The sequence below is a fragment of the Streptomyces sp. AM8-1-1 genome (assembly GCF_032229325.1).
In the GTDB taxonomy this organism is placed as follows: Bacteria; Actinomycetota; Actinomycetes; order Streptomycetales; family Streptomycetaceae; genus Streptomyces; species Streptomyces achmelvichensis.
Genome location: NZ_CP135086.1, coordinates 113850 through 229192, shown reverse-complemented (window position 1 = coordinate 229192; position 115343 = coordinate 113850). Strand labels below are relative to the sequence as shown.

Genomic DNA, 115343 nt, shown 5'->3' with positions numbered 1-115343 from the left:
GGCCGGACCTCACGATCTCTGCGATCTGCATCGCGGTGGACCGCGACGCCTCGGTCCGTCTGAGAGCGGCGGTGCCCCCGTGATGAGCCACAGTGGCCGAAGCCGGGCACCGGCCCACAGGCCGCCGGCGCCCGCTCGGGGCTCCGCCCGGTTCAGGCCTGGGTCGGGTCCCCGGGGATCGGGTGCACTTCGACCGGGTCGTTGCTGGGCTTTCCGCCCGCTCCCGGGCACGCCGATGCCCGTGCGGCGATCTCCAGGGCCCGGTCCTCGCTCTTGACGTCGACCACCCAGTATCCGGCCAGGATGGGGCCCGCATGGGCCGGCCCGTCGGTCACCTGAGGCCGCCCGTCGCTTCCAGCCCGCACCGTCTTGACCTGGGAGGGGCCGCCGAGGCCCTGCCCCTCCACCCACTCTCCGGCGGCGGTGAGGTCTTCGTTGAGGGCGTTCATGTGGGCGAACATGGCCTCCATGTCTTCCTTGGAGTACCCCGACATGACGGCGTCCCACTGATCGGCAGGCACGTTCATCTGGATCATGTACTTCACTTTTCCTCACCCTTCCGGGGCGGCTGATGGGCTTCTCGGGCTTGCGGAGAGTTAGACGGCCGGACGTCGCAGAACTCATCGGCGTCCCCGGCCCACTGCTGCGCCTGTGCGCTACGACCAGCGCATCCCGATCGCGGCCGGTGGCTCCATTCCCTCGGGCAGGTGTGGAAGGTTGTCAATGGCGCGATGGCGGCCTGAGAAGCCCGCCCTGCGCACAGCGGCCACCCGACCGGCGGATCATGGCGGCCCCCTCCCGGCGGCGCGTCCATAGATTGCTTGTGTGTCAGCCCCCTTCTCGCAGATTCGAGGAACACGCTGTGCAGCGCCTTCTGCAGACGGTTGAGGACGCCATCCATCTCATCGTCGCGGGCTACTGGTCCTGCTCGCCGGACTGCTGACCATCGGGGTGGTCGACGACGTGGTGGATGCGATCCAGGGGCCGTAGCACGAGGAGACGATCGTGCTCTCCGCGCTGGACAACAGCCTGGTGCTCTTCATCGTGGCCGAGCTGCTGCACACCGTCCGTCTCACCATCAGGAACCAAAGGCTGGACGCCGAACCGTTCCTGGTAGTGGGGCTGATCGCGGGCATCCGCAAGGTACTCATCGTGACGGCCGAGGCGGACAAGCACTTCCGGTGGAACGTGCAGGGGATTGAGTTGCTGGTGCTGATGGGGCTGATCCTCGTGATGGCGACTGCCGTCTACGTGTGGCGGCGCTTGACGCGTCCCGATGACTTTCTCCCTGTGCGGGGCTCACGGACCGCCTGATCGAGAGCACCTGATCGAGAGCAATGGCGGAGACCCCAGTGGCCGAGGGCCCTCAGGCCTTCTGGCCAGCCGTGCCGGCATCCGCTGGCCCACTGAGCTGACGGAAACGGGTGCAGGGCGCGGCATGGTGTCTGGGTTGCTTGCGCCGGAGTACTCACGAGCCTCGACAACGAATGCAGGTTGCGGCTGCTGTCCACGTCCGCGAGGTCCACGCCGCCGATCTTGCGGATCCGCTGGAGCCGGTAGCGCAATGTGCTGCGGTGGATGGCGAGCACCGCGGCCGCCGTGTCGTAGTTTCCGCCTCACTGCGTCGGCTCCACATACGACGGGTACCCGGCGCTCAGCCCAGTGAGGTCGAAGAGGAAGACCGCAGCCAAGAAGACTGCAGGCTGCGAAACGGTGCCCGCGAACAAGCCGGTTTCCCAATGGCCCCGTTGCGCTTGGCTTCTCTGCCGCGCATCGCGGGCATGGTGCGCACCCCGAGCGCGGCCGCTGGTGGAGCAGGCCCCGATCCTCGGAAGAAGCAGGCCCCGATCCTGGGAAGAAGAGGAGATCTTGCCGTACTGCCAGCACCTGCTGGCGGGGCCAGCGTGTCACGCCGCGCTGACGATTCCTCGGGGGCATTCTGTGGTCACTTGCGATCATGGGGGTGGCCGAAGCGAAAGGTCCAAACATGCGGGTGCCGTCTCAGGGTGTCACGGTCGTAGCTCTCCTGGCGGATCCCGATGCGCCCACGGAGATCGCGCAACGTATGGCCCGGATACTTCCTGCTCGGCTCGCCGACAAGTCAGGCGAGGGGCGACGGTTCGAGGTCGAGGTGGTCAGCGAGCCATTCACCTCTGGGGCCGAGGACCTGCCCACCTTGATGCGCCGGATCATGGATCGCGGAAGTGCAGAGAATTGGGACGTCGTCATCGCCCTCACCGACCTTCCGCTGCTCTCACACGGGCGCAAGCTCGTTGTGGACCTGAGTCACGAACACGGCTTGGCGCTGCTGTCTCTGCCTCCGCTGGGGGGCTTGTGGTTGCAGACGAGAGCCAGGCGGGTCGTGGAAGCAGTCGTGCTCGGCTTGGTGGGTCCGCAGGCCACACAGGCTCAAGGACCTGTGCCAAGTCCGCCGCTTCTGCGACCCTTTGCCGGTCGTCTCACGCCAATCCATCCGAGCCCGGTCGGTGAGGAGGAGACCGCCGACCTGCGATACGTCGTCAGCGGGCTGCGCGGTTACCTGAGAGTGCTCTTCGGCATGGTCCGCGCCAATCGTCCGTGGCGATTGGTTCCAGGCCTGTCGAAAGCCCTGGCGGCTGCACTTGCCACGGGGGCCATTGCCACCCTGGACTCCACCGTCTGGAGTCTGGCCGGGGCTCTGAGCGTGCCGCGCCTCGTGATTGCCATGGTCGGGTCTCTCGGAATCATGATCGGGTGGCTGATCGTGGACGGCGAGCTGTGGCACCGATCAACAGAGCTCTCGCGGGAGGCCAGGCAGAGGGCAAGGCTCTACAACGCCTCTACGGTCGTGACCGTGGGTATCGGGGTGCTCGTCTGCTACGGGGGCTTGGTCGTCATCAACTTGCTGTGGGCGTTGTTCATCGTCAACGACCGCGTGTTCGCATCCACGACACAAACCCCGCTGCACGCCACGGAATACCTGACGTTGTCATGGTTCGTCGCGTCGATTGCCACAGTGGGCGGTGCGCTGGGATCAGGGTTGGAGAGCGACGAAGCGATCCGGGCAGCCGCCTACTCCAAACGCGAACAGGAACGTCGCCATATGCTCCGGAACGGCCCCAGCCACGAACCGTCGCAGTGACCCGAGCCGGCGCAATTGGCTCCCGGAGGCGGTGCGGCGGCGTCACGGCTGGCCGGAGTGCCGAGGGTCCGGGCAAAATGCGCTGGTCCTTCGGATCAGCCCGCGCCCACTGAACCAGGCCGCGTGTTGTCTTATCGGTCGGCGAAGCCAGCTCTCTATTCCGCCCCGTAAATCCGTCAGCATCCGTTTCGTCGCAGGTTGTTGAGCGGGTCCCCTCGCCGCCTTCTGTTCTCCGCGGACCTGCTTACCCCAGTGCCGGGCTGAACGGGGGACACCTGGCGCCAAGGCGCCTGTCGCGCTCGATCGCCACCTGGGAGGGCGTTACAACGGAACCTCGGGCCGAAAGGCCATCGCGCCCACCCCGACCGGATTGAGACCGTGACAGATTCCCTGCCGGCCACTGCGGCGCACGCGGTGCGGATCGTGCTGGTCGCCGACCCCGGAGTGGCGGCGGAGATTGTCCAGGAACTGGCCGACAAGCTGCCGCAGCTGCTGAGGCAGCGGGTCCGCGCGGACGTCGACTGGCGGGTGACGGCGCGCACGGCACCCCTGGTCGCGGACGAGCAACTGGACGTCTCCTCCGCGGTCGACGTCGTACGTCCCTTCCTCCCCGAGGGCGACTGGGAGGCCGCAGTCTTCCTCACCGATCTGCCTCGACGAGCCGGCCTGCGGCCGGTCAGCGTCGAGGTGAGCCAGGAGGACCGCATCGCGCTGGTGTCCCTGCCGGCGCTCGGCTCCTGGCGGATGAGACGGCGCGCCCGGCATGTCGTCGCGGATGTCATCGGCAGACTCACCCGCGAGCGGGCCGATCTCGCTCCGGCGCCGGAGGAAGCCGGCCGGCTCGAAACTTCAGAGACCGGCGAGGATGGCCTGCAACGCTTCATCGTGCCCGGCCTGCGCGGCCATCTGAGTCTCGTCACCGGCATGGTGCGGGCCAACCGGCCCTGGCGGCTCTTCTCAACCCTCTCCCGGGCACTGGCCGGTGTCTTCGCCACCGCCGCCTTCGGCCTGGTCAACACCTCGGCCTGAACCATCTCCTCGGGCATGGACGTGGGCCGTCTGCTCGGGGCCTGCGTCTTGTCCTTCCTTGCCCTCACGGCATGGATCATCATCGATCACGAGCTCTGGGAACGCCCTCACGATTCACTTTCCCGCCCCTTCTCCCGCCTCTACAACACCGTCACCTGCGTGACGATCACCCTCGGTGTGCTGTCCCTCTATCTGGTCCTGTTCCTCGTCCTCTTCGGCATCACCCTGCTCATCCTGAACTCGTCGGTCTTGGGCAAGGTCGTCGGGCAACACGCAACAATCCACGACTACGCCGCGCTCGCCTGGTTCGTCAGCTCCATGGGCATGGTCGGAGGTGCGTTCGGCTCCGGACTCGAAGACGACGGCACTGTCCGCAACGCGGCGTACGGCGAGCGTCAGCGCCAGCGGTGGCAGAAGCTGCGGGAGGAGAAGAAGGAGCGGGAAGAGCAGCCGGGGGAGACGTAGAGCCGTCGGCCCCGTCCATGAGAACAGACTGGCGCAATGTCCCCGCACAGCTTCGTCTGTCATGGCATTCACAGTCTCGGGCGGGCACGGGTCGACCTCGGACATGGCCTCCCTGGGGCGCATGCCCGCGACCCGGGGCTGAGCCCGCCGGGGCGAGCACTCCACCGGGAGACGGACCACCGCGTTCACCGAAGGGCGTCGGCAGGGGGCAGACGAAGGCCCCGACTGGTTCGGGGGATACCCAGACGGGGCCGATCGACAGTGGGCGAGAAGGGCGGTCGCCTCGCGGCGGGGGCTCCATAAGGCTTCAGCCCAACGATCGTCCTCATGGGCAAAAGGGTGAGGCACGGGGACACAGTTCCCTTCACGCCCACGTACGGTCCAACGGTGAAGCACCCTCGAATGTTCCCTGGGAGCGGCTCATACCGGGACTGTCCGGATGCTCAGGTGAGCGGGGCCCGGTGGCGGTGCCTGTCGCGCGGTTCCCGGCGCGATCAGGTAATCAGGAACGGTGAACAAGGACGCGAGCGACCCCTTCGTCCATGTCCGGGGCGCCAGTGAGAACAACCTGCGGAACGTCGATGTCGACGTGCCGCGGGACGCGATGGTCGCCTTCACCGGCGTCTCCGGTTCGGGCAAGTCCTCGCTCGCGTTCGGCACGCTCTACGCGGAGGCTCAGCGGCGCTACTTCGAGTCCGTAGCACCGTACGCCCGAAGGCTGTTGCAACAGGTCGGCGCACCGCACGTGGAGGAAATCACCGGACTGCCACCCGCCGTGGCCCTGCAGCAGCGACGCGGGTCGCCCAGCTCGCGCTCGACGGTCGGCACCATCACCACGCTGTCCAATCTGCTGCGCATGCTGTACTCCCGCGCCGGCACCTATCCGCCCGGGGCCGCACGCCTGGAAGCCGAGTCGTTCTCACCCAACACCGCGGCCGGCGCCTGCCCGGAGTGCCACGGACTGGGCGTCGTGCACGACGTCGCCGAGGACCTGCTCGTCCCGGACCCCTCGCTCAGCATCCGCGAGGGGGCGATCGCCGCCTGGCCGGGCGCCTGGCAGGGCGCCAACCTGCGCAGTGTCGTGAGCGGCCTGGGGATCGACATCGACAGACCGTGGCGCAGGCTCAAGAAGAAGGACCGGGACTGGCTGCTGTACACGGACGAGCAGCCCTCCGTGTACATCGAGCCGGAGGAGGACCGCATCGACTACGGCTACCAGGGCAAGTTCTGGAGCGCCCGCAAGCACGTCAGGCACGTCCTCGCCGACTCCAAGAGCGAAAAGATGCGGGAACGGGCGCTCCGGTTCGTCAGGAGTGTGCCCTGCCCCGAGTGTCACGGCAGCGGACTGCGGCCCGAGGCGCTCGCCGTGACCTTCGCCGGACGTTCCATCGCCGAGATCAATGCGATGCCGCTCAGTGAGGTGGTGGCTCTCCTGCGGCCCGTCGCGGGACGGTCCACGGCCGACGCCACCACGTCGACCGCCCGATCAGGGGAGACGACCGAGGTCGCGGTCCGGATCTGCGGCGATCTGGTCGCACGGGTCGACGTCCTGCTCGACCTGGGCCTCGGATATCTCAGCCTCGGGCGCCGCTCGACGACCCTGTCGCCCGGCGAGGCGCAGCGCCTGCGGATCGCCACCCAGCTGCGCTCGGGGCTGTTCGGCGTCGTCTACGTCCTCGACGAACCGTCCGCGGGCCTGCACCCGGCTGACGCGGAACCGCTGCTGGACGTGCTGGACCGCCTCAAGGCGGCGGGCAACTCGCTGTTCGTCGTGGAGCACGACATGGACGTCGTACGGCGGGCGGACTGGGTGGTCGACATCGGCCCCGGCGCGGGCGAGGGCGGCGGACGCGTGCTGTACAGCGGCCCGGTCGCCGGTCTCGAGCGGGTCGAGGAGTCGGCCACGAGCCAGTACCTGTTCGGGCGCGCCCAGCCACTCGATCACCGCCCGCGCACACCGCACGGATGGCTGTACCTGCGCGGCGTCTCCCGTCACAATCTGCACGACGTGTCCGTCGACGTACCGCTCTGCGTACTGACGGCGGTGACGGGAGTGTCCGGTTCCGGAAAGTCGACGCTGGTGACGCAGGTGCTCGCCGAGGTCGTCCGCGGCCACCTCGGACTCGTACCCGAGGAGCCCGACGAGGCGCAGCTGGAGGTCGACGTCCAGGACGCGTCGGGGGTCGAGTCGTTCGACCGGCTGGTCCGGGTCGACCAACGGCCCATCGGCCGAACTCCCAGATCGAACCTGGCCACATATACGGGGATGTTCGACGCGGTGCGCAAGCTGTACGCGGCGACGGACGAGGCCAGAGCGCGCGGCTACTCGGCCGGGCGGTTCTCCTTCAACGTGCCGGAGGGCCGGTGCGAGACCTGCCAGGGCGAAGGATTCGTAGCGTTGGAACTGCTGTTCCTGCCCGGCACCTACGCGCCGTGCCCGACCTGCCAGGGCGCCCGGTACAACGCCGAAACGCTGGAAGTCACCTACCGCGGCAAGAACATCGCGGAAGTGCTGGCGCTGTCCGTCGACGCCGCGGCCAAGTTCCTGTCCGCCGTCCCGGCCGCCTCCCGCAGCCTGGAGACGTTGCGCGAGGTGGGACTGGGGTACCTGCGGCTGGGCCAGCCCGCGACGGAACTCAGCGGTGGTGAGGCGCAACGCATCAAGCTGGCCACCGAACTGCAGCGGGCCCGCCGTGGGCACGCGCTCTACCTGCTCGACGAGCCGACGGCGGGGCTGCACCCCGCGGACATCGCGCTGCTGCTGCGACAGCTGCACCGCCTCGTCGACGCCGGCAACACGGTCGTCCTCGTCGAGCACGACCTGGACACGATCACCACCGCCGACTGGGTGATCGACCTCGGGCCGGGCGGCGGCGACGCGGGCGGGCGGGTGGTCGCAGCGGGCCCGCCGGTCAAGGTGGCGAGGGCGCGCCGCAGCGCCACGGCGCCCTATCTCGCGGCCCGGCTGGCGCGCCCCTGACGACGGCGCGAAGGGCTGAGCTCCGGTCAGCCTGGTTCGGGACGCAGGGTCGCGCGCGTCGCCATGCTGCGCCAGCTTGTGGCGGATCTCGTGGCTTTGTTCACGAGAACGGGTGCTGGCTCAACTACCGTGCAGCGGCCACTGCGCGTCACGGCTGAGCGTTTTCGGGTCGAACGCGACGTCACCCAAAAATGAGCCGTGGCCACGGTGGTTGGGCTGACAGTCCTTGCCGTGAAACAGGTCCTGCTCCGGCTGGAGAGCAGCCGATTGGTTGACCGAGCGCCACCGTCGCTGGGCCACCAGCACCAATCACCACCTCCTCGTCACGGCCCAGATCGCGGTCGACGACTGCATCCTCCGGTCCATTCCGAAGCAGCGAGCCGGTCGTTTCGGAAGCTGGATCTCCAGGTGAGCCGGCTTCGGGCGGATCGCCTTCTCGACGAGGCCAAGCAGATGGCCGACCCTCTCCACTTGAGGTGCGTCTCGGCCTGGCTCCGATCATGGCGATGAAGTACCTGCGAGCCGCTCATCCCGCCGGATACCGACTGGATCCCATCGCGCGAAGCTTGAGACACGGGTGGGCCCGCACTCTCCTCCGGCCACAGCTGCATCTATGTCCAAGTGCATGGTCCGTTGGCGAGGCGGTTGATAAGCAATGGTCGCCAGCCCAGTGCCTAATGCCGGCCGGGTGTCGCGGCGACGATGCGGCGTCCGGTGATGCGCCGTGGCGTGAGAGTGAGCCACAAGGTCCGATCGTTGCCACCGGCCCATGGGGCGGAGTGGGCCAGCTCGTTGAGGTGGCGCACGGCGTGGGGGGCGGTGACGGCGTGTGCGGTGCCGACAGCGAGAACGCTCCAGCCTTCGCTCATCACATCGTCGATGTGATCCACCTCGAAGGCGGCGTCATGCCCGTCGACGGACGCTGCGACGCTGCCCGGCGCGGTCCGGAAGGCGATGTCCTCGTCGTCGACGCAGTAGTTGAGTGGCAAGATCTCCGGCCCGTTCGGCGTGCTGACAGCCAGGCGGCCAATGCCGTAGGCCGACAACAGAGCCCAGCACTCGGCATGGTCCAGTGCGATGAACTGTGGGTTTCGAAGGGCCTGGCCGTAACCGGGGGGAAAGTTGGCCAGGCCGCCGGTGAGTTCCGCGAGGGTCGTCTCGAGCGCGTCAGATAGGCGTAGAAGGAATCCGATGTCCGGCACGGCCGAGCGCTGTTCCACGTACTCGATGTACCCGGGCGCGGCACCGGCGCGCTGAGCGACATCCGCCCAGGTGAGGCCCAGCTCTTCACGGCGATGGGCGACGCGTCTGCCCAGGTCGCTCTGAGGCAGCGGCTGAGTGGACGGAGAATCGGTTGGAGGCTGCATGCTCAACACACCCCTAGATCATCAGGCCGCTGGTGCCGGCCAGGGTGGATGCTGGCTCGGTTCCGGCCCGGACCATTGTGCAAGGCATCCGCTTGCGCCCCTCCAGCGTGCACACGTCTGCGTCGTCTCGCATGGGCCGACTGGCCCTTCGGCCGGGTCCGGATGGGCATGCGTGCGCGGACGGGGATGAGCTCGTCGACACTGAGAAGGTGGCTCTGCCTCAGCGGGGCCGAACGTCCCGGGCCGAGGTCTGACTGGTCCCTGCCGGGCCAGCAGCTTTGGTGCGACGGTGACAGCGGTTCGTGTTTGCCCGAAAGCAGGTGGTGACGGCATGAAGCTGTACGTGCTCCGCGACGCTGCCGCTGGGTCCGGTGCTCCCGGGGAGTGCGGTGGGGCGGCGGTCCGCCCCGCCAGCCCTGGGGCGCCGGCCGCTGGCCCGGGGAGGTGATGCGCTGTGACCGCCGGCCTGCGGGGTATGAAGGCGATGGTCTTTGACACAGACGGTGTGATCACCGACTCGGCGCGGGTGCACGCCGCGGCCTGGAAGGAGGCGTTCGATGCCTATATGGATCAGCACCCGCCGCCCGCAGCAGAGAACCGGCGCCCGTTCGATGTCCGCGGCGACTACCTCGCCTATGTGGACGGCAAGTCCCGCCTGGACGGCGCGCACAGCTTTCTGATCTCACGCGGTTACAACCTTCCCCGGACCGCCGTCCAGGAGGTCGCAGCGGCAAAGGACGAGCTGTTCAGGAAACGATTGCGGGACGGCGGCATCACGGCCTTTCCGGGAACGGTCCGGTTCTTGCGTGTCCTGCACGGCGCCGGGATGCCGATGGCAGCTGCCTCCGCATCCCGGCACGCCCGTGAACTGCTGTCCGCGGCAGGTGTTCTCGACTTCTTCGCCGCCCTCGTCGACGGCGGCGAATCAGCCCGGCTGGGGCTGACGGGCAAGCCCGATCCGGCCCTGTTCCTTGAGGCGGCCAGACGGCTCGGTATCCCGCCTGCCGGCACCGCGGTGGCCGAGGACGCGCTGGCCGGTGTGGAGGCCGGGCGGCGCGGTGGATTCGGCCTGGTGATCGGGGTGAACCGGACTGCGACGACCGGCTTCGCCACACAACTGCGACAACACGGCGCTGATGTGGTCGTCGCCGACCTTGCCGACCTTCTCGACGATGCGTGAGGACTGATCATGCCGGACTGGACTTGGGACTACGAGGGGTACACGGCCGCGTCGGTGCCCTTGCGGGAAGCCTTGTGCACGCTGGGCAACGGCTACTTTGCCACACGCGGCGCGGCTCCCGAGTGCTCTGCCGGCCCCGTGCACTACCCCGGCACCTACGCGGCCGGCTGCTACAACCGCCTCACGTCCCACGTCGCCGGACGGCAGGTCGAGAACGAGGACATGGTCAACCTTCCCAACTGGCTTCCGCTGCGCTTCCGCACCATCAGCGACGGACCCGTCCAGGCCTGGTTCAGCCCGGAGACCACCACGTTCCACGACCACCACCTCTCACTGGACCTGCGCTCCGGCACCCTGGAGCGCCACCTGGTCTACGAGGATGCCACCGGTCACCGGCTTCACGTGCGTCAGCTGCGCCTTGTGCACATGGCCCATCCCCACCTGGCCGCCTTGCGCACCGAGTTCACGGCCGAGAACTTCAATGGCGAGCTCGAGGTGGAGGCCTTTCTCGACGGGATGGTCACCAACGCCGGAGTGGATCGCTACCGGCAGCTCAACGGTCACCACCTGACCCACGTCCACACGGGCACGGCCACGGGGCACACGGTGTGGCTGCGCTGCCGCACCAGCGTCTCGGACATTCGCATCGGGATGGCCGCACGTACTGTCGTCGACGGGCCAATGGCCGACTCGTCGATCCACCACCGCCAGCAGCGTGCCACCCAGTACCTTCGCCTTCAGCTCACCCGCGGCACCCGTGTCACCGTCGACAAGACCGTTGCCCTCCACACCTCGCACGACCCGGCCATCAGCGATCCGCTGCAGGCCGCGATCGATGAAGTGAACCGCGCTGCGGGCTTCGACGACCTCCTTGCTTCGCATCGAGCAGCGTGGCAGCGGTTGTGGGACCGGGCAGAAGTTGATGTCCCTGGCGAAGCCGGGCGGATCCTGCGCCTGCATCTCTTCCATGTGCTGCAGACCCTGTCCCCGCACACCGCCGACCTGGACGTCGGCGTCCCGGCGCGAGGTCTGCACGGCGAGGCCTACCGTGGCCATGTCTTCTGGGACGAACTGTTCGTCCTGCCGTTTCTCAACCTGCACTTTCCCGAGGTGTCTCGCGCGCTGCTGGAATACCGGTACCGCCGCCTCGATCAAGCCCGCGCCGCCGCCCAGGCCCACGGCCGAGCCGGCGCTCAGTACCCCTGGCAGAGTGGCAGCGACGGCCGCGAAGAAACACAGCAGCTCCATCTCAATCCGCACTCCGGTCGCTGGCTGCCCGACCATTCCCGGCTCCAGCACCATGTCGGCTCCGCCATCGCCTACAACGTGGTGCAGTACTGCGAAACCAGCGGGGACACGGAGTTCCTGCACACCAAGGGTGTCGAGATGCTGCTGCAGATCTCCCGCTTTTGGTCTTCGAGCGCCACCTTCGACGAACACATGGGGTGCTACCGCATCCGCGCTGTCGTCGGGCCTGATGAATACCACGACGCCTACCCGGGAACAGAACTGCCCGGATTGGACGACAACGCCTACACCAACGTCACCGCCGCCTGGGTCCTGTCGCGCACCCTCGACGTGCTGAACAGCCTTCCCGAACCGCGGAAGCTTGAGCTCTTCGACCGCACCGGCTTGAACACCGCCGAACTGCAGCAGTGGGACGCCATGTCCCGCAACCTCCGCATCCCCTTCCACGACGGTGTCATCAGCCAATTCGACGGTTACGGCGACCTCAAGGAACTCGACTGGGCCGACTACCGTGCCCGCTATGGCGACATTCGCCGGCTCGACCGGATCCTGGAGGCCGAGGGCGACTCCGTCAACGGCTATCAGGCATCCAAGCAGGCCGACGTCCTGATGCTCGGCTATCTCTTCTCTCCCGACGAACTGCGGGGGATGTTCGGCCGCCTCGGGTACGCCCTGGACGAGCCGACATGGCGCCGCACCGTTGACTACTACCTGGCTCGCACCAGCCACGGATCCACTCTCAGCGGTCTGGTGCACGGCTGGGTCCTTGCCCGTGCCCGGCGCGCCGAGGCGTGGACCTTCTGCCGTGAGGCCCTTGAAGGCGACATCGCCGACCTGCAGGGCGGCACCACCGGCGAAGGTATTCACCTCGGCGCCATGGCCGGCACCCTCGACCTGGTTCAGCGCGGGCTGACCGGTCTCGAAGCCCGTGGCGGGGCACTGCGCCTGGACCCTGTCCCGCTGCCGGAGCTGTCTGAGTACGGCTTCGCCCTGAGATACCGAGGACATTGGGGGGTGCGACTTCGCATGCGTAGGGGGCAGATGGAGATCAGCGTTCCCGTTTCTGAATGCCCTCCCATCCCCGTTCAACTGCCCGACCGGACGGTCTCCATCGCCCCAGGGGAAACCTGCCGACTGAAACTGAGGAACACCTGACCGGTGCTCGGAACCACCGGTACGCGCCGTACCCCTCCTGCGCTCGTGAAAGTCGAGCATGCGGCGGGGGCGCGGAGGCGACGCGCGCCACCGGGTCATCGAAAGCGTGTGGCAAGCAAAGGGGATCGCGGCCGCTCGCGCAGAGGTGCTGAACACGTCGGCCACAGGGGACGAGGAAGATGGAGGGCGCGTGTGGCACGGCGGGTGGGCTGCGGTCGTCTCTGCTGGATTCGGACGCGCGCCCTCTGTCCTGCCCGGCTGCATCACCCGTGAGGGATCACCGCGACGGGCGCGGTCGCATGGTGCAGCACCGCGTGGGTGACCGGGCCGATGTGCGCCGTCATCGTTCCGTGATGGATATGCCGGCCGATGACCACCAGGTCGGCGTCAGCGGAGGCTTGCACCAACTGTTGGGCGGGACCGCCGAACACGGACTGCTCTATGACATTGACCGAGGGGTACTTGTGCCGCCACGGGACGAGCATGTCGGTGAGCCGCTGGGCGACTTCCGCGTTCGCACCGGCGCCCGCAAACTGGGTGTAGACAACGGGCAGCGTCCAGCAGTGCACCACCCGCAGAGTGGTGCCGCGGCGGGAAGCCGCATCGAACGCGAACGTGATGACCTCGGCGGAGTCCTGTCGCAGGTCGACTCCGACAACGACCTCCGGCGAGGGGCCCTCAGCCGTGCCGGAGACTTCCCGGGCACGATGCTGGACAGCACGCACGAGGACCACCGGACGTTCGGCGGCACCCACGGTTGCCAGACCGACCGAGCCGAGCAGGAAGCCTGTCACCGTGCCCAGCCCTCGAGATCCCAGGACCAGTACGTCAGCATCGGTTTCCCGCAGCGCGACCTCGGGAGGGGCCCCATCGAGCTGGCCGGTCGTGATCTCCAACCGAGGATGCCGCTGCCGCAGACCTGCCGCAGCATCCTGGAGCAGGGTCTCGGCCCACTCGCGGCGCATCTGCGGTGTCAGAGCAGGGCGGTCCAGAGCCGGCGGCCCGTCCTGTGCGTAAATGATGTGGAGTGGCACGTCGCGCAGCAGCGCCTCGCCTGCCGCCCACTCGGCGGCCGCGAAGCTCTCCTTGGTTCCGTTCAGACCGACAGCGACATTGCGCGTCATGAGGCACCTCTTCCGGTTGCACCGTCGCCATGAGGACCGGCGCCAGGTCGGACATCACGGCCGCACTTCCAGGGTCAGACGCCGCGGGCCGCGGTGCGAGGGCCGAGCGGGCCCCCGCGTGGACCCAAAGGCCCGACGACGCTCTCCGCGCAGCGCCGTAGGCCTTGCTGGACCCCGCCAGGATGGCGCAAGGTGGCGCTGGCCGCGGCTGTGGTCGGGCTGGTCCATGAGGGCTTGCAGTTCTATCCGGAATTCACTCACATGCAGCACCGCGAGAGCCGTCGGGTTGCTGTCGACCCTCCACCTGCGCGAGGTCCGGCCGGCTGCACGCCGAGGGCCGAACGGCCCTGAGCTTGCGAGGCCGAAGCTGTGATCCTGAAAGCGGAAGCCGCTTGGCGCGCTGCCGACCAGGGGCGGGCGAAAGCGGAACCGCGAAGAAAGGGTGCAGGCCATGAGCAACACTGATTCGACACCCCGCATCGTGGTCGGTGTCGACGGTTCACCGTCATCGCAAGCAGCCTTGCGCTGGGCGGTAGGGCACGCGCGTATCGCCGGCGGCGTCGTGGACGCCGTCTGCGCATGGGACCTGCCGGGCATGCAGGACTGGTCGGCGCCCCCTGTGGACACCGATCTGGACCAAGAAAATGCCCGCAAAGCCTTCGCTGCCGAGATGCGCGACGTGCTCGGCGAGGAACGCACCGTCGAGGTGCGCGAGCACGTCGTCCGCGGCAATCCGGCGGAGGTTCTCCTCGCAGCGGCGGACGGCGCCGATGTACTGGTGGTCGGCAGCCGGGGCCGTGGCGGCTTCGCCCGGCTGCTGTTGGGCTCGGTGAGCCAGCAGTGCGCGCTGCATGCAACCTGCCCGGTGGTCATTGTCCGCCCGGACCACTAAGGACCTGGGCACCGGAGCGGCCGGCACTGCGCTCGGGCCGCGTCCGCGCCTGTCTCCCGGCCATCCCCGCGGGATCAAGCGCAGGGCCGGGTGTTCTCGGGGACGGGCCCGCCTGTCACCTCGGGAGGCGGGCTGCAGGCGACAACGCCCCGGTGCAACCCCGCCACGGCAGTGAGGTGAGGAGCTTCCGATGAATCGCAGCCCGTACTTCGTGTCAGATGTGATGTCCTGCCCCGTCGTCGCCGTCGACCAGGACGCGCCGTTCAAGGAGATCGTCGAGACGATGGCCCGGTGGAAGATCAGCGCGCTGCCGGTCCTCGATGAGGAACACCGTGTCGTCGGCGTGGTGTCAGCAGCGGATCTGCTGCCCAAGGAAGAGTTCCGCGGAAGCGTGCCGACCCGCTTGGAGCAGATGCATCGCCTGACAGATCTGGCCAAGGCTGCGTCGACCACTGCGGGACAGCTCATGACCCGGCCCGCCATCACTGTGCCGGGCGAAGCGCCTTTGGCCCATGCCGCCAGAAAGATGGCGGTCGACCGCGTCAAGCGTCTGCCGGTGGTCGATGCCGCAGGCCGGCTTCATGGCGTCGTCAGTCGTTCCGACCTGCTGAAAGTCTTCCTTCGGCCAGACGACGATCTTGCTGCCGAGGTCCGCCGGGACGTCGTGCAACGTCTCTTTCCCGGTGAGAGGGTCGATGTGCGTGTTCACGGTGGCGTCGTCACGCTGAGTGGATCGCCGGCCGATACCCGTCTCGTGCCTCTCGCGGGGAGCCTCGTCCGCGCCGTGGCGGGCGTCGTCGACGTCGTGTGGGATCGCAGCGGCGGCAACGAAACGGCAGGGGAGGGAACATCGACCGCCGAGGCGTCCTGACCCTGCCGACTCCCGCTTCTGCCGACCGCGGGCCGGCTGTATTCGACCGTGCGGAGGCGTGCGGAGGAGGGATGTGCGGGCGCATCTCAAGTCGTCCGCCGCATCTCCTTGTGCTCAGGACACCCCGAGAATCACCTTGAGCGCACCGGTGTCGGCCGCCCGGGAGAACACGTCGTACGCCTCCTCGATCCGTGCGAGATCGAATCGGTGGGTTGCCAGCGCGGAGGCGGGCAACCGGCCCGCTGCCAGCATGCCCAGCAGAACCGGCGTCGAGTAGGTGTCCACCAGGCCTGTTCTGATCGTCACATTCTTGATCCACAAGTCCTCGAGATGCAGCACGGCGGGCTTGCCGTGAACCCCGACGTTGGCCACGCAGCCCCCCGGCCGGACCATGCGCGCACACAGCTCGAACGTCTCCGGCACACCCACGGCCTCGATCGCCACATCGGCTCCGAGGCCGCCGGTCAGATCCTCCACCAGCTGCTCGGGGCCCTCTGCCGCGTTCACCACGGCGTCCGCCCCCAACTCGCGCGCGGCCTCCAGCCGCGATGCCGCCAGGTCGACAGCGATGATTCTCCCCGGGGAGAACATCCGAGCCGTGGTGATACCTGCCAGACCGATCGGACCGGCTCCGACGATGACAACCGTGTCTCCAGGCCTCACCCCTCCGTTGAGGACTCCCACTTCGTAGGCGGTGGGGAAGATGTCGGAGAGCAGGACCGCGTCGCTGCTGCTCACAGCGGTGGGAAGGAGGTGGACGGACAAATCGGCGAAGGGGATGCGCACATACTCGGCCTGGGTGCCGTCGATGAGATGGCCGAGCACCCATCCGCCGTTTCCGCGGCATTGCCCGTACATCTGCTCACGGCAGTACCGGCAGCGACCACAGGACGAGATGCAGGAGAGAAGCACCCGGTCGCCGGGGCGGACTGAACGGACGTCCCTGCCGGCCTCGACAACCTCACCGACGGCCTCGTGTCCGAGAACCGTTCCGGGCTTCACCTCGGGCACATCCCCCTTGAGGATGTGCAGGTCCGTTCCGCAGATGGTGGTCGTATCCACACGGATGACGACATCCGTCGGCTCCTGGATCGCAGGATCTTGCACGGCGTCCCAGGAAGCCTGGCCAGGCCCGTGGAAAACGAGAGCCTTCATGACGATCCTCTCCTGGAGATGTCCGAGCGGCTTCTCACCTCTCCCACCCAGCGTGAATTGCGCCAGTCGTACCGCACAGGGGCCGGGCGGCCCGTCCCCGGGACCTACCGGCCCGATCGATTCAGGAGCGCCCGCTCAACCTTCAGTACCGCCGGCTGGGGCTGCAGGGACCGCTGTATGACCCCGCCGGAGGAAGGTGGTCTCCGGCCCCGGACATCCGGGACGTCCGGCCCTGCGGCAGAGCCGCCAGGCCTCTGCCGCACTACGCGCAGGCCCGGCAGGCTGAACAGCGACAGCACAGCCACACCGACCGCTGGCGGTCGTGAGGGACGGAGACAACCATGAGCACGATGAGCTCCCTTCTGAAGGCTCTGCCCCCCGAGGGCCGAGACCGGCTCATGGCACTCGCCCACGAGACCGCCTTCACGACCGGTACGCGCATCTTCGAGGAGGACTACCGGGCCAAGAAATTCTGGATCATCCACACCGGTGCCGTTGACCTGGACCTGCACGTTCCCGGACGGCGTGCCGCCGTCGTCGAGACGCTCGGCCCAGGCGCCCTGCTCGGCTGGTCCTGGCTCTTCCCGCCCCACACGTGGCACCTGGGCGCCGAGGCAGCCACTCCGGTGCGCGCCTTCGAGTTCGACGCCGCTCAGGTGCGGGCTTTGTGCGAGGAGGACCCGGTTTTCGGGATGGCTTTCACCCGCTGTGTCGCCGAAATCATCGCCCACCGGCTTCAGTGCGCCCGGCACCGGCTGCTCGACCTTTACGGCCCTTCCGGCGGCGCCTCCCTGCGCATGGCCCGCTGAGCAGCCCGGACCCGCGAGCTGAGATCCCGCCCGTCACGCCAAGATGGAGGGCGCCGTACCCCGCCAGGCAAAGCCCCCGCATCCACCGTGAGATGAGCTGCCGCGACCGATAGTGTGAGTCGTGGAGCAGCGTGACTACGGAGGAGTTCCCGGTGGGCGAGCAGGAACCGTTGTCGCAGATCCCAAAGATGCGTCTGGACGAACTGCTGGAGGAACTGCAGGCCCGTATCAACGCGGCCCGAGGTACCCGGGACCGCGTCCACAGCCTGCTGGAGGCCGTTCTCTCCGTAGGCCGGGAGCTCGACCTCGCTCACGTACTGCGCCGCATCGTGGAAGCCGCCGCTCTGCTTGTCGATGCCCAGTACGCCGCTCTGGGAGTGATCGGCCCGGACGGACGAACCCTGTCCCAATTCCTCACCGTCGGCATGACCGACGACCAGATCGAGAAGATCGGGCATTTGCCCGAGGGACACGGCCTGCTCGGGGAGTTGATCCGCCATCCTGAGCCGCTGCGGCTCACCGAACTGGGCGAGCACGCCGCCTCCTACGGGTTTCCTGACCACCACCCACCGATGCGCACCTTCCTCGGCGTGCCCATCCGGGTGCGTGACGAAGTGTTCGGCAACCTCTACCTGACCGACAAGCGCGGCGGGCAGGACTTCGACGCGGAAGACGAAAGCGTGATCTCCACACTCTCGGTCGCAGCGGGTGTGGCCATCGACAACGCCCGCCTGTACGAGGGGGTCCAACGTCAACAGCGGTGGCTGCAAGCCAACGCGGAGATCACCAACAGCCTGCTCTCCGGTAAGGCACGGCTGGACGTCCTGGAGTTGATCGCGCGTCGGGCCGGCCACATCACTGGAGCCGTTCTGTCCGACGTGTCCGTCCCCGTCCCCGGCACCGACAACCTCGTCGTCGAACTCGCCCTCGGAGCAGACGAGGACGAGCGCCGAGGTCTCGTCATCCCGGTGGACGGCACCCTGTCCGGCGCCGCTCACCGCAGCGGTGAATCGGCTACGACTGCCGCGCTCGCCGACGACGACCGCTACACCTCCGGGCCCCGCAACTTCGACGGGTTGGGTCCGGCTGTCGCGGTACCGCTGGGAACAGCGGAGGAAGGCCGCGGTGTGCTGCTGCTGGCGCGAGCCGTGGGCGACCCGGTCTTCACCGAAGCAGAGATCGACCCGCTGCTGGTCTTCGCCGGCCAGGCCGCGGTCACCCTCGAGCTCGCGGAACGGCGCCGCGATGCAGAACAGCTCGCACTGCTGGAGGACCGCGACCGTATCGCCCGGGACCTGCACGACCTGGCCATTCAACGGCTGTTCGCGACCGGCATGACCCTGCAGAGCGCTGCTCGCCTGGTGGAACACGCCGGGGCCGCCGAGCGCGTGTCCCGCGCAGTCAGCGACCTGGACGAAACCATCAAGATCATTCGCAGCACGATTTTCGGTCTGCGAGTCCGGGATGAAGAGACGGGACCCAGCCTGCGTGCCCGGGCCGCCCGCGCGGTCGGCGAAGCCGCGCCGGCCCTCGGCTATCCGCCACGCCTGAGCATGGAGGGCCTCCTGGACACGGATGTGCCCTTGCCGGTCGCCGACCACGTCGTGGCGGCGCTGGGGGAGCTGCTCAGCAACGCTGTACGACACGCCCACGCCACCCGCGTGGAGGTGAGCCTTCAGGCCACGCCTGAAGAGGTCATCCTCACGGTCAGCGACAACGGCAGTGGCGTACCCGCCGGCGGCCGACGCAGCGGCTTGAAGAATCTGGAGGAGCGCGCGCAGAGCGTCAACGGATCGTTCACGATCTCCACCCCGCCGGACGGTGGCAGCCGACTGGTCTGGCGGGCGCCTCTGCTCCGCGACGAGGGCCACCGGTCAACGGCGTCCTGACTGATGAAGGGCCGCAGTTCGGTCTGAACGGATGACGCGGGATCGAGGGAGGGGCCAGCCGAGGGCCTCAGGGCCGGTGCCGGCAGTGGCTCTCCCTTGAGGCGTCAGTCAGGCAGTGCGGTGGCGGTGCACTGGATCGTGTCGGTGAGCTGGAATCCGGTGACGAGTTCTGGCCGGATGCGCAGGGCGGCTGCCATGGAGCAGGTTACCCAGGGGCGCAGGAGGCGCTTGTACCGCTCCAGTTCGGCCGGGTCGTCGACAAGGCGAGCGTAGCCGGTGACGACGACACTCCAGCCCAGGTGGTGGTCGGGGTCGATGACGTCGGCCTCGTAGGCCACGACCGTCTCCGGTCCGTCGGCGGGCGCTGTCAAGGAGGCGAGCGCCGCGCCGTCACTGAGCCGGATGACGATGTCCTCGCCGTCCAGGATGTGATTCACGGGACGGACAGCGGGCAGGGCGTGCTGAGTGAAGACGAGACGGCCCAGGGAGATGGAGCCCAGCAGCCGCAGCGCGTCGCTGCGGTCCAGAGGTCGCATGTGCCGACGGGGCTCCGCTTCATGAGCACCGTCCGGCTGCTCCAACGATTTTCCATCCATGGTGCACGCCCCTTGCTTCACGCTGGCCCAGGTCACCCGAGTCCAGACAGTCAGCGTCGCTCGTGCGCTGTTTCCTCGACAGGGCCGAATGGGCCCATGCCGTGGCTGATCCGGTACCCCGTTTCCCGTCACAGCCTTCGCGAGGATTGCGGACCCCGGCAGGCGTTGCCGCGAAGATCAGCCGATCGCTTCTCTCAGGGAGACGAGAAGGGGACTACCCGGTCCACGCCGAGGGTGCGCAGCACGCGCGCCGGCAGCCGGGGCACCCGGCGCAGCCGTAGCCGTGTGCCGACGCCTGCGCAGCGCCAGTGCAGGCGAATGAACAGTGCAGCGCCGGAACTGTCGCAGAAGGTGAGCCGGCCCAGATCGAGTATGAGATCGCGATCGCCGTCTGCGGCAAGGTCCATCAAGGCGGGTTCGATCCTGCGGACGGTTTCGAGGTCGAGTTCGCCGGCCAGAGCAACGGCGAGCGCCATGTTCCAAGGCTGCATGGTCACGGAGATCAGGGGGGTCATGTCCGGCCTTTCTCAGGGCGGCTGCCGCGGCTGACACCGTGCGGCCGTGCGGGTGGCTCGCTAAGATCACCAGTCGGCGACCTCGGCGCGGGAGGTCCGCACGCCCCCGACTCAGGGCCGAAGGTCCCGGCCTCGCGGCCGACCGAAGGCTGCGCTTCGTCGTCCGCGATCAGCTCTGCGCAGGCATGACGGATGTTGCGGACACGGGCGAAGCGGGGTGCCGTTGCAGCAGGGCCATCCGGCCCTGGTCTTTCGACCCCCGCGCGGAGACGATGAACCTGGCCGGCCAGCGGGGACGGCCCCAGGGACTGTACGGGAGTGCGCAATGACGGACAGTAATGGCGGTCCAAGCGCTAAGGCGCCGGTCAGCGTCTTCCTTCTGGACGACCACGAAGTCGTCCGTCGAGGCGTGCACGATCTGCTGGATGCTGAACCCGACCTGACGATTGTGGGAGAAGCCGGCACGGCCGAGCAGGCCCTTGTCCGTATCCCCGCATTGCGCCCGAAGGTGGCAGTTCTCGATGTGCGGCTGCCTGACGGGGACGGCGTCAGCGTGTGCCGCGAGCTGCGTTCCCGCATGCCGGAACTCGCCTGTTTGATGCTCACATCGTTCGATGATGAAGAGGCGCTTCTCGACGCCATCATGGCCGGCGCATCGGGATACGTCCTCAAACAGATCACGGGCACCGACCTGGTCACCGCGGTGCGGACCGTGGCGTCGGGACAGTCCATGCTCGACCCCGGCGCCACCACCCGGCTGATGGCTCGCCTGCGCGGCGGCGCCCAGACCGCGAAGCCTGAGGAGACCCTGCCAGGCCTGACCGAACGTGAGCGGGAGATCCTCGCCCTGGTCGGGGAGGGGCTGACCAACCGGGAAATCGGCAAGCGGCTCTACCTGGCGGAGAAAACGGTGAAAAACAACATCTCGCGCCTGCTGGCCAAACTCGGAGTGGAGCGCCGCGTCCAAGCGGCGGTGATCGCCACCCAGGCGCTGGCCGCGCAGGAACATTCCGCGCCGTCGTCCGCGCATGAGGGCCGTCCGCGCTACTGACAGCCTCGGCCCGCGGCCGCGTCGGGGTGTATGGGCGGTGGTAGCCGGGGATGCCCGGCTCCACCGCCCTCGGCAGGTTGACGTGCGTCAGCCGTGGGGTATGACAGCAACCGGGCAGCGGGCGTGATGCAGTGCGGCGTGTGCGACCGACCCGATGCGTGATCCCACGGGGGAGTGGCGCCGACGGCGACCGACGACCAGCAGAGCGGCCCCCGCTGCCGCAGACAACAGGACCTGCCCGGCACTGCCCATCTCCACATGGCCGAAGACCGGCACATCGGGATAGCGCTCGCGCCACGGTGCCAGCGCTTCGTCCAGGGCCGCCTTCTCATACGGCTCCAGCCCGCCGGCGGAGTCCACGAGTTGCATCGAGGCGGGACTGTAGGCGAGTACGGGCGGCAGACTCCAGGCCCGCACCACCCGCACAACCGCTCCGCGGGCGGCAGCTGCCTCGAACGCGAACTGCAGTGTTGCGTGGCTGTCCTCGGACCCGCCCTGCTGACCGACGACGACCTCCTCACGCACGGGGGTGTCATGGTCTGCCCGGGCACGGACCGCGATTACCGGGCAGGAGGCGGCGCTGATCACCTGGAGCCCGCAGGAGCCGAGCAGGAAGCCCAGCAGAGCCCCGTGTCCACGCGATCCCACGACGAGCATTTCCGCTTGCCTGGTGGCGTCCAGCAGCGCGGACACGGCTGTATCGCCCACCACGTCGGCCGACACCAGCGCCGCCGGGTACCGGTCTGTGAGGTCCTGCTCCACCTGCTGCAGCATGCTCTTGGCTACCTGCACCTGAGTCTCGCGGTCCTGCACGACCGGCACATCGACCGGCTGCCAGAGCCACGCATGCACCAAACGCAGCGGCAGACTGCGGCATACCGCTTCCTGAGCTGCCCAGTCGGCTGCCGCCCGGCTTTCCGCCGACCCGTCCACCCCGACCACGATTGCGTGAGTCATCCCGACGCCTCCCCTTCACGGCGCGCCTGTGGCGCACCAGTTCACTGCTCCGGGTCCACCCTCCCGGCGGCGACGACCTGACGCCGAGAGCCGTTCGGCCCTGCAGGTCTGCCGATCGGCCTCCGTCCGTCACAGCGGAGAGCAGGCGCACGGGTCACCGAGCGGGATTACCGCGGCCGGAGAAAGGGCCGTGCGGCCCCGGCACGAGTCCTCGCCAGGGCCGCACGGCCCCGGCACAACGGCTCAGTGGTCTCTGCCCCGCCCGAACCTCGGGTGCCAGGGTCAAAGAAGGCTCCCGAGGAGGTGCACTGCGATGACGAGCACCCGCGGCACACGGCACGGGCTCTGGCGGTGGCGGCGCAATGAACTCAAGCGCCGCAGCGACACGGCCGAGGCATGGGTCGTCGCCTCCGCCTGGGCCCTTGCCGTCATCGGCGGAGCAACGGCTGGGACCTTTGCGGCCCAGTCGATCGATGCTTTTGCCGACAACCAGCGCGCCACCCGGCACACCGTGACCGCGGTACTGACCGCGGACGCGCCGGCGCCGTCCGAGACACGGTCCGGCGTCAGGGCTGACCGCGTCCAGGCGCCGGTGCGCTGGACGGGTGATGACGGCACCACGCACACAGGCAGGGCGCGGGTCCACGCGAGCAGCCCGTCCGGCACTGCGGTGGAGGTGTGGGTGAACGACACCGGCCGTGTGACGGCTGCACCGCTGTTGGAGCCGGAAGCAGACCTGCAGTCAGGTCTGGGCGGCACTCTGGCAGCACTTGGTACGGGGGGAGTGGTGCTGCTGGGCGGCCGGGCCACACGCTTGCTGATGGAGCGCCGGAGAATCGACCGGTGGGAGAGCGAATGGGAGCAGATTGCCCCTGCTTGGCGCCGACAGGAGATGTGACGCACGCAGCCGGTTGCCCCCTGCGGCGTCGCGCCACCGTGCAAGGTTCCGCCGCCGGTGTCTGCACATATGGCCCGTGCCCGACGAAGCCGCTGGCTTCATCGGGCTTGCGGATGACGCGGCGCTCGGGATTGGCGCCCCCGGCAAGGGCGCAGTCTTCGAATTCGCCTGCATTGCTCACAGGCTCGTGTTCACGACGCCGGGGTAGGAGGCGTAGTGCAGCTCGCACTCGAAGCTCACCACTCCCTCGACGGCGCGCACCAGACGGGCCGCGACCGGTATCAGGGATGTGTCACGGATCTTCCCGGTGAGGGTGACGATGCCGTCCGCGACGGTCACTCTGATCGGCTCGACGGGGGCGGGGAAGAGGTAGGGCACGATGGTCCGCCGCACCTCTTCGGCGATGTCCTCGTCGGATCGCAGGAAGGCCTTCAGGAGATCGGCCCGGCTGACGATGCCCTGCAGGCGGCTCCTGTCGTCGACGACGGGCAGCCGTTTCACCTTGCTGTCGGCCATGGTGCGGGCCGCCTGGGCGAGGGTCGCGCCTGCCTCGATCGTGACAGCGGGTGCGGTCATGAGTTCTTCCGCGGTGACCCCGCCGGCTTTTGCCGTGTCGGACAGGCGCCGCAACTGGATGTAGCGGTCGGGGTCACCGTCCCGAAATTCTTCTTTGGGCAGCAGGTCGGCTTCGGACACCACTCCGACGACCCGCCCTTCGCCTTCCGTGACGGGTACGGCGCTGACTTTCCACTGGCTGAGGAGTTCGACGATCTCCTTGAACGTGGCCTGGCGGCCTATGGAGACGACGGTCTGGGTCATGACGTCACTCACGATGTGCGGGCTGGTGTTCATGGTTTCCTCCGGGCGGAGAGCTGGATCGAGTCGGCGGGTCAGACTGATGCGGCCTGATTCGCAGGACGGACGGTGGGTGACCGTGACGGCAGTTCGGCGGGCACGGCTACGACGGGGACCGTCGCATTGCGCATACAGCCGCGGACGGTCGGTCCGATCGGCGGCATGGCCGGATCCGGGTGATGGTGATGTCCAAGGGCCAGCAGCAGTGCGTGGTCGGCGTAGTGCAACAGAGCGGGCACGGCGGGCCCTTGGACCACAACGGTGGACACCGGCATGGCGGGGTGTGCCCCCAGCGCGGCGGTGACAGCTCTTTCGAGGACGAGTGAGGCGTTCCCCCGTTCCTGCTCAGCTGACTCACCGGTGGCCGGGGCGTAGGGCGCCCTGTGGTGTAGGGACCGCTCCCAGGCGTGAACGGCGACGATCCGTGCGTCGAGAGCCGGCGCTTGGGCGGCTGCCCAGCGCAGCGCCGCAGCTGATGCGGCGGAGCCGTCCACGCCGACGACGATGGTGTTCTCATCCATTCCTCGCTCCTTCCCGGTCGTTGACGCGGGCTGTGGCTTGGGAGGGGCGGGCGGTGTCATGCGGCGCGCTCGGCAGCGGTGAGTTCCGCCGCGATGTTCTGTGCCCAGTCGCGTATCTGCTGCTTGTCGCGGAAGTCGCCGCCGCGACCCTGCTGGATGATCATCCGGGCGATTCTGCCCTTGGCGCCTTCTTCGAGCCGGCCGCCGAAGGTGGTGTGCCCCCGGGCGTCCAGGCGGACCGCGAGCCGTGCTACGCCCTTGACCGGTGGCAGGTTCCTGTCGGCAGCGGAGGCGTCAAGCGGCCCGCTGCTGAATAGCCATAGTGGACGCGTGGCCAGCGTTTTGGCGTGGCGCCGTGCGAAGCGGCGGGCATCGTGGTGCCAGCGGCCGGCATACAGCGAGCCGCCGAGCACGACCGCGTCGTACTGTCCCGGGGCGTCTTCACGGGCCGCTGGGCGTGCCACCGCGGCGACGCCGCTGTCGTTGAGAGTGTCGGCGATCCAGTGGGCGATCTCCTCGGTGGAGCCGTTCTTGCCGGCGTAGGCGACGAGGACGTTCGTGGTCATGACGGGGTCTCCTTCACAGCTTGCGCAGCCACTGGTCGCCGATGCCGTGCAGAGCTTGTTCGGCGGGCGGGAGGTGGCGGTCGTCGAGGCGGTAGGTGAGTTCATCGACGACGGAGACGACGCCGTCGACCTGCCGCGTCAGGTGCAGGGCGATCGGCTGTTCACTGCGTCGTTCGACCTCGCCCTTGAGGGTGACGACACCGTCCTGGACATGGACGTCGATGGCGTGCGGTGCCAGCCAGAGTGCGTTCTCGATGACCTCTTGGACGACTTCGCGACGGATGTCCTCATCCCGGCGCAGGAAGACCTGGAGAATCTCACGGCGGGTGACGATGCCGACCAGCCGTTCCTCCTCGTCGATGACGGGGAGTCGCTCGAGGTGGCGCTGCGCCATGGTGCGGGCGGCTGCGGCGATGGTTTCGTCGGCGTGGACGGTGACCGCGGGGATCGACATCAGTGCTCCCGCGGTTTCCGCTCGTTCTTTGTCGTCGTGGGTGCGCGCGGCACGGGTCATGATCCGGCGGCGCCGGTGCTCGGGTTCGCCAGGGACTGCGGCCGCTTGGCGCAGCATCAGGTCCGTTTCCGAGATGACGCCGAGGACTTTCTCGTCGTCGTCGACGACCGGCAGTCCGCTGATGCGGTTGTCGCCCAATAGACGGGCCACTTCCTTGAATCCGGTGTCCGCTTCGGCTGTGATCACATCGCTCACCATGACGGTGCCGACCTTGGTGTGCTTCATGGAGCTTCCCTTTCTCTCAGCGCAGCCTGCGCAGGTAGGGGTCTTGCACCGTGCGTGGCAGCAGCCGGATGCGGACATCGAGAGGGATGACGCGGTCGGGACATGCCACGAGTGGATTGATCTCCGCGTCGGCGAGTTGGGGCAGATCCGACGCCATGCGCGACAGCCGGAGCAGCAACTGCTCAATGCCTTCGAGATCGGCCGGTCCCTCACCGCTGTGGCCGAACAGCAGGGGAGCACATCGAGGTGCGGTGATCAGGTCATGGACATCCTGGTCGGTGAGTGGTGCGAGGCGGGCGGCGTGGTCGGCCAGCAGGTCGGTGGCTGTGCCTCCGAGCCCGAACATCACCAGCGGACCGAAGACGCCGTCCTGGACGACTCCTGCGACCAGCTCAGTGCCCCGTTCCGCGAGGGGCTGGATGACCACGCCGGTCATCAGGTCCCCGAAGCGGGACACCAGGTCCCGATGGGCGGCCCGAACCACAGCTTCGCCCTGCAGGTCGAGGTGGAGGGCGTGCTGCTCGCTCTTGTGGAGCAGGCCCGGCCAGTAGGCCTTCATGACCACCCGGCCGTCCGGACCGGCGAGCCGGGCGGCAGCAGCGACGGCCTGATCCTCGTCGATGGCCCAGGACCAGGGCAGTTGCGGGATGCCGTAGCAGCCCAGTAGGTCGTCGGTGGTCTGCGGATCGAGCCAGCCGCCGTCCGGGTGGGTCTGCAGGTAGCAGCGTACGAGCTCAGCAGCCGCCACTCCGTCCACCCCGTCCAGCGAGCGGAATGATCCGAAAGGTCGGGCCAGCCAGCGGGAGCGGGACGCAGCGTGGCTCAAGGCGCGCGCGGCGTCCTGGGCGTCGGCATAGGCCGGCACGTGACCGCCGCCATCGGCGGCGCTCAGGGTGACGCGGGCTTCCTGGGCGGGGAGGACCAGGGCGACGGGTTTGGGGTGGGTCCGCCCCGGGCCGGTGATGGCCCTGGGCAGTTCGTCGCCGGTAGCCCGGGCGAGGGCGGTGGGCACGAGTGCCACCAATACGGCGTCGATGCTGCCGTACGCCATCAGCCGGTTCACGCATTGCTGCAACTGGCTCTCGCTGACCGCGGCGGTGGTGTCCACCGGGTTGACGACCGACGCGCCGGCGGGCAGCAGGGTCAGCAGGTCCTCCGCCAGCCCTCCGGTCAGAGCGGGCAGGCTCAGTCCGGCTTCGATGCAGGCATCCGCGGCCAGGACGCCCGCTCCACCTGCGTTGGTCACGATGGCGACCGAGGACCCGGCAGGCAGTGGCTGGGTGTGCAGGAATGCGGCGGTCTCGAGGAGTTCGCCGATTGTCCGGGTGGCGATCACGCCGGCCTGGGTGAACAGAGCCTGCCGGGTCATCGCCGAAGTGGCGGCCGCGGCGGTGTGGGAGGCGGCGGCACGCCGACCGGCGTCCGTGCGCCCGGCGTCCACCGTCAGCACCGGCATGTGGCGGGCTACCCGTCGGGCGGTGCGGGAGAACGCACGCGGATTGCCGAACGATTCCAGATGCAGGACGGCCAGATCGGTGATGCCGTCGCCTTCCCACCACTGGAGCATGTCGTTGCCGCTGACGTCGTACTTGTCGCCAAGTGAGACGAACGTGGAGACGCCGATGCCCAGGCGGTCCAGACCGGAAAGGACCGCGATGCCGACTCCGCCGGACTGCACGGCCACGCCTGCGGTGCCCGGCAGCGAGCGGTCGGCGGCGAACGTGGCATCGAGACGAACAGTCGGGTCCGTGTTGGCCACGCCCAGGCAATTCGGCCCCACGAGACGCATCCCATGGGTGCGGCAGGCGTGCAGCAGCGCGGCCCCCTGGTCACTGTCCAGGCCGGAGGAGACAACGACCAGGGCGTGCACGCCGGACTTGCCGCAGTCCTCCGCAGCTGCCGGGACCGCAGCGGCCGGCACTGCGAGCACCGCCAGATCCGGGGTCTGAGGTAGATCGGCCACCGAATCGTGGCAGTTCACCCACTCGATCGCCCGGGCGGCCGGGTTGACCGCGGCGAGCAGTCCCGCGAAATTCCCCTGCCGCAGGTTGCGCAAGATGGCCCTGCCCACTGAACCGGGTGCGCGCCCCGCGCCTACCACGACGACCGACCGCGGCCGCAACAGCGGCTGCATGCTGGCGACGCCGGCGGCACGGCCACGCTCCTCGACGGCAGTCAAGTAGTGCTCGTCAGGGTCGAGTTCGACAGTGCACTGCACCTCAGGGCCCTCGAAGTGGCGGGTGGTGCGCAGTCCCAGGTCGGCGAAGACCTTGAGGACCTTGTGGTTGTCGGCGAGTGCGTCGGCGCTGAATGTGGTGATGCCAGCGGCGCGGGCGGCGGCTACAAGATGCTCCAACAGCAAGGTCCCTACCCCGTTGTGATGTCGGCTGTCCGCGACAGCCAGCGCGATCTCGGCTGTGGTGTCACCTGGAGCGGTCGTTTCGTACTCCGCGATCCCCACCAGCCGGCCTGCGATCACGGCAGCCAGGGCCTGGTAGCCCGGACGCCCCGGGGCAGCCACACGGTCCGCAGCTGCTGCGGCCGAGCTGCGGCTCACTCCGAAGAACCGCAGCCGCAGGTTCTGCGGTGACATCTCCTCGTACAGACGCAGAACCTCGGAACGGTCGGCATGACCTGCCGCTCTGAGAAGAACCGTCGTGCCGTCCATGAGCAGTGCGTGGACCTGCTGCGGGCTGTCAAGCATCTCGATGCCTTCCGTCGGAGCCCCTTCACCTTCCAGCCTCGGCTTCTGCGGTGGATGGCCCCAGGGGCTGCCCGGGCACAGCGGGCGGGCCGAAGGTCCCCGACAGGGGCCGGTCCGCCCCTGCACCGCACCCCCTCCCCGGTGACACGGTGCAAGGAGAGACCTCACACAGCATGGGAAGGCGGTGGGGACAATGGAGCTGCCCCTGATCGTGGGCGTGGACGGATCGGATTCCAGCCTCCGCGCCACGGACTGGGCCGTCGACGAGGCAGCCCGGCATGGTCACGCTCTGCGCGTGGTCTATGCGTCACGCTGGGAGAACTACGAAGGCATGGCCCTTGGACACGATCTCGGCCGGCCTTCCGGCCAGATCCTCGCCCAGCACCTCGTGGCCTCGGCCGCCGAGCGGGCGCAGCGCCGGAACCCAGAGGTCAAGGTGTTGACCGATATCGTGCCCGAGGACACGGTGACGGCTCTGTTGCGCGAGGCTGACGGCGCGTTCGCCCTGGTCACCGGCTCGCACGGGCGTGGTGCCATCACCGGACGCCTGCTCGGCTCAGTAAGCCTGGCGGTCGCGGCTCGAGCCCGCTGCCCCGTGATCGTCGTCCGCGGCGACGACGTTTCCATCGACGGCCGCCACGACCGCATCCTGCTCGGCGTCAGTGACGATGCCGGCACCGAAGCGGTGCGCTTCGCCTTCCGCGAGGCGTACGTCCGCGGCTGCACGATCGATGCCGTCCGCGCCTGGCGCTGCCCGGCGTACGAGAGCACCGACCATGCCCGCCTGGTGAGTGAGCCCACCCACGTCCACGAGGAGCGGGCCTCGGCTCTCCTCGACAGGGCGCTGGCCGACGGAGTGCGGGAGTATCCGAGCGTCCGAGTCCAGCGGACCACCGTCGAAGGCCCGGCCCACAAGGTACTGCTGCAGCGAGCGGCAGCAGCCGACCTCACCATCGTCGGAGCCCGCCGCCAGAGCGGCCATCTCGGGCTGCAGCTGGGTCGCGTGGCCCACGCGCTGCTGCACCACGCGGACTGCCCGGTCGCCGTCGTTCCGCAGCACCTGTGATCGCACCGGCCGGGGGCGGACCTCAGGGTCCGCCCCCGGAGCATGCATGCTCCCCACTCGTTACGGAGACAGTCATGGGCACCCTTCAGCATTCCACCCCGCCGGCACTGGACAGCAACGAACTGGCTGCCCTGGACGCGCACTGGCGGGCAGCCAACTACCTTGCCGTCGGGCAGATCTACCTGATGGCCAACCCGCTGCTCACGGAGCCCCTGCGACCCGAGCACATCAAGCCGCGGCTGCTCGGCCACTGGGGCACCTCACCCGGGCTGAACCTCGTCCACACCCACCTCAACCGGGTGATCAAGGCCCGCGGCCTGGACGCGCTCTGCGTCTGGGGCCCGGGCCACGGCGGGCCGGCCGTCCTCGCCAACTCCTGGCTGGAGGGCACCTACTCGGAGACGTACCCCGACGTGAGCCGTGACGCGGAGGGGATGGAACGGCTGTTCCGGCAGTTCTCCTTCCCCGGCGGGGTGCCCAGCCATGTCGCCCCCGAGACGCCCGGATCGATTCATGAGGGCGGCGAACTCGGTTATGCGCTGGCCCATGCCTACGGCGCGGCCTTCGACAACCCGCACCTGGTGGTGACGTGCGTGATCGGCGACGGGGAGGCGGAGACCGGGCCGCTCGCCGCGTCCTGGCACTCCAACAAGTTCCTCGACCCCGTCCACGATGGAGCGGTTCTGCCCATCCTCCACCTCAACGGCTACAAGATTGCCAATCCGACGGTGCTCGCCCGCATGCCCGAGGCCGAACTCGACGAGCTGCTGCGCGGATACGGTCACGAACCCCTCCACGTCAGCGGTCAGGACCCTCGCGAGGTTCACCGCGACATGGCCGCAGCCCTCGACCACGCTCTGGACACGATCAGCTTGATGCAACGCACCGCCCGGCAGGACGGAGTCACCGAGCGTCCTCGCTGGCCGATGATCGTGATGCGGACACCCAAGGGGTGGACCGGACCCGCCGAGGTCGACGGCGTTCCCGTCGAGGGCACCTGGCGGGCCCATCAGGTACCGCTGTCCGGTGTCCGGGAGAACCCCGACCATCTGCGGCAGCTCGAACAGTGGCTGCGCTCCTACCGCCCCGAGGAGCTCTTCGACTCGGCAGGCTGTCCGATGCCCGATGTCCTGGCCTGCATCCCCGCCGGGGGGCGCCGACTGGGTGCCACCGCGCACGCCAACGGTGGCCTGCTGCTGCGGGAGCTGCCCATGCCGGCACTGGAGAACTACGCCGTCCCCGTCGACAAACGCGGCGCCAGTCTTCACGAGCCGACCCGTGTCCTCGGCAGCCTTCTCGAAGAGCTGATGGCGAGCACATCCGAGCGCCGCGACTTCCGCCTCGTCGGACCCGATGAGACCGCTTCCAATCGGCTGCAGGCGGTCTTCGGCGCCACCGACAAGACATGGCAGGCCCGTATCGAGCCGACCGACGAGCACCTGTCACGGCACGGGCGGGTGATGGAGGTGCTGTCCGAGCATCTGTGCCAGGGCTGGCTGGAGGGCTATCTGCTGACCGGCCGTCACGGCCTGTTCTCCAGCTACGAGGCCTTCGCCCACATCGTCGACTCCATGGTCAACCAGCACATCAAATGGCTCAGGACCTCCCGCAGACTGACCTGGCGCCGGCCCATCGCCTCGCTGAACTACCTGCTGACCTCGCACGTCTGGCGGCAGGACCACAACGGCTTCTCGCACCAGGACCCGGGCTTCGTCGACCACGTCCTCAACAAGAGCCCCGAAGTCGTCCGCGTCTACCTCCCGCCGGACGCCAACACCCTTTTGTCGGTGGCCGATCACGCGCTGCGCAGTCGGGATTACGTCAACGTCATCGTCGCCGGCAAGCAGCCCACCTTCGACTGGCTCAGCATGGAGGAGGCCCGCGCCCACTGCGCGCGCGGCGCCGGAGCGTGGCCGTGGGCGGGTACGGAGGACGGCACCCGCGAACCCGACGTGGTGCTCGCGTGCGCGGGCGACGTACCCACTCTGGAGACCCTCGCCGCAGCACAGATACTCCGCCGGCATTGTCCGGAACTCCGCATCCGGGTGGTCAACGTCGTCGACATGGCCCGGCTGATGCCGCAGGAAGAACACCCGCACGGCATGCCGGACCCTGAGTACGATGCCCTGTTCACCCGCGACAAGCCAGTGATCTTCGCCTACCACGGCTACCCCTGGCTGATCCACCGCCTCGCCTACCGCCGCGCGGGCCATGCCCACCTCCATGTCCGCGGCTACAAGGAGATGGGCACCACCACCACGCCGTTCGACATGGTCGTCCGCAACGACCTGGACCGCTACCGGCTGGTCATGGACGTCATCGACCGGGTCCCCGGCCTGGGCGTACGCGCCGTCGCCCTGCGCCAAGCGATGGCCGACGCACGCACCCGCCACTCCGCGTGGATCCGCGAGCACGGCACCGACATGCCCGAGGTCGCCGAATGGACCTGGGGTAACTGAACCCTCCGCCGTGAGCCCAACAGCCCTACCAGGCAGGGCCGTTCGGCCCACGCTGCCGGGCCCCATGCCACCAGCGCAACCACCGCCGCTGACGGGACAGTGAACACGCAACCCGACACCACCACTTGAGGGGACGAACATCATGGCAGTTCAGCCGCACCCGCACCGGCCGCTCCGGATTTCCCGCGTCTGGCGCAAGCCGCAGGGCGCCACCGCAGTCGACGCCACCGGACAGACCACTGTCACCACGGCTGCCGCGAGGACCTTCGCAGCCGTACGCCTCGTCCTCGGCGGAGTCTTCCTGTGGGCATTCTTCGACAAGACATTCGGCTGGGGCTACGCCACACCCGCCGGCAAGGGATGGATCGACGGCGGCTCGCCGACCAAGGGCTTCCTGAGCGGCGTGGCCGCCGGACCGATGGAATCGACGTTCCATACGTGGGCCGGCGATACCTGGGCCAACTGGCTGTTCATGCTCGGACTTCTCGGCATCGGTACCGCACTGGTAGCAGGTGTCGCCCTCCGCTTCGCTGCGGTGGCGGGAAGCGTGATGATGGCGCTCATGTGGGCCGCCGAATGGCCGCCGGCCAAGCACCTCTCCGACGGCGCCCCCAGCATGTCGACCAACCCGCTCCTGGACTACCACCTCGTGTACGCCGTGGTCCTGATCGCCCTCGCCGTCGTGTACGCCGGCCGTACCTGGGGCTTCGGCAAGGCGTGGGAGAAGCTCCCCTTCGTCCGCCGCAACCCCTGGCTCCTGTGATCGACCCCGGCGGCCGGGACACGAACGGTGTCCCGGCCGCGGCCCGTCCACCAGGCCGGAAGGAAATGTCATGACCGTCCGCATCGGCATCAACGGATTCGGCCGCATAGGCCGCACCTACCTGCGCGGCGCACTCGAACGCGCCGATACCGACGCGTCGGCCCTGGAAGTGGTCGCCGTCAACGACATCGCCCCGCCCTCTACTCTGGCGCACCTGCTCGAGTACGACTCCACCTACGGCCGGCTCCATCGAACGGTGACCCACGACAACACCTCGATCACCGTCGACGGGCACCGCATCGCCGTCACCGCCGAACGTGACCCGGCCGCCCTCGACTGGAGCCGGTACCCGGCAGATGTCGTCATCGAGTCCACCGGCCGCTTCCGCGACCGGGACCTTGCCGCCCTGCACCTCAAGAGCGGCGCACGCAAGGTGCTCATCTCCGCGCCCGGCAAGAACGCGGACGCCACGATCGTCATCGGCGTCAACGACGACAGCTACGACCCGGCGCACCACCAGGTCATCTCCGCCGCGTCATGCACCACCAACTGCGTCGTACCGATGGTCAAAGTCCTGCACGAGGCTTTCGGCATCAGCAAGGGCCTGATGACCACCATCCACGGCTACACCAACGACCAGGCTCTCCTCGATGGACCCCACAAGGATCTGCGCCGAGGCCGCTCTGCGGCCCTCAGCATCATCCCCACGACGACTGGCGCGGCCCGCGCCGTCGCACTCGTCCTTCCCCAACTCGACGGAGCGCTGGACGGTATCGCGGTTCGCGTCCCGGTCGAGGACGGCTCGCTCACCGACATAACTTTGGTCCTGGAGCGTCCTGCGACGACCCAGGAGATCAACCAGGCGTTCGCCGACGCGGCCGACGGCGCGCTGCGCGGCATCCTGCGCGTCTCCACCGTGCCCATCGTCTCCCGCGACGTGATCGGCGACCCCGCATCCTGCGTCTTCGACCCCGCGCTCACCCAGACGCACGGAGACCTGGTCAAGGTGTTCGGCTGGTACGACAACGAGTGGGGTTACACCAATCGGCTGCTCGATCTCACCACTCTGGTGGGCGAGAGCCTCTAGCCGCATCCTCATGCGCAGACGTGTCCGGCAGCCCTGTCGTAGCTGCCGGACCGTTGACGTTCACGTCACGCGGGCACCACAGCCAGTGGGCAGCGAGTGTGGTGGGCAAGGGCGTGCGCGGTAGCCCCCAGATGTGTCCCGCGCCGGCCCACGACCAGGAGATCCGCCGTCGCCGAGGCGCTCACCAGCGCCTGCGCGGCCCCGAGCAGCCGTACGTCTTCCAGCACGTGAGTGCGCGCGGATACTTCTCTCGCCACGGCCGCAGTGCATCGGACAGCAGCTGTACCTGGTGGTCTTCCCACCGCCCCCGGTCCTCCTCGGGAACGGCGAACGGCATCCAGTCGGCGGCAGGAGCCGGGAGGCTCCAGGCATGGATCGCATGCAGAGAGCCCTTCGCCCGCCGGGCGGCCCGCAACGAGAACTCGATCGCAGGCCCGGCCGGGTCACAAGCGTCAACCCCCAATACCACCCTGCCCGTCACCGTCCGGATGCGGTCCTCCGGCGGTGCGTTGGGCACCAGAACCAGCGGACCCACTGAGCGCTCGGCCACCCCCCGAGCCACCGAGCCGAGCGACAGTCCGGGAAACCCGCCCGTCCCGCGGGTGGAGACCACCACCAGTTCGGCATTCTCGCTCTGCGCCACCAAGGTCGCCACAGTAGGACCGGTGAGGTCCCGGCACTCGACGGACAGCCCCCGGTGCCGCTCGGCCAGCGTCTTGAGAACCTGAGCAGGCAGGGGGCCGGGACGATAGGGCCACAGGCCTGCCATGTCCTGATCGCGCAGAGGCGAAGCCCGCACAATCCGCAAGGCCGCCCCTCGGGCCGTCGCCTCGGCGGCGGCCCATTCAACTGCCGCCGCACTGCCGGCTGAACCATCGACTCCCACAACGACCCGTGTACTCATAGCAGTACGCCCTCCCGACGTGAACGCAGGTGCGTCCAGTCCACCGTGCCGTCCACCGCCGACCGTCGTGCAGGGGCCGTTCGGACCCCGGCGAGGGACCTGGCGGCCCCTGCACGCACCTACCGAAACAGCGACACGCTGTCCATGCCGAACGCGCCACCGGACAGGGGTAGTTCGGCCCGACAGCGCAGGAGGCGCATCATGCTTCGACCGATTACCGCATGTGTCGACGGTTCCCCCGAAAGCCTCGCCGGGGCACGCTGGGCAGCCCGCGAAGCGCAGCGTCGTCACGTACCGTTGCGTATCCTTCATGCGTGGGAATGGGCCCCGCACCCGTCCGTGGTCGTGCCTGCCGACGTCAGCCAGCATCACTGGGCCCGCCGCATCCTGAGCGAGGCGGGGGACCTCATCCGTGTCGAATACCCCGACCTGCACGTCGACGAAGAGCAGGTTCCCGTCCCTCCGACCGCGGCCTTGCACGACGCCTCGGCAGAGTCCGCCCTGCTGGTTCTCGGTTCCCGAGGCGTCAGCGGTTTCACCGGCTACCTCGTCGGTTCGGTGGCCCTCCAGGTGGTCGCGCGAGCCGAGTGCCCGGTAGTCCTCGTCCGCGCTGGGCAGCAGAGCGAGGACGAGCACCAACTGGCCGCCGCTCGGCCGCCCACCGGCACTCTCCACCGGGACGTCGTCATCGGCATCGACGTCGACCAACCCTGTGACGAGGTCATCGCATTCGCCTACGAGGCCGCCCGCCTGCGGGGCGCCGCAGTCCGCTTCATCCACTGCTACCGCACGCCGACCCTCTACGCCGTGGGCACGGGAGCGATCAGCGGACCCGAACTGGCCGCGGAACGCCAACAGACCCTGACAGCTGTCATCCGTCAGTGGCAGGACAAATACCCCGACGTCGTCACCACGGGCACCGCCGACCAGGGGCGAGCAGCCCCTCACCTGCTGCGGGCCTCCCGCGAAGCGAGTCTGCTCGTCCTCGGCCGACGCCGGCACCGCGGACACATCGGCGCGCACAACGGCCCGGTCACTCACGCCGCGATGCACCACGCCCTCTGCCCGGTGGCAGTGGTCCCACATGACTGACTCCCGGACCAAGGGAGGCCGAAAGGCCCTGCCCGGGGCCCCGAGTGGACCTCCCGGCCTCCCACCGCCCGGCGAGAGGCTGGAAGCAGCGACAGAGCAGGGAGAGACCATGAAGGCAGCAGTTGCCCGCACGCTCGGCGAGCCCCTGGTGATCGAGCAACGCCCCGACCCCCAGCCCGGCCCGGGCCAGATCCGGGTGCGCCTCGAAGCCTCCGGCCTGTGCCACACCGACATTCACGCCGCCCACGGTGACTGGCCGGTCAAGCCCACGCCGCCGTTCGTCCCCGGACACGAGGGCGTCGGGATCGTAGAGGCGCTCGGCTACGGCGTCACGCACCTGTCCGTCGGCCAACGTGTGGCCGTGCCGTGGCTGGGCTGGGCCTGCGGCCGCTGCGAGCACTGTCTGTCCGGCTGGGAGACGCTGTGCGAGAAGCAGCGCAACACCGGCTACAGCATGGACGGCGGCTACGCCGAGATGATGCTGGCCTACGCCGATTTCGCGCAACCGGTCCCCGAACGGCTCGACCCGCGAGAAGCCGCGCCGCTGACCTGCGCCGGCGTCACCACTTACAAGGCGCTCAAGGTCGCGGGCGTCGGCCCATCCGACCTGGTAGCCATATCCGGAGTAGGAGGCCTTGGCCACCTGGCTGTGCAGTACGCCAAGATTGCGGGGGCGACCGTCGCCGCGATCGACGTCACCGACGAGAAGCTGGCCCTGGCCGCCGAACTCGGCGCCGACATCCTCATCGACGCCCGCACGGAAGACCCGGCCGAAGTCCTCCAGCGTCACGGCGGCGCCCACGCCGCAATCGCGCTCGCGGTCGATGAGGAGTCGTTCGCCATCGCCTACGCGGGACTGCGACGCGGAGGAAAGCTGATCATGGTGGCGCTGCCGGCGGAGGGCACCATCCAGGTGCCGGTCTTCTCCACGGTGCTTTCCGGGACTTCCGTCATCGGCTCCATCGTCGGCACCCGGCAGGACCTCGCCGAAGTGTTCCAGCTGCACGCCGCCGGCCGCACCCGTGTGATCTATGAAACCCGCCCGCTCGACTCCGTCAACACCTGCATCGACGAGGTCATGAATGGCCAGGTCAAAGCACGCATCGTCTTTGAAATGTGATGCCGAATCCCACCGCAGACCGCAGCCCTCCGGAAGGAAGCACAGCCATGACCCGCTACGTGTACGACTTCACGGAGGGCAGCCGGGAGATGGCCGACCTACTCGGAGGCAAAGGCGCCAACCTGGCCGAGATGGTCCGCATGGGCCTGCCCGTCCCGCCCGGTTTCACCGTCACCACCGAGGCCTGCCGCGTCTACCTGACCACAGGAGTGCCCCCGCAAGATCTCGGTGAGCAGGTGGCCGACCACCTGAAAACTCTCGAACGCGCGGCCGGCAGAAACCTGGGCCAGGTCGACGACCCGCTGCTGATCTCCGTCCGCTCAGGAGCCCCCTTCTCCATGCCCGGCATGATGGAGACGATCCTCGACATCGGGCTCAACGACTACTCCGTTCTCGGACTGGCCAAAGGGCCCGGGCGTGAACGGTTCGCCTGGGACTCCTACCGCCGCCTTGTGCAGATGTTCGCCGGCATCGTCATGGGGGTTGACACTGCACTTTTCGAGGACGCCCTCACCGCGCTGAAGAAGCAGCACCGCGCATCCGTCGACACCGACCTGGACACGTGCGACCTGATCAGACTGGTCGAGACATACAAGGACATCGTCCTGGAGGCCACCGGCGAGGAGTTCCCCCAGGAACCGGCCGAGCAGCTCGAGCGCGCGATTCTCGCCGTCTTCGACTCGTGGAACACCGAACGCGCCCGCCTCTATCGCCGACGCGAGCACATTCCCGACGACCTGGGAACCGCGGTCACCATCCAGATCATGGTCTTCGGGAACCTCGGTGCCGATTCGGGCAGCGGCGTCGCCTTCACCCGCGACCCCGCCACGGGAGCACGCGGCGTCTACGGCGACTACCTCCCCAACGCCCAGGGCGAGGACGTCGTCGCCGGCATACGCAACGCCGTGCCCCTGCAAGAACTGCAACGCCTGGATCCGCACTCCTTCGCCCGGCTACGCGATCACATGGACAAGCTTGAGGAGCACTACCGCGACCTGTGCGACATCGAGTTCACCATCGAACGTGGCCACCTGTGGATGCTGCAGACCCGAGTCGGTAAACGGACCGCTCAGGCAGCCTTCAGCATTGCCTCCCAACTGACCTTCGAGGGCATCCTCTCCCCGGACCAGGCGCTCGCCCGCATCGACGGCGAAGCGCTGGCCCACCTGATGTTCCCCCGCTTCGACACCCGCGCGGACAACGAAGAGATCGCACACGGCATCCCCGCATCACCCGGAGCCGCGGTGGGAGCCGTCGTGTTCGACTCCGCCGAAGCGGTGCGCCGAGCCGGGGAGGGGGAGAAGGTCGTCCTCGTCCGGCAGGAGACCACCCCGGACGACCTGCCCGGAATGGTCGCCGCACAAGCGGTCCTGACCAGCCGCGGCGGCAAGACCAGCCACGCCGCCGTCGTCGCCCGGGGGATGGGCAAGGTGTGCGTATGCGGGGCGGACGACATCACGGTGAACCCCCGAGAACGCCTCTTCACCGCACGGGATGTGACGGTGCCCGAAGGAACCGTCATCTCCGTGGACGGCTCAACGGGAGTTGTTCACCTCGGTGCCGCCCCATTGATCGACTCGGAAATCATGCGGTACTTCGACGGCGGTGGCCAGCCGCCGACTGAGCAAGTTCCGCAGCCCGTGAGGGACGTGCATCAGATGATGCAACGGGCCGATGCCGTACGGCGGCTGGAGGTGCGAGCCAACGCCGACACGCCTGCAGATGCCGCCCGCGCCCGTCGGTTTGGTGCCCAGGGCATCGGCCTGTGCCGCACCGAGCACATGTTTCTCGGTGACCGGCGTGAGCTCGTCGAAGCCATGATCCTGGCCCGCACCGACACCGACCGTGACAGGGCGCTGCAGGCCCTGCTGCCGCTGCAACGCGAAGATTTCGCCGGCATCCTCCAGGCGATGGACGGGCTGCCGGTCACCATCCGGCTGCTCGATCCGCCCCTGCACGAGTTCCTTCCCGACCGCATCGAGCTCGCAGTCCGGGTCGCCAGGGACGGCGCCCTGGGCAAGGCACCCGAACCGAGGGACGCCGAACTCCTGGCGGCCGTCAACCGGATGCATGAGGAGAACCCGATGCTCGGACTGCGCGGAGTGCGCCTGGGCCTGGTGGTACCCGGCCTGGTGGCCATGCAGGTACGCGCGATCGCCGAGGCCGTGGCACAGCGCACGGCAGCCGGCGGCGACCCGCGGGCAGAGATCATGGTTCCACTCGTGGATGCCGTGGAGGAACTGCACCTGGTACGCCACGAAGTGAATCGCGTGCTCGCCGAGGTGAGTGAGGAGACGGGCGTCCACATCCAGTGCCCGGTCGGCACGATGATCGAACTGCCCCGGGCGGCCCTGACCGCGGGCAAGATCGCAGAGGACGCGGAGTTCTTCTCCTTCGGGACCAACGACCTCACCCAGACCACCTGGGGCTTCTCACGCGACGATGTCGAGGCGGCGTTCTTCTCCGCCTACCTCGACAAGGGAATCTTCCAGGTGTCGCCGTTCGAGACGATCGACCGCGACGGGGTGGGACGGCTGGTGAACATCGCGGTTGCCGAGGGCCGGGCCGCCCGGCCGGGCTTGACGATCGGCGTCTGCGGAGAACACGGAGGCGACCCCGCTTCTGTGCACTTCTTCCACCACGCCGGCCTGGACTACGTGTCCTGCTCGCCCTTCCGTATCCCCATCGCCCGCCTCGAAGCCGGTCGCGCAGCACTCATCGAGTACACCCCCGGATCGGACAGCATGTGACCCCCGCCGGCCCCGCTGACAGAAGGAGCATCATGCACGACACCATCACTGTCGGTATCGACGGCTCCGCCGCGAGCGTGAATGCCGCTGCCTGGGCCGCCCGCGAGGCACGCCGCCGCGGCCTGGGTCTCCACGTCGTCCATGTGGACGACATCGGCCCGGGGCGCCGGACCGGGCTGCCGGAACTCGACGCCCCCGCAGGGCGTGTACGCGACACCTTGAACAGGGCTCGGCGCACCCTCACCTACGGCAATCCCGGGCTGCAGATCGTCTCCAGCTCCCTGATGGGTCCACCTGCGCCGGCTCTGGTGAACGCCGCCCGGGACTCCGCCGCGCTGGTGGTCGGCTCCCAAGGGTGCTCTGCTCTGGGAGGGCTCCTTGTCGGCTCGGTCGCTCTGGCCGTCACGGCCGAGGCACCGTGCCCCGTCGTTCTGGTCGCGTCCCCCCGTCCGCGCCGCCACGTGACCCGTCGTACCGGCGGTGGCCCGGCGGAGCCGGTGATCGCCGGCATCGATCTGGACCATTCCTGCGACGAAGTCCTTTCCCAGGCCTTTGCCGCGGCGGAACTGCGGGAGGCTCCGCTGATCGTCGTCCACGTTTGGAGCCTGCCTCTGATGGCCGACACGTCCAGTGGCATCCCGGAGCCGGAGAGCACCAAGCAGGTGCAGTTGGCGGCCGTGGTGGGCCCGTGGCTGAAGAAGTACCCGGGCACACCCGTCACTGAACGGCTCGTCCACGGCACCGCGGGGCGCGTCCTGCGCCAAGCCGGTGAGAGGGCGAGGCTGCTGGTGGTGGGCCGTCGCATCAACGAGGACGGGCGGCTGGGGGGCACATTGCACTCGGTCATCCATCACGTCACGGCCTGCCCAGTCATCGTCATTCCGCACGATTGACGCACACTGCGCCCCGTCTCGCGTCGCTGGTAGGTGAAACGGATCTGGAGCTGGGGATTCTCGGTGACAGTGCCGCTGCTTCCAGTTGATTCTGGACGCCTCGGCGGCTCGTGAGAGTCGCCCTGGCGCTCGGTGTGGGCGCCTCACGTTCGACGGGTGCTCGACGGCGTCGTATTCACCTCCAAGCGGCGCATCCGCAACGTGGTCCTCCCGCCGCGATGTCCTTGGTCCATGCGCCGACTGCTCGGTGCCCGGGTGTTCGACGCCCATCTGCAAGCACGGTCCAAGGACGGTGCTGAGGGCATTTGTCTACGGCCGGTCAGGCCCTTGGGACAGCGGCGGCATCCCGTGCGGGCTTCGGCCGAGCATGATCGGGGCCACATCCGCGGTGGAGGTCCCCAGCCTGCCACGGCGCGAAACCAGCCTGCTCGCGTAGACAGCTCCGATCGAGCGCGTCATCCCGGGCCCACGGCCAACACCCGTGCAGCTGCAGGCACTTCTAGCCCTGTTCGCCGTCCCTCCGCGCGTGTGACCAGTTCCGGTAGGCAGCGACCGCGGTGGGCAAAGTGGGAAAGATCAGCTCAGGTCCGACGGACTCGCTCAACCCGTACGCGTCCAGCTGGTCGCGTAGGTCCTGTTTGACCCGTGCCATGGCGAAGACGACGCCCCGGCGGGTCAGTTCACGCCGCAGCGCGTTCACCGAGTCGAGTGCCGTGATGTCCACCTCCACGTTGGCCTCGGTGTTGAGGACGAACCAGTTCACCCGGCCCGCATGGTCGGACACGGCGGCCAGAGCCCTGCTGCGGAAGTCTTCGGCATTGGCGAAGAAGAGCGGGGAGTCGTAGCGGTAGACCAGCAGTCCCGGGACCGTGCGGGCCTGCGGATAGTCGTCGACATCGTGCATACCCGCAACGCCCGGGACCAGGCCCTCGACTGCGTCGTGCGGGCGCGCCACCCGGCTCAGCAGTTCGGCCACCGAGAGCCCCACCGCCACGAGCACGCCATACAGGATATCCAGGGTCAATACCCCGGCCAGGCAGCCGAGTGCCAGGAGCAGCTCCCGGCGCCGGAAGGAGGCGAGCCGATGAAAACCCGCCAGGTCGATCATTCGGACCGCCGCGTAGACGACCAGAGCGCCCAACACCGCCACCGGAATGTGACTGAGGAGCGGACTGAGCCACAACAGCACCGCCAGGACTGCCGCGCATGCGGTCAACGCATACACCTGGCTCCGCCCGCCGGCGGCCTTGACAAGTGCGGTGCGGCTGGCGCTGCTGCTCACCGGAAAACCCTGCAACACCCCGGCACCCAGGTTTGCCGCCCCCAGCGCGAACAGTTCCTGGTTGGCATCCAGCTGCTTTTCGTCGGGAGCGGCGAAGGCGCGGGCCGTCAGCACGACATCGGTATAGCCGACGAGGAGGAGTCCGAGCGCGGGCAGCAACAGGTCGGCGATATCGCCGGGACTCGGCAGCTCGGGCCGGGGCAGCCCGGCCGGGACCTCGCCGATCACTGCTACGCCGCGGCTCTGCAGGCCGAAGAGCGCAACTGCGACCGTAGCGACAACGACGACAACCAGCGGCCCGGGCACGGCTCGCGCCAGTTGGGGCAGAGCGAACAAGACGATCAGTGAGACGGTACTCAGGACCACGGTCGCAACATGAGTCCCGGTCAGATGCTGTGCGAGTGACATCAGTTGAGGGAAGAAGCCTGTGCCGGTCGTATCGATGCCGGTCAGCTTGGGCACCTGGTCCGCGATCATGATCAGGGCGACGCCCGACAGATAGCCGACCAGGACGGGGCGGGAGAGCAGGTCGGCGACGAAACCGAGCCGCACTGCCCAGGCGAACACACACAGCAGTCCAACGGCGAGTGCCAGCGCGGCGGCCAGAGCGGCGTACCGGCCGGGGTTCCCGGCGGCGAGCGGTCCGATCACAGTCGCGGTCATCAACGCCGTGGTCGATTCGGGACCGATCGAGAGCAGCCGGGAGGAACCGAGCACCGCGTACAGCACCAGCGCCGGCAGGATGGCCCACAAGCCCGCGACCGGAGCCAGGCCCGCCACGCTCGCGTACGCCATGACCTGAGGTACGAGGTATGCCGCGACCGTGGCGCCAGCGAGGAGGTCCCCCCGAATCCAGGATCGCCGGTAGTGAGACAGCACAGCGATGCCGGGGGCTGCTGGGACCAAGCGTTGCCGCGCCCACCCCTTACCGCCGCTGTCCCGGGACATGGGCCTCCTCTCACCGATGACCCACAGCATGCCGCCGGGAGAGGTACGGCCGCGAGGGCCATCCGGGCCCTTGCAGAGAACCGCGCCTCCCCTCCCCGACACGGTGGTCCCCCACCCGTGACACCCTCACGACGCCCGCCCGCTCGATGCGCTGCGGTGCCGTTGCCGGAAGAAGGTCACGGCCGTTGGGAACGGTATGGAGCCCATAACCAGCCCTGACGCGACGCCCATCACTGGTGCCCATCGGCAGACGCGGCGGCTCTGACCTGCTGAACCGCGAAGGCTCTGGCAGAGAAGCCGGCGCCCGCCCTGCCCCCTGGAAGCGGCAGACAGCATCTACGCATTGCTCAGTCCGGAGCATGTTCTGGTCCTGGCCCGTGACCCGCGCGTGGCCTGCAGACAAGTGGGAGCAATGGGCGTACGACACCCTGCGCTCTCAGCTATTCGTCGGAGGTGGAAGGGATGCGTCTCGGGCTGATGCAGCCTCTGGGCGCCGACTCCGAAAAGTGAGCCGAACCGTCTGTGCAAAGCCCGCCGACAGCGTCGTGTGCACCTTGTCGATGCCCAGAGCGAGCTGCTGGTAGCGCTGAGGTCGGCTGTCAAGGGAATGAGGGGACCGGCGCGGCCATGTTGACTGGCGCGGGTGGAGCTTGACGACAAAGAACATGATGAGGGGTTTTGCCGGACCATCATCACTCACTTGAGTTGGTGTGCGGCCGGCGGCCAGGCTCAGGCGTACAAGTTCTTGGACGTGACGGTGTTCGGTCCCAAGTCGCTCCTTTCGGGGAGTGTGCCCCCCGGCTGCGGCCGCCGACGCCGCCCGCCTGGCCGCCCGTGCCGGAGGTGAGGACCTGCCGTTGCTCGCCGCCGAAACTCCAGCCCACCGCGGGCCGTTGCCCGCCCTTCTGACGAAGGCTGTTCACGAGCAGGGACTGCAGCCCGGATTCCTGCGCGGCTCGCCGGGTACGCGGTGCCCCCAGGGCGAACCGGTGGATGACCCGGCTGGCGCGAACGCCTGACGACGATTGCACGCGAAGGGTCCCGCTCATGCTGAGCGGTGCCCCTTCGGCAGCATGTGTTCAGACCGTGGCCGTGGCCGAATGAGACTGTGCGGGCAAAGAGGCTTGGTTGCTGAAGGCGGCGAGGCAGCGCTCGGCGTCCAGGGCGGCAGTGCAGCCGGTGCCGGCGGCGGTGATGGCTTGGCGGTAGGTGTGGTCGACGGCGTCCCCGGCGGCGAAGACGCCGGGGATGTTCGTACGTGTTGAGGGGGCGTCGACCTTGAGGTAGCCCTTGTCGTCCAGGTCGAGTTGGCCGGTGAACAGTTCGGTGCGCGGGTCGTGTCCGATGGCGATGAACAGTCCGGTTGCGTCCAGGTCGCGGGTCTTGCCGGTGAACGTGTCGCGCAGGATCACGCCGGAGAGCATGCCGCCCTCTTCTTCGACCTGGGCGACCTCGCTGTCGAACGCGAAAGAGATCTTGTCGTCGGTGAAGGCGCGGTTCTGCATGACTTGCGAGGCGCGCAGGGTGGAGCGGCGGTGGACGACGGTGACGGACTTGGCGAAGCGGGTGAGGAAGGTGGCTTCTTCCATGGCGGTGTCGCCGCCGCCGACCACGGCGATGTCGCGGTCGCGGAAGAAGAATCCGTCGCAGGTTGCGCACCAGGACACGCCGCGGCCGGAGAGTTCGTCCTCCTTGGGGAGCCCGAGCTTGCGGTAACCGGAGCCGGTGGCGACGATCACGGTCTTAGCGCGGTGGACGGTTCCGGCGGAGTCGGTGACTTCCTTGATGATGCCGGTGAGGTCGACCTCGATGATGTCGTCGTCGATCATCTCGGCGCCGAAGCGCATCGCCTGGGCGCGCATGTCTTCCATGAGCTGAGGGCCCTGGACTCCGTCGGGGAAGCCGGGGAAGTTGTCGACCTCGGTCGTCGTGGTGAGCGACCCGCCGACGAAGATGGCGCCGCCGAAGACCAGCGGTTTGAGGTCCGCACGGGCGGTGTAGAGGGCCGCGGTGTAACCGGCGGGGTCGGGGCCGGAGCCGATGACGATGACGTTGCGTACGTCGGGGGAGACGCTCACTTGGCGTTGTCCGCGTCGATCTCGTCGATCAGACCCTCGACCAGCTTCTTGATCTCGTCGCGGATCGGGCGGACGGCCTCGACGCCCTGTCCGGCCGGGTCTTCCAGTGTCCAGTCGAGGTAGCGCTTGCCGGGGAAGACGGGGCAGGTGTCGCCGCAGCCCATGGTGATGCAGACATCAGACGCCTTGACCGCGTCGACGGTGAGGATCTTGGGCGTCTCGGCCGTGATGTCGATGCCGACCTCGCGCATCGCCTGGACCGCCGCCGGGTTGACCTGGTCCGCAGGGGCGGAGCCGGCGGAGCGGACCTCGATCCGGTCTCCGGCCAGGTGGCTGAGCCAGCCGGCGGCCATCTGGGAACGGCCGGCGTTGTGGACACAGACGAACAGCACAGACGGCTTCTCGGACATCAGGAGTTTCTCTCTTGTCTCGCGATGATTCAGGCGCACGTGACATCAGCACCCGTCAGCTGCCACTGATGTGACAGTATCAGTCCATGATGATGTCAGTCGACACTGACCTGATCCGGGTGCTGGCCGACCCGCTCAGGCTTCGGATCGTGACCCTGCTCGCCCGCGAGACGCTCTGCACCACGCACTTGGTCGAGGAGACCGGGGCGCGGCAGACGAATCTCTCCAACCACCTGCGCGTCCTGCGTGAAGCCGGGGTGGTGGAGACCGAGCCGTGCGGGCGCTTCACGTACTACAAGCTCCGCCCCGACGTCATCACCCAGCTTGCAGGCCAGTTCGCCGATCTGGCCGAGTCCGCCCGCAGTGCTGCCGCGAACAAGAGGGCCTGTCCGTGACCCCCACTGAACCGACCACCACCGCCGCACCCCCGCAGAGAGGCGAAGAGGTCTCGGTCGTTGCCAAGCTGTCCACCCTCGACCGGTTCCTCGCCGTGTGGATCCTGCTTGCCATGGGCCTCGGGCTCGGACTCGGCCGGCTCATCCCCGGGCTGAACGACGCTCTGGCGAAGGTCGAGATCGGCGGCATCTCGCTGCCCATCGCGGTCGGCCTGCTGATCATGATGTATCCGGTGCTGGCGAAGGTCCGCTACGACAAGCTCGACACCGTCACCGGCGACAAGAAGCTCATGGTGTCGTCGCTCGTCATCAACTGGGTCCTCGGCCCCGCGATCATGTTCGCGCTGGCGTGGATCTTCCTGCCGGACCTGCCCGAGTACCGCACCGGCCTGATCATCGTCGGCCTCGCCCGGTGCATCGCCATGGTCATCATCTGGAACGACCTCGCCCGCGGCGACCGTGAAGCCGCGGCTGTCCTCGTGGCGCTCAACTCGGTGTTCCAGGTCATCGCGTTCGGTCTGCTCGGCTGGCTCTACCTCGACCTGCTGCCCGGCTGGGTGGGCCTGGGCGACGGGGAGAAGCTCGACATCTCGATGTGGAAGATCTCGCTGAACGTCGTCATTTTCCTCGGCGTCCCGCTGCTGGCAGGCTTCCTGACCCGCCGCTTCGGCGAGAAGAAGATGGGGCGCGAGTCCTACGAGGCGACGTTCCTGCCGACGATCGGGCCTTGGGCGCTCTACGGCCTGCTTTTCACGATCGTCATCCTCTTCGCCCTGCAGGGAAAGACCATCACCTCGCAGCCACTGGATGTCGCCCGCATCGCCTTGCCGCTGCTCGTCTACTTCGCCGTCATGTGGTTCGGCACCTTCCTGCTCGGCAAGGCCATCGGCCTGAACTACGACCGCACCGCCACCCTCGCGTTCACCGCGGCGGGCAACAACTTCGAGCTGGCCATCGCGGTCGCGATCGCCACCTTCGGCGTCACCTCGGGCCAGGCCCTCTCGGGTGTCGTCGGACCGCTGATCGAGGTTCCGGTGCTGGTCGCGCTGGTCTACGTATCTCTGGCGTGGCGCAGGAAGTTCACGGCGCCTCAGCTCTCCGCATGACACGGCGGACCGATGTGGTGGTGGTCGGCGGCGGCCAGTCAGGTCTCGCCGCCGGCTACCACCTTCGCCGCCTCGGTGTGGACTTCGTCGTTTTTGATGCCCCGTCCATGCCGGGCGGAGCCTGGCGGCACGTCCGGGAGACGTCTTCTGGCTCATTGATCGGGGGTGGGGAGGATACGTGCCCCCGGGGAACGGCGCCCCCTGCACCCCGCCGAGCTGATCTGCCTGGCTACCTGTAGCGCTAAGCCTGAAGGCTGACGAGGGCCCAGGTAGCGATGACCGCTCCGCATGCGCCCGGCAAGATATAGCGTGTTACAGGTGCATTGGTGGGTGAGCTTGCCGTGGAGGTCGGCGCTGGAGTCGTTCAGCCGATGATCTCTACGGTCTTGCCGCGCTGCTGGTACTTGGTCTCGAGGGCTGCGACGGAGGGGGCGTCCCAGGTGAACAACGCGTTTGGCGAAGATGACCACGGCGGTGATGGAGCCGTCGACGACGCCGACGGCGAGGTCGCCGTACAGACCGAGCAGTCTCTCCGCGGGAACCGGCATTACGAGGAGACCGGCCTGGTCATCCCGTTCGCCCGCTCCCAGGGCGGTTTCCGCCTCTGTACCGAGGCGGATGTTGCCCGCCTCATGGTCATCCACCTGGGAACAGGTGCGCGAGCTCCTCGAAGCCGCCGACCGTCTCGACACCACACCGGGTCCGACCCAGGACGAGCGCGAGGCGCTGCTGCAGGGCATCAGATCCTACGAACGGACCGCGACTGAGCAGGTGGCGATGTTGCGCACCCAGCTCGACCGGGCAGAGGACTTCGCCCGCACCCTCCGCAAGCGCCTCGACCAGGCAGGCCTCCCCTCCACCAGCAACGAGCGCGCATAGTCTCGCTCGGTGCCGTGATCGGGCGCTGCGGTCCAGCCCGGAGACCGACTCCTTCCCGGGCGGCCGCCTGTCGTGGCCGCATTCCACTGCCGGTTCGGATGACGTCAATGCCGCGTTTCAGCACGTGAAACCGGGCCTGGCGGCATGGTCAGGCCGCCGATAGGGTGTGAAGAACGCGTCAATGCGCCCCGCTTACAACGGGCCGTATCCGATGCGCGGTGTGCCGGGAAGTCTGGTCGGCGTCCTGGGGGCTCTATGCCCTCATGTCGATAGCCCCGGAAGGTCTTCCCGATGGCTCCGCCGCGCGAGCGTTCCCCATTCCTCGGACTGCTGCCACTCCCGGAACGGACGGCCGTGGCCCAGGCTCTGCGGACGGAAACGGTCGGCGGCCTCGTGCTCCTGGCGGCCGCCGTCGTGGCGCTGGTGTGGGCGAACACCCCATGGAGCGGCGTCTACGAGCAGATCAGCGCCTTCCATTTCGGTATTCCGGCTGTCGGCCTGAACCTCTCGGTAGAGCACTGGACCGCCGACGGACTGCTCAGCATCTTCTTCCTGGTCGCCGGGATCGAGCTGAAGCGTGAACTGGTCGTCGGTGAACTGCGCACCCCCGCCACCGCAGCATTGCCGGTCATCGCCGCCGTCTGCGGCATGATCGTGCCCGCCGCCTTTTACACAGCCACCGTCATGGCCGGTGGGGGCAGCATGCAGGGCTGGGCGGTGCCCATGGCCACCGACATTGCCTTCGCGCTCGCAGTCCTCGCCGTGCTCAGCACCCATTTGCCCTCCGCGCTACGTGCATTCCTTCTCACCCTCGCTGTCGTGGACGATCTGGGCGCGATCTTGATCATCGCGGTCTTCTTCACCAGCGACCTCAACTTCGCCGCCTTGGGTGGGGCCTTCGCCGGCCTGATCGTCTTCTATGTGCTCCAGCGCTACCGTGTGCGGGGCTGGTGGTGGTACGTCCCCCTGGGAGTCGTCACCTGGGCGCTGATGTACAACGGCGGCGTGCACGCCACAGTCGCCGGCATCACCATCGGCCTGATCCTGCGCACCACCCGTGACAATGGCGAGACCGCGTCCCCCGCAGAGCGCACGGCTCATCTGCTGCACCCGGTTTCAGCGGGCGTCGTGGTGCCCCTGTTCGCCCTCTTCGCAGCCGGTGTCGGCGTCTCTGTCGCGTCCCTGGGCGAGGTCTTCACCCAGCCGGAGCCGCTGGGTGTGGTGCTGGGGCTGGTCGTGGGCAAGACCATGGGCATCTTCGTCGGCACCTACGTGGCTGCCCGGTTCACCCGCGCTCGGCTCAACCCCGATCTGGCATGGGCGGACGTCTTCGCGCTCGCAGTGCTCGCGGGCATCGGCTTCACTGTGGCTCTGCTGATCGGTGAGCTCGCCTTTCCGGATCCGTCGACGTCCGAGCACGTCAAGGCCGCGGTCCTGATCGGCTCCCTCATCGCCGCTCTCTGCGCCGGCCTCCTCCTGAAGCGCCGCAACGGGATCTACCGCCGCCTGTACGCGGAGGAGAACCGCGACGACGACGCCGACGGCATCCCGGACGTCTACCAGCGAGCCCGCAACGACGATCACTGACGCGCAAGGCCGGCCCCATGGATCCCTCCGTACTGACAGTTGCGGTCGCCGCCGCCCTGGTCGTCAGAACTGCCGCAGTCGAGCTGCGGAAGCCGGGCAGCGCACGGCGGGAGTGGGCCGCCGTCACCGATGGCCGCCGGCGCCGTGACAGCCGTCATGATGAGTGCGCTGGGATGACAACATGCGGGAGCTGGCGCCCTGGCGTGGGCAGCTCTGGCCGGATTCCTGGTGGCCCACATCACCGGCGGCAGCCGTCCTGAGGACTGATCTCCTCGTCTGTGGAGGCTGCGTGCAGTTTCCACGGCCTGGATCGTGGAAAACCGCCGCCATCACCATGACCCGCTGGCCGGCCAGATTCCGTGCTGCGCTGTCAATGGGCCGGCCCCGGTCGAACTGGCCTCCAGCTCTTGGGCGCGCCCGGAACGTACGGGCCGGCCCAGGTGCCGGGCGGTCAGGTGCGGAGGTCCAGCATGGCGGACATGGCCGCGACCACGGACGGGGCCACCTGGTAGTAGACCCAGGTTCCGCGCCGCTGGGAGGTGAGGAGTCCAGCCTCGCGCAGCTTCTTCAGGTGATGTGAGACGGTCGGCTGCGAGACGCCGACGTCGGAGATGTCGCACACGCATGCCTCCCCGCCCGCGAATGAGGCGACACGCGAGAACAGCCGCAGCCGCACCGGGTCGGACAGTGCCTTGAACATCGCCGCCATCTTCTCCGCGTCGGCCTGGGACAGCTCCCCGGCGGTGATGGGCGGGCAGCACGGCACCGGATCCTCGGCCTCCAGGACCGGCAGCTCCGCAATCTTTGACTTCGACATACGTCTATGTTGACACTCGTCGATGCAAGTGGCAAGCTCCAGACATCGACAGATGTCGAAACAAGAGATCGGCGTGGCAGGACTGAAACACAGCTCTCGCCACCGTGACGCCCGCTGCATGGCCCGTATCAGCTTCCGCGGAGGCCGCAGGCAGACCTGCGACACCACCTGCCGGAGACCGCCCACCAGAAGCGCAACCCGCTGACCGCCCTCTCCGCCCGCCCACCTACTTCTGGAGACTGAGCACCATGACCGAGCAGCAGCTCCCCGTCATCGTCATCGGAGCCGGACCCGTCGGACTGGCAGCCGCCGCCCACCTCATCGAGCGGGGCCTCGAACCCCTGGTCCTCGAAGCAGGCGAAACGGCCGGGTCCGCGGTGCGCGAGTGGTCGCACGTGCGCCTCTTCTCCACATGGGGTGAGGTCACCGACCCCGCCGCGGAGAAGCTGCTGGCCCCGACCGGCTGGGTCAAGCCTGACGCAGCCACGTACCCGACCGGCGGGGGCTGGGCCGAGCAGTACCTCCAGCCCCTGGCTGACGTATTGGGCGAGCGCGTGCGCCTGGGCGCCACCGTCACCGGGGTCTCCCGCGTCGGCCGCGACCGGATCGTCGACGCCGACCGGGTCAAGCAGCCGTTCGTCGTGCACGTGAGCACGGCCGGCGGCGGCGAGGAGCGCATCTTCGCCCGCGCCGTCATAGACGCCTCCGGGACATGGGCCACCCCCAGTCCGGCGGGCGGCAGCGGCCTTCCCGCTCTCGGCGAGAAGGGGGCAGCTGACCGCATCACCTACCGCGTCCCCGACCTCAAGGACCCTGCAGTCCGCGCCAGGTACGCAGGAAAGCGCACGGCCGTCATCGGCTCCGGCGCCTCCGCGTTCACCGCCCTCGCCTACCTGGCCGACCTCGCGAAGTCTGAGGACGGCACCGGCACGCACGGAGTGTGGATCCTGCGCCGCGGCATCTCCGGCTCCACCTTCGGCGGAGGCGAAGCGGACCAATTGCCCGCACGCGGCGCCCTCGGCCTGGCGGCGAAGGAGGCCGTCGACAACGGCTACGCCGACGCCGTCAGCGGCTTCCGCACCGACACGGTCGAGCGCGGCGCTGACGGGCGGCTGATCCTCGTCGGCGAGGAGGGACAGCGCCTGGACCCGGTGGACGAAGTCATCGTCCTCACCGGCTTCCGCCCCGACCTCACCTTCCTCGACGAGCTCCGCCTCGGCCTCGACGAGCGCCTCCAGGCCCCCGTCGAACTCGCCCCGCTGATCGACCCCAACCAGCACTCCTGCGGCACCGTCTACCCGCACGGCCACCGCGAGCTCTCCCACCCCGATCAGGGCATCTACCTGGTCGGCATGAAGTCCTACGGCCGCGCCCCGACTTTCTTGGCCATGACCGGCTACGAGCAGGTCCGCTCCGTCGCCGCCGCCATCGCCGGCGACATCGGCGCAGCCGACCGCGTCGAACTCACCCTCCCCGAAACGGGAGTGTGTGGCGGCGCCGGACTCTTCGACGAGCCCGACGCCTCCACGAACGAGAGCGATGGCGGCGGCTGTTGCGCGACCCCCGCCACCCTCCAGGTCGGGATCGGCGCACCTGCCGCATCCCGCGGCTGCTGACGGCCGGTCCACCCAACTCGGCAGGAGGCACGACATGTCCCGCGTTCAACTCGCCCTGCGTGTGCCGGACCTTGAAGCATCGGTCGCCTTCTACACCAAGCTGTTCGGGATCGAACCGGCCAAGCGCCGCGACGGCTACGCCAACTTCGCCATCGCCGAACCTCCGCTCAAGCTCATCCTCATCGAGGGCACCCCGGGCGAGGCCACACGCATGGACCACCTCGGCGTCGAAGTCGACTCCACCGAAGCGGTCAACGCCGCCACCGCCCGGCTCGGCGCATCGGGCCTCGAAACCGACGTGGAGCAGGACACCACCTGCTGCTACGCCCTCCAGGACAAAGTCTGGGTCCACGGACCCGGCCAAGAACCCTGGGAGGTCTACGTCGTCAAAGCCGACGCCGACAGCCTCGCCAAGCAGCAGGGCAGCACCTGCTGCACCGAAAACGCGGCCATCGCCACTGAGGCACCCCAGCCGGTCTCATCCGGCTGCTGTCGCTGACCACGACCGAACTCCTCACCAGCGAGGCCGCGACCGGAGCACCCGGACTGACCCTCACCGTCTACACCGCTGAGCCCGCCTCACCCTCCGTGTGCCGCGGAACTGCTCGCCGCCGCTCGGCCGCCGCGTTGTCAGCCGTCAAACCGCCGGTAGGGCCCTACTCCTGCTCTCCGTCATCGGTCGAGTTCGATTACCTCACTGTCGAACACGCGAAAATCTATGTCGGCTGGAGTAGACATTGGGCTGTGGCGTGGTTATGGTTTCTCTCGTAGCCGAGATCAGCAAAGCCCGGCAGAGACGAACTGCCGGGCAGCAGTACCGCAGTTGCAGGACGGTGCGGTGGTGGAGTTCCGAAGCCGGAGTGGTTGCAGGATGGCGACGGGACTGGCGACCGGACCGGGTGGCCCGCAGTGATCAGGGGCCGCCGTCAGCAGTACCGCAGTGGCAGTACCTGTAAGTGCAGTTCGCAGTACCCAGCAGTGAAGTCAGTGAGCAGTACCTCGGTGAAGGCGTCGGCTGCGGGCGCGCGCACCGGGAGGTTCGGCAGTGGGGTTCCAAGCCGGAGCGGATGCAGGACGGGCGACGGGGCTGGCTGCCGAAGAGTGGCGCTACCGCAGGCCACCGGTAGTTCGCATCACCAGAAGTACAGAGCAGTTCGCAGTACCAGCAGTAGGTAAGTGATCCCAGAGGGAAGAACGGAGGAGCCAGGCGCCATCAGGATCGCCCGGGCGGAGTGTTGAGTCCGGGTACCGCAGGACATCGATAGTGAGGTGGTCTCCGGTCAAGCAACCGCGATCCCCGCATTCCCCGCCCTCTCCCGGGTGGACGTGCGGACACAGAGGGCCGGCGCAGTACCAAGGCCGGCAGATGGTGTAGCAGTTCCTTCGGGGCCCTGGTGCCAATGGCACCAGGGCCCCTCCACGCGTTCCACAGAGAGGTGCAATGACAGCAGACGACTCGTTCGGCCGACTCGATGACGACGACTACCCCGCCTACACCATGGGCCGGGCCGCCGAAATGCTCGGCACTACCCAGAACTTCCTTCGCGCCATCGGCGAAGCCCGCCTCATCACCCCGCTGCGCTCCAAGGGTGGCCACCGCCGATACTCCCGCTACCAGCTGCGCATCGCTGCCCGCGCCCGGGAAATCGTCGACCAGGGCACCCCCATAGAGGCCGCCTGCCGCATCGTCATCCTCGAAGACCAGCTCGAAGAAGCCCAGCGCATCAACGCCGAATACCGCCGCGCCGCCGAATCAGCGAAACCCGAGGCCGCCGCCTGAGACCGCTGTTCCCGTTCAACAGCCAGCTGCCGCCGACCTCACGCTGTTCCCGTTCAACAGCCAGCTGCCGCCGACCTCACGCACGGTGCCCGGAACGCTTCAGCGCCCCGCGCACGGGCGTGGTCGGCATCTCCGCCCGCGGTCCCCTTACGATTGTTGAGGACGACCTAGGTTTCACCAACGACGGACGTTCTTGACGTCGCCCTGCCCCGATGCGCAAACAGGGCAGGGAGCGGGGTCCCGCTGCGTTGACAGCTGAGCGAGTGCCTACGTCTGTTGACTCGGCACCATCAACGGCCCCGCACGCCGCCGTCCCCGGCGAGCTGTGTCGGAACGTGTGCCTCGTTGCATGCAGGGTCTGGGACTGGGGAACCAGATGCTTGCGTGTCTGAACGGAGGAGGGACATGGACGACGTCGGCGCTCTTGGCAGGGAAGGTGGCCCCGTGCCAGGGCATCAGACGGGGTCTGGCGCCCTGGTCCACGGCACGCTGGAGAACCTGCAGGCGGCTGCCATCGCTGTCGATGACGATGGTCTCATCGTCGCGGCCAACAAAGCAGCCCTGAGCTTGCTGGGCTGGGCTGCCCGGGAACTCGTCGGCCAGGACTTCCACGATTTGCTGCACCGGGACAGATACGGGCATTCGATGCCGCGCACGCGCTGCCGGATGAGGCAGGCGCTTCTCGCGGGGGACACCCGGCATGGCGATGCCGAGTGGTTCGCCCGTGAGGACGGCACTCTCGTCCAGATGTCCTGGCTGGTCACGCCCTGCAAACCCGGCCCGGGCGTGATCGGTGCGCTGGTGATGCTGTACGAGCCGAAGCCGAAGCAGGAGGACTCGGTCCACAGCGATGTCGGGCCCTCCGGGCCCCTGACCGAACTGGACCGCTTGGCCCTGCTCGCGGAGACGACCACGCAACTCACGTCCACCCTGGACGTGGACGAGGCACTGCACCGACTGGCTGCCCTGACCGTGCCCCGGCTGGCGGACTGGGCAGTGTTCGACGTGCTCACGGAACATGATGAAGTGCGACGTGTCCTCGTGATGGAACACAAAGACGGCATTCTCGTCGAACGGGAAGACCTCCAAGGTCCGATGCCTCCCCTGCCGACAGAGTCGCCGATGCCCCTGTCGCGAGCTCTGCGCGGTGCCTCCTCCTCTCTGGCCGGCCCCGCCACCTACCAAGGCCCGCCGGATTCGGGCATCGCGGTCGAGCAGCAGCGCTTGTTCACTGCGACGGGCATGCACTCCGCTGCCATTGCGCCCATTCGCGGTCTGCGCGACGTACTCGGCGCCCTGACCCTGGGCCGCGCACAGCGCCATGACGCCTTCACTGCCGCCGACCTGCCGCTGCTGGAGGACCTCACCCGCCGGGCGGGCCTGGCGCTGGACAACGCGCGTCTCTACCAGCGTCAGCGCAAAGTCGCGGAGACCATGCAACGGCACCTGTTGCCCCAGTTGCCCGTCCTGCCCGGGCTGGAAATGACCGCGCGATACGTACCCGCTCCGGACGCCTCATCCGTCGGCGGTGACTGGTACGACGCCTTCGCTCTGGCCGCCCATACCCACGCACTTGTCATCGGCGATGTCGTCGGGCACGATCTCGACGCCGCAGCCGGCATGGCGCAGGTCCGCAACATGCTGCGTGCCTTCGCCTGGTCCCACCCCGACGCCCGGCCCAGCGCCGTCGTCACACGGCTCGACGAGGCGGTGATGCACATAGCCGAGGTACCCATGGCGACCATGATCCTCGCCATGCTCACCCTCGGCGACGACGCATTGTGGCGCCTCAGCTGGACGACCGCCGGCCACCCGCCGCCCCTGCTCATCACCCATGACGGTCAGGCCCGCTACCTCGACGAGGCTCACGGCATGCTGCTCGGCACCGGAGTCACCAGACCTCGCCCCGACGCCGTCACTGTCCTGCCACCCCGGGCCACGCTTGTGCTCTACACCGACGGACTGGTCGAATCCCCGCACCACTCCATCGATCACGGGCTGGACCGGCTGCGCCGACACGCGGCATCCCTGGCCCACCGCCCCCTGGACGCCTTCTGCGACTCACTGCTGAACCAGGTCCGACCCAGCGACAATGACGACGACGTCGCCATGATCGCACTGCGGACACCCCCTCCCGCACAGGAGCAGTGATGCGAATGCCCCGCAGACCTATTGCGGAGGAAGGCTGAGCCGTCGTCGGCGGGCGCTTCGGCCGCAGTCGTCTTCACGAATTCACGAAGAAGGCTGTCGCATATTCAGGCTCTCGATTGTCTGCGAGGTTCGCGGCTGCCCCAGGTGAGGGTCAGGCGCGTGTTCCACCACGGTGACTGGGCCCCGGCCGGAGTCAGCAGCGGGCTGATCTCGTTGTGCAGGTCCCCGCTCCTGGAGCCGGTTCCGGGATGCTGTCGTGGGTGGGTTGGGCCACGATCTCGCTCACGGCGGCCACCTCGCCGCGCTCGTCCGGCTCGGACCGCGAGTGGAAGACCACCTCCGCTCTCCCGGACAGCACACCCGGCGGGCCGGTCCACCTCACCGGGCATGCCGATGATCTCCAGACGGGTGAAGCTGGGGACCTGCTCATGCGCGCTGCGCCTGCTCGGGGGAGAACGTGTACCGCCGCGGACCTACTTCTCCGCTACGGCCCCGTCCCTGCACCCAGGGGTGGGGCCGTAGCCATGTCCTGCCCGGAGTGTCCTTGGGGCCGCGCCCGGCCGTCCACTACCACCCAGCTCGGCTGACGCCGTTCCCGGCCCGTCTGTGGGCCGGTCGCGCCCGCCGGGTCGCGCCCGTCCTGCCCGTCTCGATGCCTTTGGGGTGGGGGTTGCCGTGGTTGATCACGTGGGGGTGATGGTGCAGCTCGCCGGGCCGCGGTTGTCCCTGCCTCTGCGTGATGTGCAGCGCCCAACACGACGCCCTGCGTCGACACCCGCGCTGCTCATTCGCTCGGGCTCCTACCCTCCACACTCCCACCGCGGAGCCCGTGTCATGCCCGCATCACCGACCCTACTCGCCGCAGCCGACCCTCCTTCCCGCGACCACGCCCAGCGAGCGAAAGAGGGGCATTCGGCATACGCATCACGGTGCTCTCGTACGGCCTGGGAGCCGACTCGACCGCCATTCCGTCGCTGCGAGTTCAGGCTTTCCGAAGGGGCCGCAAGGAACCCGCCCAACAAGCGCGGTGGCGCCGGGCGCATTCATCCCTGTCGACGAGAACCGAGCGGGGGCAGGCGGTGCGATCGACAGCCACCCGATGTGATGGTCGGTGGCATGCCGCTGTTGGCGTAATGGCGCCTCTGGGCCAATTGACCGCCCCGGGTTCTGCATCGTGGTGCAAGATCACGGCCAGCCCGAACCGTGGGGGCAAATCGCCATATACGGGTTCTTGTGGACGAAGGGTGCGTCGATCATAATCCGCGTGTCAGGTTCGAGTTCTGCTTCCTGCTTCCGGCCGCCGGCGTGATCGACCCTGCGGTGCCGCTCGCGGTTCCGGTTCCCTTCGTTCGAGCCCATCCTCCGGCGTCGGGAGGAGGGCTCCGGCGGCCATATCAGTACAACCGCCCGCCGCAACGCCTTGACCAAGGACAGGAGTCGACCGTGGTGTTGAGCAGTGGTGGGTACTCGGCGAAGCTGAAGGCTGCCTTCGTGGGGGCGGCGCTGCTCATTGCCGGTTTCGCCACCGTCTCGTGTGGCGGCGACGGTAATGCGGCCGACGCCGGCGGCAGGGTCACAGTCGTCTACGAAGACGCCACGATCAAGCCGAAGGACCGGCATGCCGTGGCGGTTGTCCGGAAGTCCGCCGTGCTCGAGGACGTCGCCGACTGGGTGACCAAGTCGGTCGCCCTCCCGCATGACCTGGTCGTGAAAGTCACCGACAAGATCCCACCGGGGGTTACGGATGCGGTCACCCAGCCCGACGGCAGGACGATCTTTGTGCCCCCGCCGTTCCTGACCCAGATCGAAGGGGTCCTCAGCAACGTGGTCAAGACCGTCGAGCGTCCCGCCCTGTTCCCCAGTGCCGAGTTCAACGCCGACGACCTGACCGCGCTGTCGACTCAGTTCATTTTCGGCCACGAGATGGGCCACGCTCTGCAGCGTCAGCTGCTGCTGGCGAACCTCGGCCTCGAGGAGGACGCCGCCGACGGGTTCGCGTCGTTCTACACCGTCAACGAGGTTGGCCCCGGTCCGTCGTTGGCAGCTGCGATGCTTTTCGACGAGCTCGCACGCAAGGAGGGCAGGCTGACGCTGGAGGGGTTCTCAAGCGATCACCTCGTCACCCAACAGCGGGTCTTCAACTTCCTTTGCTACCTGGAGGGGAGCGACCCGAAGAGGTTCCACGGACCCCTGGTCAGTGGGGGATACCTGCCGAAAACCCGTGCCCCGTTGTGTCCGCAGGCATGGGCGATGCTGGACTACGGCTGGTGGACCCAACTCAAGCCACATTTCCGTGCGGCATTCAAGGACCAGGGCGACAAGACGCAGGAAAGCGCCCGCGACCAGCTGGTCGCGGAGACGAAGGCTTTCGAGAAGCAGATCGACAAGCTCCGCAGCGGGCAATGAGCGTGAACGGTCGATGCTCGGGCAGGCCCGTCCGGAGCCCTCGGTAGAGTCTGGGCGATGACAGGAAGCCGTGGCCGCTGGCCAAAGACCGACCAGGATGGTGGCATCGAAGACGTGACACTCTTCATCCTGGAATGGCTGGGTGAGCAGGGTGTGAACGCCATGATCAGGGTGGACGCCGAGAGGGTGGCTGACGGGGCGCCGGCGTGGACCTTTGCCGCCAGTGGGGGTCCGTTGGAGCATGGCATGCGTGCTGATGGGAGGACCGTGCAGCAATGCATGTCCACAGCCCTGTCCCAGCTGCGCGAGGCGGGGCTGTCGGTTCCGTTTTGACCTTCGTCTTCGCTCGCCTCTGACGTCGATGCCCCGTCGAGCCACACATACATGACGCCTAATCCGCGGCGGCTACCGCGCGGGGTCGACTGGCTAAGCCAGCCTGCTGAGACCGGTCGTCACCGATTGCTCTCCTGGACGACCTTGAGGGAGAGTTGGGCACCCATTTCCTCGAAACCCAACGCGGAAGCAACCCGCTGGGATCACAACCTCGCACAAGTCTTGTGCCGTCGGTGGTAAGACCAGGTCACCGCTGCCAGGAGCGGGCCCCACAGCAGGAGTGGGGCGTAGGTGGCGATGAAGAGGGCTTCGCCGGCCGAGATGCCGGGGTCCGGACTGGGGAAGGTCAGCAGTCCGCCGAAGAAGAGGACCCACCACAGGACGGTGACCGTGAGGGCTCCCAGCGAAGCGGCGAGGAGCGCGAGCCGGTGGTCGACCGGGCGCCCTCCGAGGAACGGAATCCAGCGCGGCATCACCTCACCCCAGGGCCGTACCAGGCCCAGCGTGAGGTACGAGGCGGCCTCAGCGACCGCACCGATCAGCAGTACGTAGACCACGCCGATCAGAAAGGAGTCGTCAGGGAATGCGGCGAGGAACTCCTCTCGCTCCATCACCCCGACCGGCACGCCGAGCACGAGCGCGACGCGCCACACTCCGGAGGGGACGGTCGACCAGGCCGCGACATGGGCGGCACACACTGCCCAGCGCGGAGGCGGCGGGACCAGCAGCGGCACGCGGGATTCGGGCGGCTCGGGATCATCCGTCGTCGTCATGCCCCTGAATCTCTCGCACCGCCCGGCCCGGCACCTCGTACGGCGGGACGATCCACCTCCACCGCACGGGGGAGCACGGCCCGCCCCAGCACAGCAGCGGCATACGATCCTTGATCACAGGCCCGAGGCCGGGAGGCGGACCACGGCTGGGGTGACCGGAACCACGTGCGAGTGCACGAGGTGGAGTGCGGGTGTTGGTACGGGCTATTCCTCGTCCTTCCGATGCTGGTTCGTCCGGGCTCGGAGGTGAGGCCGAGCAGGAGGAGTGGGATGACGGCTGCCGCTGTCAGTGCGACCAGGAGCGGTGCCCGTTCGCCTGGAGGCAGGTGGTGCAGCAGGTGGATGTGGATCACCAGGTGGGGCAGGGCGTAGACCAGGCACCGCGAGAGCAGTGCGGATCATGGTCTGCCGCATGGTGAGCGTGCCGACGCCCAGGGCTACGGAAGTGGCCAGGCTCATGGCCCCGTAATCCAACGTCAGATGGGCGTTGTACGCCATTCCCATGCCGACCCAGGGAACGTCGAAGAACGAACGCGGGGCCAGCAGCGCCCAGCATCCGACGATGAACTGCGTCGCCGTCAGGAAGGCCAGGCCGGAGCGGAGCCAGGTTCGGGCGCTCATACAGGCCGCCCCGGGTCGGTCACGGTGGGCGTGGTGGCGGCGGCCAGGTGCTCCGCGAAGGTGATCCGGCCGACGGCATGGCCGGGGGTGAGATGGGCCCCCGCCCGGTAGGCGCGGAAGACGGAGCCGGGGCGATGATTCCGTACGCGGTGCCGGGCAGTCCTGATGGGTGAGCTGGTGGGATCGGGGGAGTGGGGAGCCGGGCGCGTCGGGGAAGGGGGCGGGTGCCGGCCGAGCGGGCCTGCTTCAGTGTCTTCTCTCGGGCGGTGATGGCGCCGGCAGGCCGCGCAGGTATGGGCTGGGCGTGGCGGAATGTCGGCTCTCGGGTTCACGGGCCGGGCCAGGCTGGGCGGGATGTCTGCTCAGGTGGGGTCGATGTCGGTGTGGAGCAGGTGGTGGTCCGAGTGGGGGGTGGGATGTACTCGGTGCTCACGTGGGGTGATGCCGCGCAGGAAGATGTAGTCGAACGTGGTCTGCCAGTCGGTTGTCGGTGTGCAGGTGCCGGTGGGCGTGGGACGGCACTGAGGGTCTGCATCTGTGGCCAGTGCCCACATGCGGGCTAGTTCGGGAGTAGCCGGTTCGGCGTTGAAGTCGCCGAGTACGATCGCGCGGTCGTGCTGGGCGACGTCTGCGGCGAGTACGCGGGTCTGCTCTGCTCGGACTGCTTCCTGGCGTCGTTGGGCGAGGTGGGTGTTGAAGACCCGGACAGGCCGGCCGCCGACCTGGGTGGTGACTGCCATGTACCCGCGGTCCTCGGATCCTCCTTCGGGGTATTCCCTGTGGCGGAGGTCTGTCATGGGTGCCGCTGAGAGGATCGCCTGGCCGAAGGCCCCCGGACTCCACGGCATGCCTCCGCAGCGGCGCCAATTGCGAAGAACCGTCCCGTACTCGACGTGGTAGACCAGCCCGTGACGCCTCTTCAGATTGTCGCGGATCCTCTCGACGTCACGCACGCAGGCTTCCTGAAGGCCGATGACCTGGGGCGCATGTGTGGCGATCTCGGCTGCCCGGTCGGTGTTGCTTTCGTCGCAGGGGTTGCAGATGTTCCACGTCATGACCCGGTTCGGTACAACATCCTCGGCGGCTTCGACGGGCAGTGACCTGGCGAAGAGGCCACCGTTCGGTGCGCTGGGGCCGGCAAGCACCACGCAGGCCACGATCACGGTGCCCGCGACTAGCCGCCTGCTTCCTCCGGGCACCATCGCCTCCTCCGCGTGGATACGCATGGCCTTTGACGTCTTCATCCACGAGGTTATGGGACGGGGGCGCCCAACAGCACCACCGGTGTGCGGGTCTCGTTTGCGCTTCGGAGCAGGCCCAACCCCGACCAAGCCGAGCCGGTTCATGCCGCAGCGCATCCGCAAGGGGCTGCTGCGCCTCCTGTGCGGAGCCCAACGGCCATCCACTGAGGGACATGGCTCAGTCGGGCTTTGCGATCTCCTCGCCGCGCTCACAGGCATGCAGGGACGGTCGTCCCAGCCCCCTTCTGGCGGAGACCATCGCTGCCCCCGGCAGGCGTTTTCATTGCAGGGCTTGTTTCGATCCGGGCGGCCAGTGCGCGTCGGAGCCGGGTGCCGGCGTTGATGCTCGTGCCAAAGTGCGCACGGGCACCTGCCGTCTGTGGGTACGGGCATGAATCCCCTGCTCCCTACGGGCCTCTGGGTGAGAGATGGGTTGCGCGATTCGATGCGCGTTTGATTGTGCGATCAGGGGTAGGGTGGCGGCTCGGAGGTGACCTCTGTGCCCACGGAGAACGAGCTGTTCAGCGCGGTCGACGCGCTGCTGGAGCAGGTGGCGCAGGATGATCTGCCGCCGCCTGCGGAGCGTCGGCGGCTGCGTGAGGCGGCGGGGCTGAGCCAGGCGGAGATCGCCCAGGCTTTGGACACACGCCGGGAGGCAGTGGGGAATTGGGAGTCGGGGCGGAGTGAGCCACGGCAGCCGAAACGTGCCGCCTACGTCCGGCTTCTCGAGGGTCTCGCCGCTCGCTATCCCGCAGAGCCCGCGGCGGCTCCCGCCTCCGACGTGACCAGGTCCCCGGGAGGGCTCACCGGTCCTCCGCATCCCGCAGAGGCTGAAGCGGCTCCCGCCTCCGGCGTGATCAGGGCCCGGGGAGGGTTCACCGGTCCTCCGCCCGCTGCGGTTGTCGACCAGCGGCAGGTTGAGGCACCCGCCCCGACCCCTGTCGCGCCGGCCCGTCCGGTGGAATGCGGTGCCAGACCGTCATCGAGGCGCCCAAGGGCGGAACGGGCTGCAGCGATGGCTGCTCCTGCGGCAGGGGGTGATCAGCGCTGTGGGAACGGTCCGCTCGCGGTCGTCGACGTCGAGGACGGGACGGCCTTCGCGTACTGCATCGGAGGTTTGGTACTGGACGTGCCAGCCAAGTCGCTACCGACGCTGGTCGAGTGGACGCTGGCGGAGGCGCACCTCGGCCAGCCGAAACTGTCCGGTTCGGGCAAGGACGCCGACCCGCTGATCGTCCTCACCGAATCGGCCTTGGAGCGCTACGGCCTCCCACCGCGACTGAGTGACGAGGAGCGCCTCTCCGGGCGCCTGCCGGAAAGCCACAAGGCGGTCAAGCAACTGGTGCGGGCCGAGTGGAAGCTGACCAAGCGCGGGTTCGGACCGTGGGCCCGCATCTACCGGCCGGCAGAGGGCGGCAGGCGCCAGTGCGTGCAGCTGTGTATCCCCTCCTGGAACGCGCTCGACACCCGCCATTGGTTGGACGCCGCAGTTCTTCCCCCGGCTGACCTCGCCCGGGTCCTGGGCACCTACGCGATGCGGGTGATGACGCCACGCGGCTCGACCGCGGTGACCGGCCTGGAGCTGATGACCGCGTTGCATCCGCCGACCCGGGCTTCCGAGCCGGACGCGGACGGTAAGCGGCACAGCGAGCACAACCCCGGCTCGCTCGGCAAGGACCCGGTCGACCCGGCACCCTGTGAAGTGCCCGACGGGCACCCGCTCCTGGCACACCTGCCGCGCTTCCACCAGCGCGGCCCCGCCGAGGTGCTCGTCGAGGAGGCGTACGACTGGGCCCGGCCGCTCACCGATGACGAGTGCACGAAGCGGCATCTGGTGGGCATCGACGTGAACATGGCCTTCGCCGCCGGCGCGAACGGCACCGTCGTCGGCCTCGGCGCCCCCACTCACGTCACCAACCCGGTGTTCGATCCGAAACTGCCCGGCTCCTGGCTGGTCGACCTCTCCCACGTCGACCTGTCCCGCGTGAAGTCCGGCAAGGACTGGGTCGACCTGGACGGCGAACTGCTGCCGTCCCCGTTCACGCCGAAGGGCGAAAAGCCACAGGGGCCGGCCTGGTACGCGACACCGACGGTGGCGTACGCGGTCGAGCTCGGCTACGACGTCACCCCGACCGAGGCGTACGTCCGCTACGACAACGGCCGCTACCTGGACGGCTGGTACAACCGGCTCCGCGACGCCTACGTCGCGACGATGGCCGACCTCGGTGTTACCGCCGACCTCGCGCCGGAAGACTTCCTCACCGCCATGGTCGGCTACCGCAACAACGACCCCGACATGGCGATCGTCGTCTCCGCGATCAAGGCGACCGTCAAGGGCGGCATCGGCAAGCTCCGCGAAAGACCGCGCGGCGAGGGCTGGAAGCCCGGCCAGCCATGGCGCGCACTGGCCCGGCCGACATGGCGGCCGGACATCCGCGCCGCGGTCATCTCCAAGACCCGGACCAATATGCACCGCAAAATGGTCAAGCACGCAGCGTTCACCGGCCAGTACCCGGTCGCGGTCCTGTCCGACTGTGCCGTCTACGCCGCCGACGGGCCCAGTCCGCTCGACTTCCTGCCCTACCGGGAAGGCAAGCCGCTGCCGGGCGGCTTCCGCCTCGGCGTCTCCCCGGGGATGGTCAAACACGAGGGCACCCAGAGCGTGCTGTGGGGCGAAGGCGTCCGCGAAGAGCACGGCGCCGAACTCAACCTCGCCCGTTACATCAAGGACGGCAGCATCATCCACACGGACACGGGGGAGTAGCCGGTCATGCCCACGTTCGGCGACGGCCTCGAGCAGGCCGTCCAAAAAGCGTTCACCCGCCCCATCCCCAAGAGCGCGGGCGCGCAGATGCGCTACCTGGTCAAGCAGTACAAGAGCACCAAGCAGGTCGCCCAAATGCTGCGGATCTCCCAGCGCACCGTCGAACGCTACGTGAAAGACCAGATCAAGAAGCCACGGAAGGATCTGGCGCAGCGCATGGAGCGCGAGGTCACGAAGCGCTGGCAGCCGCAGATCAGGCAGAGAGCCAAGGAGACCGCGGCCACCAGCGAAGGCATCGTCATCGACTTCCGCGCCCGCCTCGGCTACACCGCCCCCATCGGCTCCACCGACCAGGACCGCATCCGCCACCTCACTGTCGCCCTCCCGCCGGAGCATGCAGCCCGCCTCTTCGACGCTCAGGAACAAGGGGCCACTGAGCGGCAGTTGCAGGAGATCGCCGCCGACGCCCTCAAGGAGGTTTACTTCCAGGACGGCGGCCGCCGCGCCGGCAGCCTGGAAGAAGTCCGCTTCACCGACGTCGAGCACATCGAGTTCGAACTCTAAGGGCTGTCCCGTAATCCCCGGTGGACCAGCGCGCGGCGTCAGATGCGGTGCATCGCAAGGCGAAGGGTCGTCCTCATACTGGGCGTATTCGGGCGATCCGACAACGCAGCGAGGTGCCGTGGATGTCGTCGTGCGCCCGCCGGGGATTGCGGGACAGCCCTTAGGCAGCGGGCCTCACGCTCGGCCGGCTCCGATGCTGAGCCGAAGAACCGATTGCACCGGGGGCCCTGCACACGTGTCTCACCTGCGAGCTGACAGGGCGTAACCCTGCTGCTCCCGGGCCGGTGTGCGCGGACACGGGCTCCGGGTGCCGTGCCGTCCGGGCCGCCAGTGAACACCGGACAGCGGTGGCAGCGATGTGGCTACTCCACCCGCGCGCACCTCGAGCCATTTACCGAGCGTCACAGGGCATTCATGTGACGTCTCTGATGATCTGCGCGGAGCAGCATCGCCCAATGACGCGAGGAGCCCGATACACGATGCCGTTCCTTCCCACTCCACGTCCCCGTCGCCTGCTCGCCTCGGCGGTCGCCGCCGGTGGCCTCGCAGGTTCCTTGATGATGGCCACGCCCGCCTATGCGGTGGGCGAGTGCGGCACCGATTCCATGGGCGGCAGCGCGGGGATCACTGTCGACATCGTCGGCAGCACCGTCACCTGTACGTACGCGCTCACCGGCGACGCCGGCGGCGAGTTCACCTTCACCGTGCCCGCCGGCGTCACCTCGCTGAACACCATCACCGCGGTCGGCGGCTCCGGCGCGAATGCCACAGGCGGCACGGGCGGGGGCCCCGGTCAGGTCGCTGCCCAATCGCTCAGCACCACCCCTGGCCAGACCCTGTACCTCCAACTCGCCGGCCGGGGCGCCGGACTGAGCGGCGGCTACAACGGTGGCGGTGCGGGCGCAACCGCCACCGGCGGTTCGGGAGGTGGCGGCGGTGCCACCGCCGTCCAGACCTGCGCCGCGGGCAGCTGTACCTTCACCGGCGTCCCGGCGACCGATCCGCGGCTGCTCGTCGCCTCCGGCGGCGGCGGCGCCGGCGCCGTCAACCTGGGTGGCGGCGGCTCCGGCAACGGTCCCGGTGGCGCCCAGGGTGCCACGATTCCCGCCGGGCTCGGCGCCGGCGGCGCCGGCGGTGGGTTCGGCATCGGAGGCGGCGGAGGCGGCGGCAACGTCAACGGGGGCGACGGCACCACGTCCGGTGGCGGCGCCGGTGGTGCCGGTGCCAACAACGGCGGCGGCGCAGCTCCCTACACCGCGGGCGGCGGAGGCGGCGGCAGCCGGGCCAACTCGGGGCCCGGTGGCGGCGGGGCGGGCAGCACCGCGGGGCTCGCGGTCGGCAGTGGCAACAGCGGTGCCCTCTCGCAGGGCGGCAACGGCAGCACCAGCATCGGAGGGGGCGGTGGAGGCGGCGGCTGGTTCGGCGGAGCCGGTGGAGCCGGAGCCGGCGGAGCAGGCTCCTCCTACGCCTCGCCCACGGCCGTGACCAGCCCCGTGGCGACCGCGGCCACGGCCGCGGCCCGCCCCACGCTCGTCTTCACGTACACCCTCCAGAACCTGGCCTGGGTCACCACGAGCCCGCTGCCCAACGCCACGCAGGGCAGCCCCTACTCCACCACTCTGCAGACCTCGGGCGGCTCCGGCGCCCCCACGTTCGCGGTCACCGGCGGCACCCTGCCGCCCGGCCTGACCCTGAACCCGGCGACTGGCGTGATCTCCGGTACCCCGACTGCGACCGGTATCTACAACTTCACCGTGCGGGCCACCGACCCGGACCCGAACGTCACCCCGATCACCCGCGACTTCCAACTCACCGTCGTCGCCGCGCCCGTCCGGACCTGTGCCAACACCGCGCCCACGATCACCGGGAACAACCTCCCGAACATCCTCGTCGGCACCCCCGGTGACGACGTGATCTTCGGTCTCGGCGGCAGCGACGTCATCGACGGCCGCGGCGGCAACGACATCCTGTGCGGCGGCGACGGCAACGACCGCGTCGAGGGCCAGGACGGCGCCGACGTTCTCACCGGCGGCAACGGCAACGACGCCCTCTTCGGCGGCAACGGTCCCGACGTCCTCGACGGCGGCCCCGGCACCAACACCAACGACGGCGGCACCGGCCTCAACGTCTGCGTCCGACCGCTGACCGGCCCCGGCTGCACCATCTGACCGGCCAAGGGGAATCCACCCGACCGTGCTCGCCATGGTCGGGTGGACCCGCCCAGCTTTGACGGTCCGCAAGAAGCCGCGGAGGGATCTGGCCCGGCGCCTGGAGCGGGAGGTGAGGAAGCGATGGCAGCGGCAGATCAGGCATAGAGCCAAGGAGCCCGCGGCCGACTGACAGCTCTTCACCCGCCCCGGGGACGTCGGCAGGTATAAGCCGTCGCCGGCATGGCCGACCCGGGGTTCCCGTCCCCCCTCCGCAACACGGCCGCCGTGCCCTGCGGTAGCGGACAAGCCGTGCGCGGCTGGTCATGTGATGGCTGGCTTGGTCCCGTCGGGCAGCGCGCAGACGTATCCGGCGTAGGGCTGCGAAATGATCTGCCCGCCGGCGGCCGTGCACTCGTCTCTGGAGATGTTCGGCAACGAGGTGGCCCCGGCGCTGACGGCACCGACTGCGCTCGCTCCGGCAAGGGTTGCCGCGGCCAGGGCAAGGCCCAGGATTCTACGCATGCGCATGATCTCCTCCTCTCAGGCGCCCTCGTTCGGCCTTCGAAAAGGACAAGTCTCAAGACGACGGCGCCCTCCTACTCAGGATGGGCTCTCCGCACGAGGCCCGCGAGCCGAGGCCGGGCGCTCCGCCGGGCGGTGACTGTTCGGCTCCGGAATGTGATCATTGCCCGGACTCAAGTGCCTACCCCAGCGCTCTCATGCCCTATCAAAGTGAGGCGTCACGAAATCCCGCGCGTGCAAACCGGCCCTCCGGTGCTCACCCGGGCATTCACGGTGACCGTGAGGGCAGTTCACCGGTGGCCCGAGGATGCCCCCACGGACCTTCCGCCGCCGTGAGCGGTCCGGTAAGTCTGGAGTGCCAGCTGCCCAGAGTGAAGGGGATCGTCGTGCGCGCACACCGAACACCGGACCGGCGGGCCGCCGAACAGGACCAGGACCACCGTGCGGCCGTGCCCATCACGGCTCAGCGAATGCTGGCACTTCAGCGCTCGGCGGGCAACGCGGCCGTGAGCCGTGCCGTGGAGGAGGAGCGGCACGTGCACGCGGCGGGCTGCGGCCACGACCAGGTCGTGCAGCGCCGGTCAGCCGTGCACGAGGTGCTGCGTACGTCGGGGCGGCCGCTGGACACACCGGTGCGCGAGGAGATGGAGGCCCGGCACGGGGGTGCCGACTTCGGCGAGGTGCGTGTCCACTCCGACGCTGCGGCCATGGACTCGGCGACGGAGATCGGCGCGAAGGCGTACACCTCCGGCTCTCACGTGGTGTGGGACGGTCGCGACAAGCACACCCTCGCCCATGAGCTGACCCATGTCATCCAGCAGAGCCGGGGTGTCGTGCCGGGTACGGACAACGGCTCGGGCCTGCGCGTTTCCGACCCCTCGGACTGGGCCGAACGTCAGGCGGAGGACACCGCCCGACAGGTGATGACGGGCCCGGTGCCCGCGGTGCGGGCCGTACAGGACGAGACCGGGCGTGGCGCGGCGGCGGGCGCGGCCTCCGTGCAGCGCATGGAGCTGGCCACCAACCCGACGACCCTCACCGAGAGCGACTCCGACTACAGCTCGGAGGACGACCTCAGCGCCCAGGAGAAGCAGCTGCCGGCCCCCACGTCCGAGAGCGCCGTGGAGGCCGCGGTTGCGGCGGGCGGCGAGACGGTGGTCACGCTGTACCGGGGTGACGACATGGACAGGATCCGGGCGATGCAGCAGCAGAGTTCGGCCGGCGGCCTGGCCTCGGACTCGGCCACCCCCGCGCCCACTGTCGAACAAGCCGCGGCGCAGGCCACCAAGGGCAGGCGCTACCCGGAGTTCACGACCGCGACATACACGGCACGGCAGTTCAGCCGACAGGGACCGCGAGGGGTCGTGGTCGTCCGCATCAAGGCCAAGTACCTCACCAAGGGGTCTGATGCTCCTGAGGACGGCTGGGTCGCGCTGCACAGCGCGCCGGTCGAGGTGATCGCCGTCGTCGACCGCAGTAAGGGCAAGACGGCGACGGGGAACGCGGTCAACGCTTCCTGAATTCGGAAACGATGTCGGGCCGGCTGAACGACCGCGGACTCTCCTGGGGCGAAGGCACGGCCCGCTCCGGTTCCCGCCCATGGGCACCGTGAGTCCGAGTCCGGATCGATGAACTTTGCCTGGGGAGCCCGGGCGAGGCCCGGTTGGAGCGTGTCCGGCGGATCATGTGACTACTAGGCTGCGGCGATGGACCGAGTATCCGAGGTGCCCGAGACTGTTGCCCAGCCTTCAGACCCGGCCCGGGTGAACGACTACGACAGCTTTGCCGAGGCGTACGCGGCGGAGAACGAGAACAGCCTTGTGAACACGTACTACGAGCGGCCCGCGATGATGGTCCTCGCAGGGGACGTGGCCGGCCGTCGCGTCCTGGACGCCGGCTGCGGATCGGGGCCCCTGACCGCTGCGCTCCGCGACTGCGGTGCCGTCGTCACCGGCATCGATGCCAGCGCGGGGATGCTGGCGTTGGCCAGGCGTCGGCTGGGTGACGCCGCCGACTTGCACGTGGTCGACCTGCGTGACCGGCTGCCGTTCGCCGATGGCGCGTTCGACGACGTGGTCGCGTCGCTGGTGCTGCACTACCTGGAGGACTGGGGTCCAACGCTGGCGGAGTTGCGGAGAGTGCTCAGGCCCGGCGGTCGGCTGATCGCGTCAGTGGACCACCCTTTCGTGGCCTACGCGTTCCAGGAGCCTCGCCCCGACTATTTCGCGACCACCAGTTATTCCTTCGACTGGACGCTCAACGGGCAGTCTGCCTCGATGAGGTTCTGGCGCAGGCCGTTGCACGCGATGATCGATGCCTTCACCACCGCTGGCTTCCGTCTGTCCGTCATCAGCGAGCCGCAGCCAGACCCGGCCGCCCGCGAGCTCTTTCCCGACGGCTTCCATGACCTTTCGACCAAACCCAACTTCTTGTTCTTCGTCGTTGAGGTACCGCGGTCAGCTGTCGGCTCGGACGACTAGTGCTCTGACCGGGAAGGTTCACCGGGGTCAGTACGCTGAGCGGGGCTGCGGTGGACGAGGAGGTGGGCATGACGCGGAGACTGTCGGTGGACGAGGCCGTGGGATTGCTCGAGGGCGAACTGGGCTTAGGACCAATACCGGTGTTTTAGGGACCTTTCTGGCGTTTGCTGATGGGTTTGGTGGGTGGCATGAGGGTGATTGTTGTTGGGGGTGGTGGGGGTGGGTTGTTGTGGTGGGGGTGTTTGAGGTGCCAGTTGGACATTTTGCGTTTGATGACGCGGGGGTTGGAGCGTTGTCTGCGGGGCGGCAGGAGTCGTTCGAGCAGTTCACCGATGGTGTGGGTGAAGGCCTGGTTGAGCCGGGAGGGGGGAAAGTGCCGCCTGGCCGGTGACGTGGCGGCGGGCGATGCGGAGGGTGCGGGTGAAGGAGATCCGGTCGGGGTCGAGGCCGGCCTGGTGGGCGGTGTGGTGCATGACGTCCCGCAGAGCGTGGTGGACGAGGAGGAAGCCGTAGATTTCCTGCTCGACGCCGTCGGGGTACTGCGATCGCAGGACCAACTGCCGGCCGCCCTGGTGGGTTTTGATCTCGTCCAGGGTGTTCTCGATCTCCCACCGCTGGTGGTAGACAGCCGCGAGGTCGGTGGCGGGACCCTGCTGCGGGTCACAGATGGTGGTGATCAGCCGGTAGACCGTCTCGTCGCCGCTGCGGCCGAGGGTGTACTCGATGACGCGGACCCGAGCCGGATCGCGCCGGTCCCGGTCGCCGGACGAGGCGATCTCAGACAGGTACGAGCCGTCTTCGAAGGCTTGAAGGACCGGAAGGACAATGTTCTTGCGGACCCTCCACAGCAGGTCCGCGCCCGTGCCGGAGGCGGCCTGCCAGAGTTCGAAGCCGGTGATGCCGCGGTCGGCCAGCAGCAGCATCCCCGGCTCCAGTCGGCTCAACAGCCCGGGAATCAGTTGCTGTTCATGGACCGACAGCGGGCCGGTCTGCGCGGCGAACACGGCATGGGTGCCGCATTCGACCAGGGCTGCGACTCTCACCTGCGGATACGCACTCCGCTGCTGTCCCCGGCCCGAACCGGGCCGGCCGAAGAATCCCGCGTTCGCCTCCGTGTCCGGCACGTCGAAAACGGTGCCGTCCACCGCGACCAGCCGCCAGTCGCGATACCAGGCACCAGCCGTCCGACCGGTCGCGACCGGCCGGCACACCCGGTCGAACAGCACCTTCAACGGCTCCGGCCCCAACCGTCTACGGGCCCGCCCGATCGCCCCCGTCGTCGGCACCTGCCAGCCCTTGTCCCACCGCCGCACCCGCTCCAGCCCCTGCGTCAAGAGTCGGGCCACTTCCTCATAGCCCTGCCCCGAGAACAGACACATCGCGAGCACGAAATACACCACCACCCGAGCCGGAAGAAGCCGCGACCGCTGTTCCAACCGCCCGCACTCCACGACCACCTCATCCACCAACTCAGGCGGAAACACCCGCGTCAACACACCCAGAGCGATCCGATCCGACAACCGCTCACCCGACGACTTCACCTGCCCAGGCCTTGGCACACCACAACCAACGACCAACACCACTCAAAGTCACCGGTATTGGGCTTAGGACAGCGAGGGGTTGACGATCTGGTCACGGAGGACCTCTGGCTTGCCTTCCTTCGATTTGGCCGACGGCTGTTCGACGTCCTGGACACACCCGACGCTGACGGTCTTCTGTTCCAGTACGGGACCCATGCGTTCGACGGCCCTCCGGCGTTCACGCTGGACCTCACCCGGCAGGTCGAGATTTCCGACAGTGATGGTGATCACGACCGTTACGTGCAGGTCCACTGTGAGCTCAGATACGGCGTCGCACCCGCCCTGGAGGCCCTGGGGAGCTTCGAGTCGTGGTTCTTCTACGATGCTGGAGACGATCTCGACGTGTGGGCTCAAGGACTGACCGAGCGAGCAGCCTGGGCAACGATCCACAAACTCCGGCCGACCGAGATCAGGGTGTATCAGGAGCAGGTGTAGTCGCTCAGGCCGCCATCGTGGTGTGACGCCGTCCCTCCCTCTCTGGTCTGGCTGGGCCCATGTTGTAGAGGCGTTCGCTGGCGGCGATATCCCACCCATGGTGCACCCGGCCCGTATAGAGCACAGCGAGGATCTGGCCCTCCGGCAGCCACGCCCTCGAATTTGACTACCGTCCGGGTCTGCGGGGCCCGGCCTCCGACGGGGCGGACGTCCTCTGGTGTTCTCGGCTCTCGGGCGGGGCTAGGCGGCTGCCCGGTTTTGCTGGCCAGCGCCTCGGTGTGCATGCCGGGACCGCGGGTGGCTGGTGGTCGCGGGATCGCCTGTGCGGTGCCTGAGCTCTGTCGTGCGATGGATTGGGGTTGCTTCCTGCCGACTGGTACGCAAGTTCGTCCGAACGCCGTCAAGGCCGGGCACTCGCCATGTGCCTGTGCCTGGGATTTGAGAGTGGTTCGCTGATTCCACAGCCCTGCCGGGCAGTCCTGATGGGTGAGCCGGTGGGTTGGAGGGAGTGGGGGCCCGGGGGCGTCGAGGGAGGGGGCAGGTCCTGTCCGAGCGGGCATGCTTCAAGTCTTCTCTCGGGCGGTGCTGGCGCTGGCAGGCCGCGCAGGTGTGGGCTGGGCGGATGTCGACTCTCGGGTTCACGGGCCGGGCCGGTTGGGCTGGGCGGGATGTCTGCTCAGGTGGGGTTGATGTCGGTGTGGAGCAGGTGGTGGTCCGAGTGCGGGGTGGGATGTACTCGGTGCTCACGTGGGGCGATGCCGCGCAGGAAGATGTAGTCGAACGTGGACTGCCAGTCGGTTGTCGGTGTGCAGGTGCCGGTAGACGTGGGACGGCACTGAGGGTCTGCATCCGTGGCCAGCGCCCATATCCGGGCGAGTTCGGGACTAGCCGGCTCGGCGTTGAAGTCGCCGAGTACGATTGCGCGGTCGTGCTGGGCGACGTCTGCGGCGAGTACGCGGGTCTGCGCTGCTCGGACTGCTTCCTGGCGTCGCTGGGCGAGGTGTGTGTTGAAGACCCGGACAGGGAGGCCGCCGACCTGGGTGGTGACTGCCATGTACCCCCGGTCTTCGGATCCTCCTTCGGGGTATTCCCTGTGGCGGCGGTCTGTCATGGGTGCCGCTGAGAGGATCGCCTGGCCGAAGGCTCCCGGGCTCCACGGCATGCCTCCGCAGCGGCGCCAATTGCGAAGAACTGTCCCGTACTCGACGTGGTAGACCAGCCCGTGATGCCTCTTCAGATTGTCGCGGATCCTCTCGACGTCACGCACGCAGGCTTCCTGAAGGCCGATGACCTGAGGCGCATGTGTGGCGATCTCCGCTGCCCGGTCGGTGTTGCTTTCGTCGCAGGGGTTGCAGAGGTTCCACGTCATGACCCGGTCCGGTACAACATCCTTGGCGGCTTCGACGGGCAATGACCTGCCGAAGCGGCCATCGTTCGGTGCGCTCGGGCCGGCGGCAAGCACCACGCAGGCCACGATCACGGTGCCCGCGACCAGCCGCCTGCTAGTTCCGGGCACCGTCGCCTCCTCCGCGTGGATACGCATGGCCTTTGACGTCTTCATCCACGAGGTTATGGGACGGGGGGCCCAACAGCACCTTTGGTGTGCGGGTTTCGTTGCGCTTGGGAGCAGGCCCACCACCCCTGACCATGCCGAGCTGGGTCGTGCCGCAGCGCATCCGCACGGGCTGCTGTGCCTCCTGTGCGTAGCCAGTGACCATTTGCTGAGGTATATGGCCCAGCTGGGCTTTTCGATCTTCTCGCCCCTCGCTCGGCGGGGCCGAGTACGCGGAGGCTGTCGTGCCGCCCGGTCCAGGAAGCAGTGTCGGAGGTGGGGGAGGAGCGGCCCGACCTGCCGGCAGGGAGCGGTCTCCCGCGCCGATCGGGCGGGAGACCGCTCGGATCGGCGGGGGCCGAGACGCTCCGGCCTGTCGGGCTCGTACTGACCGTCATCATCGTCGGAGCGGCGGGCGAGGCCCGTCGCCGCGCGATCACCGTCAAGACCGTCATCCGCGGCGCACGGCCCTTCGGCAGTGGTCGACCGTGGGGCTTTTCCGTTGCGGGAGGTGTCTCTCCTCGCTTCGGCAGGACCCCACTGCGAGTTCCCGGAAGAACGTCGGATGGCCAAGTGCCCGCCGGCCAGTCGGTGCGCCATGGGTGCCAGGCTTGCTCGGCGCAGCGCGATCGGATCATCCCCACTCCGTTGAACTGCGGAGTGAGAGGGCGACGAGGAGCACCGGCCGTTTTCAAGGATTCTCATCAAGGTCAGGGGCCGGATGCGGCATGCCTCGGTCTCGGACGCAAGATCGAGGCATGAGGGACGGTGGTCCCAGCTTCTTTCCGGCAGAGAGTGCGGATGACCCTGGCAGGTGCGTGCGTTGCGGCGCTTGCTTCGATCGCGTGGCCAGTGCCCGTTGAGGCCGGTGCTGGTGTTGATGCTCGCGCGATAGTGCGCACGGGTATCTGCCGTCGGGGTTCGATCGGCGCGGTCTGCCGCGTCTGCCCGCAGTGGGCGCGTCTCCCTGCCCCGGCATGCGTTACGGCCCGAAAGCCCCGGGCAACTCATGGCTCAACCGATCGAAAATGAGCATCTTGGCGCAAATCTGACGACTCATGTGTCGCCCATGAACGATACAGGGCGGGTTCTGATCGAGTGTTTTGGTTCGACTTGGCCCGTTGATTTGCCCGAAGTGTCGTGCCAGGCTGATTCGTTGACGGGATGCCAAAGGCTTGTATGGCGATTCTACACCGCTGTTGGCGTGCGGGGATTTCAGGAGGCCGGCGTCATTCCGATGCATCCGGTCGTTCTCTCGCAGGGAGGTCCTGTCGTGGCAACAGGCATAGGCAGCTGGGCGGAACTGATCAACGTGGACGAGAAGCAGGAAGCCCACCTGCACACGGTGGACGGCAAGGACTTCGGCGCCGGAGCGAATAACCGCCTTGTGCTCCACAGTGCAGAGCCCATCGCGAAGTTCGTCGAATACCTGACGACCTACGAGCCGCAGTTCACGTTGGTCAACATGTACCCCGGCGCGAGCGTCTACCTCTCCTACGGAAGCTACCTCAAAGCACATGGCGGGGAGACCAAGCAGGCAAGTGCCCTGAATCCCATCGACCTGGGTTGGGGGCAGACCACCATCAACCCGAGCCTTACGGTCCCCAACAAGACCGGCAAGACAAAGGTCAAAGCCTTCAACCTCTTCATGAAGGGCAGCACTGCAGTCCTTTCCCCTCCGAGCGCTGCGGCGATGGCTATGGAAAAGGCCCTTCTGAAGCGCGACTACTACATCATGATCTCCGGCAGCAAGGAGATCATGGGTCTGAAAGGAGAGGTGACCCGACTCGTCCTCCATGAATGGCCCGCGGGCGAGAAGGATGATCGTGTCAGCTTGACGTTCAAGGACATCGGTGAGGCGCTCAACGAGCATGAGGAGGAGGTGAAGCAGCTTAACGAGAGCGCCGTGGAGGCCTTTCTTCGACACATCGAGGACCACAAGGAACACGCGCACCACCACGGCTTCTTCCGCGGTCTCTTCCATCACCACTAGAGTGTGAAACTGATACTGCGCTGGGGGCATTGTTTGAATGCATGAGGCGTTGAGGGCTGAGCCGTTGTATATGCCGCCGACGTCTTACAGCAAGCCTGTAATAAGGATGACTTTTCTTGTTTGAGTATCGCTAGGGGCCCAGGGCCACCACCTCGGCAACCGCCGAGTCCAAGCGCTGTTCCGGGTTCTTCGTGCCCCATGTGCCAATCGACGAGTTCGCCGTAGAGGCTTGCTGTGCGCGCCCCGTTTGTCAGCTCGCCTAAAGCGTGTTGCAGAAGGCTGCGAGGTGGGCATTTCCCCTGTATGCGTGGAGTGTTGCGGGCTGAGGCGTTGTGGGTGGAGACGTTCACGGGTCTACGGATGCGGCAGTTCGAGCGGCTGCTGAAGGTCGTGCGTGAGCGGGGCGGGAACGGGCCTCGCGGTGGCCGGCCGTGGTGCCTTCCGCTGGCTGACCGGGTGCTGCTGGTGGCCGTCTACTACCGCACGAACCTCACCATGCGGCAGCTCGCTCCGCTCTTCGGGGTCTCCCCGGCGACAGTGTGCCGAGTCATCCAGCGATTGCGACCACTGCTGGCGATCGAGCCCGCCGCCCGCCCGACAGACGCGGTCGAACGGTTGTGGATTGTGGACGGCACGCTGATCCCGGTCCGCGACCGCAAGGTCGGCGCCTCCTCACGCAACTACCGCTTCTCGGCGAACGTGCAGGTCATCATCGACGCCGACACGAAACTCGTGGTCGCCGCGGCCCGGCCCGTCCCCGGCAACACCGCGGACGCGAAGGCCTGGCGGGACTCCGGCCTGACCACCACCTGCGCCGGAGTGACCGTGCTCGCCGACGGCGCCTACATCAACACCGGCCTCGTCATCCCGCACCGCAAACGCCCCGGACGAGCCCTGCTGCCCGGCGAAGAAGAAGACAACGCCGAACACCGGAAAGTCCGGGCCCGTGTCGAGCACGCCTTCGCACGCATGAAGCACTACAAAATCCTCCGCGACTGCCGACAGCGCGGCACCGGCCTCCACCACGCCGTCCAAGCAGTCGCCCACATGCACAACCTCGCCCTCGCCGCATGACCAGACCAGCCACAAACCCGGCCCTGACCTGCCCGGACACCACCTTCTGCAACACGCTTTAAGAGTTGTCCCGTAAGTGGTTCCATGGTCGGTGGGCGTCAGAGGAAGGCCAGCGGGACGTCCTTCTCGATACAGATCCGCAGGATGCCCGCCAGCTGGTGGGCATCCTTGATGTGCTGCTGGAGGAGCTGGTCGCCGCCTTCCCGTGCCCACTGGCCGGTGATCGTCTCCAGCCGGACCAGGATCGACGCGCACTCAGTAGGCGAGAGGTCGTCACCTCTGGCATCCGGATGATCGAGGAGTGGCTCCAGAGCGGTGGACACCTCGCTCCACGGACGCTCGCCGCCGAAGCCCCACATCTCGGAGAGGACGAACCCCTCAGCCTCGGCCAGACGCCGCCGGAATGCGGCAAAGCCGCTGTAGGACCACGAGACATCCGGACTGCTGTTGTCTCCGTCGCCCGGGAAAAGAACCAGCCCCATGTACCCTCCCTGCTTGCCGAGCACACAGGATCGAGGACATGGGGCAGCGTCGGCAACTGGGATGATCTTGTTGTGACTGGTGTGATCACGGCGTCGGAGCCGTCCTGGATAGCCCCGTTCACCGGACTGAGCCCGCGCGCCTTCGCCAAGCTGGTGACGGTTCTGCGACGCGAGGGTGCGGACGCGGTCCGCAAGGGCCGGCCGTGGAGTCTTCCGCTGGAGGACCGGCCCCTGCTGGTCGCTGCGTACTGGCGCACGAACCTGACGATGCGGCAGCTCGCCCCGCTGTTCGGGGTGTCCAAGTCGGCGGCGGACCGCATCATCGACCACCTCGGGCCGATGCTCGCGCTCCAGCCCCGTAAGCGATTCGCCAAGGACGCCGTGCTCATTGTGGACGGCACCCTGGTCCCCACCCGCGACCACACCGTCGCCGAGCGGTCGAAGAACTACCGGTACTCCACCAACCACCAGGTCGTCATCGACGCCGACACCCGGCTGGTCGTCGTGGTCGGCCGGCCGCTCGCCGGGAACCGCAACGACTGCAAGGCGTGGGAGGAGTCCGGCGCCAAGGCCGCCGTCGGCAACACCGTCACAATAGCCGACGGCGGCTACCCGGGCACCGGACTCGTCATCCCGCACCGCCTCGAGCGCGGCCAGACCGAACTCCCGGACTGGAAAGAGGCACACAACAAGTCCCACGAGCAGGTCCGCGCGCGCGTCGAGCACGTCTTCGCCCGCATGAAGACCTGGAAGATACTCCGCGACTGCCGCCTCAAAGGCGACGGAGTCCACCACGCCATGCTCGGCATCGCCCGGATGCACAACCTCACCGTCGCCGGCTAGATCAGCGGGCCACACGGCGGCCAGCCCTGCCCGCGGCGATCGGGAGATCATTTACGGGACAACCCTTAGCACGATGGCAGATCATGTCCACTCCACGCCCAGTTCCGAGAGCGCGTCCCGCTGCGGCTCGGTGAGCTGGTCCCGTCGTTGTTTCTGGTTGGCGTACCAGATGCCGAGCGCGAGTTCGTGTTCTTCGCCGTCGACGAGGATTGTTTCGCGGTGCGGCCGACGGACCGTGGTGGTGCCTTCTCGCGCGATGTACTGCGCGAGGGCGGATAGGCCGCGCTGGAAGGCAGCCGACATCGGCCTCTTCGTGGCAGTTTTCGCCGCGGGCGTGGGGGAGGGTTCGGGGGCGGGCTGGATGCCCAGTCGGGTGAGGCGTTGCTGCTGTACTTCGGTGAGGTGGGTCCAGTCGCGGGACTGCCTGTTGATCCATTTGCCGAGGTCGTCGCCGTCGAAGAGGACGCCTGGTTCGATGACCGGTAGGACGCCGTCGGCGTCGACGAGGTCGGCGAGCACCTTGTAGTGGCGTTGCCAGTCCAGTGGCCAGGGGCAGTTCCAGTCGGGGTCGATCGCGGTGAGCTGTGCCACGCGGCGGTCGGCCCGGTCGGTGTCTTTACCGAGGCCGCCTTTCCTGCGGATGTTGGCCATGTGCTGCCCGATCAGCACCAGTTCGCTCTCGCCGCTCTCGATGGCCTCCCACACGGCGTCCTGCCGGGGCGCGAGATGTCCGTGGGCCCGGTGAAAGGAGCGCAACGCGGACAACTTCCTCTCCCAGGCTTCATCACCTGGTTCCCACACCATGCCGGCCTCGTCCAGCAGTTCGCGGCGGTGCTCGTCGAGGAGACCCGCGCGGTAGTTGCGGCGCTGCTCGCTGATCCATGCCCCGAGGCTGAACGACTCGTTGTTGAGGGTCACGGTCGTGTCGTAGGGGACGGCATGTCGGCCGGTGATCCCGTTGTGGGTGCGCCAGTTCTGCAGAGCCTGCCAGCCTTCCAGCCACACGGTGGCGTCGGGGCGGATGACGCGGGTGCGCACGAACGCGGCGATCGTGGACGGGTCGCGCGGGGAGGCGAAGTTCATCATCACGCTCACCGGCTCCGCAGTCTCATCCTCACCGCCCGCCTCGTCCGCGCTGCCGGTGGCGTGGTGCTTCTTCTCCCGGGACTGGCGGGTGAGGGAGCGAGAGGCGAGCTGTTCGACGATGCGTTCGTCGTGGGAGCGCAGGCCTTGGAGGATGTCGACGAGGGGCTGGAAGCTGGCGGAGGCGACCATGTTCGTGGGGTCCTCGCCCGGTTGCAGGAAGACGGGCACGATGATGCGGCAGGTCTTGGCCGTGCCGTCCGGGTTCGGGCGCAGACCGCGGCCGATGTTCTGCACGATCTGCACCATCGACCCGCGAGCGCCGACGATGCACACGGCCTCCACGCCCCGCTCACCGACGATGTCGACGCCCTCGCCGAGAACCCTCACGGAGGCCAGGAAGGCGCGGTGCACGCGCCGACCCGCGGCGTCGATGCCGTTAGCGAACTGGCGCAGGACCTGACGGCGGTCGGCGATGGGGTGATCGCCGCACAACCAGTCAGCCCACACCCGGTCCGCCGGCACATGCAGTTCCTGCGCCAGGTCCTCCAGGCCGGTAGGCAAGGCGTGGATGGAGGATGCGGGACGGGCGTCGGCTTCGGCCAGCGCCCACTCGGACACCTGCGTCTCGTAAAGGTCGGCGGCAGTGGTCGGCAGGTTCGCCGCGAACGCTTTCGCTTCCTCGACCTGCTGGTGGAAGGTGAGGACGGTGCGCAGGTTCAGCTTCGCTGCGTGCTCCAGTAGCGCCGACTGCAGCAGCGCCAGGCGGCGCCCGCGCATCGCGTCCTCGGACAGGCCGACGGAGAAGTCCGGGTCTTCGATCTCGAGCACGTCGATCTCAAAGGGCGCGAGGACGCCGCGTTCTACTGCCTCGGACAGGCCGAGTTCGTAGATCCGCTCGCCGAAGACGCCGTCGGGATCGGACGCCATCGTCGCGAGCGCGACTTCTTCGCCGTCGCGGCCGCGGGCGGGCCGCGCCGGTGCGAGGATCCGCGGTGTCGCGGTCAGATACAGGCGAAAGGCGGCGGGGATGCGCTCGTTGTCATGGATCGCTGCCCACGGCTTCCCCAGATCACCAGCGGTTCCGTGCGCCTCGTCGACGACAGCAAGGTCGAACGGGGCCAGCTGCTGCCCGTACACCGAAGGGCCGCCGGCGAGGGCGGTCTCCAGCGGGCCGCGGACCCGGCCGGACGGATCATGCGGGTCGTCGCGGTCGACGAGGGAGGCGTAGGTGGCGAGCACGACGACCGGGCCGGTTCCGGCCCACAGGGCGAGCTGGATCGGGTTCGTCGTCGTCCGTACCCCCAGAGCGTCGAGGACCTCGTCCTTCTCGATCGAGCACACCGCCACCATGGGCGCCGTGTGCCCGACCCGGCGCCACGATTCAGCGGTCTGCACCAGCAGCTCAAGGGTGGGCACCATGACGAGGATCCGGCCGTGCCGGTGGAGGTCCAGGGCTGCGGAGGCGGCCGTGTACGTCTTGCCGGATCCGGTGGCGGAGACGACCGTTGCCCGCCCACCACGCTCACGTGGCGCGGAGCGTGCAGAAACTGCACCGGCCCTGATAATCCGCCGCTTCGCTTCCACCTGGTGCTCACGAAGCTGAATCACGAGCCATTTCCTCTCCTGAACCATGAATCCCAGGCTATCGACATCGGACTGTGCGGACTGTGCGGGATCTGCGAACGGACGCCGGTCGGAACGGGGCCCAGCCCAGCCGGAATCGGCAGGCCGGGTGCGTGGGAGCCAGATCCGGGCGGCGACGGCTCCGCGGCCGGAGTGCGGCCGCCGTCCTGCTCCGCGCATCGCGTCGATCGGCATGTCGTCGACCCTCAGGAAGTAGTCCACTGCGGGGCGGTATGGGTCCAGTCTTTGTCCCATGCGGCGAGATTGCGCCGCTCCAGCACGCGACTGGCGTAGCCGTACAGGGCGGCGCCGGCGAGCGGGACGGTCATGGCGGCGAGGAGAGCGCACCCCATGGTGCGGCTGTTGATCTGCTGTGGGGTGAGGGGAGGGTCGGTGATCTTTCCTTCGTCGCTGACCCATACGCGGACGGCGCTGTCGGCGGGGAGTCCGGGCCGGACGTCGCTCTTTGCGGTGCGGGTGTGTCCGCGGGGGTCGGTGAAGCGGACGGTCACCGGATACAAGGCATGCTTCGCTTCGTCCGATCCCGGTTCGGGGTGACGGGGGGCGTCGTCGACGAGGACGGCAGGGGTGGCGTGCCGTGTGCTGGCCTGGTGCCGGGCGGCCTGCTGGTAGTGGCGGTGCGCGGTCTCTTTGGCAAGGACCGTTGCGGCGGGTGTGGCGGCCAGAGTGGCCAGGAAGAGGCTGAGGGCGATCCAGGCTTGTAGCAGGTCTGAGCGGCGGCGCAGGGGATTGCGCCGCCATCGCCAAAGAAGGACGCGGGAGTGCTCTTCAGGTGGCGGCTGTGCCAGGGGGATCTTGCTGGTCACGCCGTCTCTCCTTTCCGAGGGCTTGGTAGGCGGAGCGGGTTGGGGGCGTCCGTGGTGGGGGCGGGGGTGGTGGGTCAGTCCGGGCGCCGGGATGTTGTGCGCATGACGCCCGCTGAGGGGTGGGCGCAGGCACCCATCAGGAGTTTGGCGGCGCCTCGGACGGCGGCGGTGTGCGGGGCGGGTACCGGGCTGACAGGGGCGTGGAGTCGCTCTGCCAGCTGGTGGGTGATGTCGGGGCGCAGGGCACCTCCGCCTGCTAGGAGTGCGCCTGCCCGCAGGGCGTCGAGTGTCTGGGACGTGCTGTCCCGCTCGAGCATCGCGGTCACCATCGCAACTACCGCGTCAGTGATCTGTGCGGGCGGAGTGCGGCTGTCCAGGTCGCTGGTGCCCAGCGCGGTATGGCGGGCGTCGGTCACTGCGCCGTCGGTGAGGAGGGTGACCTCGGTGAGGTGGGCGCCGAGGTCGATGACGAGCAGGGGGCGGGTCAGGTCGGCTGCGGCGGCTTCGGCCACTGCACGTGCGGTGGGGATGGTCAGCACGGTGTGCGGGCGCAGGATCTCGACCGCGGTGCGGGCCGAGGCCCGGTAGGTGACTCCCCCCAGGACGGGAGCGGCAATGACGATCAGCCGACGGCCGAAGCGGGGCAGGTGGTGGCCGAGTAGACGGTCGAGCATCCGTGCGGTTCCGGCTGTGTCGATGATGGTGCCGCGCTGGATGGGGTAGATGACGCCATCGCCGGGGAACGTCACCGTGGGCACGTCAAGGACGCTTCCTCTGCCGGATATCCAGGCCCGGGTGCGAGCGCTGCCGAGGTCGAGGGCGATGCCGGAGCACTGGCGGAACAGGGGCCCAGGCCAGCGCGGGGCAGTCAACGTGCGAGGGCGGGGTGGGGTGGTCACCGTTGGGCCTCTCTGACGTGTTGGCATCGAGCGCAGTAGCGGGCTTGCGGCACGATCATCAAACGTTCACGGGCGATGGGCTGACGGCACAGGTGACAGGCGCCGTAGCGGCCGTCGTCCATGCGTGCGAGGGCTGCCTCGACGTCGGCGAGGACCATGCGCGCGGAGGCGGCGAGTTTGATACGTACCTCGATCTGGGAGGCGGCCTGTCGGTCAAGGGGAGCGTCGGTGCGGGGCGCGGCGGTGTCTGCGATCTGCTGCAGCTGCTCCTGGCGGAACAGTCGCTGATCGTGCAGGTTTTCGCGCAGGGCCGCGAGGTCGTCGATGGACAGGATTGTGTTGCGGTCGCCGATGATCTGGTGGTTCACCACTTCACCCCTTGGGCAGGGCGGGAGAGGGAGGCTGGGTGAGCGTCAGGCGGTGGTGCGCTGACAGGGGACGCAGAACCGTGTGTAGGGCAGGATTTCCAGGCGCTCGACCGGGATCGGCGTGGAGCAGGTCTGGCAGATTCCGTAGCGTCCGTCGTGGATGCGGGTGAGGGCGGCCTCGATTTCGTTGAGGACGCGCACGATGGTGTCTTTCTGTGCCGACATCATGTGCTTCTCGGCGCTCTGCCCGGCCTCGTCAAGGGCTTGCAGCTGTGTCAGTCGGGAGTTGCGTTCGTGTTCGAGGCGCTGGCGGGCCTCGTGCGCTGTCAGACGCTCGGGGCGAGACTCGATCCGGGCTGTATCAAGCGACATGGTGGGTCCTTTCTCCATGCGGGGGTGCCGGCCGGGACGGCTCGGGGCGATGACCGGGGGTCATGGTCGGCGGGCCGTCGCCCCCAATGTGAGCGATACGGCGCGTCAATCCCATCGGGCGCGATACCCATTTGCGGCAGATCTCGAGGACCACTCGCGGTGTGGGCAGTCCATGGTCCGGAAATGGGCATCACGGCCCATCGACGGGTGGGGTTCGTGACCGGCATGCTGGCGGCAGTCCGGTCGAGGTCAAACTGCAGCTCACGCTTGGGTACGCGGTGGCCGACAGTAGAAGCAAGGCCGTGTTACGAAGAAAGGCGTCATCCGGGTGTCTCTGTTCTGGCGGATCTTCGCGCTCAACGCGATGGTGCTGGGTGCCGCCACTGCCCTGCTGCTGTGGGCTCCGGTGACCGTCTCGGTACCAGTCGTTCTGACCGAGGCGATCATTCTCGTGGCCGGTCTGGTGATCATGCTGGTCGCCAACGGGGCGCTGCTGCGGATCGGACTCGCTCCGCTCGGCCGGCTCACGAGGCTGATGACCACCGTCGACTTGCTGCGCCCGGGACAGCGCCTGCCGGTGCACGGCCACGGCGAGGTCGCCGACCTGGTCCGCACCTTCAACGCCATGCTGGAGCGGCTGGAACGCGAGCGGGCGACCAGTAGCGCCCGCGTCCTGCTCGCCCAGGAAGGCGAACGGCGCCGCATCGCCCAGGAGCTCCACGACGAGGTCGGACAGAGCATGACGGCGATCCTGCTCGCGCTGAAGCGGGCGGCGGACGAGACGGACGAACCCCTACGAGGTGAGTTGCGGCAGGTCCAGGAGATCACCAGGGAGAGCCTGGACGAGGTACGGCGCCTGGTGCGCCGGCTGCGGCCGGGTGTGCTGGAAGATCTCGGTCTGATCAGCGCGCTGACCTCACTGACCACCGAGTTCGCCACGCACACCGGTCTTCACGTGCAGCGCCGATTCGATACCGACTTGCCGGCGCTGGATCAGGAGACGGAGCTGGTGTTGTACCGCGTCGCCCAGGAGACCATGACCAACGTGGCGCGACACGCCGAGGCGGACAGGGTCGAGGTGAGGCTGCGTCACACCGAGGGCGTGGTGGTCCTGTCGGTGGCCGACAACGGCCGAGGGACGGGTATCGCGCGCGAAGGGGCGGGCATCCGCGGGATGCGCGAGCGGGCCCTGCTCATCGGGGCCACGCTGGACATCACCTGCCGGCCGCAGGCCGGTACACAGGTGCAGCTGACCGTGCCCGTACCCGGGGAGCCACGCACATGACCGATACGACGCCGATCCGTATCCTTCTCGCCGATGATCACGCGCTGGTGCGGCGGGGTGTACGGCTCATCCTCGACCGCGAACCGGATCTGCAGGTTGTCGCGGAAGCCGGAGATGGCGCGGAGGCCGTCGACCAGGTCCGGACCCACGACGTCGACCTCGCCGTACTGGACATCGCCATGCCCCGGATGACCGGTCTGCAGGCCGCCCGGGAACTCCTCGCGCTCAAGCCGGCGCTGCGCGTGCTGATGCTGACCATGCACGACAACGAGCAGTACTTCTTCCAAGCACTGAAGGCCGGGGCCAGCGGATACGTCCTCAAGTCTGTGGCCGACCTCGACCTGGTTGCCGCGTGCCGTGCCGCCATGCGCGACGAGCCGTTCCTCTACCCGGGCGCGGTCACCGCCCTCATCCGCAACTACCTCGACCGCGTCCGCCACGGCGAGGAACCGCCCGACCAGGTCCTGACACCCCGAGAAGAAGAGGTCCTCAAACTCGTCGCCGAAGGCCACTCCTCGAAGGAGATCGCCGAGATGCTCGTCATCAGCATCAAAACCGTGCACCGGCACCGGGCGAACATCCTTCACAAACTCGGCCTGCGTGACCGCCTCGAGCTCACTCGCTACGCAATCCGGGCCGGCCTCATCGAACCCTGAACCTCCCAGAACCGCCTCAAGGGTCCAGCTGCCACTCCCCAGCCGGAACCTTGAGGCCCCGCTTGCCCGCTGCGACCAAACACCGACACCTACCGATGAGGGGCGGGGCATGGCACGCATTACGCACACCGCCCCGCGCGCCGGAGGCATCGGCCCGGCAGCCGTGATCGCCGCTCTGCTTGCCGTCCTCGCCGCCCTGCTCAGCGCGTCAACACACGGCAGCACCCGCTCTGGTGTGCCAGACACTGCGGTGGTCGCTTCCGCGGCACTGCCGGCCGGCAGTGGATCCTTTGCGGACGACGGACGTTTCGCCACGGACAGCGCCGCCGTCCGAAGCCATCGCGACGCGCCCGGCGAGCGTCCTTCACCGCCGGCCCCCGCCACTCTCGCCCCGTACAGCACGGCCGATAGTCCACCGCAGGCCGCCTTCCCACCGCTGCCGGCGCTGCGTCCACCTGCCGCCGCACAACCGGCGGACTGTCACCAGATGCGGGCACCACCTCCACCGACAGGCACCTGACACCCCCTTCCCCTCGTCTTCCCTGACCGCGGCCACTGGCCTGGCCGCGGCGTGCCTGCCGGAGGTCCGCTGTGCGCCGATCCGTGCGCATCCGAGGGCTGTTCGCCCTCGCTGCTGTTGCCCTGTCCTTGTACATCGCACTCACCACACCCGTCCAACTCGGGCTCGATCTGCGCGGCGGCACGCAGATCGTGCTGGAAACCCGGCCTACCGCCGCCACAGAGTCCGACAGCGAGGCCACCGACCGCACCGTGGAAGTGCTGCGCGGCCGTATCGATGCGCTCGGCGTCGCCGAGCCCACGATCGCGCGCTCCGGCGACAACCGGATCGTCGTCGAACTGCCCGGCGTCCAGGACCCCACCAAGGCAGCCGACGTTCTCGGCCGTACCGCTCAGCTCACCTTTCACCAGGTGATCGGAACCGCGAAGACCAACGAGGGCACTCCAAAGCCGCTGCCCAAGCGGCCCCGACAGCACGTCCTGGCAGACGAGTCCGGCCAACTCCTGCGCCTGCAGGCATCCTCACTGACCGGCAGCGACGTCAAAGAAGCCATCGCCCGGTTCGACCAGCAGGGCGGCGCCGGATGGCACGTCACCGTCGATTACGAAGGCCCCGGCCGCGACGGGTGGGCCCAACTGACAGGACAGGCTGCCTGCCATCCCGCGGGCGACCCGGCCCGCCGGGTCGCCATCGTCCTCGACGACAAGATCATCTCCTCGCCACAGGTCGACCCCTCGGTGTCCTGCGACTCGGGCATCAGCGGCGGCTCCACGCAGATCACCGGATCCTTCACTGCCGACGAAGCCAAGGAACTGGCCCTGCTCATCAACGGCGGCGCCCTGCCTGTCCCCGTCGAAACGGTCGAACAACGCACCGTCGGCCCCACCCTGGGCGCCCAAGCCATCACAGCCAGCCTCTGGGCCGCCGCCATCGGCACCGCACTGACAGCCCTGTTCATCAGCGCCGTGTACCGGCTCATGGGCCTGCTGGCCGCCGCCGCTCTGGTCTGCTACGGCCTGATCTCCTACGCGGCCCTGGCCGCTCTCGGCGCCACCCTCACCCTGCCCGGACTCGCCGGATTCGTCCTGGCCATCGGCATGGCCGTCGACGCCAACATCCTCGTCTTCGAACGCGCCCGCGAAGAATACGCCGCGCGCCACCGCCCCACCCCACGCTCGTCGCTCACCGCCGGCTTCCGCGGAGCCTTCAGCGCGATCGCCGATTCCAACATCACCACCCTGATCGCCGCCGGACTGTTGTTCTTCCTCGCCTCCGGGCCAGTCCGTGGCTTCGGAGTCACCCTTGGCATCGGCGTCCTCGCCTCCATGCTCAGCGCACTGGTCATCACCCGCGTGCTCGCCGACTTCGCCGCAGCCCGCGCCTGGGTGCGCCGCCGCCCTCGCCTCACAGGCATCGCTCACACCGGCACTGTCCGCGACCGCCTCAACCGCAGAAACCCCCACCTGATGCGCCACCCCCGCCGGTGGCTGGCCGCTTCCCTCGCCGCGCTCGCCCTGGCTGTCTTCGGCATTGCCCTTCGCGGCCTGGACTTCGGCATCGAGTTCACCGGCGGCCGCCTCATCGAATACTCGACCGCCGCTCCCGTCGACCCCGACCGGGCACGCACCGCTCTCGCCGAGGCCGGATTTCCCCGCGCTGTAGTCCAGGCATCCGGTGACCATCAACTGACCGTCCGCACCCACGAGCTGAGCAACGCACAAGCAGCGCAGATCGGAGAAGCCGTCAGCAATCTGACACCGAGCGCGAACAAGCTGCGCGACGAGGCCATCGGACCCAGCCTCGGCAAGGAACTACGCCAAAGCGCCCTCATCGCCCTCGCTGTCGCCCTCGGAGCACAGCTCATCTACCTCGCAACACGCTTCCGCTGGCTGTTCGGAGCCTCCGCGATCGCCGCCCTCGCCCACGACGTAGTGATCCTCATCGGCATCTTCGCCTGGCTCGGGAAACCCGTCGACGGCGTCTTCCTCGCCGCGCTCCTGACCGTCATCGGCTACTCCGTCAACGACTCCGTCGTCGTCTTCGACCGGATCAGAGAACTCAGCCGCCGCAACCGCGAAACGCCCTTCCACCACATCGCCAACCAGGCACTCCTTCAGACCCTGCCCCGCACCATCAACACCGGCATGGGCGCCGCCTTCATCCTTACCGCCCTGACCGTTCTCGGCGGCGACTCCCTCACTGACTTCGCCCTCGCCCTGCTCATCGGCCTCGCCGTCGGCACCTACTCCTCCATGTTCACCGCCACACCCATTGCCATCGAACTTCACAACGCACGTAGGCGCAGCCCGACGCCTTGCACTGCTGCAAGCGCGAGCGAACGCTCGGGTTCCTGAAACCCCCGGTGAAACCCGGGCGGGAGTGAGCCGGCCGACTTCTCCAGCGGCAGGCTCTCGGTGAGCGTGGTGACCAGATGATGGGTTTCGAGGCAGCACCTCCCGTACCGTTCCCACGATCACCCGGGATGACCCGCCCGTGGCGTTTGTGCCCACCAGACCAGGCTGGATTCCCTTCCAGCATGGCTTGCTACATCCGTGCAAGGCCATCCTGCGCTGTGCGTCCACGGGCACGGACGATGGGCATCTCAGGAATGATCCGGAACGGTGGCCTGTGGGAGGCGGTCGGCCATTGCCGGCCGATCCGGTGTGTGGAAGGACAGCGCCCTCGAAGGGGGCGGGGAGAAGAAGGAGAGGACTCCTGGTCGTCTCTGTGCGCTGCGCTGGATTCAGGCGAGTAGGTCGATCTTCTGTCCGATGCCTTGCTGTTCTGCCTGCTGGTAGGCGAGCCATGCCAGCGTGAGGTCTTGCCAGGGGAGTCCGACGGGCGCGTAGACGGAGCGGTCCGTCGAACCGGTACGTCCTGGATGGTCCCCGCGCGCAGAACGTCACCGAGTGTGGCCTGAGCAGCGGAGGCCGGAAGGCCGGCGGTCGCCAGAAGGCCTGTGATCGCGGCGAGTTCTCGGTCATCGAGCGTCCGGCCCGGACCGGCAATCCCCGGCCGCTCCCGGCGAGCCGGCTGCGCCCGGTCCTGGGCCAGAGTGCGGGGACATCGCTGCCTGCTGGTGGGCGACGACATCGTGCGCCCGCCCCGCACGCGATCGACTTGACGGCGCTGCGAGCCTTGCGGTCCCGCACGGACGTGGAAGCCCTCGATCTCACTGCCAACCGGCTGCGCCGCCTCCCGGAGGCGTTCGCCAAGGCGGCCCACGACTCCCGCGTCCGCGCGGACCGCCAGGGAAGAGAACAGAACGCAACGATGCGGTGGCTCCACTCCACCGAGTAGCGGCGGACAGCACTGGCAGACAAGCGGGCAGGTGCCGTCGGCGTACTCTTCGGTTTCCATCACACCGTTGCAACGGCCTTTGGAGGCAACGGGGTTGCCCTCGCACTGCACCACTCCGGGCTGCTCTTGTCGGACTCGCTCTGAACTCCGTCGCCAGTCAGCAGGTCCGTGGGTTCGTGTCGCCGTATTGATCGGCCGAGTGCAGCAGTTCGATGACGCGCTCCTCGTACCGGACGCGGGCCGGGGAGAAGTTGTACGGCATCTTGCCGATGGCTTCCGTCGCGCTCATCCTCGTCCCGTCCCCTTCTTCGCTCGCGTGCTCGTCCTGCCGATCCAAGAGGACATCGAGGGCCTCTTCCAGGCAGGATCTTTCGATGGTGGCTTCCATGGCGGACTCGTGATCACATCGCTGGGCGGCCAGGTCTTCGATGCGGGGGTCGTCGGGGGACATGGTGTCGTCCAGGACAGCCTCGGCCTCGGCCAGGCGGTCCTCCTCGGTCCGCAGCTCGGGGTGGGTGGCCAGGACGATGAACCGGTTGGCCTGGATAGCGGCGCCCAAAGGGCCGAAGATGCGCTCCGTGACCAGGAGAGTATCGAGGTCGGCGGAGCGCAGGGCTCCGGGCGGTAGATCGCGCAGGCGGCCAGTGACCAGCGGTGAGAGCAGGCCCAGGGGGCTGCCCACCTCACGGAGACGTTTCACGGCGGCCCGTTGGGCCTCGATGGCGGCCGCCTTGGAAGTGAGGGACTCCTCCAGGCGGGCCAGAGACTGTTCGATGCCGGTGGCGCCCTTGAGGGCGGCGTGGATGTCATCCAGGGAGATGCCCGCATTGGCCATCCTGCGGATCCACAGAAGGCGGATCATGTCGTCGTATCCGTAGCGGCGGCGGCCATCGCTGCCGCGTTTCGGTTCGGCGAGGAGCCCGATGGCGTGGTAGTGGCGGATGGCACGGGGCGTGGTCCCGGCGAACGCGGCGGCATCGCCGATCTTGATTCGGCGAGGCATCGCAGGAAGGGGCATGTGAGGGAACCTCTCAATGTCGTGCTCGCCGCCTACTGGACCACATGCCGCTACGGCACATGCAACCCTCGTCCAAGGAGAGGAGTCGGTGCAGGGCTGGGTGTTGTCGGACAGCGCGGTCACGGGGTAGTCGCTGAGTTCCGCGATGGCTGGCAGCAGCCTCGGCAACTGCTCCACCTCGGCGCGAGCCGCGCGGCCCAGCCGTCGTCCCGCGCCTGCCTCCGTCGCATGGCGTCGGCTCTCACCGGCCTGCCCTCGGCGAGGCTGTGAGGTGCTGGAGGCTTGCATCACCGGCGGGACTGTGGCCGTCGCGCAGAGATTCGCCCGCGTCCTCGGCTGCGCCATTCGGCCCCGGTTCGCTCGCGCGCCGTGCCAGCCCGAGGTGTTGTGGACGGGATGCGTGCCGAGGTCCAGCGCTTGGGTGGCGTCGGGCCCTCAACCGGGGAAGGACATGACATGCACATATCTGCACCTGTGGCGAGCCGTGGGCATCATGCCGCGGTCCTCGCCGCGGTGGTGATCTGCTCGACCGTGTTTACCGGACTGGTTCACGCTCCGGCCGGGGGCGCGCCGTCTCCTTCCGTGCCCGCCCCGCAGCTGGACTGGAAACCCTGCGTCCAGGGCAGTCCGTTCGACTGCGCGACCGCGAAGGTCCCGCTCGACTACGACGACGCGGGCGGCCGCACCATCGAACTCGCCGTCGTGAAACGGAAGGCCACCGGTTCCGGACAGCGCATCGGCACCTTGTTCTTCAATCCTGGCGGCCCCGGCGGCCCGGGAACAGTCCAGATGCCACAGAACTACGAGTCCTTCCCGCGCGAGGTGCGGGAGCGGTTCGACATCGTCAGCTGGGACCCCCGCGGCATCGGCAACAGCACCGCGGTGAACTGCTTCGCGAGTCCCGAGGAAGCCGCAGGCTGGGCTGCGAGGAAAGCGGCAGGCTTCCCGGTGGGAGAGAAGGAGCGTGCGGCGTTCACCGCCGCGTACGAGGAACTGGGCCGGCGCTGTGAGCAGCGTGACCCCGAGCTCCTGCGCCATGTGTCGACCGCTGAGAACGCTCGCGACCTCGACCAGCTTCGCAAGGCGGTGGGTGAGGAGCAGCTCACCTATTACGGGATCTCTTACGGCACGTACCTGGGCGCGACGTACGCGAACCTCTTCCCCGGCAGGGTCCGCGCCATGGTCTTCGACGCCAACTGGGACCCGCAGGCGTGGACGAATAACGCTTCCGACGAGGCCGCCCGGACCACGTCGTTCCAGCGGTTGGGCTCCGGCCGCAGCGCCGCGGAGACCGTGAACCGGTTCCTCGCGTTGTGCGGGTCCACAACGACCGCCCGCTGCGCGTTCTCCGCCGGCAGCCCGAAAGCGACCCAGGACAAGTACGACCAGCTGCTGCAGCGGCTCCGAAAGGATCCCGTGGGCTCGTGGACCTACGCCGGCACCGTGGCTGACGTGGTGCACAGCCTCTACGACGTCCAGCTCGGGGGGACGGAACTCGCCGACAGGCTGCAGGACCTGTGGCAGGGCCGCGTCCCGGTGCCGTCTCCTCTCCCGCCCCCGCCACCGGTCCCCAACCCGAATCCGTACCTGGGCGAGGAACAGAGCACCGCGGTCTTCTGCGGCGACAGCCCCAACCCGCGGGGCCCCGGTGCATACGGCACCCTGGCTGAGGCTGCGGCGACCCGTGCGGGGGACACCGGACGGTACTGGATTTGGGCGTCCGCGGGCTGCGCCTCGTGGCCGGCGGTTGCCGAGGACCGTTACCGCGGCCCGTGGAACAAGCCCACGGCGAACCCCATTCTGGTGGTCGGGAACACCTACGATCCCTCCACGCCCCTGTCGGCTGCGCAGGCTATGGCGAAGGAGCTGGCCAATGCCCGCCTGCTGACCCACGACGCGGTCGGGCACACGGCATTGTTCAACCCCAGCAACTGCGTCAACGCTTACACAAGCCGCTACCTCATCGACGGCGCCCTCCCGCCGACCGGAACCATGTGCCGCCAGGACGCGCCTCCCTTCGCCGCGCCCAAGCCCCGCGGCGGTGTGGGCACCGGCGGGGGCGGGTTGGCCGTCGCCGCGCCGTAGGGCGGCATCGCCCGTCAGGCCGCATGAGCGCTTCGGCAAGCCCGCGTCCGCCCCGGCTGCTGCGCCTCGTCCACCACCGCGAGGTCGAAGCCTGCCACCCCCCGTTGCCCCGTAGAGCTGCTCCCCGCGGGTTCGTGGAACGTTCCTGCTGATGGTCCTCCCGTGGAGAAGTGCGCCCCTCAAAGCTCGCTGATCCAGGTTGGCGGTGCATCGCTGAGTTGTCGGATGGATTGCCGGGCGGGGGAGTGCTTGTGGCTGGGTTCGTGGAGGTCGGTGCAGTCTCGGTTCTGACATGCACCCGGGGTCCGGAGGGGAACGAAGACGTACGGGGTGAGGGCGGGAGTCAGGACGGCGTCTCGGGCACGGAGCCCGTGAGGGGGAGGGTCCGGGTGTGGCGGTGTTGACGCCGAGCGTGTCTTTGCCCGGTGCTGGGGCGTTGGTGTGACGTGTGCAGGGGGCGTGGCGTGGAATGCCTTCATGGGCGTGTGCAGGTCGGCGGCCCCGGGGTCGGCCCGGCGCCCGGGGCCGATCTGGTGCGGCTCCGTTGCTTTTTCCAAGTCCGTACGGCTCGGCTGCCCGTCCGGCCTACGCGGCATCATGGGGCGGTAGGGCGTGCATGGTCGTGTCGTCGTACGCCGGCGAAGTTGGGTACGTGGTGCACACGGAACGGTGAGAAGGAAGTACGAAGGTGACGGCAACAACCGGTGACATCCAGCAGGCTGCGGGGGTGCTGCGAGCTGGCGGCCTGGTGGCCTTGCCGACCGAGACCGTCTACGGTCTGGGCGCGAACGCCGAGGACCCCGCGGCCGTTGCTCGGATCTTCCAGGTCAAGGGGCGGCCGCCTTCTCACCCGCTGATTGTGCACATCGCCGCCGCGGACCAGTTGGACGACTGGGTTGAGGAAGTGCCTCTGACGGCGCGTCTGCTGGCCGAACACTTCTGGCCCGGGCCGCTGACCCTGGTCCTGCGACGCGGTCGGCGCGTGCCGCTGGAGGCGACCGGTGGTCTGGAGACGGTGGCAGTGCGCGTTCCCGACCACTCGGTGGCTCTCGCCCTGCTGTCGGCGTTCGGCGGCGGCGTCACGGCACCGTCCGCCAACCGCTTCGGCTCGGTCAGCCCCACCACCGCGCACCACGTCCGGGCGGAGCTCGGTGACGGTGTCGACTTCGTCCTGGACGGTGGGTCCTGCGAGGTCGGTGTCGAGTCGACCATCGTCGACGTCACGGGCGAGACACCGGCGATCTTGCGCCCCGGAGGGGTGACGCGCGAGGACCTCGAAGCGGTACTGGGGCGCCCGCTCTCTGTGCCTTCCACCAGCGGTGTGCGGGTGCCGGGCCAGCATCCCTCGCACTACGCACCGCGGGCGCGGGTTGTTCTCGTCGAGGCGGAGGAGGTCGTCTCCGAAGCCGAGCTCGCCCAGGAGGAGGGGCACCAGGTCGGTGTCTTCCTTCCCCCGCCCCTCGCCGGTGCTGCGGTCAGAGCGCACGCCGTGGTGGCCCTGCCCGAATCGCCGGCGGCTTACGCGCAGGGGCTGTACGGGTTCTTGCGTGAGCTCGACCAGCAGGGGTGCAACCTCATCGTCGCGTCACTGCCGTTGGAGGAGGGGCTGGGGCTGGCCATCGCCAACCGGCTTCGCCGGGCCGCAGGGCCCCGGCCTTCTGCCTGAGCGGCAAGACCGGCAGCGAGCACCACGTGATCGTCGAGGCTCACGGCCGGCACGCGGACCGGCGGCAACCGCAACGACGTGACGCAGCTGATCCCACTGATCCGAGCGTTCCCGCTGATCGGAGGCAAACGCGGCCAGCCGCTGCGCCGCCCGGAGCACCTCTACGCCGACCGCGGCTACGACCGCGAGAGCGATCGCGACCAGGTCCGACGGTTCGCAATCACCCCGCACATAGCTCGGCGCAGCACCTAACACGGCTCCGGACTCGGCGTAGACCGCTGGGTCGTGGAAGGCTCCATCGCACTACTGCACTGGTTCCGCCGCCTACGCATCCGCTGGGGGATCCGCGACGACATCCACCAGGGCTTCAGCACACTCGGTTGTGCCGTCATCTGCTGCCGACGACTGAGGAGCCCGCTCTGATTCCAGGCCAAAGTAGGGTGGAATCCCGTGTCGCAACTAGCGCAAGGAGGCGGAATGCTCGCCAACTCGTCGGCGCTGGCGGCCGGAAGGCGTCATTCGGTCGGACGGCGCTGCGATGGAACCGTTCTCGCCGTGGGCAATACCGCAGCTGCTGAATGTCGTGTCGAGCGATGGGAAGACGTCGTAGCGGTGGCAGCTGGCAACGTCCATTCCGCGACGAACACGGGCAAGGCTCACACTGTTGGACTCCGGTCGGACGGCACGGTGCTGGCAACGGGGTGGAATGGCGATGGGCAATGTGATGTCGCAGGATGGCGAGGCGTTACGGCCGTGGCAGCAGGCTGGCGCCGCACGCTCGGGCTACTCGCGAATGGCCGCGTGCTAGCAGTTGGCCGGAGTTCAGAAGGACAGTGCGACGTGGAGTCCTGGCGCGACATGGTCGTCGTCTCGTGTGGTGACTGGCACTCGGTCGGCGTCAGGTCAGATGGCTCTGCACTGGCCGCGGGGAACAACCGACGAGGGCAGTGTGACGTTGAAGGGTGGCGTGACCTGGTCGCTATCTCGGCCGGGTACCTCCATACCGTCGGCCTCAGAGCCGACGGGCGGGCAGTGGCCGCCGGAGACCGGGTAGCCGGGGCGTGCGAGGTCGATGAATGGGAAGACGTGGTGGCGATCGGTGCGGGCAGTTACCACACCGTCGGGGTCACTGCGTCCGGGCGGGTCCTCGCCGTGGGTGACAACAGCTACGGACAGTGCGAAGTCGGCGATTGGCGCGACATCGTCGCCGTGGCGGCCGGTTCAACGCACACCCTCGGCCTGCGTGACAACGGCACAGTCGCGGCCGCAGGGAACAATGACGACAGACAGTGCGAAGTCGATGCTTGGTCCGGAATGCAGCCTCCTAGGCCTCCAGGCCGCGCCAAGGCGACCTGACACGCCATATGCCGTACGACATCGAAAAGACGGACGAGCAGGGGCGTGCGGAGTTGAAGCCTGAGGAGTACCGGGTCCTACGCCGCGCCCACACCGAGACGCCGTTCACCGGCGAGTACACCGACATGAAGACGGAGGGCGTCTACGCGTGCCGCGCCTGCGGTGCCGAACTCTTCACCTTCAGGGAAAAGTTCGACTCCCGGTGCGGCTGGCCGTCCTTCTTCGGCCCGAAGGACTCCGACGCCGTCGAGTTGTCCGAAGACCGGTCGTACGGCATGGTGCAGACCGAGGTACGCTGCGCCCGCTGCGGACCTCACCTCGGGCACGTATTCGAGGGTGAGGGATGTCCGACCCCGATCGACGTCGCTGAAGAGTGCTGCTCGCGCCAACGCCAGCAGGAGAATGGATCGCAGGCGTCCTGGGTCAGCTGGTCGGCGAAATCACACAGGCCAGCAGCCAGCAACTGTGAAGAAGAAGCTAGCGTCCTTGCCGCCAAGCGCCTCACCAAGTACGCCTAGTCGTCACGGTCGAGCGGTGGCCTGAGGGCTGGCGAGTCATTCGGGACGACCCGCAGAGCAAGCGCTGCTGACGGACGTCCGTGCACTGCGGTTGTGGCTGCCCGGGTCTTGGATAGCGCAGTAGCTGACACTGCGCAGTGACTGTTCCTGAAGCGCAGGGTCGTGGTTGCGGGCGGTACGAGATCTGGGGCCACAGGCAACGATCTGGTCAATGTCACGCTGCTGCCGGACTGGCGGGTCAATTCTGTGGAGATGGACTGGCTGCCCGTTGCGGGGACTGTACTCGGCACGCTGATCGGCTCGGCCGGAGCGATCACCTCTCAGCATGTGACTAACCGGACCGCTGAACGAAGCGCACGTCGAGCGCGCGCAGACCAGGTCCGCGCCGAGCGGAAGGCTGCGATTCAGGAGTTCGTCGAGGTCTATCAGGGGATCGAGCGTGTCATCAGCAGCGGTGATGATCGGCCGGGTGAGCTGATCCATCGCATGTGGTCGCTGCGCAACAATCTGATACTGGTCGCCTCGGAAGAGCTCTACGACGCGGTGACTGACCTCGCAAACGCTCTTGGCCATACCTACTGGCACGGGACGCCGGACGGTAGTGAACCCTGGGAGCACCTTGGCGGTGTCCGGCGCCGATTCCTTGAGGCGGCGCGCGTTGAGGTGCGCCCTGACCTCCCAGGGAAGTGATTGACGGAGCGCTCCATCGGCCACCTTCCAGGCGACGCCGCCCGAAGCTCTCTCGCATGCACGCATAAGCCCCGATCGAGTCCCGGATTCGTGATCCGGAGCTCGCTGAGATGGGTCTGGGTGGTGAAGTTGCACGCTACTGCCGGGAATCAGTTTGTCCAGGTCTTGATCTGAGCGGCGACTTCCCGCACCGGGAGCCCGTCCCGGGCGGCGCGGGCTAGCGGGAGAACGGTGTTCAGGCCAGGGCTCACCGGCAGGCTGCACGCCGACAGGTACGCCGCGGTCACGGTGGCCGCGAACAGCAGGTTCCTCACCTCCAGGCTCGGGTTTCTCGCCAGCTCGCACAGCAGCGCCGCGGCCTTGTGATGGGGCTCGGGGTAGACGTCGTGGTCAAGGATTTCCGCCCGGTGACGTGCTTCCGCCGCGACTGGCACGCCGTAGTCGACGACCTGGGGATCTCCCGGGATCTGCTGGGCCACTGCCAAGATCCAGGCGAGATCGATTCGAGGATTCACGCGGCGTCCCTCGGCGCGCTCTCTGCCAGTCCCTCCGAAGGACCGGGGTACCGGTCCTCGCCGACCTCCGCCTCGAACTCTTCCGTGTACGCGGCGATGAACGCCGCGGCGCCGGCCATGAAGGCGGCACGCGACTGGTTCACATCCGCCTCGATCAAGTCGGCCACGTACCCCTGCAGGCTCAGACCGCGGCGCTTGGCCCGGTCCTCGGCGGCCGCCTTGACGGCTTCGTCCAGTCGGATATTCGTTTGCTTGGCCATACTCATCACTGTAGCTAGGTGCTGGTACCGATGGCTAGCAGAATGATGTACGGGCCTCTTGCCCGCGCCGCTGGGGCAGACTCCCGCCTTTACAGCAGAGGGCCTCAGCTTGTGAGCAGACCATCTTCAGTGAGCCGACCCCAAGGCCGTGAAAGCTCGACACACTCCGTTGCTCTGCCCCTCATGGCATCGTCGACCCGCGGGTCGGCCAGGACTGACCGCGACGGTGCTCGTCGTACCAGCTGACAGACCCCCGGACGCTGAGAAACGCCCGCCGACGTGGACGGTCCTGGAATGGTGAATCACCACATCGCACTAGATGTCCTTCCGGTCCACCAGCGAGGCGTACGTGGCGAGCACAACGACGAGCCCGGAACCAGCCCACAGGGTGAGCTGGATCGGGTATGTCTCTCAACTGACGTGCAGGCTGAAGGCCCACTGACCTGTAGCGCTTAGCAAACTTGAGAATGCGGTCGCACGGGTTCTGGCCGGCGAATCTGCCCTGTGGTCTGTAGAGCTTCAGAGATTGAGGCAATCCTGCACCCTCAGTGAGACGACCTTCCGCGGCCGGTGCTCGCTCGGCCCGCGCCTGTTCGCGCCGCGCCGAGGCAGAGCAACCGCGCGTGCGGGCTATGCCTGCGGCAGGAGGCAGGGGGTGCTACCTCTCGAGGGTTACGGCTTCCCTGCTGACGGGCTCCTGGTAGACGTCCACATAGGTGCGTGAGTCTTTGACCAAGTCGTCGCAGAACGCGGTGACATCCGTGTCGATGAGTTCCAGGACCCCCTTGCCTGCGGCGGCGCCCATTGTCGAAGGAGTCGAAGTCAGGCGAGCGGGATGCGGTCGGCGGAGACATCGCGACGATCCGCTTATCGGTGCGACGGCCGCAGCCGGCCGCTACCTCCCCTGGTGGGTGGCAGGAGCGTACCGAGCCGCTTCCTTCTGGGCTCTGGGGCCGCGAGTGCCGATACAAACCTACGCGGTGTTGTCGGCTGCGGACCTGATGGTCCGGTCCTGTCTCTCGACAGTCTCGGGAACGTCCGGTGTTTGGTTGAGGGTGAAGAGGCCGCCGTCGGGGTCGCGGAGTGTCGCCTGGTGCCCGCCGGCCCATTCGGCGTCGGTGACGGTACTCCCGCCGTTGTCCAGAGCGAGGGCGACTGCCGTGTCCAGGTCGGGAACTTTGAAATGGACCAGCCAGCGGGGGCGGAGCTGGGGCTTCGGTGCGCCTTCCTCGACAGGTCCGCTATTCAGGCGGGCGACAGGTTCGCCACGCTGGCGGAGCACGACCTGATCGTCTTCGTATGAGATGTCGCAGCAGCCATCCTCGTCGTCCTTGCCCCAGGCCATAACCTCGCCGTAGAAGATCGCCGCGTCGAACGCGTTGACCGTACGGAGTTCCAGCCAGGCAGGCGAGTGGCGCAGGCTGATACTCCACTCGGCCAGAACGTCCCCGTCCCAGATACCGAAGACGGCTCCGTGGGGGTCGGCCGCCAGTGCCGCCCGGCCGCCAGGCGGATAAGAGACTGGGCCCACTGCGAGTGTGCCTCCCCGCTCACGCACCCGTGCGACAACCTCGTCGGCGTCATAGACGGCGAAATACGGCGTCCATGCCACCGGCACGGCGAATTCCGCCGCCACTGCCCCGATGCCGGCCACCGGCACACCGTCGACCTCCGCAACCGAGAAGGCCCGGCCGAAACGGCCCTGCCGGAATGACCAGCCCAGGACTGCTGCGTAGAAGCGCTCTGCCGCCTGACGATCGCGCGTTGCCAGGCTCAGCCAGCACGGAGCGCCGAAAACATCGGCTGCCACCTGAACCACGGACTTCCTCCCTTTCAGGCTGCCTTCTCTGCACACCTACCACTTTTCAGAGCGAATGCCCCGAAACGGGTGCGCTAGGCCACGCGAGGATGGTGGCTGGATCCAGCCCGTACGGCGAGCGGCTCGGTCATTCCGGCCGGAGTTCAGCCGCGCTCACTACCTCCTGTGGCGGGTGCGACGTTTTCCTGTCCGTGCCGGGATGGTGGTCATCGGGCAGCTCGGTACCGTATGTCGCTGCGGGTAGTCAGTCTCGTACTGCCCGCCACGTACTGCTCTGGGCCCTTCACGGCGGTTGGCAGCACCCTGGATCTCGTGAAGGGGAAGGTCATGGCCACCGGAACGGTGAAGTGGTTCAACGCAGACAAAGGATTTGGATTCATCCAGCAGGACGAGGGCGGGCCGGATGTGTTCGTTCACGTCTCCGCCATCCAGACAACCGGTTTCAAAGAGTTGGCCGAAGGCGCGAAGGTTACGTACGACGTCGTTCAGGGCCCCAAGGGACCACAGGCCGAGCAGTGTGTGCCCATCGGCTAGCCGGCGCCCGGCACCACCGAGGCCGTCCGGCTCTCACATGCTCGGCCTTCCAGCCGTGTGAGAGTCGGTTCCGTCCGGAGACCCGCCGCCCTGCCGCCAAACCCGTGCCCCAGCGTCCTCGGCGCTCCGGGCGTAGGGTCGTGCGTATGTCGGGTCTCACGCTCGACGAGGTCGAGGCGATCGCGCGGGAAGCGCACGCGCACGAGGTAGACGTAACCGGGCGGCCGTACCTGGAGCATGTCCAGGCGGTGGTCGACGGTGTGCGGGAGCGGGGCGGCTCGAACGAGCAGATCGCCGCCGCCTGGCTGCACGACACGCTGGAGAACGACGTGCTCACCCGAGACTGGCTCGACTCGGCCGAACTGCCTCAGCCAGTGAAAGACCTGGTCGACGCCATGACCAAGAGACCCGGGGAGAGCGAGGAGTTCTACTCCCGTCGCATCCTCACGACCAAGGGTGCCCTCCTCATCAAGGACGCAGACCTCGCCCACAACGCCGACCCGAACCGGCTCGCGCTGCTCGACGAACGCACCCGCAACGAACTCAGCGACAAGTACACCGCGCTACGTCAGATGCTCGGCCTGACAGCCGGCTAACGCTCACGGTGCGGCCCTGTAAAGAACAAGCCGCGGCGATGCAAGCTACAGAGCCGAGCGCCATGCGCGACTGGCAGGAAACGGCAGGCCGCGGCCGGACCTGTGCCGTCTCCCGGGAGGCGGCGAATGGGTGAATGGCGGATGGTGTTGGGGGTATTCGCTTGTCGGTATCGGTTCGCGTGTTGGAGGCATCGTGCTTCTTGCTCATCCTGCGGTGTTGAAGGATTTGGTGGAGCGGTACGAGATGTTGCGTGCGCTGCACGCGGAGAAGGGCAGTCCCCAGGTGCGGCAGCGGATGGAGGGCGTTGCCTACACCCTGTGCGTTTCTACCGGCACCAGGGATGTGGATGCGGCGTTGATCGCTGCTCGTCACCGGCTGCCGCCGGGGGCTCGTCCCGAGGACGATTCCCTGGTCGCCACAGCCTGACCGTCGGCAGCCCGTTTCGGAAGCGGGCATGTGCTCAGCCGATGCGGCTACAGACGTGCGCCCTGCACCGTCCAGCGACAGCGGTGCAGGGCGTACTGCCGGCGCTGGCGGCACGAGTCCCAGCGCTGTCTGGAGGGCCGGAGCGGCGTACCTGGGTAGGTGGGCCGCTCCGGTGTGTGCTCTAACGCCGGCTTCCAGGTGAGCGTTACGCAGCCGACAGGATCTCTGTGGGTGGCACTCTGCGGTGAGCCGATGTCGCGGCAGCAGCTTGTGCGGGTTGTGTCCGCGTCGACAGCCCGACGGGTGCCGAGGACGGCCGCGTCCGTCGTCAGGACGACCTCGGACCAGTCCAAGTCCTCCAGCGTGATCTGCTGTCCGCGACGGCGGGCGAGGTCGAGCCCAAGCCGCCCGGCTGCACTCCCAGCCTGCAATGGTGCCCGGCGAGACGTGGAGGCCTCGGCCAGGTCGTCCTTGGGGCCCAGAGGCTTCGGGCCCGCATCGGGCGTCAACGCCCGGTGCGGGCCGGGCATGAGGCAGGCGCGAGCGGGTACCGCGACATCTCCGAACCCCGGAGGAAAGAGGACGCGTGCCCGAGAAGAATGTCTTCGTACTCGGCCTGGACGAGGCCAACCTGCCCACGCTGCACGACATACCGGACGCCGCGTCGCTGCGGTTCCATCCCCTGCTGACCGTCGACGAGCTCCAGGGCGGCGAGGTCTCGGTGGCCGAACTCCTGGAGAAGGCACAGGCGGTGCTCGACGCTTTCGACGGGAGCATCGACGCGATCGTCGGCTACTGGGACTTCCCGGTCAGCACCCTCGTGCCGATCCTCAGCGAGAGGTACGGCACCCGCAGCACCGGCCTGGAATCGGTCGTCAAGTGCGAGCACAAGTACTGGAGCAGGCTCGAACAACAGAAGGTGACCGACAGGCACCCGCGGTTCGGGCGGGTCGACCTCGAGGCCGAGGACCCGCGGCCGCCCGAGGGCGTGCGGTTCCCCATGTGGCTCAAGCCCGCGCTCGCGTACTCCTCGGAGCTCGCCTTCGGCGTCAAGAACGAGGAGGAGTTTCGGACGGCCGTCGCCGAGATCCGCGAGGGCATATCGCGCGTCGGCCGCCCCTTCGAGTACATCCTCGACCGTCTCGACCTCCCGCCCGAGATGGACGGTGTCGGCGGCGAGGTGTGCCTGGCCGAGGAGGAGATGTCCGGCGTCCAGGTCGCGGTGGAGGGATACGTCCACGAGGGCCACGTCACCGTCTACGGGGTCCTCGACTCGATCAACTACCCCGGCTCCTCCTGCTTCCTGCGCCACCAGTACCCCTCCACGCTCCCCGAGCCGGTGATCAAGCAGCTGCACGAGGTCACCGAGCGGGTGATGCGGCAGATCGGCTTCGCGTCGGCGACCTTCAGCGTGGAGTACTTCTACGATCCGCAGACGTCGGAGATCAGCCTCCTGGAGATCAATCCGCGCCACTCCCAGTCGCACGCAGAGCTCTTTCAGTACGTCGACGGCGTGCCGAACCATCACTCCATGGTCCGCCTCGCCCTCGGCGACGACCCCCGGATACCGCACCGGGCGGGCGAGTACGCGACGGCCGCGAAGTGGTACCACCGCTGGTTCGCCGACGGGGTCGTGCACGACGTGCCCACGCCCGACGATCTGAGGCGCATCGAACGGGAGATCCCGGGCATACGTGTCGACGTCGTGCCCGTGGAGGGTGAACGGCTGTCGGAGATGTCCGGACAGGACAGCTACAGCTACGAGCTTGCCCACATCTTCACCGGCGGCGATGACGAGCAGGACCTGCGGGACAAATACGACCGCTGTGTGGCGGCGTTGGGACTCACCTTCGACGAGACCACGCCGGGCGGCCGGGACGAGAAGAACGCCTGAGCCGGCCGGCCACCCAGGGGGCGAGCAGCGAGGAAGGAGCACCACGGCCACATGCGTCACGTGACCCAACTGCCGTACGCGACAAAGGAAGAAGAGCACGTCGTCATCCCCGTCTCCGACGGCGTCGAACTCTCGGCGCGCATCTGGCGACCCACCTCGTCGGACAACGAGCCGGTGCCTGTGGTGCTCGAATACATCCCGTACCGCAAGCGGGACCTCACCGCGGTCCGCGACTCGATGCACCATCCGTACATAGCTGGACACGGATACGCCTGTGTACGCGTCGATCTCCGCGGCACCGGTGATTCCCAGGGGGTGCTCAGGGACGAGTACCTGGAAGTGGAACAGACCGACGCGGAGGACATCCTCGCCTGGCTGGCGCAGCAGCCGTGGTGCGACGGCAACACCGGGATGATGGGGATCTCCTGGGGCGCCTTCGCGGCGCTCCAGGTCGCCGCACGTCGGCCACCGAGCCTGCGGGCCATCGTCATCGCGTCGTTCACCGACGACCGGCACTCCGACGACATGCACTACATGGGCGGAGCGCTGCTCTCCGACAATCTCGCCGAGGCGGGCACGATGTTCGCCTACGGAACCTGCCCGCCGGACCCGGCGGTGGTCGGCGACCGCTGGCGGGAGATGTGGCACGAACGGCTCGAACACACCCGCCCCTGGGTCCTCGAATGGCTGCGCCACCAGCGTCGCGACGACTACTGGCGGCATGCGTCGGTATGCGAGGACTACGACGCGGTCCAGTGCCCGGTCCTCGCCTCCAGCGGCTGGGCCGACGGCTACTCCAACGCCGTCACGCGGCTGCTGGGCAACCTGGATGTCCCCCGCAAGGGACTGATCGGCCCGTGGTCGCACAAATTCCCGCACCTAGGCGAGCCGGGCCCGGCCATCGGCTACCTCCAGGAGGTCGTGCGGTGGTGGGACCACTGGCTCAAGGGCGCCGACAACGGCGTGATGGACGGACCCATGCTCCAGACCTGGATGCAGGAGAGCGTGCCGCCGTCGACGTCGTACGAGGAACGTCCGGGCCGCTGGGTCGGTGAACCCGGCTGGCCGTCCCCGCACATCGAGCCGGTCACCCACCCGCTCACCCGGCACCGGATCGGGCCGCCCGGCACGGCATCCGACGACGTGCCGGAGGACGGCGGGACGGAGCCGATGACCGTCCAGTCGCCCCTGTCGGTGGGGCAGTTCGCGGGCAAGTGGGCCTCCTACAACGCGCCGCCCGACCTGCCGTACGACCAGCGCGAGGAGGACGGCGGTTCCCTGGTCTTCGACACCGACCCGCTGACCGAGCCCCTGGAGATCCTCGGGTCGCCGACCGTCGAACTGGACCTCGCTGTCAGCGAGCCCGTCGCGATGGTGGCGGCACGCCTGTCCGACGTGAGCCCCGATGGCCGCGCCACCCGTGTCTCCTACGGCCTGCTGAATCTCACCCGCCGGGACAGCACCGAGTCACCCGAGGAGCTGGTACCGGGCCGCCGCTACCGGGCCACCGTCCACCTCAACGGAGTGGCGCAGGCCTTCCCTCCGGGGCACCGCGTCCGGCTGTCCCTGTCGACCTCGTACTGGCCGCTCGCCTGGCCGCCGCCGAAGCCCGCCCTGCTGAGCGTCTACGAAGGCTCCAGCACGCTCACGCTGCCGGTACGCCCGACGGAAGAGCCCGACGAGATGCCGCGCAGCCCCTTCGGCGAGCCCGAGGGGACCCCGCCCGTCGCGTCGACCCGGCTCACACCCCCGGAACAGCGCTGGGAGGTCAAGCGCGACCTCGTCGACTACCGGGCGGAACTGGAGATCGTGAAGGACCGGGGCATGGTCCGCATCGAGGACATCGGCCTCGATGTCGGCTGTCGTGCCCACGAACGCTACGCGGCCGTAGCCGACGATTTCATCTCGGTCAGCGGCGAGACGACCTGGACCATGCGTTTCCGCCGGGACGACTGGGACGTGCGGGTCGTCACGCGTACGCGCCTCACGTCGGACGCGACCGACTTCCACGTCGACGCCACCTTGGACGGCTACGAGGGCGACACGCGGGTGTTCTCACGCACCTGGAACGAGAGCGTGCCGCGCGACCTGCTCTAGCCGGCGCTTGGGGAGGACGTCGGGCGCGTGGCGCGATCAGAAGCCGTGACGACGGTCGCCTCCCGCACGTAAACAAGCGGCCCCGGCCCGGGGCCCTCGGTTCGAAGGCAGATGCCGGGAATCGGGAGGTAGCGACTGTTGCGCCGGTCGGGAACGAGGGCCTTCGGAAGTCATCGGATCGAGGCCGACGAGCCATGCAAGGCGTCCACGAGGGAGGAGAAGCGGCTTCGGAATCCGGCACGCCTGCGGAGAGCATCACCATCCGCGGAGGACCGCGACAAGAAGTCCCAGGGCATCCACACCTGCCGCAGGGGAAGTCTCAACGACCCATCGGTGACTAGGACGCTTCCCCCTTCACCGGCGTGGACACGCACGAATCGTACGATAAGGTCGCCAGCCGCTGGTCGGTTCGTCCGTCCGCCAGGGCCAATCGGCCATGCGCCTCCCCGCACGCGCGGGGGTGATCCACCACTGTGGTGTAGCGGCCAATGGGGCCGCGGTATGGGGTTTGGGGTGATCGGCCCGGCCCGGCAGGTGATAGTCGGGCATGGCCGTTTCGTCTTCTCGTTTCTCAGTGCCGAACGCTTTCGAGCTGCTGCGTGAGCAGTACTCCAAGCGGCTGCCCTGGCGTCTCGAGGATCTGACCGGCCCGAGGAGTGGCACGGTCGATCTTCCGCTGCACGTTGTCTGGTCGGGGCGAACCTCCTACGACGTCGAGCAGCCGCGGTCACGGATGGGCCTGTACCGAACAGTGCTGGCCGAGGGACAGTGCCAGGACCTGATCGACTACCTGAACCGGGACCTGCTCATCGGACAGTGGCCGGTGCTGCGGACCCTGATCAGCCGGCCGCTGCGTGCCGCATGGGAAGCCGCCTTCGTCGAGTTGGCTTCGGCCCGGAGCGGGACGGCCGCGTGAACCTGAACGACCTGCACCGCCATCTTCTGGCCGATGTCCTCGCGATCGGAGCACCGCATCCGTTGGTGATCACCGGCGGGTACGCCGTGCAAGCTCACGGTCTGGTCGACCCAGCCAGGACCTCGACGTGGCCACCGAGAACCCGGCCACGATCGACGAGATCGTAGGCAGATCGAGACAGGGGGCCCTGTCTGGCCGGCTCATCGCCAGCGACCCGGACACAGGGGAGGAATGCGAGGTCGACATCCTCAAGGATGCCTTCTTGCACCGCGGTGATGCTTCTGGATCACAGTTGAAGGGCCGGACCCACCAGGGGTCCGGCCCTTCAACTGTGACAGCGTGAGCCAACACGCCGTCACGGATCCTGGTCAGCAGTGGTTGGAGCCAGTAGCAGCCAGGGCCTCGGACGCCACGTTGCCTCTCCTCTACGCTTGGAGCGCTCACTGGAAAAGTCAGACCAGCCGCTCGAAGTCTGGCGCGAGTGCCTCGCGTGACGAGACGCGGAAACTGCTGGTCGCCGCCGGACCTGTGCCGTCTCCCGGGAGGCGGCGAATGGGTGAATGGCGGATGCTGTTGGGGGTATTCGCTTCGCGGTATCGGCTCGTGTGTTGGAGGCATCGTGCTTCTTGCTCACCCTGCGGTGTTGAAGGATCTGGTGGAGCAGTACGAGACATTGCGTGCGCTGCATGCGGAGAAGGGCAGCCCGGGCGTGCGGCAGCGGATGGAGGACGTCGCCTACACCCTGTGCGTGTCTACCGGCACCAGGGATGTGGATGCGGCGTTGATCGCTGCTCGTCACCGGCTGCCGGGGGCCCGTCCCGAGGACGATTCACTGGTGGCCGCGGGCTGACCACTGGCAGCCGTCCGCTTCGCCAAGCCGTTCATCGGCTTCGGATGCAGAGGTACGCCCTGCATCGTCCAGCGACGGCGACGCAGGGCGTACTGCCGGCGCTGGAGGGCACGATTCCCAGCGCGGTCTGTGAGGGCCGGAGCGGCGTACCCGGGTAGGTGGGCCGCTCCGGCGTGTGCTCTAACGCGCGCTTGCATCTCGCGTTACGCGTCATACGGGATGAGTAACGAGTGAGGTCCTGAACTGCTGTCGGCGCAGCCCTGTCGGCCGCGCCTCCGGTGCGCGGGACCCGCTGGTCGTTAGCGTGCTGTGTGCACACCGGCACCTGCTTTCGCCTTGCACGTGCCCTGCGGCCCCGCACCACTCCCCGGGTGCCGGGGTCGCTGCGTTCACAGGACTCCGGCGCCTTTCTGCATGGTGAAGCCCGGGACACCGTGACCTGGGGCGTCCCGGGCGTTCCCCAACCGCTCCGGCGACCTCGGGAGGGTGTACCGGAGATAGTTCGATGATGCGGCACACCGCTGGCCCCCGCATGCCGGCAGCGTGACCGGAAGAGTGGCGGGTTCGGATCTGTGTGGGGTGCCGGGAGTCGGGCAGGGGCCTTACATAAGCCCAGTTCCCCTCGACAGCAAGGTGGATCGCGATGACATCCCGGCAGCTGTCCGAAGCCCCTCCTACGGACCCGGCGCTTGGTGCGCAGGCGGCGGGGGGTGCGCGGAGAGCAGCCGCGGGTGCTGCATGTGGACAAGATCGCCCCGCGCGATGCCCGGGAACTGTCGAAAGTGTTCTTCGACCGGCTCCAGGCCCTCGAGGAGGGCACGCCCGAGCACCAGTACGTGCGGAACACGCTCATCGAGATGAACCAGTCGTTGGTGAAGTTCGTGGTCCGCCGGTTCCGTAACCGGGGCGACGGTGAGATGGAGGACATCACCCAGGTCGGCATGATCGGTCTGATCAAGGCCATCGACCGGTTCGACCTCAAGCGCGGTGTCGTGTTCTCTTCTTTCGCGATCCCGTACATCGAGGGGGAGATCAAGCGCTTCTTCCGCGACTCAACCTGGGCTGTCCACGTGCCGCGCCGCTTGCAGGAGCTGCGGACGGAGAGGCGAAGGAACGTCTGTCCAACGAGCTGGACCGGGACCCTACGGTGAGGGAGCTCGCCGATCACCTGGACCTCTCCGACGAGGAGGTCCGGGAGGGTCTGGTCGCGGCGAACGCGTATAGCGCCGACCCGCTGGACGGCCCGGAGCCTGGGGGCGAGGAGTCGCCCGAGCCGAAGCGCACTCACGCGGACACGGCCGGTGAACTGGACCCGGCGATGGAGCTGTTCGAGAACCTGCACACGCTGGCCCCCCTGCTGCGTGAGCTGGACGACCGGGAACGGAAAATCATCGAAATGCGCTGCGGGCAGGAACTCACCCAGGTACGCATCGGTGAAGAACTCGGCATCTCCCAGATGCACGTCTCCCGGCTCCTGGCCCGCGCGCTGGCCCAGCTCCGTACCGGTCTCCTCACCGGTTAGTGGCCACTTCCTCCGGAGGTGGGACGAGCTGTCCCGCTCGGTGACACATTGAGTGTGGTCCGGTCCGCGGTTCCTCCCGCCGTGGCCTGCGGGCCGGACCATCGCTGCAGCATGGGTGATGGGCGCGGCAGCTGAAGGGGACAGGGCCGTGCCGGATGATCTGCAGCGTCCCGCTGGCGGGGACGCCGCCGTCGGTCAGGATGAATCGAGCCAGCCGGCCATCGATACGCAGTCGGGTCTCTGCGCGTCGCGCATCATCCAGATGTCGTGCCCGAGGTGGAGGGTGCCCGCGGCAGCCCGGGGCGGCGAACCCGGCGTAGGACGACGTCCCGTTGCACTGCCTCAACTGGGACGGCGCCAGAACTCGACCCCGTCGGCCACAATGCGCGCCGCGCCGTCATACGTCGTCAGGGGGACATTCTGAGTGCGTCGGCCAGGTGAGCGAAGCATGTTCAGCGGTTTTGGCGGAGGGGTGACTGTATGCCGCGCTTGTCGTTGTCCACGTGACGAGGGCGTCCATCCGCTCGCGCCAAGGAGAGGGCCCCGTTGCCGCGCCCGGCCCCGGGGCCCTCCCGGCAGGAGCGGAACGATCGCCTGGGTCAGTCGGGAGAAAGGGCCTCGACGAGGTCGCCAACGTTAGGGTCGGACGGTGCTCGGGCGACGCCGACTAGGGCGACGACGCCGACCAGGTCGTGTCCGTCGATCACCGGCAGCCGGCGGACCTTGTGCCGCCTCATCGTATTGCGGATCTCGTCGGCGTTGCCATCGGCGCCGATGATGACTGCTTCGCCCTGAGCAGGTCACCGGCTTTCACCTCTCCGCCGGGTCCTTGCCCACGCCCAGGACCTTCACGACGGTGTCCCGATCGGTGAGCATGCCCTTGAGCCGGTTGTCGGTCCCGCAGACCGGCAGCGCACCGACCCGAGGTCGGTCAGCTTCTTCGCGGCATCCAGATGCTGTCCTCTGCGCCGACGCATTCGGCACCACCGGTCATGATCTCTCGTGCGGTGGTCGTGGTCGGATCTTTCCGTGAGTCGGTGACGGTGACACAGCACCGAGTTCCCGCGTAGGTCGGTGCGCATAACGCCAGGCTCCCGTGGCGGCAGTTTGACGGCTGGTCAGTCGAAGTAGGAGTTGAGGGTGCCGCGTCGTCGGATGTCGAGTGTTGCGCAGTGGAACGAGCCACCGAATGGCGCGTAGTGGAGCAGGTCGCAGGGGACGGGCTCGAATCCCCAATTTTCGAGGGCGCGCAGCATGGTGGTGTGGTGGCGCTCCGCGAGGACCCGCTTTTCGTCGATCATGAGAATGTTCATGCTGAGCCATTTGCCGCACATTGACGTGATCTTCAGGAGGCGGTCGTCGATAGGGGTGGGCTCGGGGGCGACCAGGATGTCCCACGATCTCAGGACGTCAGGCAGGTGGTCGACGTCGATGTACTCGGGGTTGATCAGCACCTTGCCCGGTGAGAGCAAGAGGAAGGTCGTGTCGATGTGCATGGGGGTGCGGCATCGGCTCTCGATTTCGTGGATGCGATAGCCGGATCCGAGATGACGCCGCAGCCAGTCGATACCCATGCGGTTGGTGACATTGCTGCGCGTCACGAAGAGGTCGCGTCCTGCTCGTACGAAGTCTGCGGCGTCGAAGACGGGCTCGAACTCGGTAAGGATGTAGCGCATGGGTTCGCCCGGCTTCGGGACGCGGAAGTTCTTCTCGAAAAGTGCATCGGTGAGTTGTGGCTTGGGGGCGGCCGTCCATCGGGCGCCGCGGCGGAAGTAGTCCTTGAGGAGCGTCCGGTAGGAGTGGGTTTCGAAGTAGCGGCACGGCCACGCCATGGGGGTTTCGATGATCTCGTCACCGATGACGAGAAGGCTGTCGCGAGGGCAGGTGTTGCAGAAGCCGCGCGATGACCAGTCGGGTGTAGCGAAGCGTTGTCGGTGACCGACCGGATCCGGTCGGGTGACCGTGATGCCGAGGGACTTCAGGAGGGCGATGAAATTGTCGAGTTCACGCTGCGCCGGTTCGATCAGACGGCGCGGGAACGGGAGCCCAGCGGCGAGGCCTTGTATGCGGGCAGCCCAGAGCGGAATGTTGCAGGTGACGACGGGGTGGTTGGACGGGATGGTCGCGCCCTCGAGGCGGCCGACAATGATCTCCTCCAGGGGATCCCACTCGGTGTGGGAACTGACTGGCGACACGAGCGCTTTCGGGGCGACGTCTTCTGCGATGGGGCTTTCTGCTCTCGATGTGGTCGTCACGGCTGATCGCCTCCGCTCCCCGGTAGCAACGAAACGTTACTGAGGGTGGACTCCGTGCGATCCGCGTTAGGCCACTCCCCATGGCGTGTACCCGCACTCTGGAGCCCCATGGCAAAGAGGGTTCGTCGCTGACACCACTCCTGGGCTCAACGCCCGCCTGAACAAGGTATGAGCACTGCGTAGCTCCAGTAAGGGCAGGAGCATGCCGTCGCGGGAGCTGAGGGTCCACGTCATCCGTCATAGGGCGCGGTCCGACACGGCGGCGGTGCGCCGCCGAACGCGACGGGCCCAGGTTCCACTGGCACCCTTCCTCGGCCTGCTGCCGCTGCCCGAACGGCAGGCGATTGCCCGGGCTCTGCGCACAGAGACCGTCGGCAGCCTGTCCTCCTCGGTGCAGCGGTCGCTTCCGCGGCGCAACGCCGTCTAACGGCACTGTACGGCGGAGACCGTCGACGCCGACGCATCCCGACATCTACCCGCAAGGCAATCCCCTGGGGACCGGCGGCACCGTCCCCGCCCGGACGGGACACCACAGCTGATGGCCGGCAGCGGCACCTCCCTGCTGGCACCCGTCATCGTCCCTGCCGCTCTGGTCATCCGCACCGCGATCACAGAACTCCGGCATCCGGGCAGCACCGGGTCAGGGGCGCAGTGCCTGTGAGCGGCTGTCGACTCTGTGCACACGATCTGTGAGCGCACACCCAACCTGCTTCGCGATCACTGCGGGATGTTCGTTCACGCACCGGCCAGTGCCGGCTCGAAGACGAAGAGCAGCTTTCACATTCGAGGCAGCCCGTCCTGTTCGCGCCTGGTACTGGCACCATTCTGAAACTTACGCGGGGTCACCTTGTCCAAGATCAAGCTTCGGATCGCGTCTGGCAGCGCCGTTTCTCGTGCTCGGCATGAGTTCCGCGGCGTTGGCCCACAGCGGGGGTCAGTGGGTCGACCTTCAGTCTCCGGGTTCCCCGCTGGGTCCCGCAGGCCCGATGCAGCATGTGGACAGCGGCGACAAGTTCCGTGTCTACGAGTGGCACGCCGACGGTCACGGTGTCCGTGGCTACCTGCAGGTCCTCACCAGCAGCGGAAGCTGGGTCCAGCTCCACACCTCCTACAACGGCAATGGCGCGGGCAAGGGACACACGGAGTTCACGCGCGACGTGCTCGGCAACTCAACTGCCGCATGAAGGTATGCACCTCCTCTGTCACAGCAGTAGGTGTGCTGCTGCGGCGGCGAAGGACGGGTGGCGAGCAGCAGGGCCGGGGCGAGGCTGTCTGCGGCGATGCCGGCGTGTACGCGATGCAGTGGCAAGAGGAGTGCTCACTTTCTCGACCCGCGCATGGGCATTAACGACGTCCCGCAGGCCGACGACCTCACAGGCGCCGACAGCCACGTCGGACCACCCTTCACCGCTCGTCAGGTCATCGAGCAGCATTTGACGCGCAAGGTTGGCCGCTTCGCGGGGAGCGCGGTGGATGTGGGACCTGGGGCGTACCGGCATCCTTCCGAAGCCGTACGCGCAACTACCGCTTGCGACGGACGAGTTGCGAGGAGTCTGAGACTACGTTCGATCTCATGAACCTGCGCCGCTGTCTCACCGCTTTTACCCTGCTTGGTCTGTCGCTCGTTCTCACCCTTCAGGGCCCAGGTATCGCTGTGGCTGCTGCCGCACCGCTCTCCGGCTACCCGGACCGTCGTAGCGTTACGGCACCGGCGGTCGAGTTGCCGAGGACCGAAGGACGGTACGCCGTCGGTGCCCAGACGCTGCACCTGTCCGATCCAGGCCGGAGCGACCCGTGGGCCTCCCCGGCACGCCGTGAGCTGATGGTGTCGGTCTATTATCCGGCCCGCGCCTCCAGCGGGGGTACCGCTGCGTACATGACGCAGAAGGAGGCCCGGTTGCTCCTTGAAGCGAGAGGCCTGGCGGGTGTTGTGCCTGCCGCGGCCCTGAGCGGTGTGCTGACCCATGCGCGTGTGGACGCCCGGCCCGCGACAGGTCGTTTCCCGCTGGTACTGCTCTCGCCGGGCTTCTCCATGCCACGCAGCACGCTCACCACCCTGGCGAACGACCTTGCGAGCCGCGGCTACGTCGTCGCGGCAGTGGACCATGCCCACGAGTCCGTCGGTACGGCCTTCCCCGGCGGCCGGGTGCTCACGTGCCGGGCGTGCGAGCAGGTCACGACGGACGAGCAGCGGGCGCAAGTGGCCGCCGGCCGGGCCCGCGACCTTTCGTTCGTGATCGATCGCCTGACGACGCTGAAAGCACCGTCGTCCGGGACGTCCCAGCAAGGAAGAAGTCTCCCGTACGCATTCATGGTCGATCATCGGCGGATCGGCGTGGCAGGTCACTCCATCGGGGGCGCGGCTGCAGCCGCGGTGATGATGCGTGACCCGCGTGTGCGTGCGGGCTTGAATCTGGACGGCAACTTCTTTGACCCACTCGACGAAGCGGGCTTCGGTGGCAGGCCGTTCATCATGATGGGCGCTGCTTCCTCTCACAGTCCCGCGAGCCCGGGCAGCGACTGGCGGGAGGCGTGGGAGCGTATGCACGGGTGGAAGCGCTGGCTGACGGTTTCGGGGGCCGAGCATTTCACCTTCACCGATCTGCCCGTCCTGGCCGGCCGGCTCGGCCTCTCCGACCCCGCCGCGCCGCTCTCGGGTGAGCGCTCATGGCAGCTGACACGCGACTACTCGGCCGCCTTCTTCGACGCGCACCTGCGCGGCATGACACACCCGCTGCTCGATGGTCCCGCGGCCGACCGGCCGGAGGTCGCGTTCCCTCTGATGTAACAGCAGCCGACGCAGGGCGTGCCCTTCGGTGACACATCAGCTGCGGTCTGGTCCGCGGTTCCTCCCGCCGTGGCCTGTGGGCCCGACCACCGCGGCAGCCTGGATGATGGCGCGGTCAGCTAAAGGTGACAGAGCCGTCCCCGATGTTCTGCAGCGTCCCGCTGGCCGGGTCGCCGCCGTCGGTCACGACGAATCGACCCAGCCGGCCATCGCTACGCAGCCGGGGCTCCTGCGCGTCGCGGCGGCGCAGACGACGGGGGCCCGGGCGGGGCGAGCCTGTCGGCATCGGCACATCGATGGCGACAGGCTTGCCCCGCGCTGGTTCTCGCGGCGCTGCGCAGTGCGACCGCTCCCCGGCGGATGGGCGTTGTACCTCGGCGAGACGGTCAGTCGACCTGGTACCTGCCGACTTCCAGGAAGTGGCGCAGCGCTTCAGGTGTGTTGTCGTCGAGAGCGGCGTTGGCTGCCGCGCGGAGAGCCGGGCTGATGGACGGGTCGGCGAGGATGCGTGCGATGGCGACGCGGTCGTCCTCTGCCTGGGCGAGCCGGTAGCCGGTCTCCAGCCAGGCGCGCATGGCGTCGGGGTCGTTCGCGTCCAGCAGTGCGTTGGCTTCTCGTGTCACCCGCCGCCCGCCGTCCGGGTCGGCGAGGATCCGGGCTATGGCCACCCTCAGGTCGTCAGCGCTCGGTTCGTCCGCGGACGAGGACACGGCCACTGTCACAGCAGTAGGTGCTGCTGGGGCGGCGAAGGACGGGGTGGCGAGCAGCAGGGCCGGGGCGAGGATGCCTGCGGCGATGCCGGCGTGTACGCGATGCAGTGGCAAGAGGAGTGCTCACTTTCTCATGACCGTAGGTGAGTTGGTGTCACCGTCTCCGTCGGAGGTTAGTGGGCGGGTCTGACATTGACGCTTGTAGCCAGTCCGGGTCGGCGACGGCGAACCGTTCCATGATGCTCGCGGCGCGGGCCTCTCATCGTGAGAGCCGCGGCGGTTGCGGCACATAGGAGGCGAGTCGATTTCGTGGGGAGGAGTCGTGCAGTGGTCGGAGCAAGTGGTGGTGCGCGAGGAGTCCGCCTTGCCTGCGGGGACTGGGGTGGGCGGGGACAGCCCCCACGTGCTGTTGCATGACCTGGCCGGTCACGCGGGGGAGTGGGAGGAGGGTGCTGCGGACCGGGGGCGTCGAGTTCGGGTCCGACCTGGCGTTCGCGGCGCTGCATCAACTGCTGCGGCCGGTGGCCGGATTGCTCGACGCTCTGCCCGGGCCGCAGCGCGACGCCGTGCGAGCGGCGCTGGGGCACGCCGTCGGCGGCGCGCCCAACGGCAGGGCCGCTTCGAGCTGAACGCGGGCAACGCGGCCGAGGCCGTGCGGATCCTGGCGGCGGGCGTCAGCCTGGACACGCTGGCCGACGCTGCACACTGCCTGTCAGAGGGGCGGGCCGGCCTCGTCTCAGGAGACGCGGATGCTTTCGATGACGACTTCGTCGACGGGGCGGTCGTTGTCGCCGACGGCGGTGGTGGCGATGGTGTCGACGACCTTGGAGGGTTTTTCGTCGGCGACTTCGCCGAAGATGGTGTGCTTGAAGTTGAGCCAGGTGGTCGGGGCCACGGTGATGAAGAACTGTGAACCGTTGGTGGACGGTCCGCTGTTGGCCATGGCCAGCAGGTAGGGGCGGTCGAACTGCAGGTCGGGGTGGAATTCGTCGGCGAACTTGTAGCCGGGGCCGCCGTGTCCGGTGCCGGTGGGATCGCCGCCCTGGATCATGAAGCCGTCGACGATTCGGTGGAAGAGGGATCCATCGTAGAAGGGGCCCGAACCCTCGCCCTTCGCGTTCCGTTCCGTGTACTCGCGCGAGCCGTCGGCCAGGCCGACGAAGTTCGCGACCGTCTTGGGCGCATGGTCGGGGAACAGGTTCGCCCGGATCACCCCGAGGTTGGTGGTGAGGGTGGCGACGGGCTTACCGGTGGATTCCGCCACTGCGGTTCCTTTCCTCGCTGCGGACTGCGTACGGCCAGTCTGCGAACCCGCCGCCGGGCACCGGCCGTGGCGCGCCGGGCCGGCACGGATGGCCCACGCGTTGGGCGGCCGGGGAAGGCTGCGGCCAACAGGGGGCGGCGGCGTAGCCGGCGGCCCGGCCGCGGAAGCGGGCCTGACCCTCATGGGGATGGGAGGATGTGCAGCGTGCCGGTCGTTGTCCATCCGCCACCGGCCGGCGGGGCGGCGGCCGGCGAGGGCAGCCTGCCGCTTCTCTGCCGGTCCCCGCGGGGAGGCATGGTCAGACGGCTGGCGTCCTGGGCGTGGGGCCGGCGAAGGGGGCCGTACGCCGCGCGCAGGGGGCCCGGTCGGGTGACATGCGGGCTGATCTCCGCTTTGGGCGCTCCTGCTGTTGAGACGCTGGTCCTTCGTGTCCGTCGACAGGAGGAGTGCAATTCGTGAGGCACGATGCCAGGGAAGAAGTGACCGACGCGTGGATCACCACCCAGGTCAAGGCCGAGCTGCTCGCGGGGGCGTCCGTCGGTCGGGAGATCAAGGTGGAGACGGTCAACGGTGTCGTCACCCTCACCGGTTCTCTGACCACGCAGGCGGAGCGCGATAGGGCCGTCAGCAGCGCCATGTCCGTCACGGGTGTGACGAGGGTCGACGCCAGCGCGCTGCAGGTGGAACCCAGCGCCGGAAGGTAGCCCCCTGAGAGGCACGTGGCCTGCGGGCGGGGCGCTTCCGCGGCCACGATGGTGATGCAGTGCCGGTCAGCCGGACGGAGCGATGCCGTGAGCGATGATGCGCAGCGCTCGTCGCTGCCGTGCGCCAGGCGATCACCGGAGGCAGCAGGCACAGCATCGACCTGACGATCATCATCCCCATCTGTACGAACGCTGCGACCTCCGCGCCGACAGCGACTGATCCATCTGCTGGGCCGCGCC

At 68.2% G+C, this 115343-nt stretch carries 96 protein-coding genes and 9 pseudogenes; 64 read left to right on the top strand and 41 right to left on the bottom strand.

The genetic code is table 11. The annotated features are described in order from the left end of the window. Positions 1-152: 152 nt before the first annotated feature. On the bottom strand, positions 153-536 hold the full coding sequence (locus tag RPQ07_RS01050) for a YciI family protein (protein ID WP_313942044.1): 384 nt from the start codon (positions 534-536) through the stop codon (positions 153-155). 469 nt (positions 537-1005) lie between these two features. Here RPQ07_RS01050 and RPQ07_RS01045 point away from each other — a divergent pair, with 469 nt between their 5' ends. Beyond that, entirely contained in the window at positions 1006-1314 is a 309-nt protein-coding gene (locus RPQ07_RS01045) for a phosphate-starvation-inducible PsiE family protein (protein ID WP_313942043.1), read from the top strand. Here RPQ07_RS01045 and RPQ07_RS37750 read toward each other — a convergent pair. Continuing rightward, positions 1248-1604: pseudogene (locus RPQ07_RS37750) on the bottom strand (helix-turn-helix domain-containing protein); the annotation flags it as partial. The gene RPQ07_RS01045 and the pseudogene RPQ07_RS37750 overlap by 67 nt on opposite strands. Before the next feature lie 353 nt (positions 1605-1957). On the opposite strand from RPQ07_RS37750, the gene RPQ07_RS01035 reads away from it, so the two are divergent. The 4 genes from RPQ07_RS01035 to uvrA all read left to right on the top strand — a co-directional run bounded on the left by RPQ07_RS01035 (position 1958) and on the right by uvrA (position 7595). After that, positions 1958-3121 (top strand): hypothetical protein, encoded by a 1164-nt coding sequence (locus RPQ07_RS01035; protein ID WP_313942042.1) that lies wholly within the window; start codon positions 1958-1960, stop codon positions 3119-3121. 378 nt (positions 3122-3499) lie between these two features. After that, a complete protein-coding gene (locus RPQ07_RS01030) occupies positions 3500-4150 on the top strand; it encodes a hypothetical protein (RefSeq protein WP_313942041.1) in 651 nt (216 codons plus the stop codon). A 159-nt stretch (positions 4151-4309) separates the two neighbouring features. Next, a complete protein-coding gene (locus RPQ07_RS01025) occupies positions 4310-4615 on the top strand; it encodes a hypothetical protein (RefSeq protein ID WP_313942040.1) in 306 nt (101 codons plus the stop codon). Between the two features lie 511 nt (positions 4616-5126). After that, on the top strand, positions 5127-7595 hold the full coding sequence (gene uvrA / locus RPQ07_RS01020; protein ID WP_313942039.1) for an excinuclease ABC subunit UvrA: 2469 nt from the start codon (positions 5127-5129) through the stop codon (positions 7593-7595). Between the two features lie 120 nt (positions 7596-7715). Here the strand turns inward: uvrA and RPQ07_RS01015 are convergent, their stop codons facing one another. Together RPQ07_RS01015 and RPQ07_RS01010 are read right to left on the bottom strand one after the other, a co-directional pair. Then, positions 7716-7901, bottom strand: a complete 186-nt coding sequence (locus RPQ07_RS01015) for a hypothetical protein (protein WP_313942038.1) — start codon at positions 7899-7901, stop codon at positions 7716-7718. Between the two features lie 368 nt (positions 7902-8269). Further along, a complete protein-coding gene (locus RPQ07_RS01010) occupies positions 8270-8962 on the bottom strand; it encodes a helix-turn-helix domain-containing protein (RefSeq protein WP_313948737.1) in 693 nt (230 codons plus the stop codon). A gap of 475 nt (positions 8963-9437) precedes the next feature. Between RPQ07_RS01010 and RPQ07_RS01005 the strand changes: the two genes are divergently transcribed. Together RPQ07_RS01005 and RPQ07_RS01000 are read left to right on the top strand one after the other, a co-directional pair. Beyond that, on the top strand, positions 9438-10142 hold the full coding sequence (locus RPQ07_RS01005; protein WP_313948736.1) for an HAD-IA family hydrolase: 705 nt from the start codon (positions 9438-9440) through the stop codon (positions 10140-10142). A 9-nt stretch (positions 10143-10151) separates the two neighbouring features. Next, complete coding sequence (locus tag RPQ07_RS01000) at positions 10152-12545, top strand: glycoside hydrolase family 65 protein (RefSeq protein ID WP_313942037.1); 2394 nt, start codon at positions 10152-10154, stop codon at positions 12543-12545. Positions 12546-12808: 263 nt separating this feature from the next. On the opposite strand, the gene RPQ07_RS00995 is transcribed toward RPQ07_RS01000, so the two are convergent. Further along, positions 12809-13669: a universal stress protein gene (locus RPQ07_RS00995; RefSeq protein ID WP_313942036.1), complete on the bottom strand. Its 861-nt coding sequence runs from the start codon at positions 13667-13669 to the stop codon at positions 12809-12811. 451 nt (positions 13670-14120) lie between these two features. Between RPQ07_RS00995 and RPQ07_RS00990 the strand changes: the two genes are divergently transcribed. Then, positions 14121-14561 carry a universal stress protein gene (locus tag RPQ07_RS00990; RefSeq protein WP_313942035.1) on the top strand — a complete coding sequence of 147 codons (441 nt, stop codon included), beginning with the start codon at positions 14121-14123 and terminating at the stop codon, positions 14559-14561. Positions 14562-14751: 190 nt separating this feature from the next. Then, positions 14752-15432: a CBS domain-containing protein gene (locus RPQ07_RS00985; RefSeq protein WP_313942034.1), complete on the top strand. Its 681-nt coding sequence runs from the start codon at positions 14752-14754 to the stop codon at positions 15430-15432. Between the two features lie 114 nt (positions 15433-15546). Here RPQ07_RS00985 and RPQ07_RS00980 read toward each other — a convergent pair whose 3' ends face one another. Further along, complete coding sequence (locus RPQ07_RS00980) at positions 15547-16587, bottom strand: zinc-dependent alcohol dehydrogenase family protein (protein WP_313942032.1); 1041 nt, start codon at positions 16585-16587, stop codon at positions 15547-15549. Positions 16588-16937: 350 nt separating this feature from the next. Here RPQ07_RS00980 and RPQ07_RS00975 point away from each other — a divergent pair, with 350 nt between their 5' ends. Further along, positions 16938-17396: a cyclic nucleotide-binding domain-containing protein gene (locus RPQ07_RS00975; RefSeq protein WP_413777818.1), complete on the top strand. Its 459-nt coding sequence runs from the start codon at positions 16938-16940 to the stop codon at positions 17394-17396. A gap of 152 nt (positions 17397-17548) precedes the next feature. Further along, positions 17549-19285 carry a GAF domain-containing protein gene (locus RPQ07_RS00970; protein WP_413777817.1) on the top strand — a complete coding sequence of 579 codons (1737 nt, stop codon included), beginning with the start codon at positions 17549-17551 and terminating at the stop codon, positions 19283-19285. Between the two features lie 104 nt (positions 19286-19389). Here the strand turns inward: RPQ07_RS00970 and RPQ07_RS00965 are convergent, their stop codons facing one another. Next, positions 19390-19821, bottom strand: coding sequence for a pyridoxamine 5'-phosphate oxidase family protein (locus RPQ07_RS00965; protein WP_313942030.1), 432 nt, complete (start codon positions 19819-19821; stop codon positions 19390-19392). A 254-nt stretch (positions 19822-20075) separates the two neighbouring features. Next, positions 20076-20396, bottom strand: coding sequence for an STAS domain-containing protein (locus RPQ07_RS00960; RefSeq protein ID WP_313942029.1), 321 nt, complete (start codon positions 20394-20396; stop codon positions 20076-20078). 325 nt (positions 20397-20721) lie between these two features. Between RPQ07_RS00960 and RPQ07_RS00955 the strand changes: the two genes are divergently transcribed. Then, positions 20722-21447 (top strand): response regulator transcription factor, encoded by a 726-nt coding sequence (locus RPQ07_RS00955; RefSeq protein WP_313942028.1) that lies wholly within the window; start codon positions 20722-20724, stop codon positions 21445-21447. Between the two features lie 87 nt (positions 21448-21534). On the opposite strand, the gene RPQ07_RS00950 is transcribed toward RPQ07_RS00955, so the two are convergent. Next, positions 21535-22404 carry a universal stress protein gene (locus RPQ07_RS00950; RefSeq protein WP_313942027.1) on the bottom strand — a complete coding sequence of 290 codons (870 nt, stop codon included), beginning with the start codon at positions 22402-22404 and terminating at the stop codon, positions 21535-21537. 313 nt (positions 22405-22717) lie between these two features. Here RPQ07_RS00950 and RPQ07_RS00945 point away from each other — a divergent pair, with 313 nt between their 5' ends. Further along, positions 22718-23302 carry a hypothetical protein gene (locus RPQ07_RS00945; protein ID WP_313942026.1) on the top strand — a complete coding sequence of 195 codons (585 nt, stop codon included), beginning with the start codon at positions 22718-22720 and terminating at the stop codon, positions 23300-23302. Between the two features lie 177 nt (positions 23303-23479). On the opposite strand, the gene RPQ07_RS00940 is transcribed toward RPQ07_RS00945, so the two are convergent. The 5 genes from RPQ07_RS00940 to RPQ07_RS00920 are packed head-to-tail and all read right to left on the bottom strand — an operon-like array spanning position 23480 to position 28687. Further along, positions 23480-24154 (bottom strand): CBS domain-containing protein, encoded by a 675-nt coding sequence (locus RPQ07_RS00940; RefSeq protein ID WP_313942025.1) that lies wholly within the window; start codon positions 24152-24154, stop codon positions 23480-23482. Between the two features lie 38 nt (positions 24155-24192). Continuing rightward, positions 24193-24678, bottom strand: coding sequence for a universal stress protein (locus RPQ07_RS00935; protein ID WP_313942024.1), 486 nt, complete (start codon positions 24676-24678; stop codon positions 24193-24195). A gap of 56 nt (positions 24679-24734) precedes the next feature. Beyond that, on the bottom strand, positions 24735-25244 hold the full coding sequence (locus tag RPQ07_RS00930; protein WP_313942023.1) for a flavodoxin domain-containing protein: 510 nt from the start codon (positions 25242-25244) through the stop codon (positions 24735-24737). 13 nt (positions 25245-25257) lie between these two features. Further along, positions 25258-25983, bottom strand: coding sequence for a CBS domain-containing protein (locus tag RPQ07_RS00925; protein ID WP_313942022.1), 726 nt, complete (start codon positions 25981-25983; stop codon positions 25258-25260). Between the two features lie 16 nt (positions 25984-25999). Further along, a complete protein-coding gene (locus RPQ07_RS00920) occupies positions 26000-28687 on the bottom strand; it encodes a GNAT family N-acetyltransferase (protein ID WP_313942021.1) in 2688 nt (895 codons plus the stop codon). A 193-nt stretch (positions 28688-28880) separates the two neighbouring features. On the opposite strand from RPQ07_RS00920, the gene RPQ07_RS00915 reads away from it, so the two are divergent. The 4 genes from RPQ07_RS00915 (at position 28881) to gap (ending at position 34062) form a co-directional block, all read left to right on the top strand. Next, positions 28881-29753: a universal stress protein gene (locus tag RPQ07_RS00915; RefSeq protein ID WP_313942020.1), complete on the top strand. Its 873-nt coding sequence runs from the start codon at positions 28881-28883 to the stop codon at positions 29751-29753. Positions 29754-29827: 74 nt separating this feature from the next. Next, on the top strand, positions 29828-32212 hold the full coding sequence (locus RPQ07_RS00910; protein WP_313942019.1) for a phosphoketolase family protein: 2385 nt from the start codon (positions 29828-29830) through the stop codon (positions 32210-32212). A 142-nt stretch (positions 32213-32354) separates the two neighbouring features. Further along, complete coding sequence (locus RPQ07_RS00905; protein WP_313942018.1) at positions 32355-32975, top strand: hypothetical protein; 621 nt, start codon at positions 32355-32357, stop codon at positions 32973-32975. Positions 32976-33045: 70 nt separating this feature from the next. Then, positions 33046-34062 (top strand): type I glyceraldehyde-3-phosphate dehydrogenase, encoded by a 1017-nt coding sequence (gap, locus tag RPQ07_RS00900; protein WP_313942017.1) that lies wholly within the window; start codon positions 33046-33048, stop codon positions 34060-34062. Between the two features lie 65 nt (positions 34063-34127). Here gap and RPQ07_RS37745 read toward each other — a convergent pair whose 3' ends face one another. Both RPQ07_RS37745 and RPQ07_RS00895 read right to left on the bottom strand, forming a co-directional pair. Beyond that, positions 34128-34289 carry a universal stress protein gene (locus RPQ07_RS37745; RefSeq protein ID WP_413777687.1) on the bottom strand — a complete coding sequence of 54 codons (162 nt, stop codon included), beginning with the start codon at positions 34287-34289 and terminating at the stop codon, positions 34128-34130. Next, entirely contained in the window at positions 34244-34966 is a 723-nt protein-coding gene (locus tag RPQ07_RS00895; protein WP_313942016.1) for a universal stress protein, read from the bottom strand. The genes RPQ07_RS37745 and RPQ07_RS00895 overlap by 46 nt, the downstream gene beginning before the upstream one ends. A gap of 144 nt (positions 34967-35110) precedes the next feature. On the opposite strand from RPQ07_RS00895, the gene RPQ07_RS00890 reads away from it, so the two are divergent. The 4 genes from RPQ07_RS00890 to RPQ07_RS00875 all read left to right on the top strand — a co-directional run bounded on the left by RPQ07_RS00890 (position 35111) and on the right by RPQ07_RS00875 (position 40821). Next, entirely contained in the window at positions 35111-36058 is a 948-nt protein-coding gene (locus tag RPQ07_RS00890) for a universal stress protein (protein ID WP_313942015.1), read from the top strand. A gap of 109 nt (positions 36059-36167) precedes the next feature. After that, positions 36168-37178, top strand: a complete 1011-nt coding sequence (locus RPQ07_RS00885; protein ID WP_313942014.1) for a zinc-dependent alcohol dehydrogenase — start codon at positions 36168-36170, stop codon at positions 37176-37178. Positions 37179-37225: 47 nt separating this feature from the next. Continuing rightward, a complete protein-coding gene (ppdK, locus tag RPQ07_RS00880; protein WP_313942013.1) occupies positions 37226-39928 on the top strand; it encodes a pyruvate, phosphate dikinase in 2703 nt (900 codons plus the stop codon). A gap of 32 nt (positions 39929-39960) precedes the next feature. After that, positions 39961-40821 (top strand): universal stress protein, encoded by an 861-nt coding sequence (locus tag RPQ07_RS00875; RefSeq protein ID WP_313942012.1) that lies wholly within the window; start codon positions 39961-39963, stop codon positions 40819-40821. Between the two features lie 499 nt (positions 40822-41320). On the opposite strand, the gene RPQ07_RS00870 is transcribed toward RPQ07_RS00875, so the two are convergent. From RPQ07_RS00870 to RPQ07_RS00860, 3 genes are all read right to left on the bottom strand, one after another. Continuing rightward, the gene (locus RPQ07_RS00870) at positions 41321-43051 is read right to left on the bottom strand and encodes a sulfate permease (protein ID WP_313942011.1); all 1731 of its coding nucleotides are present in this window, start codon (positions 43049-43051) and stop codon (positions 41321-41323) included. Positions 43052-44130: 1079 nt separating this feature from the next. Continuing rightward, positions 44131-45129 carry a thioredoxin-disulfide reductase gene (gene trxB, locus RPQ07_RS00865; protein WP_313942010.1) on the bottom strand — a complete coding sequence of 333 codons (999 nt, stop codon included), beginning with the start codon at positions 45127-45129 and terminating at the stop codon, positions 44131-44133. After that, positions 45126-45539 carry an arsenate reductase ArsC gene (locus tag RPQ07_RS00860; protein WP_313942009.1) on the bottom strand — a complete coding sequence of 138 codons (414 nt, stop codon included), beginning with the start codon at positions 45537-45539 and terminating at the stop codon, positions 45126-45128. Before RPQ07_RS00860 ends, trxB begins: the two co-directional genes overlap by 4 nt. An 86-nt stretch (positions 45540-45625) precedes the next feature. On the opposite strand from RPQ07_RS00860, the gene RPQ07_RS00855 reads away from it, so the two are divergent. From RPQ07_RS00855 to RPQ07_RS00845, 3 genes and pseudogenes are all read left to right on the top strand, one after another. Then, a complete protein-coding gene (locus tag RPQ07_RS00855; RefSeq protein ID WP_313942008.1) occupies positions 45626-45934 on the top strand; it encodes a metalloregulator ArsR/SmtB family transcription factor in 309 nt (102 codons plus the stop codon). Then, a complete protein-coding gene (gene arsB / locus RPQ07_RS00850) occupies positions 45931-47040 on the top strand; it encodes an ACR3 family arsenite efflux transporter (RefSeq protein WP_313942007.1) in 1110 nt (369 codons plus the stop codon). The genes RPQ07_RS00855 and arsB overlap by 4 nt, the downstream gene beginning before the upstream one ends. Further along, a pseudogene (locus tag RPQ07_RS00845) lies at positions 47037-47171 on the top strand (FAD-dependent oxidoreductase); the annotation flags it as partial. The gene arsB and the pseudogene RPQ07_RS00845, both read left to right, overlap by 4 nt. 186 nt (positions 47172-47357) lie before the next feature. Here RPQ07_RS00845 and RPQ07_RS00840 read toward each other — a convergent pair. Continuing rightward, positions 47358-47549: pseudogene (locus tag RPQ07_RS00840) on the bottom strand (sodium-independent anion transporter); the annotation flags it as partial. Here RPQ07_RS00840 and RPQ07_RS00835 point away from each other — a divergent pair. Together RPQ07_RS00835 and nhaA are read left to right on the top strand one after the other, a co-directional pair. Further along, positions 47481-47919 (top strand): annotated as a pseudogene (locus RPQ07_RS00835) (MerR family transcriptional regulator). The pseudogenes RPQ07_RS00840 and RPQ07_RS00835 overlap by 69 nt on opposite strands. A 291-nt stretch (positions 47920-48210) precedes the next feature. Next, positions 48211-49506 carry a Na+/H+ antiporter NhaA gene (gene nhaA, locus RPQ07_RS00830; protein ID WP_313942006.1) on the top strand — a complete coding sequence of 432 codons (1296 nt, stop codon included), beginning with the start codon at positions 48211-48213 and terminating at the stop codon, positions 49504-49506. Positions 49507-49957: 451 nt separating this feature from the next. Here the strand turns inward: nhaA and RPQ07_RS00825 are convergent, their stop codons facing one another. Further along, positions 49958-50323: a metalloregulator ArsR/SmtB family transcription factor gene (locus RPQ07_RS00825; RefSeq protein WP_313942005.1), complete on the bottom strand. Its 366-nt coding sequence runs from the start codon at positions 50321-50323 to the stop codon at positions 49958-49960. A 248-nt stretch (positions 50324-50571) separates the two neighbouring features. Here RPQ07_RS00825 and RPQ07_RS00820 point away from each other — a divergent pair, with 248 nt between their 5' ends. From RPQ07_RS00820 to RPQ07_RS00795, 6 genes are all read left to right on the top strand, one after another. Beyond that, positions 50572-51939: an NAD(P)-binding domain-containing protein gene (locus tag RPQ07_RS00820; RefSeq protein ID WP_313942004.1), complete on the top strand. Its 1368-nt coding sequence runs from the start codon at positions 50572-50574 to the stop codon at positions 51937-51939. A 34-nt stretch (positions 51940-51973) separates the two neighbouring features. Next, entirely contained in the window at positions 51974-52438 is a 465-nt protein-coding gene (locus tag RPQ07_RS00815) for an ArsI/CadI family heavy metal resistance metalloenzyme (RefSeq protein WP_313942003.1), read from the top strand. Between the two features lie 942 nt (positions 52439-53380). Further along, positions 53381-53719, top strand: a complete 339-nt coding sequence (locus RPQ07_RS00810; protein ID WP_313942002.1) for a MerR family transcriptional regulator — start codon at positions 53381-53383, stop codon at positions 53717-53719. Between the two features lie 405 nt (positions 53720-54124). After that, complete coding sequence (locus tag RPQ07_RS00805) at positions 54125-55870, top strand: SpoIIE family protein phosphatase (RefSeq protein ID WP_413777686.1); 1746 nt, start codon at positions 54125-54127, stop codon at positions 55868-55870. Between the two features lie 1443 nt (positions 55871-57313). Beyond that, positions 57314-58276, top strand: coding sequence for a DUF4344 domain-containing metallopeptidase (locus RPQ07_RS00800; RefSeq protein WP_313942001.1), 963 nt, complete (start codon positions 57314-57316; stop codon positions 58274-58276). 57 nt (positions 58277-58333) lie between these two features. Next, positions 58334-58609 carry a hypothetical protein gene (locus tag RPQ07_RS00795; RefSeq protein ID WP_313942000.1) on the top strand — a complete coding sequence of 92 codons (276 nt, stop codon included), beginning with the start codon at positions 58334-58336 and terminating at the stop codon, positions 58607-58609. 203 nt (positions 58610-58812) lie between these two features. On the opposite strand, the gene RPQ07_RS00790 is transcribed toward RPQ07_RS00795, so the two are convergent. Together RPQ07_RS00790 and RPQ07_RS00785 are read right to left on the bottom strand one after the other, a co-directional pair. Then, positions 58813-59382 (bottom strand): hypothetical protein, encoded by a 570-nt coding sequence (locus tag RPQ07_RS00790; RefSeq protein WP_313941999.1) that lies wholly within the window; start codon positions 59380-59382, stop codon positions 58813-58815. Between the two features lie 983 nt (positions 59383-60365). Beyond that, a complete protein-coding gene (locus tag RPQ07_RS00785) occupies positions 60366-61247 on the bottom strand; it encodes an endonuclease/exonuclease/phosphatase family protein (RefSeq protein WP_413777685.1) in 882 nt (293 codons plus the stop codon). Positions 61248-61743: 496 nt separating this feature from the next. On the opposite strand from RPQ07_RS00785, the gene tap reads away from it, so the two are divergent. The 4 genes and pseudogenes from tap to RPQ07_RS37740 all read left to right on the top strand — a co-directional run. Then, entirely contained in the window at positions 61744-64008 is a 2265-nt protein-coding gene (gene tap, locus RPQ07_RS00780) for a telomere-associated protein Tap (RefSeq protein WP_313941998.1), read from the top strand. Positions 64009-64014: 6 nt separating this feature from the next. Next, the gene (tpg, locus tag RPQ07_RS00775; RefSeq protein WP_313941997.1) at positions 64015-64572 is read left to right on the top strand and encodes a telomere-protecting terminal protein Tpg; all 558 of its coding nucleotides are present in this window, start codon (positions 64015-64017) and stop codon (positions 64570-64572) included. A 557-nt stretch (positions 64573-65129) separates the two neighbouring features. Next, the gene (locus RPQ07_RS00770) at positions 65130-66740 is read left to right on the top strand and encodes a calcium-binding protein (RefSeq protein WP_313941995.1); all 1611 of its coding nucleotides are present in this window, start codon (positions 65130-65132) and stop codon (positions 66738-66740) included. 70 nt (positions 66741-66810) lie between these two features. Continuing rightward, positions 66811-66906, top strand: a pseudogene (locus tag RPQ07_RS37740) (XRE family transcriptional regulator); the annotation flags it as partial. A gap of 137 nt (positions 66907-67043) precedes the next feature. On the opposite strand, the gene RPQ07_RS00765 reads toward RPQ07_RS37740, so the two are convergent. Continuing rightward, the gene (locus tag RPQ07_RS00765) at positions 67044-67250 is read right to left on the bottom strand and encodes a hypothetical protein (protein WP_313941994.1); all 207 of its coding nucleotides are present in this window, start codon (positions 67248-67250) and stop codon (positions 67044-67046) included. A 380-nt stretch (positions 67251-67630) separates the two neighbouring features. On the opposite strand from RPQ07_RS00765, the gene RPQ07_RS00760 reads away from it, so the two are divergent. Together RPQ07_RS00760 and RPQ07_RS00755 are read left to right on the top strand one after the other, a co-directional pair. Then, positions 67631-68764 carry a DUF4157 domain-containing protein gene (locus RPQ07_RS00760; RefSeq protein ID WP_313941993.1) on the top strand — a complete coding sequence of 378 codons (1134 nt, stop codon included), beginning with the start codon at positions 67631-67633 and terminating at the stop codon, positions 68762-68764. Between the two features lie 186 nt (positions 68765-68950). Beyond that, positions 68951-69724, top strand: a complete 774-nt coding sequence (locus tag RPQ07_RS00755) for a class I SAM-dependent methyltransferase (RefSeq protein WP_313941992.1) — start codon at positions 68951-68953, stop codon at positions 69722-69724. Between the two features lie 326 nt (positions 69725-70050). Here the strand turns inward: RPQ07_RS00755 and RPQ07_RS00750 are convergent, their stop codons facing one another. Further along, positions 70051-71283, bottom strand: a complete 1233-nt coding sequence (locus RPQ07_RS00750) for an IS4 family transposase (protein ID WP_313948732.1) — start codon at positions 71281-71283, stop codon at positions 70051-70053. Between the two features lie 39 nt (positions 71284-71322). Between RPQ07_RS00750 and RPQ07_RS00745 the strand changes: the two genes are divergently transcribed. Continuing rightward, positions 71323-71739, top strand: coding sequence for a hypothetical protein (locus RPQ07_RS00745; RefSeq protein ID WP_313941991.1), 417 nt, complete (start codon positions 71323-71325; stop codon positions 71737-71739). Between the two features lie 676 nt (positions 71740-72415). On the opposite strand, the gene RPQ07_RS00740 is transcribed toward RPQ07_RS00745, so the two are convergent. Continuing rightward, positions 72416-73300, bottom strand: coding sequence for an endonuclease/exonuclease/phosphatase family protein (locus tag RPQ07_RS00740; protein WP_313941990.1), 885 nt, complete (start codon positions 73298-73300; stop codon positions 72416-72418). 1264 nt (positions 73301-74564) lie between these two features. Here RPQ07_RS00740 and RPQ07_RS00735 point away from each other — a divergent pair. Both RPQ07_RS00735 and RPQ07_RS00730 read left to right on the top strand, forming a co-directional pair. Next, positions 74565-75284, top strand: a complete 720-nt coding sequence (locus RPQ07_RS00735; RefSeq protein ID WP_313941989.1) for a hypothetical protein — start codon at positions 74565-74567, stop codon at positions 75282-75284. Between the two features lie 303 nt (positions 75285-75587). Further along, a complete protein-coding gene (locus tag RPQ07_RS00730) occupies positions 75588-76358 on the top strand; it encodes a transposase family protein (protein ID WP_313941988.1) in 771 nt (256 codons plus the stop codon). A gap of 98 nt (positions 76359-76456) precedes the next feature. Here the strand turns inward: RPQ07_RS00730 and RPQ07_RS00725 are convergent, their stop codons facing one another. Continuing rightward, the gene (locus RPQ07_RS00725) at positions 76457-76840 is read right to left on the bottom strand and encodes a hypothetical protein (protein WP_313941987.1); all 384 of its coding nucleotides are present in this window, start codon (positions 76838-76840) and stop codon (positions 76457-76459) included. Between the two features lie 72 nt (positions 76841-76912). On the opposite strand from RPQ07_RS00725, the gene RPQ07_RS00720 reads away from it, so the two are divergent. Further along, entirely contained in the window at positions 76913-77683 is a 771-nt protein-coding gene (locus RPQ07_RS00720; RefSeq protein WP_313941986.1) for a transposase, read from the top strand. 81 nt (positions 77684-77764) lie between these two features. On the opposite strand, the gene RPQ07_RS00715 is transcribed toward RPQ07_RS00720, so the two are convergent. The 5 genes from RPQ07_RS00715 to RPQ07_RS00695 form a co-directional block, all read right to left on the bottom strand. Beyond that, complete coding sequence (locus RPQ07_RS00715; RefSeq protein ID WP_313941985.1) at positions 77765-80377, bottom strand: DEAD/DEAH box helicase; 2613 nt, start codon at positions 80375-80377, stop codon at positions 77765-77767. A gap of 221 nt (positions 80378-80598) precedes the next feature. Continuing rightward, positions 80599-81219 carry a hypothetical protein gene (locus RPQ07_RS00710; RefSeq protein WP_313941984.1) on the bottom strand — a complete coding sequence of 207 codons (621 nt, stop codon included), beginning with the start codon at positions 81217-81219 and terminating at the stop codon, positions 80599-80601. A 74-nt stretch (positions 81220-81293) separates the two neighbouring features. Then, complete coding sequence (locus RPQ07_RS00705; protein WP_413777684.1) at positions 81294-82118, bottom strand: hypothetical protein; 825 nt, start codon at positions 82116-82118, stop codon at positions 81294-81296. Then, positions 82115-82489: a TraR/DksA C4-type zinc finger protein gene (locus RPQ07_RS00700; RefSeq protein ID WP_313941982.1), complete on the bottom strand. Its 375-nt coding sequence runs from the start codon at positions 82487-82489 to the stop codon at positions 82115-82117. Before RPQ07_RS00700 ends, RPQ07_RS00705 begins: the two co-directional genes overlap by 4 nt. 42 nt (positions 82490-82531) lie before the next feature. Next, on the bottom strand, positions 82532-82858 hold the full coding sequence (locus RPQ07_RS00695) for a TraR/DksA family transcriptional regulator (protein WP_313941981.1): 327 nt from the start codon (positions 82856-82858) through the stop codon (positions 82532-82534). A 328-nt stretch (positions 82859-83186) separates the two neighbouring features. Here RPQ07_RS00695 and RPQ07_RS00690 point away from each other — a divergent pair, with 328 nt between their 5' ends. From RPQ07_RS00690 to RPQ07_RS00675, 4 genes are all read left to right on the top strand, one after another. Beyond that, entirely contained in the window at positions 83187-84143 is a 957-nt protein-coding gene (locus RPQ07_RS00690) for a sensor histidine kinase (RefSeq protein ID WP_313941980.1), read from the top strand. Continuing rightward, the gene (locus tag RPQ07_RS00685; protein WP_313941979.1) at positions 84140-84799 is read left to right on the top strand and encodes a response regulator transcription factor; all 660 of its coding nucleotides are present in this window, start codon (positions 84140-84142) and stop codon (positions 84797-84799) included. Before RPQ07_RS00690 ends, RPQ07_RS00685 begins: the two co-directional genes overlap by 4 nt. Positions 84800-85390: 591 nt before the next feature. Beyond that, positions 85391-87673, top strand: coding sequence for a protein translocase subunit SecD (gene secD, locus RPQ07_RS00680; protein WP_313941978.1), 2283 nt, complete (start codon positions 85391-85393; stop codon positions 87671-87673). Positions 87674-88439: 766 nt separating this feature from the next. Next, complete coding sequence (locus tag RPQ07_RS00675) at positions 88440-88619, top strand: hypothetical protein (protein ID WP_313941977.1); 180 nt, start codon at positions 88440-88442, stop codon at positions 88617-88619. Between the two features lie 157 nt (positions 88620-88776). Here the strand turns inward: RPQ07_RS00675 and RPQ07_RS00670 are convergent, their stop codons facing one another. After that, the gene (locus RPQ07_RS00670) at positions 88777-89637 is read right to left on the bottom strand and encodes a MerR family transcriptional regulator (protein ID WP_313941976.1); all 861 of its coding nucleotides are present in this window, start codon (positions 89635-89637) and stop codon (positions 88777-88779) included. 582 nt (positions 89638-90219) lie between these two features. On the opposite strand from RPQ07_RS00670, the gene RPQ07_RS00665 reads away from it, so the two are divergent. The 6 genes and pseudogenes from RPQ07_RS00665 (at position 90220) to RPQ07_RS00640 (ending at position 95952) form a co-directional block, all read left to right on the top strand. After that, a complete protein-coding gene (locus RPQ07_RS00665) occupies positions 90220-91722 on the top strand; it encodes an alpha/beta hydrolase (protein WP_313941975.1) in 1503 nt (500 codons plus the stop codon). 688 nt (positions 91723-92410) lie between these two features. Next, on the top strand, positions 92411-93388 hold the full coding sequence (locus RPQ07_RS00660; protein WP_313941974.1) for an L-threonylcarbamoyladenylate synthase: 978 nt from the start codon (positions 92411-92413) through the stop codon (positions 93386-93388). Between the two features lie 2 nt (positions 93389-93390). Continuing rightward, positions 93391-93811 (top strand): annotated as a pseudogene (locus RPQ07_RS00655) (transposase); the annotation flags it as partial. A gap of 54 nt (positions 93812-93865) precedes the next feature. Next, a complete protein-coding gene (locus RPQ07_RS00650) occupies positions 93866-94744 on the top strand; it encodes a chromosome condensation regulator (RefSeq protein WP_313941973.1) in 879 nt (292 codons plus the stop codon). A gap of 8 nt (positions 94745-94752) precedes the next feature. After that, positions 94753-95106, top strand: a pseudogene (gene msrB, locus RPQ07_RS00645) (peptide-methionine (R)-S-oxide reductase MsrB); the annotation flags it as partial. A 408-nt stretch (positions 95107-95514) separates the two neighbouring features. Further along, positions 95515-95952 (top strand): hypothetical protein, encoded by a 438-nt coding sequence (locus RPQ07_RS00640; RefSeq protein WP_313941972.1) that lies wholly within the window; start codon positions 95515-95517, stop codon positions 95950-95952. 149 nt (positions 95953-96101) lie between these two features. Here the strand turns inward: RPQ07_RS00640 and RPQ07_RS00635 are convergent, their stop codons facing one another. From RPQ07_RS00635 to RPQ07_RS00620, 4 genes are all read right to left on the bottom strand, one after another. Beyond that, complete coding sequence (locus RPQ07_RS00635; RefSeq protein ID WP_313941971.1) at positions 96102-96431, bottom strand: hypothetical protein; 330 nt, start codon at positions 96429-96431, stop codon at positions 96102-96104. Between the two features lie 32 nt (positions 96432-96463). Next, positions 96464-96727 (bottom strand): hypothetical protein, encoded by a 264-nt coding sequence (locus RPQ07_RS00630; RefSeq protein WP_313941970.1) that lies wholly within the window; start codon positions 96725-96727, stop codon positions 96464-96466. Positions 96728-97385: 658 nt separating this feature from the next. Further along, complete coding sequence (locus RPQ07_RS00625) at positions 97386-97532, bottom strand: DUF1048 domain-containing protein (RefSeq protein WP_391846673.1); 147 nt, start codon at positions 97530-97532, stop codon at positions 97386-97388. A 168-nt stretch (positions 97533-97700) separates the two neighbouring features. After that, positions 97701-98546, bottom strand: coding sequence for a VOC family protein (locus tag RPQ07_RS00620; RefSeq protein WP_313941969.1), 846 nt, complete (start codon positions 98544-98546; stop codon positions 97701-97703). A 327-nt stretch (positions 98547-98873) separates the two neighbouring features. Between RPQ07_RS00620 and RPQ07_RS00615 the strand changes: the two genes are divergently transcribed. From RPQ07_RS00615 to RPQ07_RS00575, 8 genes and pseudogenes are all read left to right on the top strand, one after another. Then, positions 98874-99080: a cold-shock protein gene (locus tag RPQ07_RS00615; RefSeq protein WP_313941968.1), complete on the top strand. Its 207-nt coding sequence runs from the start codon at positions 98874-98876 to the stop codon at positions 99078-99080. Between the two features lie 146 nt (positions 99081-99226). Further along, entirely contained in the window at positions 99227-99676 is a 450-nt protein-coding gene (locus RPQ07_RS00610; RefSeq protein WP_313941967.1) for an HD domain-containing protein, read from the top strand. Between the two features lie 193 nt (positions 99677-99869). Beyond that, positions 99870-100103 carry a DUF5133 domain-containing protein gene (locus RPQ07_RS00605; protein WP_313941966.1) on the top strand — a complete coding sequence of 78 codons (234 nt, stop codon included), beginning with the start codon at positions 99870-99872 and terminating at the stop codon, positions 100101-100103. A gap of 586 nt (positions 100104-100689) precedes the next feature. Continuing rightward, entirely contained in the window at positions 100690-101997 is a 1308-nt protein-coding gene (locus RPQ07_RS00600) for an ATP-grasp domain-containing protein (RefSeq protein WP_313941965.1), read from the top strand. A 51-nt stretch (positions 101998-102048) separates the two neighbouring features. Then, on the top strand, positions 102049-104094 hold the full coding sequence (locus RPQ07_RS00595) for a CocE/NonD family hydrolase (RefSeq protein ID WP_313941964.1): 2046 nt from the start codon (positions 102049-102051) through the stop codon (positions 104092-104094). A 547-nt stretch (positions 104095-104641) separates the two neighbouring features. Beyond that, entirely contained in the window at positions 104642-105010 is a 369-nt protein-coding gene (locus RPQ07_RS00590; protein WP_313941963.1) for a hypothetical protein, read from the top strand. 619 nt (positions 105011-105629) lie between these two features. Next, positions 105630-105860: a DUF5133 domain-containing protein gene (locus RPQ07_RS00580; RefSeq protein ID WP_313941962.1), complete on the top strand. Its 231-nt coding sequence runs from the start codon at positions 105630-105632 to the stop codon at positions 105858-105860. Positions 105861-106549: 689 nt separating this feature from the next. Beyond that, a pseudogene (locus tag RPQ07_RS00575) lies at positions 106550-107382 on the top strand (SigB/SigF/SigG family RNA polymerase sigma factor). A 599-nt stretch (positions 107383-107981) separates the two neighbouring features. On the opposite strand, the pseudogene RPQ07_RS37735 reads toward RPQ07_RS00575, so the two are convergent. Continuing rightward, positions 107982-108376: pseudogene (locus tag RPQ07_RS37735) on the bottom strand (CBS domain-containing protein). Positions 108377-108500: 124 nt separating this feature from the next. Beyond that, positions 108501-109637, bottom strand: a complete 1137-nt coding sequence (locus RPQ07_RS00565; protein WP_413777683.1) for an amidinotransferase — start codon at positions 109635-109637, stop codon at positions 108501-108503. 986 nt (positions 109638-110623) lie between these two features. Between RPQ07_RS00565 and RPQ07_RS00560 the strand changes: the two genes are divergently transcribed. Together RPQ07_RS00560 and RPQ07_RS00555 are read left to right on the top strand one after the other, a co-directional pair. After that, the gene (locus RPQ07_RS00560) at positions 110624-110821 is read left to right on the top strand and encodes a hypothetical protein (RefSeq protein WP_313941960.1); all 198 of its coding nucleotides are present in this window, start codon (positions 110624-110626) and stop codon (positions 110819-110821) included. 389 nt (positions 110822-111210) lie between these two features. After that, positions 111211-112425: an alpha/beta hydrolase gene (locus tag RPQ07_RS00555; RefSeq protein ID WP_313941959.1), complete on the top strand. Its 1215-nt coding sequence runs from the start codon at positions 111211-111213 to the stop codon at positions 112423-112425. Positions 112426-112811: 386 nt separating this feature from the next. Here RPQ07_RS00555 and RPQ07_RS00550 read toward each other — a convergent pair whose 3' ends face one another. After that, positions 112812-113249 (bottom strand): ALF repeat-containing protein, encoded by a 438-nt coding sequence (locus RPQ07_RS00550; RefSeq protein WP_313941958.1) that lies wholly within the window; start codon positions 113247-113249, stop codon positions 112812-112814. 335 nt (positions 113250-113584) lie between these two features. Between RPQ07_RS00550 and RPQ07_RS00545 the strand changes: the two genes are divergently transcribed. Next, positions 113585-113764, top strand: coding sequence for a hypothetical protein (locus RPQ07_RS00545; protein ID WP_313941957.1), 180 nt, complete (start codon positions 113585-113587; stop codon positions 113762-113764). A gap of 107 nt (positions 113765-113871) precedes the next feature. Here RPQ07_RS00545 and RPQ07_RS00540 read toward each other — a convergent pair whose 3' ends face one another. After that, positions 113872-114399 (bottom strand): peptidylprolyl isomerase, encoded by a 528-nt coding sequence (locus RPQ07_RS00540; protein WP_313941956.1) that lies wholly within the window; start codon positions 114397-114399, stop codon positions 113872-113874. 455 nt (positions 114400-114854) lie between these two features. On the opposite strand from RPQ07_RS00540, the gene RPQ07_RS00535 reads away from it, so the two are divergent. Next, complete coding sequence (locus RPQ07_RS00535) at positions 114855-115103, top strand: BON domain-containing protein (protein WP_313941955.1); 249 nt, start codon at positions 114855-114857, stop codon at positions 115101-115103. Positions 115104-115343: the final 240 nt, after the last annotated feature.

Bases quoted from the DNA above. Each gene is read 5' to 3' on its own strand.
- RPQ07_RS01050 (WP_313942044.1), bottom strand. From the start codon at position 536: ATGATCCAGATGAACGTGCCTGCCGATCAGTGGGACGCCGTCATGTCG.
- RPQ07_RS01035 (WP_313942042.1), top strand. From the start codon at position 1,958: ATGGGGGTGGCCGAAGCGAAAGGTCCAAACATGCGGGTGCCGTCTCAG.
- RPQ07_RS01010 (WP_313948737.1), bottom strand. From the start codon at position 8,962: ATGCAGCCTCCAACCGATTCTCCGTCCACTCAGCCGCTGCCTCAGAGC.
- RPQ07_RS01005 (WP_313948736.1), top strand. From the start codon at position 9,438: ATGAAGGCGATGGTCTTTGACACAGACGGTGTGATCACCGACTCGGCG.
- RPQ07_RS01000 (WP_313942037.1), top strand. From the start codon at position 10,152: ATGCCGGACTGGACTTGGGACTACGAGGGGTACACGGCCGCGTCGGTG.
- RPQ07_RS00995 (WP_313942036.1), bottom strand. From the start codon at position 13,669: ATGACGCGCAATGTCGCTGTCGGTCTGAACGGAACCAAGGAGAGCTTC.
- RPQ07_RS00990 (WP_313942035.1), top strand. From the start codon at position 14,121: ATGAGCAACACTGATTCGACACCCCGCATCGTGGTCGGTGTCGACGGT.
- RPQ07_RS00985 (WP_313942034.1), top strand. From the start codon at position 14,752: ATGAATCGCAGCCCGTACTTCGTGTCAGATGTGATGTCCTGCCCCGTC.
- RPQ07_RS00980 (WP_313942032.1), bottom strand. From the start codon at position 16,587: ATGAAGGCTCTCGTTTTCCACGGGCCTGGCCAGGCTTCCTGGGACGCC.
- RPQ07_RS00975 (WP_413777818.1), top strand. From the start codon at position 16,938: ATGAGCTCCCTTCTGAAGGCTCTGCCCCCCGAGGGCCGAGACCGGCTC.
- RPQ07_RS00965 (WP_313942030.1), bottom strand. From the start codon at position 19,821: ATGCGACCTCTGGACCGCAGCGACGCGCTGCGGCTGCTGGGCTCCATC.
- RPQ07_RS00960 (WP_313942029.1), bottom strand. From the start codon at position 20,396: ATGACCCCCCTGATCTCCGTGACCATGCAGCCTTGGAACATGGCGCTC.
- RPQ07_RS00955 (WP_313942028.1), top strand. From the start codon at position 20,722: ATGACGGACAGTAATGGCGGTCCAAGCGCTAAGGCGCCGGTCAGCGTC.
- RPQ07_RS00950 (WP_313942027.1), bottom strand. From the start codon at position 22,404: ATGACTCACGCAATCGTGGTCGGGGTGGACGGGTCGGCGGAAAGCCGG.
- RPQ07_RS00945 (WP_313942026.1), top strand. From the start codon at position 22,718: ATGACGAGCACCCGCGGCACACGGCACGGGCTCTGGCGGTGGCGGCGC.
- RPQ07_RS00940 (WP_313942025.1), bottom strand. From the start codon at position 24,154: ATGAACACCAGCCCGCACATCGTGAGTGACGTCATGACCCAGACCGTC.
- RPQ07_RS00935 (WP_313942024.1), bottom strand. From the start codon at position 24,678: ATGGATGAGAACACCATCGTCGTCGGCGTGGACGGCTCCGCCGCATCA.
- RPQ07_RS00930 (WP_313942023.1), bottom strand. From the start codon at position 25,244: ATGACCACGAACGTCCTCGTCGCCTACGCCGGCAAGAACGGCTCCACC.
- RPQ07_RS00925 (WP_313942022.1), bottom strand. From the start codon at position 25,983: ATGAAGCACACCAAGGTCGGCACCGTCATGGTGAGCGATGTGATCACA.
- RPQ07_RS00920 (WP_313942021.1), bottom strand. From the start codon at position 28,687: ATGCTTGACAGCCCGCAGCAGGTCCACGCACTGCTCATGGACGGCACG.
- RPQ07_RS00915 (WP_313942020.1), top strand. From the start codon at position 28,881: ATGGAGCTGCCCCTGATCGTGGGCGTGGACGGATCGGATTCCAGCCTC.
- RPQ07_RS00910 (WP_313942019.1), top strand. From the start codon at position 29,828: ATGGGCACCCTTCAGCATTCCACCCCGCCGGCACTGGACAGCAACGAA.
- RPQ07_RS00905 (WP_313942018.1), top strand. From the start codon at position 32,355: ATGGCAGTTCAGCCGCACCCGCACCGGCCGCTCCGGATTTCCCGCGTC.
- gap (WP_313942017.1), top strand. From the start codon at position 33,046: ATGACCGTCCGCATCGGCATCAACGGATTCGGCCGCATAGGCCGCACC.
- RPQ07_RS00895 (WP_313942016.1), bottom strand. From the start codon at position 34,966: ATGAGTACACGGGTCGTTGTGGGAGTCGATGGTTCAGCCGGCAGTGCG.
- RPQ07_RS00890 (WP_313942015.1), top strand. From the start codon at position 35,111: ATGCCGAACGCGCCACCGGACAGGGGTAGTTCGGCCCGACAGCGCAGG.
- RPQ07_RS00885 (WP_313942014.1), top strand. From the start codon at position 36,168: ATGAAGGCAGCAGTTGCCCGCACGCTCGGCGAGCCCCTGGTGATCGAG.
- ppdK (WP_313942013.1), top strand. From the start codon at position 37,226: ATGACCCGCTACGTGTACGACTTCACGGAGGGCAGCCGGGAGATGGCC.
- RPQ07_RS00875 (WP_313942012.1), top strand. From the start codon at position 39,961: ATGCACGACACCATCACTGTCGGTATCGACGGCTCCGCCGCGAGCGTG.
- RPQ07_RS00870 (WP_313942011.1), bottom strand. From the start codon at position 43,051: ATGTCCCGGGACAGCGGCGGTAAGGGGTGGGCGCGGCAACGCTTGGTC.
- RPQ07_RS00860 (WP_313942009.1), bottom strand. From the start codon at position 45,539: ATGTCCGAGAAGCCGTCTGTGCTGTTCGTCTGTGTCCACAACGCCGGC.
- RPQ07_RS00855 (WP_313942008.1), top strand. From the start codon at position 45,626: ATGATGATGTCAGTCGACACTGACCTGATCCGGGTGCTGGCCGACCCG.
- nhaA (WP_313942006.1), top strand. From the start codon at position 48,211: ATGGCTCCGCCGCGCGAGCGTTCCCCATTCCTCGGACTGCTGCCACTC.
- RPQ07_RS00825 (WP_313942005.1), bottom strand. From the start codon at position 50,323: ATGTCGAAGTCAAAGATTGCGGAGCTGCCGGTCCTGGAGGCCGAGGAT.
- RPQ07_RS00820 (WP_313942004.1), top strand. From the start codon at position 50,572: ATGACCGAGCAGCAGCTCCCCGTCATCGTCATCGGAGCCGGACCCGTC.
- RPQ07_RS00815 (WP_313942003.1), top strand. From the start codon at position 51,974: ATGTCCCGCGTTCAACTCGCCCTGCGTGTGCCGGACCTTGAAGCATCG.
- RPQ07_RS00810 (WP_313942002.1), top strand. From the start codon at position 53,381: ATGACAGCAGACGACTCGTTCGGCCGACTCGATGACGACGACTACCCC.
- RPQ07_RS00805 (WP_413777686.1), top strand. From the start codon at position 54,125: ATGGACGACGTCGGCGCTCTTGGCAGGGAAGGTGGCCCCGTGCCAGGG.
- RPQ07_RS00795 (WP_313942000.1), top strand. From the start codon at position 58,334: ATGACAGGAAGCCGTGGCCGCTGGCCAAAGACCGACCAGGATGGTGGC.
- RPQ07_RS00790 (WP_313941999.1), bottom strand. From the start codon at position 59,382: ATGACGACGACGGATGATCCCGAGCCGCCCGAATCCCGCGTGCCGCTG.
- RPQ07_RS00785 (WP_413777685.1), bottom strand. From the start codon at position 61,247: ATGAAGACGTCAAAGGCCATGCGTATCCACGCGGAGGAGGCGATGGTG.
- tpg (WP_313941997.1), top strand. From the start codon at position 64,015: ATGCCCACGTTCGGCGACGGCCTCGAGCAGGCCGTCCAAAAAGCGTTC.
- RPQ07_RS00770 (WP_313941995.1), top strand. From the start codon at position 65,130: ATGATGGCCACGCCCGCCTATGCGGTGGGCGAGTGCGGCACCGATTCC.
- RPQ07_RS00765 (WP_313941994.1), bottom strand. From the start codon at position 67,250: ATGCGCATGCGTAGAATCCTGGGCCTTGCCCTGGCCGCGGCAACCCTT.
- RPQ07_RS00755 (WP_313941992.1), top strand. From the start codon at position 68,951: ATGGACCGAGTATCCGAGGTGCCCGAGACTGTTGCCCAGCCTTCAGAC.
- RPQ07_RS00740 (WP_313941990.1), bottom strand. From the start codon at position 73,300: ATGAAGACGTCAAAGGCCATGCGTATCCACGCGGAGGAGGCGACGGTG.
- RPQ07_RS00730 (WP_313941988.1), top strand. From the start codon at position 75,588: ATGCGTGGAGTGTTGCGGGCTGAGGCGTTGTGGGTGGAGACGTTCACG.
- RPQ07_RS00725 (WP_313941987.1), bottom strand. From the start codon at position 76,840: ATGGGGCTGGTTCTTTTCCCGGGCGACGGAGACAACAGCAGTCCGGAT.
- RPQ07_RS00695 (WP_313941981.1), bottom strand. From the start codon at position 82,858: ATGTCGCTTGATACAGCCCGGATCGAGTCTCGCCCCGAGCGTCTGACA.
- RPQ07_RS00685 (WP_313941979.1), top strand. From the start codon at position 84,140: ATGACCGATACGACGCCGATCCGTATCCTTCTCGCCGATGATCACGCG.
- RPQ07_RS00670 (WP_313941976.1), bottom strand. From the start codon at position 89,637: ATGCCCCTTCCTGCGATGCCTCGCCGAATCAAGATCGGCGATGCCGCC.
- RPQ07_RS00650 (WP_313941973.1), top strand. From the start codon at position 93,866: ATGCTCGCCAACTCGTCGGCGCTGGCGGCCGGAAGGCGTCATTCGGTC.
- RPQ07_RS00640 (WP_313941972.1), top strand. From the start codon at position 95,515: ATGGACTGGCTGCCCGTTGCGGGGACTGTACTCGGCACGCTGATCGGC.
- RPQ07_RS00630 (WP_313941970.1), bottom strand. From the start codon at position 96,727: ATGGCCAAGCAAACGAATATCCGACTGGACGAAGCCGTCAAGGCGGCC.
- RPQ07_RS00625 (WP_391846673.1), bottom strand. From the start codon at position 97,532: ATGGGCGCCGCCGCAGGCAAGGGGGTCCTGGAACTCATCGACACGGAT.
- RPQ07_RS00615 (WP_313941968.1), top strand. From the start codon at position 98,874: ATGGCCACCGGAACGGTGAAGTGGTTCAACGCAGACAAAGGATTTGGA.
- RPQ07_RS00610 (WP_313941967.1), top strand. From the start codon at position 99,227: ATGTCGGGTCTCACGCTCGACGAGGTCGAGGCGATCGCGCGGGAAGCG.
- RPQ07_RS00595 (WP_313941964.1), top strand. From the start codon at position 102,049: ATGCGTCACGTGACCCAACTGCCGTACGCGACAAAGGAAGAAGAGCAC.
- RPQ07_RS00590 (WP_313941963.1), top strand. From the start codon at position 104,642: ATGGCCGTTTCGTCTTCTCGTTTCTCAGTGCCGAACGCTTTCGAGCTG.
- RPQ07_RS00560 (WP_313941960.1), top strand. From the start codon at position 110,624: ATGCAGCATGTGGACAGCGGCGACAAGTTCCGTGTCTACGAGTGGCAC.
- RPQ07_RS00555 (WP_313941959.1), top strand. From the start codon at position 111,211: ATGAACCTGCGCCGCTGTCTCACCGCTTTTACCCTGCTTGGTCTGTCG.